The organism is Priestia sp. FSL R5-0597 (genome assembly GCF_038006305.1).
Taxonomy (GTDB): Bacteria; Bacillota; Bacilli; order Bacillales; family Bacillaceae_H; genus Priestia; species Priestia zanthoxyli.
This window is the reverse complement of record NZ_JBBOUZ010000004.1, coordinates 1-83,263: the sequence shown is the minus strand read 5'-3', so window position 1 is coordinate 83,263 and position 83,263 is coordinate 1. Positions and strand designations below refer to the sequence as shown.

At 36.3% G+C, this 83,263-nt stretch carries 66 protein-coding genes, 17 tRNA genes, 3 rRNA genes and 1 pseudogene; 48 read left to right on the top strand and 39 right to left on the bottom strand.

Translation table 11 applies throughout. The features are described from left to right. The first annotated feature begins 78 nt into the window (after nt 1–78). The 22 genes from MKX72_RS28245 to MKX72_RS28140 all read left to right on the top strand — a co-directional run bounded on the left by MKX72_RS28245 (nt 79) and on the right by MKX72_RS28140 (nt 8,498). Nucleotides 79–1,630 (top strand): 16S ribosomal RNA (locus tag MKX72_RS28245). Between the two features lie 225 nt (nt 1,631–1,855). Continuing rightward, nucleotides 1,856–4,791: ribosomal RNA gene (locus MKX72_RS28240) — 23S ribosomal RNA — on the top strand. Between the two features lie 63 nt (nt 4,792–4,854). Continuing rightward, nucleotides 4,855–4,970, top strand: a 5S ribosomal RNA gene (gene rrf / locus MKX72_RS28235). The 16S, 23S and 5S rRNA genes sit together here with 17 tRNA genes alongside, the layout of an rRNA operon. Nucleotides 4,971–5,084: 114 nt before the next feature. Continuing rightward, nucleotides 5,085–5,160: transfer RNA gene (locus MKX72_RS28230), tRNA-Val, on the top strand. 4 nt (nt 5,161–5,164) lie between these two features. Beyond that, a tRNA-Thr gene (locus MKX72_RS28225) sits at nt 5,165–5,240 on the top strand. Nucleotides 5,241–5,248: 8 nt separating this feature from the next. After that, nucleotides 5,249–5,332, top strand: a tRNA-Tyr gene (locus MKX72_RS28220). A 7-nt stretch (nt 5,333–5,339) separates the two neighbouring features. Continuing rightward, nucleotides 5,340–5,414: transfer RNA gene (locus MKX72_RS28215), tRNA-Gln, on the top strand. Between the two features lie 4 nt (nt 5,415–5,418). Further along, nucleotides 5,419–5,494: transfer RNA gene (locus MKX72_RS28210), tRNA-Lys, on the top strand. A 13-nt stretch (nt 5,495–5,507) separates the two neighbouring features. After that, a tRNA-Leu gene (locus MKX72_RS28205) sits at nt 5,508–5,589 on the top strand. A gap of 19 nt (nt 5,590–5,608) precedes the next feature. Further along, nucleotides 5,609–5,683, top strand: a tRNA-Gly gene (locus MKX72_RS28200). 10 nt (nt 5,684–5,693) lie between these two features. Next, nucleotides 5,694–5,767 (top strand) — tRNA-Cys (locus MKX72_RS28195). Nucleotides 5,768–5,779: 12 nt separating this feature from the next. After that, nucleotides 5,780–5,868, top strand: a tRNA-Leu gene (locus MKX72_RS28190). Nucleotides 5,869–5,877: 9 nt separating this feature from the next. Continuing rightward, nucleotides 5,878–5,954, top strand: a tRNA-Arg gene (locus tag MKX72_RS28185). A 4-nt stretch (nt 5,955–5,958) separates the two neighbouring features. Then, nucleotides 5,959–6,035: transfer RNA gene (locus MKX72_RS28180), tRNA-Pro, on the top strand. A 5-nt stretch (nt 6,036–6,040) separates the two neighbouring features. Next, nucleotides 6,041–6,116, top strand: a tRNA-Ala gene (locus MKX72_RS28175). Nucleotides 6,117–6,126: 10 nt separating this feature from the next. Further along, nucleotides 6,127–6,219 (top strand) — tRNA-Ser (locus tag MKX72_RS28170). Between the two features lie 11 nt (nt 6,220–6,230). Beyond that, nucleotides 6,231–6,306: transfer RNA gene (locus tag MKX72_RS28165), tRNA-Asp, on the top strand. A gap of 11 nt (nt 6,307–6,317) precedes the next feature. Continuing rightward, nucleotides 6,318–6,391: transfer RNA gene (locus tag MKX72_RS28160), tRNA-Gly, on the top strand. A gap of 12 nt (nt 6,392–6,403) precedes the next feature. Beyond that, nucleotides 6,404–6,477: transfer RNA gene (locus MKX72_RS28155), tRNA-Ile, on the top strand. 42 nt (nt 6,478–6,519) lie between these two features. After that, nucleotides 6,520–6,591: transfer RNA gene (locus MKX72_RS28150), tRNA-Glu, on the top strand. Between the two features lie 917 nt (nt 6,592–7,508). Then, nucleotides 7,509–8,120 carry a recombinase family protein gene (locus MKX72_RS28145; RefSeq protein WP_098626685.1) on the top strand — a complete coding sequence of 204 codons (612 nt, stop codon included), beginning with the start codon at nt 7,509–7,511 and terminating at the stop codon, nt 8,118–8,120. Between the two features lie 180 nt (nt 8,121–8,300). Then, the gene (locus tag MKX72_RS28140) at nt 8,301–8,498 is read left to right on the top strand and encodes an IDEAL domain-containing protein (RefSeq protein WP_098626684.1); all 198 of its coding nucleotides are present in this window, start codon (nt 8,301–8,303) and stop codon (nt 8,496–8,498) included. A 551-nt stretch (nt 8,499–9,049) separates the two neighbouring features. Here the strand turns inward: MKX72_RS28140 and MKX72_RS28135 are convergent. Next, nucleotides 9,050–9,898 (bottom strand): hypothetical protein, encoded by an 849-nt coding sequence (locus MKX72_RS28135; protein WP_154975028.1) that lies wholly within the window; start codon nt 9,896–9,898, stop codon nt 9,050–9,052. Between the two features lie 187 nt (nt 9,899–10,085). On the opposite strand from MKX72_RS28135, the gene MKX72_RS28130 reads away from it, so the two are divergent. Beyond that, a complete protein-coding gene (locus MKX72_RS28130; protein WP_186806772.1) occupies nt 10,086–10,466 on the top strand; it encodes a hypothetical protein in 381 nt (126 codons plus the stop codon). Nucleotides 10,467–10,912: 446 nt separating this feature from the next. Here the strand turns inward: MKX72_RS28130 and MKX72_RS28125 are convergent, their stop codons facing one another. Then, nucleotides 10,913–11,347 carry a hypothetical protein gene (locus tag MKX72_RS28125; RefSeq protein ID WP_154975026.1) on the bottom strand — a complete coding sequence of 145 codons (435 nt, stop codon included), beginning with the start codon at nt 11,345–11,347 and terminating at the stop codon, nt 10,913–10,915. Nucleotides 11,348–11,806: 459 nt separating this feature from the next. Between MKX72_RS28125 and MKX72_RS28120 the strand changes: the two genes are divergently transcribed. Further along, a complete protein-coding gene (locus tag MKX72_RS28120) occupies nt 11,807–12,889 on the top strand; it encodes a tetratricopeptide repeat-containing glycosyltransferase family 2 protein (RefSeq protein WP_235907461.1) in 1,083 nt (360 codons plus the stop codon). A gap of 80 nt (nt 12,890–12,969) precedes the next feature. On the opposite strand, the gene MKX72_RS28115 is transcribed toward MKX72_RS28120, so the two are convergent. From MKX72_RS28115 to MKX72_RS28105, 3 genes are all read right to left on the bottom strand, one after another. Further along, nucleotides 12,970–13,326 (bottom strand): DUF3992 domain-containing protein, encoded by a 357-nt coding sequence (locus tag MKX72_RS28115; RefSeq protein ID WP_154975023.1) that lies wholly within the window; start codon nt 13,324–13,326, stop codon nt 12,970–12,972. Between the two features lie 94 nt (nt 13,327–13,420). Next, a complete protein-coding gene (locus tag MKX72_RS28110) occupies nt 13,421–14,323 on the bottom strand; it encodes an S-Ena type endospore appendage (protein WP_154975020.1) in 903 nt (300 codons plus the stop codon). Between the two features lie 119 nt (nt 14,324–14,442). After that, nucleotides 14,443–14,853, bottom strand: coding sequence for a BclA C-terminal domain-containing protein (locus tag MKX72_RS28105; RefSeq protein ID WP_221817358.1), 411 nt, complete (start codon nt 14,851–14,853; stop codon nt 14,443–14,445). A 10-nt stretch (nt 14,854–14,863) separates the two neighbouring features. Here MKX72_RS28105 and MKX72_RS28100 point away from each other — a divergent pair, with 10 nt between their 5' ends. Both MKX72_RS28100 and yjcZ read left to right on the top strand, forming a co-directional pair. Beyond that, on the top strand, nt 14,864–15,658 hold the full coding sequence (locus tag MKX72_RS28100) for a hypothetical protein (protein ID WP_308221081.1): 795 nt from the start codon (nt 14,864–14,866) through the stop codon (nt 15,656–15,658). Nucleotides 15,659–17,477: 1,819 nt separating this feature from the next. Beyond that, nucleotides 17,478–17,639 (top strand): sporulation protein YjcZ, encoded by a 162-nt coding sequence (yjcZ, locus tag MKX72_RS28095; RefSeq protein WP_063247683.1) that lies wholly within the window; start codon nt 17,478–17,480, stop codon nt 17,637–17,639. Between the two features lie 1,778 nt (nt 17,640–19,417). Here yjcZ and MKX72_RS28090 read toward each other — a convergent pair. Continuing rightward, the gene (locus MKX72_RS28090) at nt 19,418–19,690 is read right to left on the bottom strand and encodes a hypothetical protein (RefSeq protein WP_098113949.1); all 273 of its coding nucleotides are present in this window, start codon (nt 19,688–19,690) and stop codon (nt 19,418–19,420) included. Between the two features lie 232 nt (nt 19,691–19,922). Continuing rightward, nucleotides 19,923–20,666 carry a hypothetical protein gene (locus MKX72_RS28085; RefSeq protein ID WP_186806771.1) on the bottom strand — a complete coding sequence of 248 codons (744 nt, stop codon included), beginning with the start codon at nt 20,664–20,666 and terminating at the stop codon, nt 19,923–19,925. Nucleotides 20,667–20,837: 171 nt separating this feature from the next. On the opposite strand from MKX72_RS28085, the gene MKX72_RS28080 reads away from it, so the two are divergent. From MKX72_RS28080 to MKX72_RS28060, 5 genes are all read left to right on the top strand, one after another. After that, nucleotides 20,838–20,999 (top strand): hypothetical protein, encoded by a 162-nt coding sequence (locus MKX72_RS28080; RefSeq protein ID WP_155916276.1) that lies wholly within the window; start codon nt 20,838–20,840, stop codon nt 20,997–20,999. A gap of 109 nt (nt 21,000–21,108) precedes the next feature. After that, complete coding sequence (locus MKX72_RS28075; protein ID WP_154975002.1) at nt 21,109–21,492, top strand: LuxR family transcriptional regulator; 384 nt, start codon at nt 21,109–21,111, stop codon at nt 21,490–21,492. Between the two features lie 277 nt (nt 21,493–21,769). Continuing rightward, complete coding sequence (locus MKX72_RS28070; RefSeq protein ID WP_154975004.1) at nt 21,770–22,027, top strand: hypothetical protein; 258 nt, start codon at nt 21,770–21,772, stop codon at nt 22,025–22,027. Beyond that, nucleotides 22,027–22,449 carry a hypothetical protein gene (locus MKX72_RS28065; protein WP_154975006.1) on the top strand — a complete coding sequence of 141 codons (423 nt, stop codon included), beginning with the start codon at nt 22,027–22,029 and terminating at the stop codon, nt 22,447–22,449. Before MKX72_RS28070 ends, MKX72_RS28065 begins: the two co-directional genes overlap by 1 nt. Nucleotides 22,450–22,498: 49 nt before the next feature. Then, a complete protein-coding gene (locus MKX72_RS28060; protein WP_154975008.1) occupies nt 22,499–22,753 on the top strand; it encodes a hypothetical protein in 255 nt (84 codons plus the stop codon). A 212-nt stretch (nt 22,754–22,965) separates the two neighbouring features. On the opposite strand, the gene MKX72_RS28055 is transcribed toward MKX72_RS28060, so the two are convergent. The 4 genes from MKX72_RS28055 to MKX72_RS28040 form a co-directional block, all read right to left on the bottom strand. After that, complete coding sequence (locus tag MKX72_RS28055; RefSeq protein WP_260504068.1) at nt 22,966–23,322, bottom strand: hypothetical protein; 357 nt, start codon at nt 23,320–23,322, stop codon at nt 22,966–22,968. Nucleotides 23,323–24,092: 770 nt separating this feature from the next. Further along, entirely contained in the window at nt 24,093–24,668 is a 576-nt protein-coding gene (locus tag MKX72_RS28050) for a MerR family transcriptional regulator (protein ID WP_014462093.1), read from the bottom strand. Nucleotides 24,669–25,725: 1,057 nt separating this feature from the next. Continuing rightward, nucleotides 25,726–26,667: a tyrosine-type recombinase/integrase gene (locus tag MKX72_RS28045; protein ID WP_235907460.1), complete on the bottom strand. Its 942-nt coding sequence runs from the start codon at nt 26,665–26,667 to the stop codon at nt 25,726–25,728. A 171-nt stretch (nt 26,668–26,838) separates the two neighbouring features. Further along, the gene (locus MKX72_RS28040) at nt 26,839–28,227 is read right to left on the bottom strand and encodes a replication initiation protein (protein ID WP_098113943.1); all 1,389 of its coding nucleotides are present in this window, start codon (nt 28,225–28,227) and stop codon (nt 26,839–26,841) included. Nucleotides 28,228–29,214: 987 nt separating this feature from the next. Between MKX72_RS28040 and MKX72_RS28035 the strand changes: the two genes are divergently transcribed. The 3 genes from MKX72_RS28035 to MKX72_RS28025 all read left to right on the top strand — a co-directional run bounded on the left by MKX72_RS28035 (nt 29,215) and on the right by MKX72_RS28025 (nt 44,774). After that, complete coding sequence (locus MKX72_RS28035) at nt 29,215–30,108, top strand: transcriptional regulator (RefSeq protein WP_098113942.1); 894 nt, start codon at nt 29,215–29,217, stop codon at nt 30,106–30,108. Between the two features lie 176 nt (nt 30,109–30,284). Continuing rightward, nucleotides 30,285–44,096, top strand: a complete 13,812-nt coding sequence (locus MKX72_RS28030; RefSeq protein WP_340761023.1) for a tandem-95 repeat protein — start codon at nt 30,285–30,287, stop codon at nt 44,094–44,096. 150 nt (nt 44,097–44,246) lie between these two features. Further along, on the top strand, nt 44,247–44,774 hold the full coding sequence (locus MKX72_RS28025; protein ID WP_154974772.1) for an adenylate kinase DNA topology modulator: 528 nt from the start codon (nt 44,247–44,249) through the stop codon (nt 44,772–44,774). 420 nt (nt 44,775–45,194) lie between these two features. Here the strand turns inward: MKX72_RS28025 and MKX72_RS28020 are convergent, their stop codons facing one another. The 3 genes from MKX72_RS28020 to MKX72_RS28010 form a co-directional block, all read right to left on the bottom strand. Then, nucleotides 45,195–45,683 carry a spore coat protein gene (locus MKX72_RS28020; protein ID WP_098627456.1) on the bottom strand — a complete coding sequence of 163 codons (489 nt, stop codon included), beginning with the start codon at nt 45,681–45,683 and terminating at the stop codon, nt 45,195–45,197. Between the two features lie 108 nt (nt 45,684–45,791). Then, nucleotides 45,792–46,493 (bottom strand): DUF1796 family putative cysteine peptidase, encoded by a 702-nt coding sequence (locus MKX72_RS28015; protein WP_154974769.1) that lies wholly within the window; start codon nt 46,491–46,493, stop codon nt 45,792–45,794. Between the two features lie 201 nt (nt 46,494–46,694). Further along, complete coding sequence (locus tag MKX72_RS28010; RefSeq protein ID WP_028412740.1) at nt 46,695–47,099, bottom strand: DUF4183 domain-containing protein; 405 nt, start codon at nt 47,097–47,099, stop codon at nt 46,695–46,697. A 317-nt stretch (nt 47,100–47,416) separates the two neighbouring features. Here MKX72_RS28010 and MKX72_RS28005 point away from each other — a divergent pair, with 317 nt between their 5' ends. Then, nucleotides 47,417–47,701, top strand: a complete 285-nt coding sequence (locus tag MKX72_RS28005; RefSeq protein ID WP_154974766.1) for a DUF4183 domain-containing protein — start codon at nt 47,417–47,419, stop codon at nt 47,699–47,701. An 84-nt stretch (nt 47,702–47,785) separates the two neighbouring features. On the opposite strand, the gene MKX72_RS28000 is transcribed toward MKX72_RS28005, so the two are convergent. Then, nucleotides 47,786–48,346 carry a DUF4183 domain-containing protein gene (locus MKX72_RS28000; protein WP_155008787.1) on the bottom strand — a complete coding sequence of 187 codons (561 nt, stop codon included), beginning with the start codon at nt 48,344–48,346 and terminating at the stop codon, nt 47,786–47,788. A 598-nt stretch (nt 48,347–48,944) separates the two neighbouring features. Between MKX72_RS28000 and MKX72_RS27995 the strand changes: the two genes are divergently transcribed. Both MKX72_RS27995 and MKX72_RS27990 read left to right on the top strand, forming a co-directional pair. Next, nucleotides 48,945–49,421: a hypothetical protein gene (locus tag MKX72_RS27995; protein ID WP_154974761.1), complete on the top strand. Its 477-nt coding sequence runs from the start codon at nt 48,945–48,947 to the stop codon at nt 49,419–49,421. A gap of 428 nt (nt 49,422–49,849) precedes the next feature. Then, nucleotides 49,850–50,362: a hypothetical protein gene (locus tag MKX72_RS27990; protein WP_052191924.1), complete on the top strand. Its 513-nt coding sequence runs from the start codon at nt 49,850–49,852 to the stop codon at nt 50,360–50,362. A gap of 193 nt (nt 50,363–50,555) precedes the next feature. On the opposite strand, the gene MKX72_RS27985 is transcribed toward MKX72_RS27990, so the two are convergent. The 6 genes from MKX72_RS27985 to MKX72_RS27960 form a co-directional block, all read right to left on the bottom strand. Continuing rightward, nucleotides 50,556–51,116 carry a hypothetical protein gene (locus tag MKX72_RS27985; RefSeq protein WP_337050898.1) on the bottom strand — a complete coding sequence of 187 codons (561 nt, stop codon included), beginning with the start codon at nt 51,114–51,116 and terminating at the stop codon, nt 50,556–50,558. A gap of 140 nt (nt 51,117–51,256) precedes the next feature. Continuing rightward, complete coding sequence (locus MKX72_RS27980) at nt 51,257–52,312, bottom strand: phosphotransferase (protein ID WP_154974758.1); 1,056 nt, start codon at nt 52,310–52,312, stop codon at nt 51,257–51,259. Nucleotides 52,313–52,318: 6 nt separating this feature from the next. Continuing rightward, nucleotides 52,319–53,494, bottom strand: coding sequence for a carboxylate--amine ligase (locus tag MKX72_RS27975; protein ID WP_098112981.1), 1,176 nt, complete (start codon nt 53,492–53,494; stop codon nt 52,319–52,321). A gap of 3 nt (nt 53,495–53,497) precedes the next feature. Beyond that, nucleotides 53,498–54,802, bottom strand: coding sequence for a glycosyltransferase family 4 protein (locus MKX72_RS27970; protein WP_154974755.1), 1,305 nt, complete (start codon nt 54,800–54,802; stop codon nt 53,498–53,500). Continuing rightward, complete coding sequence (locus MKX72_RS27965; protein WP_098112983.1) at nt 54,799–55,455, bottom strand: PIG-L deacetylase family protein; 657 nt, start codon at nt 55,453–55,455, stop codon at nt 54,799–54,801. Before MKX72_RS27965 ends, MKX72_RS27970 begins: the two co-directional genes overlap by 4 nt. A gap of 244 nt (nt 55,456–55,699) precedes the next feature. Then, nucleotides 55,700–55,846, bottom strand: a complete 147-nt coding sequence (locus MKX72_RS27960; protein WP_165574263.1) for a hypothetical protein — start codon at nt 55,844–55,846, stop codon at nt 55,700–55,702. A gap of 168 nt (nt 55,847–56,014) precedes the next feature. Between MKX72_RS27960 and MKX72_RS27955 the strand changes: the two genes are divergently transcribed. Continuing rightward, nucleotides 56,015–56,758 (top strand): hypothetical protein, encoded by a 744-nt coding sequence (locus MKX72_RS27955; protein ID WP_154974752.1) that lies wholly within the window; start codon nt 56,015–56,017, stop codon nt 56,756–56,758. 142 nt (nt 56,759–56,900) lie between these two features. On the opposite strand, the gene MKX72_RS27950 is transcribed toward MKX72_RS27955, so the two are convergent. Continuing rightward, nucleotides 56,901–57,722, bottom strand: a complete 822-nt coding sequence (locus MKX72_RS27950) for a YncE family protein (protein WP_098112985.1) — start codon at nt 57,720–57,722, stop codon at nt 56,901–56,903. A 296-nt stretch (nt 57,723–58,018) separates the two neighbouring features. On the opposite strand from MKX72_RS27950, the gene MKX72_RS27945 reads away from it, so the two are divergent. From MKX72_RS27945 to MKX72_RS27935, 3 genes are all read left to right on the top strand, one after another. Continuing rightward, nucleotides 58,019–58,234: a spore coat protein gene (locus tag MKX72_RS27945; RefSeq protein WP_048022222.1), complete on the top strand. Its 216-nt coding sequence runs from the start codon at nt 58,019–58,021 to the stop codon at nt 58,232–58,234. A 138-nt stretch (nt 58,235–58,372) separates the two neighbouring features. Then, nucleotides 58,373–58,933: a spore coat protein gene (locus tag MKX72_RS27940; RefSeq protein ID WP_048022224.1), complete on the top strand. Its 561-nt coding sequence runs from the start codon at nt 58,373–58,375 to the stop codon at nt 58,931–58,933. Nucleotides 58,934–58,958: 25 nt separating this feature from the next. Next, a complete protein-coding gene (locus tag MKX72_RS27935; protein ID WP_014462117.1) occupies nt 58,959–59,387 on the top strand; it encodes a spore coat protein in 429 nt (142 codons plus the stop codon). A 206-nt stretch (nt 59,388–59,593) separates the two neighbouring features. On the opposite strand, the gene MKX72_RS27930 is transcribed toward MKX72_RS27935, so the two are convergent. Continuing rightward, nucleotides 59,594–60,028 carry a hypothetical protein gene (locus tag MKX72_RS27930; RefSeq protein WP_014462118.1) on the bottom strand — a complete coding sequence of 145 codons (435 nt, stop codon included), beginning with the start codon at nt 60,026–60,028 and terminating at the stop codon, nt 59,594–59,596. Between the two features lie 262 nt (nt 60,029–60,290). Here MKX72_RS27930 and MKX72_RS27925 point away from each other — a divergent pair, with 262 nt between their 5' ends. Next, nucleotides 60,291–61,574, top strand: a complete 1,284-nt coding sequence (locus MKX72_RS27925; protein ID WP_155008786.1) for a glycosyltransferase family 2 protein — start codon at nt 60,291–60,293, stop codon at nt 61,572–61,574. Nucleotide 61,575: 1 nt separating this feature from the next. Here MKX72_RS27925 and MKX72_RS27920 read toward each other — a convergent pair whose 3' ends face one another. The 3 genes from MKX72_RS27920 to MKX72_RS27910 all read right to left on the bottom strand — a co-directional run bounded on the left by MKX72_RS27920 (nt 61,576) and on the right by MKX72_RS27910 (nt 63,196). Next, entirely contained in the window at nt 61,576–61,794 is a 219-nt protein-coding gene (locus tag MKX72_RS27920; RefSeq protein ID WP_014462120.1) for a hypothetical protein, read from the bottom strand. Nucleotides 61,795–61,809: 15 nt separating this feature from the next. Further along, a complete protein-coding gene (locus MKX72_RS27915; RefSeq protein ID WP_014462121.1) occupies nt 61,810–62,334 on the bottom strand; it encodes a hypothetical protein in 525 nt (174 codons plus the stop codon). A 145-nt stretch (nt 62,335–62,479) separates the two neighbouring features. Further along, complete coding sequence (locus MKX72_RS27910; protein WP_230683554.1) at nt 62,480–63,196, bottom strand: glycosyltransferase family 2 protein; 717 nt, start codon at nt 63,194–63,196, stop codon at nt 62,480–62,482. A 176-nt stretch (nt 63,197–63,372) separates the two neighbouring features. Here MKX72_RS27910 and MKX72_RS27905 point away from each other — a divergent pair, with 176 nt between their 5' ends. Beyond that, complete coding sequence (locus tag MKX72_RS27905; protein WP_154974747.1) at nt 63,373–64,455, top strand: glycosyltransferase family 4 protein; 1,083 nt, start codon at nt 63,373–63,375, stop codon at nt 64,453–64,455. A gap of 34 nt (nt 64,456–64,489) precedes the next feature. Here the strand turns inward: MKX72_RS27905 and MKX72_RS27900 are convergent, their stop codons facing one another. From MKX72_RS27900 to MKX72_RS27890, 3 genes are all read right to left on the bottom strand, one after another. Continuing rightward, nucleotides 64,490–65,734: a glycosyltransferase family 4 protein gene (locus MKX72_RS27900; RefSeq protein ID WP_154974745.1), complete on the bottom strand. Its 1,245-nt coding sequence runs from the start codon at nt 65,732–65,734 to the stop codon at nt 64,490–64,492. A 570-nt stretch (nt 65,735–66,304) separates the two neighbouring features. Further along, entirely contained in the window at nt 66,305–67,036 is a 732-nt protein-coding gene (locus MKX72_RS27895) for a glycosyltransferase (protein ID WP_155008785.1), read from the bottom strand. Between the two features lie 275 nt (nt 67,037–67,311). Then, the gene (locus MKX72_RS27890) at nt 67,312–68,202 is read right to left on the bottom strand and encodes an NAD-dependent epimerase/dehydratase family protein (RefSeq protein WP_154974739.1); all 891 of its coding nucleotides are present in this window, start codon (nt 68,200–68,202) and stop codon (nt 67,312–67,314) included. A 215-nt stretch (nt 68,203–68,417) separates the two neighbouring features. Here MKX72_RS27890 and MKX72_RS27885 point away from each other — a divergent pair, with 215 nt between their 5' ends. The 4 genes from MKX72_RS27885 to MKX72_RS27870 all read left to right on the top strand — a co-directional run bounded on the left by MKX72_RS27885 (nt 68,418) and on the right by MKX72_RS27870 (nt 71,915). Beyond that, the gene (locus MKX72_RS27885; protein ID WP_048022234.1) at nt 68,418–69,641 is read left to right on the top strand and encodes a glycosyltransferase family 4 protein; all 1,224 of its coding nucleotides are present in this window, start codon (nt 68,418–68,420) and stop codon (nt 69,639–69,641) included. A 114-nt stretch (nt 69,642–69,755) separates the two neighbouring features. Beyond that, the gene (locus MKX72_RS27880) at nt 69,756–70,673 is read left to right on the top strand and encodes an NAD-dependent epimerase/dehydratase family protein (RefSeq protein ID WP_154974735.1); all 918 of its coding nucleotides are present in this window, start codon (nt 69,756–69,758) and stop codon (nt 70,671–70,673) included. Nucleotides 70,674–70,810: 137 nt separating this feature from the next. Continuing rightward, nucleotides 70,811–71,434, top strand: coding sequence for a DUF1796 family putative cysteine peptidase (locus tag MKX72_RS27875; protein WP_048022238.1), 624 nt, complete (start codon nt 70,811–70,813; stop codon nt 71,432–71,434). 310 nt (nt 71,435–71,744) lie between these two features. Then, complete coding sequence (locus MKX72_RS27870; RefSeq protein ID WP_165574265.1) at nt 71,745–71,915, top strand: SPOR domain-containing protein; 171 nt, start codon at nt 71,745–71,747, stop codon at nt 71,913–71,915. 207 nt (nt 71,916–72,122) lie between these two features. Here the strand turns inward: MKX72_RS27870 and MKX72_RS27865 are convergent, their stop codons facing one another. The 6 genes from MKX72_RS27865 to MKX72_RS27840 form a co-directional block, all read right to left on the bottom strand. Next, a complete protein-coding gene (locus MKX72_RS27865; protein WP_048022240.1) occupies nt 72,123–72,947 on the bottom strand; it encodes a dTDP-4-dehydrorhamnose reductase family protein in 825 nt (274 codons plus the stop codon). Further along, on the bottom strand, nt 72,948–73,934 hold the full coding sequence (locus tag MKX72_RS27860; RefSeq protein ID WP_048022242.1) for a polysaccharide biosynthesis protein: 987 nt from the start codon (nt 73,932–73,934) through the stop codon (nt 72,948–72,950). Beyond that, nucleotides 73,927–75,018: a non-hydrolyzing UDP-N-acetylglucosamine 2-epimerase gene (gene wecB / locus MKX72_RS27855; protein WP_154974733.1), complete on the bottom strand. Its 1,092-nt coding sequence runs from the start codon at nt 75,016–75,018 to the stop codon at nt 73,927–73,929. Before wecB ends, MKX72_RS27860 begins: the two co-directional genes overlap by 8 nt. Before the next feature lie 394 nt (nt 75,019–75,412). Next, on the bottom strand, nt 75,413–76,063 hold the full coding sequence (locus tag MKX72_RS27850; protein WP_308124282.1) for a DUF1796 family putative cysteine peptidase: 651 nt from the start codon (nt 76,061–76,063) through the stop codon (nt 75,413–75,415). A gap of 185 nt (nt 76,064–76,248) precedes the next feature. Further along, nucleotides 76,249–76,929, bottom strand: coding sequence for a DUF1796 family putative cysteine peptidase (locus MKX72_RS27845; protein ID WP_154974726.1), 681 nt, complete (start codon nt 76,927–76,929; stop codon nt 76,249–76,251). Nucleotides 76,930–77,141: 212 nt separating this feature from the next. Next, nucleotides 77,142–78,389, bottom strand: coding sequence for a S8 family peptidase (locus MKX72_RS27840; protein ID WP_154974723.1), 1,248 nt, complete (start codon nt 78,387–78,389; stop codon nt 77,142–77,144). 540 nt (nt 78,390–78,929) lie between these two features. Here MKX72_RS27840 and hepT point away from each other — a divergent pair. After that, a pseudogene (hepT, locus tag MKX72_RS27835) lies at nt 78,930–79,333 on the top strand (type VII toxin-antitoxin system HepT family RNase toxin). Between the two features lie 152 nt (nt 79,334–79,485). Here hepT and MKX72_RS27830 read toward each other — a convergent pair. The 4 genes from MKX72_RS27830 to MKX72_RS27815 form a co-directional block, all read right to left on the bottom strand. Continuing rightward, nucleotides 79,486–79,674 carry a hypothetical protein gene (locus tag MKX72_RS27830; RefSeq protein WP_014462141.1) on the bottom strand — a complete coding sequence of 63 codons (189 nt, stop codon included), beginning with the start codon at nt 79,672–79,674 and terminating at the stop codon, nt 79,486–79,488. A 208-nt stretch (nt 79,675–79,882) separates the two neighbouring features. Continuing rightward, complete coding sequence (locus MKX72_RS27825; protein ID WP_014462142.1) at nt 79,883–80,125, bottom strand: hypothetical protein; 243 nt, start codon at nt 80,123–80,125, stop codon at nt 79,883–79,885. Between the two features lie 72 nt (nt 80,126–80,197). Beyond that, nucleotides 80,198–80,479: a hypothetical protein gene (locus MKX72_RS27820; RefSeq protein WP_048022247.1), complete on the bottom strand. Its 282-nt coding sequence runs from the start codon at nt 80,477–80,479 to the stop codon at nt 80,198–80,200. Nucleotides 80,480–80,973: 494 nt separating this feature from the next. Beyond that, a complete protein-coding gene (locus MKX72_RS27815; RefSeq protein WP_048022250.1) occupies nt 80,974–82,314 on the bottom strand; it encodes an FAD-binding oxidoreductase in 1,341 nt (446 codons plus the stop codon). Nucleotides 82,315–83,263: the final 949 nt, after the last annotated feature.

Genomic DNA, 83,263 nt, shown 5'->3' with positions numbered 1-83,263 from the left:
CGGTTGAACTTTGAAAACTGAACAAAGCGACAAACGTCAACGTTAATTTTTATTTTTTAAATGAGCAAGTCAAACATTTCTTCGGAGAGTTTGATCCTGGCTCAGGATGAACGCTGGCGGCGTGCCTAATACATGCAAGTCGAGCGAACTGATTAGAAGCTTGCTTCTATGACGTTAGCGGCGGACGGGTGAGTAACACGTGGGCAACCTGCCTGTAAGACTGGGATAACTTCGGGAAACCGAAGCTAATACCGGATAGGATCTTCTCCTTCATGGGAGATGATTGAAAGATGGTTTCGGCTATCACTTACAGATGGGCCCGCGGTGCATTAGCTAGTTGGTGAGGTAACGGCTCACCAAGGCAACGATGCATAGCCGACCTGAGAGGGTGATCGGCCACACTGGGACTGAGACACGGCCCAGACTCCTACGGGAGGCAGCAGTAGGGAATCTTCCGCAATGGACGAAAGTCTGACGGAGCAACGCCGCGTGAGTGATGAAGGCTTTCGGGTCGTAAAACTCTGTTGTTAGGGAAGAACAAGTACGAGAGTAACTGCTCGTACCTTGACGGTACCTAACCAGAAAGCCACGGCTAACTACGTGCCAGCAGCCGCGGTAATACGTAGGTGGCAAGCGTTATCCGGAATTATTGGGCGTAAAGCGCGCGCAGGCGGTTTCTTAAGTCTGATGTGAAAGCCCACGGCTCAACCGTGGAGGGTCATTGGAAACTGGGGAACTTGAGTGCAGAAGAGAAAAGCGGAATTCCACGTGTAGCGGTGAAATGCGTAGAGATGTGGAGGAACACCAGTGGCGAAGGCGGCTTTTTGGTCTGTAACTGACGCTGAGGCGCGAAAGCGTGGGGAGCAAACAGGATTAGATACCCTGGTAGTCCACGCCGTAAACGATGAGTGCTAAGTGTTAGAGGGTTTCCGCCCTTTAGTGCTGCAGCTAACGCATTAAGCACTCCGCCTGGGGAGTACGGTCGCAAGACTGAAACTCAAAGGAATTGACGGGGGCCCGCACAAGCGGTGGAGCATGTGGTTTAATTCGAAGCAACGCGAAGAACCTTACCAGGTCTTGACATCCTCTGACAACTCTAGAGATAGAGCGTTCCCCTTCGGGGGACAGAGTGACAGGTGGTGCATGGTTGTCGTCAGCTCGTGTCGTGAGATGTTGGGTTAAGTCCCGCAACGAGCGCAACCCTTGATCTTAGTTGCCAGCATTTAGTTGGGCACTCTAAGGTGACTGCCGGTGACAAACCGGAGGAAGGTGGGGATGACGTCAAATCATCATGCCCCTTATGACCTGGGCTACACACGTGCTACAATGGATGGTACAAAGGGCTGCAAGACCGCGAGGTCAAGCCAATCCCATAAAACCATTCTCAGTTCGGATTGTAGGCTGCAACTCGCCTACATGAAGCTGGAATCGCTAGTAATCGCGGATCAGCATGCCGCGGTGAATACGTTCCCGGGCCTTGTACACACCGCCCGTCACACCACGAGAGTTTGTAACACCCGAAGTCGGTGGAGTAACCGTAAGGAGCTAGCCGCCTAAGGTGGGACAGATGATTGGGGTGAAGTCGTAACAAGGTAGCCGTATCGGAAGGTGCGGCTGGATCACCTCCTTTCTAAGGATTTTTACATGACGTACGTTTTGACACTTTGTTCAGTTTTGAGAGTTCAATCTCTCAATTATAGAAAGCACACTACTTTCTTCTTATTAGATAAGAAGAATTTTGGTTGCGATTGTTCTTTGAAAACTAGATAACAGTAATTGCTGAGGAAAAGTGAAACTTTTCTTTAATCAAACCAATAAATAACACAACTTTATGTTGTACCATTTATTCGCTAATGGTTAAGTTAGAAAGGGCGCACGGTGAATGCCTTGGCACTAGGAGCCGATGAAGGACGGGACTAACACCGATATGCTTCGGGGAGCTGTAAGTGAGCTTTGATCCGGAGATTTCCGAATGGGGAAACCCACTGTTCGTAATGGAACAGTATCTTTATCTGAATACATAGGATATTGAAGGCAGACCCGGGGAACTGAAACATCTAAGTACCCGGAGGAAGAGAAAGCAAATGCGATTTCCTGAGTAGCGGCGAGCGAAACGGAATTAGCCCAAACCAAGAGGCTTGCCTCTTGGGGTTGTAGGACACTCTATACGGAGTTACAAAGGAACGAAGTAAATGAAGCGACCTGGAAAGGTCCGTCGAAGAAGGTAACAACCCTGTAGTTGAAACTTCGTTCCCTCTTGAGTGGATCCTGAGTACGGCGGAACACGTGAAATTCCGTCGGAAGCTGGGAGGACCATCTCCCAAGGCTAAATACTACCTAGTGACCGATAGTGAACCAGTACCGTGAGGGAAAGGTGAAAAGCACCCCGGAAGGGGAGTGAAAGAGATCCTGAAACCGTGTGCCTACAAGTAGTCAGAGCCCGTTAATGGGTGATGGCGTGCCTTTTGTAGAATGAACCGGCGAGTTACGATCCCATGCAAGGTTAAGCTGATAAGGCGGAGCCGTAGCGAAAGCGAGTCTGAATAGGGCGTTTAGTATGTGGTTGTAGACCCGAAACCAGGTGATCTACCCATGTCCAGGGTGAAGTTCAGGTAACACTGAATGGAGGCCCGAACCCACGCACGTTGAAAAGTGCGGGGATGAGGTGTGGGTAGCGGAGAAATTCCAATCGAACCTGGAGATAGCTGGTTCTCTCCGAAATAGCTTTAGGGCTAGCCTCATGTTGTGAGAGTCTTGGAGGTAGAGCACTGATTGGACTAGGGGCCCCCAACGGGTTACCGAATTCAGTCAAACTCCGAATGCCAAAGACTTATCCATGGGAGTCAGACTGCGAGTGATAAGATCCGTAGTCAAAAGGGAAACAGCCCAGACCACCAGCTAAGGTCCCCAAGTATACGTTAAGTGGAAAAGGATGTGGAGTTGCTTAGACAACCAGGATGTTGGCTTAGAAGCAGCCACCATTTAAAGAGTGCGTAATAGCTCACTGGTCGAGTGACTCTGCGCCGAAAATGTACCGGGGCTAAACGTATCACCGAAGCTGTGGATTGACATCTTTGATGTCAGTGGTAGGAGAGCGTTCTAAGTGCAGCGAAGTCAGACCGTAAGGACTGGTGGAGCGCTTAGAAGTGAGAATGCCGGTATGAGTAGCGAAAGACAAGTGAGAATCTTGTCCACCGAATGCCTAAGGTTTCCTGAGGAAGGCTCGTCCGCTCAGGGTTAGTCGGGACCTAAGCCGAGGCTGAAAAGCGTAGGCGATGGCCAACAGGTTGATATTCCTGTACCACCTCCCCGCCGTTTGAGTAATGGGGGGACGCAGTAGGATAGGGTAAGCGCGCTGCTGGATATGCGCGTTCAAGCAGTTAGGCTGATGAGTAGGCAAATCCGCTCATCATGAAAGCTGAGCTGTGATGACGAGGGAACTATAGTACCGAAGTTCCTGATTCCACACTGCCAAGAAAAGCCTCTAGCGAGGCGGGAGGTGCCCGTACCGCAAACCGACACAGGTAGGCGAGGAGAGAATCCTAAGGTGATCGAGAGAACTCTCGTTAAGGAACTCGGCAAAATGACCCCGTAACTTCGGGAGAAGGGGTGCTCTGGTAGGGTGTATAGCCCGAGAGAGCCGCAGTGAATAGGCCCAGGCGACTGTTTAGCAAAAACACAGGTCTCTGCGAAGCCGCAAGGCGAAGTATAGGGGCTGACGCCTGCCCGGTGCTGGAAGGTTAAGAGGAGGGGTTATCCTTTGGGAGAAGCTCTGAATCGAAGCCCCAGTAAACGGCGGCCGTAACTATAACGGTCCTAAGGTAGCGAAATTCCTTGTCGGGTAAGTTCCGACCCGCACGAAAGGCGTAACGATCTGGGCACTGTCTCAACGAGAGACTCGGTGAAATTATAGTACCTGTGAAGATGCAGGTTACCCGCGACAGGACGGAAAGACCCCGTGGAGCTTTACTGTAGCCTGATATTGAATTTTGGTACAGCTTGTACAGGATAGGTAGGAGCCTGAGAAGCCGGAGCGCTAGCTTCGGTGGAGGCGTCGGTGGGATACTACCCTGGCTGTATTGAAATTCTAACCCGCGGCCCTGATCGGGCCGGGAGACAGTGTCAGGTGGGCAGTTTGACTGGGGCGGTCGCCTCCTAAAATGTAACGGAGGCGCCCAAAGGTTCCCTCAGAATGGTTGGAAATCATTCGTAGAGTGTAAAGGCACAAGGGAGCTTGACTGCGAGACCTACAAGTCGAGCAGGGACGAAAGTCGGGCTTAGTGATCCGGTGGTTCCGCATGGAAGGGCCATCGCTCAACGGATAAAAGCTACCCCGGGGATAACAGGCTTATCTCCCCCAAGAGTCCACATCGACGGGGAGGTTTGGCACCTCGATGTCGGCTCATCGCATCCTGGGGCTGTAGTCGGTCCCAAGGGTTGGGCTGTTCGCCCATTAAAGCGGTACGCGAGCTGGGTTCAGAACGTCGTGAGACAGTTCGGTCCCTATCCGTCGTGGGCGTAGGAAATTTGAGAGGAGCTGTCCTTAGTACGAGAGGACCGGGATGGACACACCGCTGGTGTACCAGTTGTCTTGCCAAAGGCATCGCTGGGTAGCTATGTGTGGACGGGATAAGTGCTGAAAGCATCTAAGCATGAAGCCCCCCTCAAGATGAGATTTCCCATAGCGCAAGCTAGTAAGATCCCTGAAAGATGATCAGGTTGATAGGTCAGAGGTGGAAGCGTGGCGACATGTGTAGCTGACTGATACTAATCGATCGAGGACTTAACCAAACTTTTAAAAGCGTAAGCTTTACTCAGCCAACTGTTATCTAGTTTTGAGAGAGCAATCTCTTGTCTGGTGGCGATAGCGAAGAGGTCACACCCGTTCCCATACCGAACACGGAAGTTAAGCTCTTTAGCGCCAATGGTAGTTGGGACTTTGTCCCTGTGAGAGTAGGACGTTGCCAGGCAATGAATAAAACCCCTTATGAGTCTCTTGTAAAGAGCATAGGGGTTTTTTATTTGAAATAGTTTATTATGAGTATTCAAAATAACGCTTATTAACGCGCTTATATAGATTCTTTGGAGGATTAGCTCAGCTGGGAGAGCACCTGCCTTACAAGCAGGGGGTCGGCGGTTCGATCCCGTCATCCTCCACCATCGTGCCGGTGTAGCTCAACTGGTAGAGCAACTGACTTGTAATCAGTAGGTTGGGGGTTCAAGTCCTCTTGCCGGCACCATTTATATCGGAGGGGTAGCGAAGTGGCTAAACGCGGCGGACTGTAAATCCGCTCCTTCGGGTTCGGCAGTTCGAATCTGCCCCCCTCCACCATCTTTATTGGGCTATCGCCAAGCGGTAAGGCAACGGATTTTGATTCCGTCATGCGTTGGTTCGAATCCAGCTAGCCCAGCCATAGAGAGCCATTAGCTCAGTTGGTAGAGCATCTGACTTTTAATCAGAGGGTCGAAGGTTCGAGTCCTTCATGGCTCACCAGTTATATTTACACGCGGGTGTGGCGGAATTGGCAGACGCGCTAGACTTAGGATCTAGTGTCTTATGACGTGGGGGTTCAAGTCCCTTCACCCGCATCTTAATTTAGATAAATGCGCGGAAGTAGTTCAGTGGTAGAACACCACCTTGCCAAGGTGGGGGTCGCGAGTTCGAACCTCGTCTTCCGCTCCATATATATATTGGCGGCATAGCCAAGTGGTAAGGCCAAGGTCTGCAAAACCTTTATCACCGGTTCAAATCCGGTTGCCGCCTCCAGGTATAAGTCCTGCCGGGGTGGTGGGATTGGCAGACACACAGGACTTAAAATCCTGCGGTAGGCGACTACCGTGCCGGTTCAAGTCCGGCCCTCGGCACCATTTTAATAAGCGCCCGTAGCTCAATTGGATAGAGCGTTTGACTACGGATCAAAAGGTTAGGGGTTCGAATCCTCTCGGGCGCGCCATAACCGGGAAGTAGCTCAGCTTGGTAGAGCACTTGGTTTGGGACCAAGGGGTCGCAGGTTCGAATCCTGTCTTCCCGACCATTTATGGGGCCTTAGCTCAGCTGGGAGAGCGCCTGCCTTGCACGCAGGAGGTCAGCGGTTCGATCCCGCTAGGCTCCACCATACAGTACACGGAGGAATACCCAAGTCCGGCTGAAGGGATCGGTCTTGAAAACCGACAGGGGTGTTAAAGCCCGCGGGGGTTCGAATCCCTCTTCCTCCGCCATTTTCTATTTTGGTCCCGTGGTGTAGCGGTTAACATGCCTGCCTGTCACGCAGGAGATCGCGGGTTCGATTCCCGTCGGGACCGCCACTTTAAAATATGCGGGTGTAGTTTAGTGGTAAAACCTCAGCCTTCCAAGCTGATGTCGTGAGTTCGATTCTCATCACCCGCTCCAAATCCAAGTAAAGGGCCTATAGCTCAGCTGGTTAGAGCGCACGCCTGATAAGCGTGAGGTCGGTGGTTCGAGTCCACTTAGGCCCATCATGTTTTATAGTAATTGAATTTAACTTATAAATTGATACTGGCCCGTTGGTCAAGCGGTTAAGACACCGCCCTTTCACGGCGGTAACACGGGTTCGATTCCCGTACGGGTCATCAAAAAAGCAGTTTGCATTTGCAAACTGCTTTTTTATTTCTATTAAATAAAATTAGGAGGAGATTGAATAAGAAAAGCTAAATAAGCTGTGGTAGCTTCTGCCGTAGGGTTAGTTATTTAGTTATTTAGTTAGCGACTCCATTAGCTCTACCGAATTTAGGAGGTTCTTCTGGATCAGCAGAAGCTGCTGATGTTGAAGGAGACGTAACGGAAAAAGCGTTCTTTGAATCTGCTCAATAGTACAATGTGATGGTACTGGGTCTTTAGAGGATGATTCGAACAAACAGGTGATGACCAAAAAACGGTCAACTTTCATAGACCTTAACCGAATGGACTCTTCTGTAACGAGAAACAATGTTTAAAGATCTCCACCATTTTATGTATTAATAACTTAAAACCCTAAATAAAATATTCTCCTTAATATAAATGCCTTTATAAAAGTTGTGCTAATCTCTTTTCTTAATTGCTGAAAATTTGTATCTAATCCCCCCATTGTGTGTAAAACAAAAGTTAAATTCCTTACAGAGCGTTTCTCTGCACGTTAAAGACATATAATTTAATGTTTTTTATTAATAAATGCTGTAATTAAATAATCTCTGCATAAATTTAGACCTTTCTTCTTATCACATTAATTTAATAGGGGATATAATATCAATTTCCTATGTATTGTTCATGACATAGTTATTTGGCTAATGTTTAAATCACTAAGGAAATACTTCTATACATTTAATAAATATATAAAAGGAAAGTTCGTAAAAGTATACTTTTACGAACTTTCCTTTTATATAAGAAATCTACTATTTTTATCGTTCGTTTAAGTGGGAAAATTAATTACGAACGTTCTCTTTATCTCATACACTTTTACGAACGTTTTTGGTAGAATAAAAAGGAGATAGACACAAAAGGGAGTATAAAAATGGAAAATAGAAAATTTGGATACATCCGTGTAAGCAGCCGAGATCAAAATGAAGGACGACAACTTCAGTCCATGGAAGAAGTGGGCATTTCTCCTCGAGATATTTTCATCGATAAACAAAGTGGAAAAAATTTTAATCGAGAACAGTACCAATTACTAAAACGAATGATTCGTAAAGGCGATATTCTTTATATTCATTCACTAGATCGTTTTGGTCGTAACAAAGAAGAAATTTTACAAGAGTGGAATGCTATTACGAAAGAAATTGAGGCAGACATTGTTGTCTTGGATATGCCTCTGCTTGATACGACTCAGTATAAGGATAGTTTGGGAACCTTTATTGCAGATTTGGTTCTTCAAATTTTGTCCTGGATGGCGCAAGAAGAACGAGATCGTATTCGTAAACGCCAGCGAGAAGGAATTAATGCTGCGCTGAAGAGTGGTATATCTTTTGGCCGTCCTAAAGCCCAAGTTAGCCAAGATTTTATTGAGGCTTATAACCGTTGGAAGCGAAATGAAATTACAGCCGTACAGGCAATGAAGGAAGCGAATGTAAAAAAGACCACGTTTTATAAATTAGTAAAACAACATGAGGATGCAATGAATATGTAAACTATTTAAGCTAATTTATGTTTTACCTTTAGAGTTTTGAAATAAATATTATTCCTTGTGTCAAGTTACCTTTTATTCCACATTCTTCTATATACTAATTTATCTATTAACCTCGTATTAAAACAATGAAAAAAGGAAACACTATTTTTAAAAGAGAAATGATAAAGGGGTTAATCGTTTATGGAAAAAAATATATCCAACGAAATGAGTCAAATTGAAAAAAATATATCTGATGAAATATTAGCTGAATTGTTTTTAAGTCAAGTAACAAAACAATTCAAAAGAGGTAAAATTCTTCAAGAAATTGATCAGTCCTTAAAGAATAAAGACAAAGAAGCTTTTTTGCGTTTAACGGATGAACTAAAATTTGTATCTTAGTAAATAATTAGAAATAGGAATTCATTATATAAACAAACCAGACTGAGCATCTTTCATAAGAGGTTAAGAACACAATTATTATGGTTTAGCTTCAATATAAATGGGATAATGAGCAGGAAAATGTATTTCTATTAAGATTAGTAAATAAGCAAGCATGCAGCAGATCATAATTGCTCCTGTTACTAAAGCGCAACGAAGAAATTTCTTCATTATTTTATGTCTTTGAAACTTATTAAAGTTAATAATGTTACTCATAAAATCCTCCCTTTCCGGATTGATGGAGACATATTGTAAAAAGAAGATAAAACTATCTTCCTTAAAGATCAAAGGAATAGTTTTATCTTTTAATGTAACACGATCATACGTACTAAGAAATAGTAAGTTGTGAGATGAAGGAGATAATATGTTATAAAAAGTAAACTTATACAAATGAAATAATAAATTGCAGCTTTTCGCTAGTTATATAAGCTGGCGATTTTGGCATTTTAAGAATGGAAAGTTTCCTAAGGTTACCCTACCTACTCTTAATGTAGTCTTCTTTATTCCTCAAGCTATTGAACGCGAGTTTTTATGGTTTGCAAAGTAGCTATATTATTTTGGACTGTTAAATTTAATTCATAGTATCCTCTCTCGCTGGATATACATGCATAGTCCCCTGAACATCCAGTTACAAAAAACGAGGTATTAGGAAAGTTAGGATTGATTGTAACTGAGTTAGCAAAAAATTTATGTGCATGATGAGTGAAAATCGCTAAAATTTTGTTCCTTACGTTAGAGGGTATAGCATTAAAAAACATGTTTGTCTGCATTTGAATCATAACATGATCACCATGTATTTCCGTAGTTATACCTGGAACTCTCAAAGGCCAATGAAAATCAATAATGTAATAATAGTTAGGATCTAAGTTACTTAGCAAGTTTAAGCTATCCTGGCTAAATACCCCGCCTCGACCATTATCTAACCAAACATGACGCACCAACCCTTGCGTTCCAGGAATAACTCTATAGCCAGTTAAATAACGATTGATGTACTGTCGAAATAAACCTCTACTGTTATTTCTGTTAGTAGCCTCCCAGTTTCCTATAGAAGATCTGAAGGGAATTGATCCTAAAACATTATTTAAAATATTAGTGAACTGTTGGTAATATGTTTCAGCTACTTGTATTGAAGAAGCACCTAAAGCGTGTACATCATCTCCACCAAATATAATATATCGTTTATTACCATTGTTCACTACTCTTTGCAAAAGGGTATTAAACATACTTTGACTGTTTAAAAAACCTACATGACTATCACCTACAACTGCTAAATTAACTGTAGTAGCTAGTGGAAGTCCTGGTTGATTTTGAACGCAGTCATTTTCTCTTTTACCTTTATCGTTCTTAATGATTTTTACCACCCTTTCTGTCTATTGTTCTTGATATATTATTCATTAGATCAAGGAATGCTTGTACGATGATAAAAATGCTTCTTTATTTAAGAGAAATAAAATAATAAATATTTTCCTTTTAAGCATGTCCAAACTCTTTTTGATTGGTAGCATATTCTGTTAATATAAATACCTTTTTACAAAGAGGAACATAACATTGCTAACGAATAGTAAACAAAATTTAGAGAAATCTATTCAAAAAAATCAAGATAAAGAGTTCTTACAATACCTCCCATTACAAATTTATAGAGAAATAGCTTTTGCAGTCCCTATCCCCCAAGGCATCTCTGACTTACCACCAATTATTTTCTTTGATATTTCCAAGCAGTTTACTCCAGACCAGGTACAAAAAATTCAAGACACTATTAGAGGTGTATTATTTAACTGGTCGTTGCATCTAACAGAAAAATGGAACAATGGATTTAATAATGGTGTATCACAATTGGCTGATTGCACGAACACATATGCGGTGAAAAACTTACAGCCTTTACGTTATTTTGGTGTTAATGTTACAGACGGAAAACAGGAAACTGTATAACTGGACAGATACTATCGTCCTTACGGACAAACCCATGATAGGCCCGAAAGGGAGCCTACTTCTCGTTGGTCTCTCGTAGGAACATAAGGTTGTGGCTATCTTCTGACGAAAGAAACGTACTGTTATGTATACCTCCACTTGGAGCGTCGGCGTACGTTTTACTTACCGTTATGGTATGTGATGAAGATAAGACAGCAAATGGACCTGCAATGGGAGGCTTGAGCCGTATGAGTTGAAAGGCTCACGTACGGTTCTTAGGGGAGTCAGGGGCAGTGATGCCCCTCGCTTACCCGACTTAACTGAAAATGTATGGAGTATCCAAGTTAAAAACAGAAAAACTCCCCATGTGGTAGGGAGTTTCCTTTTTTAAGTATCAAGATATTGCGTTAAACATGATACTTTGGGTATCTTTAGTAGTTTGTTCTAATTAAGATTAAATTATAACATTAGCCTGAATATGCTACAGCATTAAAGCTTTCCGGCCCTACTCTTACAGTACCTAAAAGATTACTGCCGATAAATGCAGTATAAATTAAAAGACCTGATGCTGGAGCCGGAACATTAAAGTCAGAAGCAGTAAAGGTAAAAAGTTGGGGTCCTAGAATATTTGTATTTAAAGCTTCTGAAGAAGAATAAATAATAGGATCAGTAAGAGATGTACCTCTAACAATTGTTAATGTAATTGTTGTTGCTAAAGGGAGGAGTGGTAATTGGCAAGCTACAGTGCCACTTAATTGGGTACGGATGGGGCCAGTTGCTCCTAATACATTAAGGCCAACTTGTCCAAATAATCCTGGTACAGAGAGAATAGTAATGGGAATGGAGATGGAATTAGCGATACTAGCATTCTGAGACGTTCTAGCATCTAATAAGTTAGTCATTTTTTATTACCTCCTTTCTTGTTACTATTATTTTATGAAGTTAAACACTTTTATGTTTGGACAAGTGTCGAGATTATAAAAAAAACAAGCAATGATATTATATAAGGGTCTAAAAGGATGATTATATAAACTAATGTTTTATTCCATATATAGTTTAGAAAGGGAAATATTCCCTTTATCTATCTAGAAATTTTTCTCTTTTTTGAGATGTATGCTCTTATTTTAAGGATATATTCTTCACAACGTCTTGGATAATTTGTTATATGTCACTATATCTTTTTATTGTAAGGAACTAAAAATGTCTTTTGAACCAATGAAATGTATGCTTCATATATTATTACATAATCATTTATTTAATTGAGGGAAGACTCTTCCTACTTCATTAAAGATATTCCTTTAAAACAAAAGGGATATCTTTTTTTCGAAGTATTTTAAAAATTGTTTAAGGGAATGGAAAAAATGAAAAAAAATAAATCTATATCTATTAGCCTTTGTATGATTGTAAAAAATGAAGAGGATGTAATTGAACGTTGTTTGATGTCTGTTAAATCTTTAGTAGATGAAATAATTATTGTTGATACAGGATCATCAGATTGTACAAAAGAAATCATCAGTGCATATACAGATTTTATATTTGATTTTAACTGGATCGATGATTTTTCAGCTGCAAGGAATTTTGCTTTTTCTAAAGCTACAAAAGATTATATTTTATGGCTAGATGCAGATGACATTATAACTGAAGAAAATATTATAAACTTCTTAACATTAAAACAAGCTCTTACCCGTGATGTAGACGCTGTCTCCATGGCCTACCACCTTGCATTTGATCAAGATGGAAATGCTAGCTTTAGTTCATGGCGAAACCGTCTTGTTAAGCGAGAAAAACAATTTAAATGGCATGGATTTGTCCATGAATACTTGGAGGTAAATGGTAATACCCTTTATTCCGACATAGCCATTGAACATCGGAAAGAAAATATTCATAATGCTCGAAACTTAGTAATTTATGAAAAGGCATTAAAGGCTGAGAGACTATTTTCTCCCAGAGATCAATACTATTATGCAAATGAATGTAAAGATCATGGTATGTACGAAAAAGCAATTGAATGGTATCAAAAGTTTCTAAATAGTAAAGAAGGATGGGTAGAAGATAATATTGAAGCATGTGGAAGAATGGCAGATTGCTATATTCATTTAAAAAATTGGAATGAAGCTATTAATTGTTGTATCAATTCTTTTCATTATGATGCTCCACGTGGAGAAAATTGTTGTAGATTAGGCTTTTTATATTTACAAGAAAGTAAATTTAGTCAAGCTATCTCGTGGTATAAGCTTGCAACAGTTGTGGACTCTTCTAGGTTGAAAAGCCCTTTTATCAATCATGCCTGCCATACATGGCTTCCTCATTTACAACTTTGTCTGTGTTACAGTAAATTGGGAGAGTTTAAAGTAGCCAAAGAACATAATGATTTAGCCGCCCAATATGCTCCAAATAATCCATGTGTAAAACACAATCAGGCCTTTTTTAAATCAATCATTTAATCCCAATACCCTAACCAAAGAGCAAAATCAAATTGATTGTGCTCTTTGGATTTATTTTGTTTAACTAAACTATTAGTAGATTAAAATTTATAATTTAGTGAAAATGAAATTTTGACATTTGACGTGCTTCCCAGAGGAGCACCACCTGTTCCTATAATACCAATTGTGTTAATATCATTTACTGTAATTGCTCTAGCGCTTCCTGGTTCAACAACGAACCCTGCTACAGCAACACCATTTACAGTTAAAGAAGCAGTAGGTCCAACCCCAGTTACTCCATTATTCTCTACCATCACTGTTCCGTTTATAATAAAGGTAGTAGAATCATTCCATAAAACTATTTCTGTTCCACCAGTATCAGCTAAATCAACTGTAAAACAAACAGCATCATTCACAACACCTAACGAATCACTACAACAACTTCCTAATTGAGCCAATTTATATTCTCCCTCATTTCACATTCATAGTTAGTTGTTACTATGATATGTCCAACTTTATTTTTTGTTTGGGCATTTTTTGAAAAGTATGACCTCATACAATTAATTTTCCTTTCACCAATAAAATTTCATTATCTTTTGTTACCTCTATGCTTTGTTTTAAACTAATTGAAACATATATTTCAAAGTGAGAGGTGCACTCTTTTCTGTTTTTTATGTTGGGTACAACAGCTGTATGAAAATGTACTTTCTCAATCTTGCTATGGATTTTGGTATTAGCTGGAGCGAATAAAAGGAGAGTTTCTTCGGATAGAAAGGGAATGGGTTCCGTACAGCAATTATTATCTTTAAATTTAATACAGAAATATCCTTCTTGCTTTAGTCTTATTTTTTGAATTGAAACTAGATCACCATTTGCTAGCATTACTTTATAACTTTCTCTGCCTAAGGCTTTTCTAATTTCTTTACATTTGATCGCTTCCTTGGAATAAGAATCAATTAATTTACCATATCTATCAGTAAAAAAGCACTCGATCTCCTCTGGTTTTTCAAAATAGTTTTTGGGATATTCTAATGTTTTGATTTTTTTATTAAGTTTTAAAACAAATCTTCCTGAACAGTTATGTTTTGAATTGCTTGTAAGATAAATGGATTGAATTCCATCAACTGTAACGCTCCTAGAATAATTTTTTTTTATTGAAAACAAACAGTTCTCGTTAATAAAAACATTAATTTCCCCTTTATCTTTTGAATAGTTAGTTATTGTTATGGTGCCGGTAATGTGTAAACAAGATGAGTTTTCCCAAAGTAGTACAGATTTCTGCTTTTTATAGTCAATAAAGAAATCCCCCGAAGATTGTTCAGGCCGTACTCTTACTTTTTGTTTTATAAAGATAGGAACTTTTAAGTTAATAGTTGAGGAATGGGAAATCCAATCAAATACTTTTTTTACATTTATAGAATGACAGATAGGGTTAGTAGTGTTAGCCTTAAGCATTTAATCCCCCCAAAATTCTATATTCCTTAGCTTATGAATGTTTTAAATGAGATGGTACTAAGAAAGAGGTTAAAAATCATTACATTTGGCTTGATTCGGCAAGAAAATACACTTTTTGGTTATTGAAGCCTAATTATTGTTAGAGCAGCACCTACTGATCCACCTGCTGATAAGAGGGTAGCTATTAACAGTATGCTGCTAAATAATTGTAAAGATATTGTATTACCCGCACTTAAATTCACAATAACATCATTATTGAATGTTGAGGTGCTTAAAACAGGACTTAATATAGAGCCTGGAATTGGAGTGGTGCTATTTAATAAAATCCTTGAGCCTGCGCCTACACCCAATGCAGCCGTAGTATTAATTTGGTAAGTAATGTAGTAACGACCAGTAGCTGGTACTGTAAAAATGGTATTTGGTCCATTAGCTATAAAACCGTCTAAGTTTTGATTATTAGGAAGGGGAATACTGTTAGAACCTCCGAGTGCAACTGGAATAACACTTCCCGTTGTATTACAGGCAAACATAGAATTATTAGTGACAATCTCTCCAGTAGGACCTGTAGGTCCGGTAACACCAGTGGCTCCAGTAGGACCTGTAGGTCCGGTAACACCAGTGGCTCCAGTAGGACCTGTAGGTCCGGTAACACCAGTGGCTCCAGTAGGACCTGTAGGTCCGGTAACACCAGTGGCTCCAGTAGGGCCTGTAGGTCCGGTAGCACCAGTGGCTCCAGTAGGACCTGTAGGTCCGGTAGCACCAGTGACTCCAGTAGGGCCTGTAGGTCCGGTAACACCAGTGGCTCCAGTAGGACCTGTAGGTCCGGTAGCACCAGTGACTCCAGTAGGACCTGTAGGTCCGGTAACACCAGTGGCTCCAGTAGGGCCTGTAGGTCCGGTAGCACCAGTGGTTCCAGTAGGACCTGTAGGTCCGGTAGCACCAGTGACTCCAGTAGGGCCTGTAGGTCCGGTAACACCAGTGGCTCCAGTAGGACCTGTAGGTCCGGTAACACCAGTGGCTCCAGTAGGACCTGTAGGTCCGGTAACACCAGTGGCTCCAGTAGGACCTGTAGGTCCGGTAACACCAGTGGCTCCAGTAGGACCTGTAGGTCCGGTAGCACCAGTGACTCCAGTAGGACCTGTAGGTCCGGTAACACCAGTGATTCCAGTAGGACAGCAGTTTCCAAGAGGACCACAGAAATTAAGATTGTTTGTCAAATATGCTCCTCCTTACTTATTATTAATGAAAAGTCCAAGCCATTTTTTATTAGGATATTCTGATTCTTACTTATGGGAAACTTTCTTTGTGAAAATGGGTATTTTATTAACAAAATAATTCAAATGATATAAATTATATTAATGTAAATGGTCAACCAATAAAGTGGTTCATATATTTTAAATTGAAAGGTAAAGAAAATTATTCATTGCTATATTAGATAGGAATTAAAACCTTTGGACCTTCATTTTTGATATACTTCTCTATAGGAATAGAAAAATTCTAATAGAAAAAAATAATCAAAAAGTGAAGTACTAGCTCTTTAAAAGCCAGCACCGCATATAAAAACATAGAGAACTATGTAGCATATAAAGTTTAAAAAATGGCATACTAAAACCAATGCTAGGAACTCAAGTAAAAGGCGCTTTCTTCTAAAAGAAAGCGCCTTTTACCTATAATAAAAATAGACAATGTCTTGATATTGTTTTGCCATAAATAATTTATACGAAAACACCAAAAAAGCCACTGGACCTAGACAGTGGCTTTTTTGGTGTTTAATGCAGGAAATAAACGAAACATCTTACATACACGATGTTTTGTCGTTAGGGTCAGTGTAACAAAGGTAATATGCACCATTAAGCTTAAGATATGGTATTTAAAATCCAAAGAAAAACCACCTAGGAGAAAAGGTGGTTTTTCTATTGCACGACGTTTATCCAATGACACCTGTTGGAGTCACCAATAGTGTGCCCAAAATATTTATAACTATTCACTACCGATATCAATTATTTTTCTTATTTGTTCTGGTCAAATAATCCGTAAACAAAATAGTAGCAAACGGAAAAGAAGAAACAATAAAGAATGCTAAAAATGCCTTAAATATTTTGCGGTTTATGTACATGGAATTCACCTTTAAAAAATGGCATAAATGCAAAAAGCTATCTGGGGAAGAGATAGCTTTTCTACTGATAAACAAATCGGGTTTTAAACGGAGTCTAAAAAGACTTCTAAATTAGTTTAATCTACTTGCGGTATTCTATACGTTTAAATTACAAGAGACTTGCTATTCCAATTTATCGTTAGCAAATGGAGTAGTCATAAGTGGATTTTCGAACAATAATGAACCTTTATAAGGGGACAAGCATATGATGATTCTATGCAAATAGTCTTATTTGCGCTATTTTCATGCATAAAGGAGGGATAATGATATGTTAGATTTAGGATCATTACTTTCCACAATTATCGGTCTACTAGGTGGTATTCTTTAAAAAAAGTAGAGTCAACTTAAGTTGACTAAATAAGCCTTTAGGCAATCAAACGAGGTGAAACAAATATGTGTTGTTGGAATTTCTTTGGTTGTGGATGTAGACGTCGTAGAAGCTGTTGGGACAACTACAATAATAACTACGGTGGTTGTGGATGCGGCCGTGGCAACTACGGTGGTAACTATAACAATGAGTATGATAATGGATATAACTATGGTGGTGGCCATAGTCAAGGTAGTAACTGCAGAGATGGCTACGACAGTCATAAACATCATCGTTCAAATTGCAAATGCAAACGTCATTCGAACTATTAATTTTATAGATAAAAGGGCTTGTTCAGTTAGTTGAACAAGCCCTTTTTTAACGTTAATGATGCTAAGTAAGCTGACGATATGAATCATCGTATACAATATCAAAAGACCAAGAAGATGCCAGGCGGTTGGAATCTTCTTGGTCTTTTAATAATAACGTATCAGTTAGGGAGGTAACTGTTTTTATAAAGCAAAAACTATGGTTGATTTATTCTATGTAAACATATCTAAAAGGTTTATAATTCTTTGAAAATTAATGTGCCATTTATTATTGATCTGGTTGTTCCTATAGAGACAACATTTTGGAGCAATTTTATTTTTTATACATATCTTAAGAGTAGTAAGCATATAGGGGGTGACAATATGGGCTTTGGAGGTTATGGTGGCGGTTGCGGCTATGGCGGATATGGTTACGGCGGAGGCGGTTGTGGTACTGGCGGTGGTTTCGCTTTAATTATTGTATTGTTTATTTTATTAATCATTATCGGCGCTTCTTGTTTCGGTGGTTTTGTTGGAGGCTGCTAATAACTAATAAACATTTTACTTTTAAAGAGCTAGCAGTATGCTAGCTTTTACATTTGATATATTGTTCTTACATAAAAACATCAAAGGTTTGCTCCTAGAAAAGTATTTACATTCAAAAATAAATTAATTCATGATGTTGACGTGCATGTCTATACGCTTCTCACTTCTCAAGAGGAGCAGGAGTGTATCCATTCAAGTGAGCAAGATCTGTATAGATAGAAAACACTAGGAGACTAATACAAATAACTCCACCAATTAAGAAAAACAGATATTTTAAAAATGGTTTCATCTTTCGATTATTCCTTTCAAATAAAAAAGCACCTTCTCTCTAAGGTACTTTTTTAGCTCTTATCATCAATACTTTACATTGTAATTTTGAAACTTTAATCAATCTTGAGTAGCTTGCTCTTTGCGTGATGTTTTTATTCAAAAATAGGAACATCTCTTTAAATCGTTAAAACAAAAAACTCTCGGTTACGATTCTCCCAAGAGTTTTTGTATACAACCAAATACTTAAAATCATAACGTATAGAGACTTTATGCCATCGTAAATATCATGTTCAAGTATTAAAGGAATTATGTGATGTATATGATTACATATGCTATTATTGAGCACTCATTTTTTGATTGTATGTATATCTTTCTTACGTAAGTTGAAGAACAGAAAACACTACTTCATCTAATTGTTTAGTTAATTTTTTTCAAGTAGTATTTTCTGCTTTCAATTCTTTAGTTTGTAACAGTGCGAATGACCGAATAGACGCTTTGCAGCGTCTTTGCTAGTTTTGTCTAGCCAAGCTATTTTCATACTCATATAAAAGCAAATAACCCCCAAATCGGTCCATTTGGGAGTCGCCTGCTAGTTCAATTCATAAAAGGGAGCATGTTGAGTCCTTTTTTAAATTAATATGCTTGTCCATTAGTATATATGATTGTTTGTTACAAAAGTCTTGTAAACATTATGTACATACACCATATTTCCCACATATGATGGTAGTGTGACACGAATATTTCATTAAATTAGTACGGCCCTTAGACATGTCCCTATTGGTCAGAGTATTGTTTAGTGGGAGAGGTTCACTCCTGAAAAAGCTCAAAGATTTTTTGAGCTTTTTTATCATTGTATTTAAAATTTTTGAGTCGGAAATATCATGCTATTAAAATAAAAATGAGGGCTAGTATTATGTTTATAAAAAAAAACTTAAATACAATTATTATGAAAGAAATTAGCTGATCAGTATGATGTAAGTACTCGTAGGATTCAATCGAAGATTAAGAATGTAGGCTATCAATGAGACAATAAGGAAAGTATTTATAGCTATGTTGAAGAAGAATTAGAACATTTAGATTTTAATTTTATTGCGTTTATCTCTAAAAACAGTAAAATGCTAGTAAAAAAAACGAATTACTAGTAAAACACCAGCTAATCTCATTTCAATCGCTTTTAATTTTATTTCTACCGGATAACTGACTCTTGTCCCCATAGAAAAAACACCTCCAAGTTATTGTTAGGTACTACATACCCGTTTTTTAACGTAAAGGTGTTTTTATTTGTCTCACTTTAGGGGGTCAGTCCCTTCAAAATCAAAACTTTTTTTGGTATCTAGAATGTTGATTATGTTAACTATGGGTATAATTATAAAATTAAATTATTGTTTTGCAGAGGGGAATCTAGCTCCAGCATTTAATTGAAGTATGTCATTGATCTCTATGACACCATCAAAACGACTAGATGCCCCAAGAAACTCAACCTCAGCATCTAATAATAAACCATTTACTTAAAAAAATAATTCTACTTCATAATCAATATTTGGATTATCTGGCTGAAAGAAGATTGATGCATTAAACGCGTATACACCATTAAACTCAGGTATAAATGTTGAAGTAGCTGCATTATATTCATTATTACCTATATCAAATTGTTCATTTGGAAATGTAACTTTTACAAAAGTATCAGCTTGAGAAATAGGAATAGTAGTATTAGGATTAGTGGCTCTGAATGCTGAGGGACTTACAAGGTCCTCAGCATTAGCAACAAGTAAAGCATTCATGCCTTTAAACGTTGAGAAATTAACCTTTTTGTTGGTTTTTCTATATAATTTATTCTCTAATAAAAATAATGTTTGTATACTTGTAATGTTATAGGACAAGTATCTTGAAACAAATGAACTTTATTTAATTCCATATATGCTAGTATCTATACAAGGTACTAGTAAGATTTTCAAGAAAACCATTTGAAAATCTCTACTCTTTAACAATAACGATCTTAAATTCCTATTAAGATTATTGAAATATTCTACTCATGCTAGCTTTTTGACACTGTAACGGATTAATAGTTGGAGTACTGTTAGGGAGTATAGGAGCCATGAGATTACCTGTAAGGTTACTGTGGGCTGTATCAATATTTCCTGCAGAATCAATAAAAGGACCCGTAGGATCTATAGATTCAAACATGAATACATTATTAACAGGTTGGTTATTAAGGTGAGTAAATAAAGCATGTCCTGCTTCATGTGCAAATGCAAAAGGAGCACTCAAAGCTCTGTTACTCAATGCAATGGATCCAAAGAGTGTAAATTGAGGTACACCGTTTTCAACTCTAAAATTCTCAATTATTACTCCACCAACACCTATAGGTCGACTATTACCTGAAGGAGATGCAAAATCATTGCCACTTGTGTAAACAACGTATATGCCAGGTTGATTCCCATTCATTTGTTTAACTTGATTGATGAGATTCTCAACAGGTCCTCTAAATGCTTCATTAGTACTTAAATCGGTCGCATCTATTACTGTATTTACTTCGATTATAGGTTGTGAAATGAAGTTTATATTACATTCACCTCCACTATTCCATATCTGATTAGCTGAGGCAATGTCTCGATTAAATCTATTTTGCCGGCCATTACTATCGCTGAGGGCAGAACCGGGAGTAAAGATACCATAAACATTAACCGAAGGATCACCCTGAGATTGGACTGAGTAACTATAGTTATATCTGTATTTTCTCTTTCTTGATTTTTTCAATTAATGCACTTCCTTTTATATAATTAGTACAAGTTATGTAATTGCTAATAATTTGCTTGTATGCTTGTCCAATGACAGCACGATTATTTTATTGACTTTGGAAATTATATCCTTTAAAATTAACCAAAAGCAACGTTGCAACTTAAGTACGTTGCTTGAAAAGGAGAGCATATGAGCAGGGTTAAAGAAGGCAATCGAAGACTTACATGTGATATTCCAGAAGAGTTACACAAGGAGTTGCGTTTCTTAGCTGTAGAGAATGATACAAGTATTACAAAGTATGTAAAGGCTTTATTAGAAGAGCATGTGAAGAAAGTAAGAAAAAAAAAGTAAACAAAGAAAGGGCACTTCCTCTGTAAAGGAAGCACCCCCATGTAGAATCACATGTATAGACACTTACATTGTAACATGGGTTGCCCTCTAGAAATAGCAGGGTCTTATTATGGATCAAACTGAAAAGTTGTTAATAGGTATTGAGAATATATTGAGTGTAGCTTCCGACTTAGTACACGAAGTAGATCGCCTTAAACGTGTTGAAGAAGAATGCCAAATACTTAAAGAAAAACTTTTTTTAAAACAACTTAGGTCGTCTGAACAAGACATTTTTACTCTTGCACTTGATGGCCATTCAATTACAGAAATGCAAAACATTTTATTCAAAGAAGAGAGCAAAATTAAGAATCAGAGACGCAGCATTCTGCAAAAATTAAACGTTTCTTCGATGAAAGAAGCAATCGATTTTTATAAAAAAACTACCCAAACTTCTTCTCAAAACTTCACGAATTATCATCAAGAAATCTTTCAAAAACTAGTTAAAACTTCATAAAAGTTGAGGGGACGGTGAGTGGACAGTAGGTCAACATTTCCAGAAAGGTGTAAGTTTTGATATCGACACAAGGTCGACATTACGCGCTTTTTTCGCTCTTCAGGTCAACAGCAGGTCGACAGACTGGAAGTTTTCATGGGGTCACTTTTTTGAGGGTGCAAACGTTGTTTCGCTGGGCTTTGCCCAGCATATCATAGCCAAATGATATCAAAAACCCCTTATGCTCTTCTCTACTCGTACTGGAAATTTTGCAATTTGATAGAAAAGGAATGATTTCATGGATATCTTTTTACGAAATATTGATCCGGTTGCTATGCAAAAAGTTGATGCACTTGCGAAAGAAAATGGGATGTCCCGTCAACAATTCTTGAAAGAACAATTTGAAGTATTAGCTTTTTTTGATGAACAAGTAGAAAGAGAAAAAAGATTAGAAGCAATCGTTCATCAGAACATCGAAATGATGAAACAATGTGCAATATCAATTGAAAAGATGAACGATATTATCTATGAACTGATGGGAGATGTAGAGGAGTAATGGAAACACAACGACGTATGATTACACTTGATAAAGAAACGGATCAATACATCCAAGATTATATGGCTGAACATAAACTTCGTTTCCCAGGAGAAGCAATTATGGATATCTGTAAAAAGTATCGAGAAGAAAAAAAGAAAGAATGGTCGTTAGATTACATTACGGAAACGGTTAGTGAAAATCTTCATGATGCATTAAAAAGTGAACTGAAAAAGATTCGATTAGGAACAAATAGCGCAGATAAGAATACACAAATCCTTATCGAATTCATGAATGGATTGTATTTTCATCATGGTTATGATGCGATTATGACAACAGATCTTGTAGAACTAGAAGCAACTAAACTTGCTAAAAAAGTTGTAAGTGAACGTATTGTGAATCAAAGACAAAAACGGCTGGATAAAGAATACCCTAAAAGCTAAAATAGCCTTTAAGCCTACTTTTCCTTTTAGTAAACGAGGTGAACATAGTTTGATATGTAGTTATTGTGGGACAGAAGGGTTAGAAGATAGCTGCTCTTTTTGTGGGGCTGCTTTAAATATAAAAAGACCTAAATTAAAAGAGTTTGTGGCTTTAGAGGATGTTGAAAAGCCTTTTAATGAACTTTCATGCTTTCATACGTATGATTTGTTAGTTTTGCTGCGTTTGGTACGTAAAGAACGGACAAAGGCTTATGATTTAATGCTAAGGCTTAAAAAGGATGACAAGAGCCCTCAAATTATTTAAATAACACGTAACTATTTAAAAGACCTATATGAACATTATACAAAGCGTATGAAGCTTATATGGCTATATTAATTAAATGAGACATAATCCCTTTATCATAAAAAATTGAACTAACTATATATGGGATTTGATACCGCATTTTTTTAAATAAGGTAACCTTTTCTTATATATTAAATGAAAGCTCTCTCTATTGAGAGCTTTCATTTTTATTTCTATAAATCATTTATTTGTTTGATGAAATTAGATTTTATATACTGAAACAGCTCTATACCCAACTCATTGTGCTTTTCTATTTTCTTAATGATATCAATGGGGACTTCGTTGAGCAAAGGGCGAGATTTTGTCACATTCACCTTCTTATATTTAATATTTCCCCATTTGAATTTTTTCTTTAGTAACAAAAGCGATTCGTTAAACATTTCTGTTATTCCTATTGATCCAAATTCCAGCAAGTTTTCTTTCGCTTTCTCTACGCTTAGTTGAGATTTCACCCCGCAAATTTGTTTAGTTTGGCCATTTGTAGCTTGAGGGTCCCAATCAATGTAGTCTTCAAAAGACATATGTTTCATGTTCTCTCATAATACCCTGGATACGATTTCAAAAAATAATATAATGATATGACACGCTCAACCGGATGACGCATCATACTAAAATAAACATAGGGTTGAGCAAAAAATTCATGTATTCCATAGAAATGATGGCCGGATATAGCTTTTATGTTTTTTTATCTTCTTCTTTTAATTGGCTAAACTGTTTATTCGTCTCTTCTAAAGGAACATGATCGTATATTTCATTTTCAGAGTAGAACCTTTTAAAAATATTACAAAGACACACATTTCTTTTTAGGAATAATAAACCGTGGATCTTGCGTAGGAATTAGATAACGATCACATAAACAATGGAGAATTTCTAGTGGTCGATATTTATGTTGGACAGAGCAAATCAATCATTGTATATTTGATGAACGCCATCAAGATACCAATAGGCAGTTTCTACGACAGCTATGGTATTTTCATTGTGTACTTGATTCAAATAGCGAAAGAAGTATCGTGCTAAGAAAAGCTTCTAGAGGACGTGGTACTCCAGGCGGATAAACCAGAGTTTATGTGTTTAAAAATAGGATGCCATCAAATGGACAAACTGTATTAGTAAAAGCTTCCACACCTGTAAATTCCCCCTCAAGAACTTATAGAATTGTTTAACAATAATAAATTTCTTCTGGCAACTAAACATAAAATCTTAAAATTTACTATTTATTCATCGAAAATAAACGATAAAAGCAGCAGGATTTTCTGTAATGCACAAAAAACCCTGCTGCTTTTATCGTTTAAGTAACGTATTAACCCCCAAAAATCTTACTCCAGAATCCTTTTGGTTTTGAATCAAGATTTTCTTGGGCGGCCGCGATAAGTTTTTTAGTATCACTAATTTCACGTATGGCACTAGTCAATTTCTCATCGCGTTTCTCTAGATTATTTTCAATGTATTTGTCTTGGTGGTCTAGTTTTTCTGTAAGTTTCTTTATAAGGCTTCCTTGTTCATCTAGTCGTTGGATAAGCGCTAATTGAAACTGCTCATCTTTTTCAGAGCGATTAAGCAACTCTTGAACTTTTTCTTCAAGGGATTGTACTTTTTTTTCAAGGTTTGATTGAACTTCCACTGTCTCCGGTACAATTTCTCCTTGAAGCCACTGGTTTATCATCTTATAGCTCCAGTTTTGCTCTTGAATTCTTTTTTTTATTTCAGTTAATAAATCGATGTTTTGTTTGTTATAGCGCCTATGTCCGCCTTCTGTTCGTTGAATTTGGAGATTGAATTCTTTTTCATATAAGCGAATAAGATCTACACTTAATCCAGTTAGCTTTACTGTGTCTTTCAAAGTATAGACTACTTCATCTTTATTTTTTTCATGCATTTTTCTAGGATTCTCCTTTCTGTATAAAAATCTAGATATACTTTGAAGTTGATATATCAGTGTTAATGACAATTCTAGAATGCGGTTTTGCGAGATATTATTCAAGGTTTATATTTCTAGTAAAATTCTATTAATTACTTTATATTCCTGTTTTTTATGTACATTTTTCTTTTTCTTTCGCTAGGCCTTTTATTCTTCCTTTTCAATTCTAGATGAAATCATAAACTTTTCAAGAGTAAAACTGTTTATTTTAAATGTAGATAGATTATATATAAAGTTCAAAAAAAAGCAACTTAAGGATCAACATTAACTCTACTCAATTAAAACTTTGTTTTAGCCAATGTCTGCAAAAAAGGAGTTTTAACTGTTAAGAAATATCTTTGTTAACAACTGATTCACATCTTTTCCTCTCCTAAAGTCCAAAGAAACTAGAGTACCTAGAAAGCTTGATATAAAATAGCTTTAGACGAATCTAGAATGTAATTTCTCTAACTTTAATTCAAGTATTTTGTGTAGCTCATTAAGTATTTTGTGTAAGATAATATAAATCCTATATACTTATATCTTCTGGATTTATTACGGTGGTTTAATGGAACTTCTTTTTTGTTTATACAATTCTTATAGAATTATTTTTCGGGTTAAAATTAATCTTAATTTTTTCTAAGGTATTTAAACTTTATAGCAAAAGCTAGAAATACAATGAACCATTGAAAATAAAGAGTTTTTAACGAATCTAGAGTGAACTTCTTCTAGATTTTAGCCGAGAATAATAAATCTAATTAAATTCTAGATCATTTTACAAGAAATTCGTTGTTATACAACCAAGACATGGCTGCGAAATTCTAAATTTGTAATCCTTGAGAAGGTTGTTTCCATCCCAATCCACTTTTTAAAACAGTTGAATTTTAAAAAGTGGATCATTAAGTTTAACTGAAGTTAAACTTAATGATTTTTTCTAAAATTAACTAAGGTGAAAATAAAATTAAGTTTAACTTGTAAAATAAAAATTACTTATATAAAAGATGTTTTGGTAAAAAAATAAGTTGAACTTAATATTTTATTTTGTCTTTAGATATCGCTTAAATCGATATAAAGCATGGCGGCTGGACAATCCAAAGTAATAAATAATGTGTTCGTTTGAATATCCACCATGAATTTTGTTAAGTATACAACTGTTTCGAAAGTGAGTAGACCTTACAATTGCTTGTATACCTGAACGTTTGACTTCTCTTTCAATCATACGTTTTGTACCGATTATACTAATCCTTTTAGGTTTATTTAAATTGTAATCATACCAATAAACCATTTTTTGAGGATGAAAAGAAATAAATAACGGATCATTTGTATAATCCTTAGGTCTAAATAATAGAGGGATTGTTAATAGGTAATCATATATGATTTTCTTATCTTGTTTAGAAAGCTCTAAGGTGCGTTTTGATTTGCTTGTGTTTACCGTTAATGTATTCTGTGCAAAGTTAATGTCTTGTATATTTAAAGATACAACTTCGTTAATGGTAAGACCGTAACGAAGCATTAAGATGAACATGGAATGGTTACGCGGACCTATGTATTTATGTATCTGTAATTGAATATCATTTAAATGTTTGTGACTTATAACTGAATCTAAAAGGATTGAAGCATCCGATTCAGTTATAAAATCAGTATCAGTTAATGCTCGTTGTTTTTTTGTTGTTGCTTGTAAAAATCCAATATCATCTGTGAGGCTATAATACTTTAACATGCCATTTAAATGTGATGCTACACGCCTCAGATTAGCTTCTGACAAGTTTTTTTCTTTTAAATAGGTAAAATATTCGTCGTAATATTTCTTGTCTCCTGGCAAAGTTTCTGAAGGGATATTAGGGTGAGATTGATTTAACCATTCAAAAAACTGTTTTAGATCATGCTTGTACATTGATATTGTAGAAGCTTTTTTCTTAGATTCAACTAAATGATATAAGAAATCTCCAAGTAAAATAAAGTTATTCAAATAAGACACACCCAATCTTTTAGGTAAATTTAATATACTATTATTATAACAAAAATGATTAAACAAGCTTACTAAAATGATTCCTTTCTCTTTATGTATATTAAATTTACCTGGGCTCAAAAAAAGACGCGTAAAAGCCATCTCTGCAATGCAAGGTTTTACACGTCTTTTTTTCTATAGCTAATTTCTATTTAAAACTTTACTTTGTAAAAAGTTTTTATACATTTTTTTTAACTCTTTATTTTTAAAATCCTTAACAATTCTTGGTTCTAAGCCTAATTTTTCACGTTTATTATAATCTTCTTCCATATTTCGAATGACTTCTTGTAAGCCTGCTTCTTGGGCTTTTTTTATTTCTTCTTGGGTAGGTTGATCTGAACTTAGAATCAGCATTCTTTTTAATTCTTGAAACTGCAAGAGCTTTTCTTCAAATTCTATTTGAGTTCCATTTTCTTTTAAAAATAATTCTTGCTTCTCTTTTAAAGTTGCATCGTTAAGAATTTGTTCTTTATCTCTAGCTTGTGCTATAAAATCTGGAACTAATTCTTTTTTTGCAGCCTTTTTAGAGTTAATGCGTTTTGATTCCTGTGAGACCTGGGCATAATCTTTTTGAATCGCTTTTACTACGTAGGAATGAGGGTGAGTCACATCTCCTGTAATCAAACGATTTTGCGTGTATCTTATATTTCTTTCTAGGTGGTCTTGTGTAAATTCTGATAAAAGCCACTCTATTTTTTCTGGCTTAACCCCTAAGCCTGCTAAATCATTCTCAAGGCTGTTTGTGTTGTCTTCTAACTTCGAGAAGGATTGATTTAATTCTAGTTTTTTCTCTTGAGTAGAGCTAGAACCATTCAATGCAGGCGAACTGGTAATAATAAATTCTATGGAGGTTACTTTTCTACCAGTTTTTATTTCCACGAATTCAAAGTAGATATCCGTTTTATTATTAATTTCTTTTTGAGCTACTGCTAATACTTTGCTTTTAAAATGACCATACTGTTTATACTTAGTAGGTTCAATAGCTAAAAAATGACGTAATTCTTCAAGAGTGAGTTCCCTTTTTCGCAGACGCTCATATTGCTTAAGCAACTCATATATACGAATGGAATAGACCGAATTGAGTCTCACTACATTCTCTAATTGGTACGATGTGAATTTCTCCTTAAGCTCTAAAAACAGATACTTTAAGCTAGGATGAAACTGTAATGTTATGTACCCTTCGTTTTCTTCATAGATAGACGTGATTACCCAGTTGTAATTTCTTTGTCTGCCTTTTTCTTTTATCGTAAGAATTTTGGTTTGAAGTCCATTTACAATTTCTTTTAGGTACGAATAAAAACCAGTACCTTTCTTATTGCCTACGATTTCGATGAAATCTTTAGCTCGAAACCTATAGGTCTTCAACGTTTCATCATTAGGCTGCACTTTAGATGCCATGATTAAAAGAATTCTTTGCTCTTGTAAAGACAATTTATATGTACTCTCAATGAGGATGTTTGATTTAGTTACCCAATTTTTTATATTTATACTTTCCAGATCATATGGTTGAACGACAGTCGTTTTCTTCATAAAATCCCCCATATTTTTCTAAACTATCACTAAAATATCATAAAAGTGATACTGTGTAAATTGCATGTTAAAGAGTAATCTGTCCTTAGAAATTAAATATCACGCAAAATTAGTGATACTTCATGAGGTTTGTTGACTTTAGAAACCTTACTCATTCTTGATTTATTAAACTCAATCTTCATTTTAATACGCAAAATTGGTGATAGTTGAGGCATGTCTGCATTTTAAACGCAAAATTAGTGATACTTTAAGCACATCTAGATTGTTCACGCAAAATTAGTGATACTTAAGCCATATTTGCATTTTAAACGCAAAATTAGTGATAGTTCGCGCAAAATTAGTGATAGTTTCGCGCAAAATTAGTGATAGTTTCACGCAAAATTAGTGATAGTTCGCGCAAAATTAGTGATAGTTCGCGCAAAATTAGTGATAGTTTAGGCTTATAAACGTTGTAATATCAGTGTCTATAGACGTTCTAAAACAATAAAACAATAAAACAAATATATAAAACAATATGTAAAACAGTAAAACAACATAAGATAGTAGTTGTTTTACTGTTTTACAACTTTCAAGATTAATAATTAAGTAAAGGGATAAATTTTTAGTGAGTTCTTTAGAATATTAGGAGTATATCCAAACGAAGCAATTTTTAATCATAGTTAAAATACAGAGGTTTTATGAGGAGTTCATGAATTCTTATTGAATTATAAGATTAATAGACGGTATAATAGAGTCACCAAAACAGTGCGGAATATAAAAAGACTCCAACGTGTGCAAGTGGTGCGCCAACACCCTTACACCGTTAACCCTAAAACCACTAGGGAAAACACCTGTCGAAGTCCTAATACATAAATTTAGTTACGCCTTTATTTTATCGGATAATTAAATTTATTTCAAGGGCGTAGTCTGTCAAAAAATCCGACATCGTTTTCCTATTTCACGGGATGCGATGTCTTTTTTTGTTCCTGAAAAGGAGAGGATAGACTAATGTCTACTACACGTATGCTTACCGCAGAAGAATTTGATTATATGAAAAATTATCAGAGTTTCATAGAAAACCGTTCTCAACATCAATCAATGAAACGAAAATTACTTAAAGAAATTATAAACCTTTACGGAGAAAAGTTTTATCGCCTCCATGAAGGAACTAGAAAAGCTTTAGATCGGCTTTGTTGGTTTGCTGCAGAAAAAGGATTTTGCTTTCCTGGTAGTACATATTTAGGTAAAACCTACGAAAAGTCAAAAGGAACAATCGATCGTCATTTAAAAGAACTACGAAAACAAGGACAAATTATTACTGTATATCGTCGTTGCCCTCGTAACAATGGAAAGGGAAATCCAGTGCACTTATTTGTGAACCACCCTTTTTTTAATCACTGGGTTAAGTATTTACAGCTTGACTTAGAGTCTAATGTTGAAGCAGATGTTAAAACAGAAAATACTGAGAACGCTTGGGAGAGTAAGAGTAAAGACACAAAAAAACAGTCTACCTATAATTTATCTTTAAAAGATTTAAATAAATATATACGTAATGATGTTAATTTTAAACTCTCGTCTGATTATGTACCATCTTACATACCAAAATCTTTTAAAAATGCTGTAACACCTTTTTTTTCATGTGCAGATGATATTTATGATTTATGGAGAAAAGTCCGATTAGCTTACAAAGCGAGCTGTTTAGAAAAGCCCCTGGAAGATTTAAGTTTCCTTCCTGTTCAAGCGTTTAAAGAGACTGTTTTTGCTTATAAAAGCAATCGTATAAAAACTAACTTTGCAGCTTATTTTTTTGGAACGATTAGAGGAATATTTGTGATTGAGCGTAGAAAAGAAGTTCAGCGAAACGGTGGGAGTAGGCTTTTTTATAACTTTTTAGACTCCTAAATTAGAAAACAGATAATATTATTTATACATATTTTAAGTCAGAACGAGCGTTGTTACGATTTAACAATCTGAAAATTATTATCTTTTGTACCCAAAATAAGACGGGTCTATATACACATTTCTATTGGTACTTTACATATACTGTTACGATTTATTTTATTATCAGAGGTGAGTAAATGCCATATGTTAATCGGTTTTTAACCAATGCTAATGGGGCTGTTACATTTACAGGAAACACTTTTGGCTTAAATAAACAAGCCAATGCTAATGCTCCTGGAACAGCAGGCTCAATAGGAACTTTTTTCAGTGTAAATCCAAGCTCCATAGATGGATCGTTTCCTACAGGAACTACGGCAAATTATCTACAAAACTCTTCTAGTGCAGTTTTAAGAATTCCATCTACCACTACTCAAATTCTTTATGCAGAATTAATATGGGGTGGAAGCTATCTTTATGGTGGAGAAGATGTTAGCGCAGCTTTAAATAACGCTGTGACTTTTATTACTCCTACCAGAACAGTTAGCGTGCAGCCAGACACGGCTACACGTTTTACCTTAACAACTTCAAGCTTTTATTACGTTCGTAGTGCAAATGTTACGAACCTAATCTCTCAATCAGGTACTTATTCGGTATTAGGAGTTCCAGGAACACAAAGTACAACAGAAAACAATGCCAATGCAGCTGGATGGACATTGGCCGTAGTCTATGCTGATCCTTTACAGAAATCTCGTAACTTGTCCATTTTTGTTGGAGCAGAATTAACAAGTTCAGCTACAGGAAGCTCTACGGCAGCTGTAACTGGGTTTGGTACGCCTATTACAGGAACAGTAAATGGTAGATTATTAGTAAGTGCTATTGAAGGGGATTCAGCTATAGTAGGTGATCAGCTCCAATTTGGCCCTACGGTTGCAGCTTTACAACCAGTTTCGGGGCCGAATAACCCTGTAAATAACTTTTTTGCTTCTCAAATTAATAATGATAGTGGTGTATTAGATACAAGTGGACAATTTGGCAGTTTAAATAGCACACCAGGAGGTAGCTTATCCGGTGCGAGGCAGGGGTGGGATATTACCAATATTGACGTCTCAGCTCGTTTATCAAATAACCAAACCAGTGCCGTCGTACGTGGAACGACGAGTGGAGATACTTACGTTATTAGTGCTTTAGCTCTTCAAGTAGATATTAATGCACCTGTTTTAAATGTATCAAAGTCTGCCAATGTTACATCCGCTCGAACAGGAGATATTATTACTTATACAGTCCAAGTAAGTAATACTGGTACAGCTTCTGCCAATGTTCTAATAGCTACAGATCCATTGTCTTCAGCAACAACTTTTATTCCTAATAGTTTGCAAGTGGATGGAGTTACTCAGACAAATGCAGATATCCGAAATGGCCTGTCACTTGGTACATTAAATATTAACCAAACTCGAGTATTGACATATCAGGTTAGAGTAGTTGGTCCTCTGACAGCAATCTCTTCTCTTGGTAATCAAGTCTTTATTAATTACCAATTTGAAAGTACACCAGGAAATATATTAGCCGGATCAGGTGCTTCTCCTGTCAATAGTGTAACAACTATTAACACTCCTCCTACAGTTCCTAACTATACTATTACAAATCCGGAGGACACTGTAGCAATTGGAACAGTCATTGGCAATGATATTGACGGGAACCCTCTAACTTACCGTATTGGCACGAGACCGGCTAATGGAGTAGTAACTGTTAATCCTAATGGGCAATTTGTCTATACCCCCAATTTAAATTTTAATGGAACCGATCAATTTACAGTTATTGTAGACGATGGGCAAGGAGGAACAGCTACTTCTGTAGTAACCATTATAAATACGCCTGTAAACGATAATCCCGTTACTCAAAACTATGCAGTTATTACTAATGAAGATACCCCTTTAGTTGGTCAGATACAAGCTACAGATGTAGATGGTGACTTACTTACTTTCCAATTACAATCTCCCCCAACAAACGGCACAGTTGTCGTAACTAACAGTGGAGCTTACACGTATACCCCCAATTTAAATTTCAACGGAAATGATCAGTTTACGGTGTTGGTGTCAGATGGGCAAGGAGGAACAGCAGTTTCGACAGTGACAGTGACAGTAACGCCTGTAAACGATGCACCGACGGTGCCAAACTACACGTTTACTACACAAGAAGATAGCCCTGTGGTAGGAGCAGTCGTAGGGACCGATGTAGATGGGAATTCTCTTAGCTATCAGCTGCAAAATAGGCCAACAAATGGAATTGCCGTAGTAAATGCAAATGGCACATTTAGTTATCAGCCAAATCTAAATTTTAATGGAAGTGATCAATTTACAGTATTAGTCTCAGATGGCCAAGGAGGAACGGCGGTTTCAATAGTAACGATTAATGTCATCCCCGTAAACGATCCCCCAATTACGTCCAATGTCAGTTTTACGATTGCGGAAGATAGCACGTTAATTAATCGAATAGTGGCAGTAGATCCTGACGGAGACCCGTTAACGTTTAGCCTGCAAACAACGCCAGGCAACGGAGTAGCTGTGGTGAATGGGGACGGAACGTTTAGTTATCAACCGAATCTGAACTTTAATGGGACGGATCAGTTTACAGTGTTGGTGTCCGATGGTCAAGGCGGCACGGCAGTTTCAACGGTGACGGTAATAGTCACGCCAGTGAATGATGCACCGACGGTGCCAAATTACACGTTTAGTACGCAAGAAGACAGTCCTGTGGTAGGAGCAGTGGTAGGAACGGACGTGGATGGAAATCCTCTTAGTTATCAGCTGCAAAATAGGCCAACAAATGGAATTGCCGTAGTAAATGCAAATGGCACATTTAGTTATCAGCCAAATCTAAATTTTAATGGAAGTGATCAATTTACAGTATTAGTCTCAGATGGCCAAGGAGGAACGGCGGTTTCAATAGTAACGATTAATGTCATCCCCGTAAACGATCCCCCAATTACGTCCAATGTCAGTTTTACGATTGCGGAAGATAGCACGTTAATTAATCGAATAGTGGCAGTAGATCCTGACGGAGACCCGTTAACGTTTAGCCTGCAAACAACGCCAGGCAACGGAGTAGCTGTGGTGAATGAGGACGGAACGTTTAGTTATCAACCGAATCTGAACTTTAATGGGACGGATCAGTTTACAGTGTTGGTGTCCGATGGTCAAGGCGGCACGGCAGTTTCAACGGTGACGGTAATAGTCACGCCAGTGAATGATGCACCGACGGTGCCAAATTACACGTTTAGTACGCAAGAAGACAGTCCTGTGGTAGGAGCAGTGGTAGGAACGGACGTGGATGGAAATCCTCTTAGTTATCAGCTGCAAAATGGTCCAACAAATGGAATAGCTGCAGTGAATGCAAATGGAACGTTTAGTTATCAACCAAACTTGAATTTTAATGGGACGGATCAGTTTACGGTATTGGTGTCAGACGGTCAGGGAGGAACGGCAGTTTCAACGGTGAGCATTAATGTTATCCCTGTCAATGATCCCCCAATTACGTCCAATGTTAGCTTTACGATTACGGAAGATAGCACGTTAATCAATCAAGTAGTGGCGGTAGATCCCGATGGAAATCTGTTAACGTTTAGCTTACAAACGGCACCGGGCAACGGAGTGGCCGTGGTGAATACGGATGGAACGTTTAGTTATCAGCCGAACCTGAACTTTAATGGGACGGATCAGTTTACAGTGTTGGTGTCCGATGGCCAAGGCGGCACGGCAGTTTCAACGGTGACGGTAATAGTCACGCCAGTGAATGATGCACCGACGGTGCCAAATTACACGTTTAGTACGCAAGAAGACAGCCCTGTGGTAGGAGCAGTGGTAGGAACGGACGTGGATGGAAATCCTCTTAGTTATCAGCTGCAAAATGGTCCAACAAATGGAATAGCTGCAGTGAATGCAAATGGAACGTTTAGCTACCAGCCGAACCTGAACTTTAATGGGACGGATCAGTTTACGGTATTGGTGTCAGACGGTCAGGGAGGAACGGCAGTTTCAACGGTGACCATTAATGTTATCCCTGTTAATGATCCCCCAATTACGTCCAATGTTAGCTTTACGATTGCGGAAGATAGCACGTTAATCAATCAAGTAGTGGCGGTAGATCCCGATGGAAATCCGTTAACGTTTAGCTTACAAACGGCACCGGGCAACGGAGTGGCCGTGGTGAATACGGATGGAACGTTTAGTTATCAGCCGAACCTGAACTTTAATGGGACGGATCAGTTTACAGTGTTGGTGTCCGATGGCCAAGGCGGCACGGCAGTTTCAACGGTGACGGTAATAGTCACGCCAGTGAATGATGCACCGACGGTGCCAAATTACACGTTCAGTACGCAAGAAGACAGCCCTGTGGTAGGAGCAGTGGTAGGAATGGACGTGGATGGAAATCCTCTTAGTTATCAGCTGCAAAATGGTCCAACAAATGGAATAGCTGCAGTGAATGCAAATGGAACGTTTAGTTATCAACCAAACTTGAATTTTAATGGGACGGATCAGTTTACGGTATTGGTGTCAGACGGTCAGGGAGGAACGGCAGTTTCAACGGTGACCGTTAATGTTATCCCTGTCAATGATCCCCCAATTACGTCCAATGTTAGTTTTACGATTGCGGAAGATAACACGTTAATCAATCAAGTAGTGGCGGTAGATCCCGATGGAAATCCGTTAACGTTTAGCTTACAAACGGCACCGGGCAACGGAGTGGCCGTGGTGAATACGGATGGAACGTTTAGTTATCAGCCGAACCTGAACTTTAATGGGACGGATCAGTTTACAGTGTTGGTGTCCGATGGCCAAGGAGGAACGGCAGTTTCAACGGTGACGGTAATAGTCACGCCAGTGAATGATGCACCAACGGTGCCAAATTACACGTTTAGTACGCAAGAAGACAGCCCTGTGGTAGGAGCAGTGGTAGGAACGGACGTGGATGGAAATTCTCTTAGTTATCAGCTGCAAAATGGTCCAACAAATGGAATAGCTGCAGTGAACGCAGATGGAACGTTTAGTTATCAACCAAACTTGAATTTTAATGGGACGGATCAGTTTACGGTATTGGTGTCAGACGGTCAGGGAGGAACGGCGGTTTCAACGGTGACCATCAACGTTATCCCTGTCAATGATCCCCCAATTACGTCCAATGTTAGTTTTACGATTGCGGAAGATAGCACGTTAATCAATCAAGTAGTGGCGGTAGATCCCGATGGAAATCCGTTAACGTTTAGCCTACAAACGGCACCGGGCAACGGAGTGGCCGTGGTGAATACGGATGGAACGTTTAGCTACCAGCCGAACCTGAACTTTAATGGGACGGATCAGTTTACAGTGTTGGTGTCCGATGGTCAAGGCGGCACGGCAGTTTCAACGGTGACGGTAACAGTCACGCCAGTGAATGATGCACCAACGGTGCCGAACTACACGTTCAGCACGCAGGAAGATAGTCCTGTGGTAGGAGTAGTGGTAGGGACAGATGTGGATGGAAATCCTCTTAGTTATCAGCTACAGGTTGCGCCAGTAAACGGAGTAGCTGTGGTGAATGGAGATGGAACATTTAGCTACCAGCCAAACCTAGATTTTAATGGGACAGATCAATTTACGGTATTGGTGTCAGATGGTCAGGGGGGAACGGCGGTTTCGACCGTTACAATAAACGTAATTCCAGTGAATGACCCTCCAATCACCGCTGATTTAGCATTTACAATTAATGAAGATACACCTCTTACAAATCAAATTCCAGCTTTTGATCCAGATGGGGATCCGTTGACATTTACTTTGCTGAATCCGCCTCCGTCAAATGGAAGTGTTGTATTAGGGGCAAATGGAGTATTTACCTATACACCAAATTTAAATTACAACGGAATGGATACTTTTGGTGTGCTGGTATCAGATGGTAAAGGAGGAACTTCCCTTTCTACTGTGACCTTAACAATAGTGCCTGTAAACGATCCGCCAGTAGGAGGAGATAGAGCTGTTACAACGACCATTAATCTTCCTGTTACAAGCAGCATACCTGCTTCAGACCCTGACAACGTTACTCTAACCTATACTCTTCAACAAAATCCAGATAATGGTGCAGCCGTCATAAATCAAGATGGTACATTCATTTATACACCTAATAACAATTTCATAGGTAATGATCAATTCACCATATTAATAACAGACCCAGAAGGAGCCACTGCACTATCGACTATTTTTGTAACGGTCCTTGAAACAAACGGAACTACAACTTCACAGGATTTGCAAATCTCTACTGATGAAGACACACCAGTAACAAATCAAGTAATTGCTACTAATGTAAATGGAAATCCACTTGTTTACACTATTGAAAACCCACCCATTAATGGAGTAGTAACAATTGATTCTAATACAGGAATATTTACGTATACACCGAATGCAAACTTTAACGGTTCAGATGCTTTTGTAGTATATATAACTGATAACTTAGGAGGAAATGCTACTGCATCAGTTATCGTTACAGTTATTCCAATAAATGATTCTCCAATTGTTCCAAATTATCAGTTGACGACTAACGAAGACACACCTGTAACTTCTATGGTAATTGCAACTGATATTGATGGTAATCAGCTGGATTATTCGTTACAAAATGCTCCAGTGAACGGAATAGTAAACGTAGGGTTAGATGGGATGTATACCTATACACCGAATGCAAACTTTAATGGAACTGACCAATTTACCGTACTAGTAAGCGACGGCCAAGGAGGAACAGCCATCTCCACCATCACGATTACGGTTCTGCCAGTAAATGATCCACCAGTAGGTCCGGTGGTGGTGACGTTGGTTACAACCGAAGATACGCCAGTGTCGAGTCAAATTACAGCGTTTGATCCAGATGGAGAGGTGCTGACGTACAGCTTACAAGATCCGCCAACAAACGGAGTGGCAGTGGTAAATCCAGATGGTACGTTCACGTATACGCCAAATGAAAATTATAATGGTCCGGATACATTTACGGTGTTAATAAGCGACCCGTCGGGCGCATTTATAGTGACAAATGTATTTGTGACGGTCACGCCAGTGAACGATGTACCAGTGGTGCCGAACTATGAGTTTGTGATCAACGAAGACACGAGTTTAAATAGCCAAGTGGTGGCAACAGATGTGGACGGAAATCCCCTAACATACGGGTTACTGACAGGTCCGGTGAATGGAACGGTGGTAGTAAATCCAGACGGAACCTACACGTATACGCCAAATGAAAATTACAACGGGGTAGATAGCTTTAGTGTCGTAGTAAGCGACGGCCAAGGAGGAACGGCCATTTCCACCATCACGATTACGATTCTGCCAGTAAACGATCCACCAGTAGGTCCAGTGGTGGTGACGTTGGTTACCAATGAAGATACGCCAGTGTCGAGTCAAATTACAGCGTTTGATCCAGATGGAGAGGTGCTGACGTACAGCTTACAAGATCCGCCAACAAACGGAGTGGCTGCGGTAAATCCAGATGGTACGTTCACGTATACACCAAATGAAAATTATAATGGTCCGGATACATTTACGGTGTTAATAAGCGACCCGTCGGGCGCATTTATAGTGACAAATGTATTTGTGACGGTCACGCCAGTGAACGATGTACCAGTGGTGCCGAACTATGAGTTTGTGATCAACGAAGACACGAGTTTAAATAGCCAAGTGGTGGCAACAGATGTGGACGGAAATCCCCTAACATACGGGTTACTGACAGGTCCGGTGAATGGAACGGTGGTAGTAAATCCAGACGGAACCTACACGTATACGCCAAATGAAAATTACAACGGGGTAGATAGCTTTAGTGTCGTAGTAAGCGACGGCCAAGGAGGAACGGCCATTTCCACCATCACGATTACGATTCTGCCAGTAAACGATCCACCAGTAGGTCCAGTGGTGGTGACGTTGGTTACCAATGAAGATACGGCAGTATCGAGTCAAATTACAGCGTTTGATCCAGATGGAGAGGTGCTGACGTACAGCTTACAAGATCCGCCAACAAACGGAGTGGCAGTGGTAAATCCAGATGGTACGTTCACGTATACGCCAAATGAAAATTATAATGGTCCGGATACATTTACGGTGTTAATAAGCGACCCGTCGGGCGCATTTATAGTGACAAATGTATTTGTGACGGTCACGCCAGTGAACGATGTACCAGTGGTGCCGAACTATGAGTTTGTGATCAACGAAGACACGAGTTTAAATAGCCAAGTGGTGGCAACAGATGTGGACGGAAATCCCCTAACGTACGGGTTACTGACAGGTCCGGTGAATGGAACGGTGGTAGTAAATCCAGACGGAACCTACACGTATACGCCAAATGAAAATTACAACGGGGTAGATAGCTTTAGTGTCGTAGTAAGCGACGGCCAAGGAGGAACGGCCATTTCCACCATCACGATTACGATTCTGCCAGTAAACGATCCACCAGTAGGTCCAGTGGTGGTGACGTTGGTTACCAATGAAGATACGCCAGTGTCGAGTCAAATTACAGCGTTTGATCCAGATGGAGAGGTGCTGACGTACAGCTTACAAGATCCGCCAACAAACGGAGTGGCAGTGGTAAATCCAGATGGTACGTTCACGTATACGCCAAATGAAAATTATAATGGTCCGGATACATTTACGGTGTTAATAAGCGACCCGTCGGGCGCATTTATAGTGACAAATGTATTTGTGACGGTCACGCCAGTGAACGATGTACCAGTGGTGCCGAACTATGAGTTTGTGATCAACGAAGACACGAGTTTAAATAGCCAAGTGGTGGCAACAGATGTGGACGGAAATCCCCTAACGTACGGGTTACTGACAGGTCCGGTGAATGGAACGGTGGTAGTAAATCCAGACGGAACCTACACGTATACGCCAAATGAAAATTACAACGGGGTAGATAGCTTTAGTGTCGTAGTAAGCGACGGCCAAGGAGGAACGGCCATTTCCACCATCACGATTACGATTCTGCCAGTAAACGATCCACCAGTAGGTCCAGTGGTGGTGACGTTGGTTACCAATGAAGATACGGCAGTATCGAGTCAAATTACAGCGTTTGATCCAGATGGAGAGGTGCTGACGTACAGCTTACAAGATCCGCCAACAAACGGAGTGGCAGTGGTAAATCCAGATGGTACGTTCACGTATACGCCAAATGAAAATTATAATGGTCCGGATACATTTACGGTGTTAATAAGCGACCCGTCGGGCGCATTTATAGTGACAAATGTATTTGTGACGGTCACGCCAGTGAACGATGTACCAGTGGTGCCGAACTATGAGTTTGTGATCAACGAAGACACGAGTTTAAATAGCCAAGTGGTGGCAACAGATGTGGACGGAAATCCCCTAACATACGGGTTACTGACAGGTCCGGTGAATGGAACGGTGGTAGTAAATCCAGACGGAACCTACACGTATACGCCAAATGAAAATTACAACGGGGTAGATAGCTTTAGTGTCGTAGTAAGCGACGGCCAAGGAGGAACGGCCATTTCCACCATCACGATTACGATTCTGCCAGTAAACGATCCACCAGTAGGTCCAGTGGTGGTGACGTTGGTTACCAATGAAGATACGCCAGTGTCGAGTCAAATTACAGCGTTTGATCCAGATGGAGAGGTGCTGACGTACAGCTTACAAGATCCGCCAACAAACGGAGTGGCTGCGGTAAATCCAGATGGTACGTTCACGTATACGCCAAATGGAAATTATAATGGTCCGGATACATTTACGGTGTTAATAAGCGACCCGTCGGGCGCATTTATAGTGACAAATGTATTTGTGACGGTCACGCCAGTGAACGATGTACCAGTGGTGCCGAACTATGAGTTTGTGATCAACGAAGACACGAGTTTAAATAGCCAAGTGGTGGCAACAGATGTGGACGGAAATCCCCTAACGTACGGGTTACTGACAGGTCCGGTGAATGGAACGGTGGTAGTAAATCCAGACGGAACCTACACGTATACGCCAAATGAAAATTACAACGGGGTAGATAGCTTTAGTGTCGTAGTAAGCGACGGCCAAGGAGGAACAGCCATTTCCACCATCACGATTACGATTCTTCCAGTAAATGATCCACCAGTAGGTCCAGATGTTATTACGGTTACTACTTTTGAAGAAAGCCCTGTTACAGGCCAAATCGTAGCAACTGATCCAGATGGAGAGGTGCTGACGTACACCTTACAAGATCTACCGACTAATGGAACAGCCGTAATCAATCAAGAAGGGTTATTCACTTATGTACCAAATGAGAATTTTGCTGGAAATGATACATTTACTGTACGTATAGCCGATCCAGCTGGACAGTTTATTATTACGAATGTATTTGTTATTGTTATACCAGTTGAACAGCCACCCACTGTACCTAATTATTCGGTTACCACTCCTGAAAATCAATCTGTAACTGGCCAGGTAGTAGGAAGCGATCCGAATGGAGATCTGCTCACGTATCGTTTAGGAACTTCTCCAGTGAATGGAAGCGTCATAGTAAATGGAGATGGCAGTTTTATATATTCACCTAATTCTAATTATGTAGGTCCAGATTTATTTACGGTTATTGTAGAAGATTCAACAGGTCTTACAGCAGTGTCTATTGTAAATGTTACAGTTATTGACGTGAACAGTTCGCCAGTTACAAGTGATGTTATCCTTCAGACTATAGAAAATGTAGCAATTAACGGGCAAGTTTTTGCCACAGATCCAGACGATAATCTACTCACTTTTAGTTTATCTGGTACTCCTTTTAATGGAACAGCTGTGGTAAATCCAGATGGTACCTTTTTGTATACCCCAAACCCTAATTTTATTGGTTTGGATTCTTTCACAGTGGAGGTGAGGGATAGTCGCGGAGCTAGTGCACAATCTCTTGTAACTATCAGTGTAATTCGGGTGAACCAACCACCGATTGTTGTAGATTTATCACTCTCAACTGTCCAGGGTCAGTTTGTAACAGGGCAAGTTCCTGCCTTTGATCCTGAAGGAGATCCACTAGTATATGGTCTAAATTTAGCACCACTTAATGGTACGGCCATTATTAATTCAGATGGAACATTTACGTATACGCCGAATCCAAGTTTTGTAGGAACAGATTCATTCTCTGTTTTCGCCAGAGATCCTCTTGGAAACCAAGGGTTTGGAACTATTACTGTAGAAGTCCAATCTCAAGATTTACCGGTTAGCGCTGAAGGGCTAACGTTAACTACTTTAGCAAATCAACCTGTAAGTGGGTCTATCGCTACTGTGAATCCAGCAGGCTCTCCATTAAGTTATGCTGTAGCCATTCCGCCATCAAATGGAACTGTTGTATTAAACCAAGATGGAACTTTAGTATATACTCCAAATCTTGGATTCACAGGAGAAGATATCTTTGATATCGTTGTTATAGATTCAGCTGGAAATCAAAGTATTGCTAATGCTGTTGTGACAGTAGTAGTAGGAGACATAATTTCAGTGGTCAATAGTGAAATAACGACTTTATTCAACACCCCAGTTTCTGGGCAAGTAAGTGCTACAAATTTGAGTGGAAACCAATTGTTTTATACGCTTACGTCGAATCCAAATAGTGGATCTGTCATAGTTAACCCAGATGGGATATTTAGTTATACGCCAAATCCTGGATTCTTTGGAACAGATCAATTTCAAGTACTTGTAAGTGATGTTCTTGGTAATACAGCTGTTGCAACTATTTCTGTTATTACTCAGGGACCGATAGAACAGGCGCCAATTGTAGCTAATCAAGCACTATCAACAATCGAACAGCAGCCCGTAACAGGAAGTATTGCAGCTATTGATCCACAAGGAGAAGCATTAACTTATGCCTTACTTGGCGGACCAGCGAATGGAAATTTAATACTAAATTCAGACGGTACTTTCACGTATACTCCAAATCCAGGATTCATAGGAACAGATTCTTTTACAGTATCTGTTCAAAATGAGAAAGGTTTAAATGCAGCTACTACGGTTCAAATAACTGTTACACAATTGGTAAATCAAATTGTAGTCAGTAATACTACTGTTCGAACAGTAGAAGGGCAGAGTGTAAATGGTGCACTTTCAGTTCGAGATCAGCTAAATAGGCCACTAACCTATACCCTTAACAACCTCCCTGCTTATGGAACGGTTATCTTAAATCCAGATGGAACGTTTGTTTATACACCAACTCCTGGTGTGAATGGAACTGATCAATTTGACGTTCTGGTTCAAAATGATCAAGGAGATCAAGCAATTGCTTCAGTTTTAATTATAATTGATCCGGTTCAAAGTACTATTACACCACAAGACATCACAGTACAGACTCAGCAAGGTGTAACTGTCTCAGGGACGATATCGGCTACTGATCCTTTTGGGAGACCAATTAGGTTTTCTTTAAATGCATCTCCATCCAATGGAACAGCTGTGGTAAATGCAGATGGAACGTTTAGCTATACACCAAATCCAGCATTTTTTGGAGAAGATAGTTTTCCTGTGTTGATTCAAAATGACAGAGGAGACTCTGCAATTGGTATTGTACGGATAGTTGTTCAAGAAAATCAAGATAGCATTGTTGTAACTCCTCTTACGGTTCAAGGAGTAACTAACCAACCTGTTACAGGTCAAGTTACGGCAGTTGATGCATTAGGTAATCCATTAACCTATCAAATTCAGAGTTTACCTGCAAACGGAACATTGAATTTTAATCCAGACGGTTCATTTATCTATACGTCGAATCCAGGATTTACCGGTATAGATTCTTTCACAGTAACTGTTCAGAATAATCTTGGTCAGTCAGCAACAACTAGTGTTACTGTTTTGATTCAGGGAGTTGATGATCCGATTACAGTTGAAAATCAACTTTTAACCACACCAACTGGTCAAATTATTGAAGGTCAAATTATCGCAACGGATGCATTAGGAAGGCCTCTTACCTTTGCTGTGGCTACCCCACCAACGAATGGAGTACTTGTACTACGAGCAGATGGAACGTTTAGTTATACACCAAATTCAGGCTTTGTTGGTCAGGATCAATTCGTGGTATCTGTAAGAAACAGTGACGGACAACAAGCGTTCTCAATTGTTACTGTCAATTCTACCGCAAGTAATAATATAATTACTCCAGGAAATAATACCTTTGCTACTTTGCAGGGGGTTCAAGTGGTTGGTAATATTCAGGTAACAAATTTGCTGGCACGTCCATTAAATTACACACTAGCAACAGCTCCTTTAAGTGGTAGCGTAACCGTTGATTCCAATGGAAGGTTTGTCTATCAGCCTGCGCCTAATTTTGTAGGAACGGATACCTTTACTGTATTAGTACGAGATGATCTAGGAACAGAACTACTGGTAGTGGTAACAGTTGTAGTAGGCAGAGACCCTCAGCCTCCTAATGTGGTAGGGCAAGTAATAAAGTTATTTGTTAATACTCTTACTACTGGTCAGCTCATTGCTATTGATCCAAATTCTTTACCACTAATTTATCAAGCTATAACAGGTGCTCAAAACGGACAGTTTAGAATTAATCAAAATACAGGCCAGTTTATCTATATCCCTAACGTTAATTTTGTAGGAACAGATACAGTAATCATAAGAGTCACTAATTCAGATGGAGCTTCAAGTGAAGCAGCAATTACTTTTATTGTGGAAAGAAGAGTGTCGCCAGCACCGCCACCAGTTCCGGGTAAATCTAATACTAAAAAGAAATCGTTGCGAGATCCGCGTAAAAATAAATTAAAAGGTAAGTGTCCTATAAAGGCATCTAATCAATGCATAAAAGGAATTATTAACAAGAAAATATGTGGTGAAATTGATGCTTGTACAGACAAAAACCTACCGCTTAAATATCAAATCTTAAAGGGGACGAAGAATGGTAGATTTAAACTTAATACGGAGACCGGCGAGTTTATTTATATCCCTAACTTAAACTTTACAGGAGAGGATTCAGCTGTTGTGCAGATCATCAGTATAGAGGGGACATCCGTTCAAGTTACTATTGAATTTGTTATAAGAAAATAATTAACAGTTAAAAAGCTATCCAATAAGTTATTTGTTGGATAGCTTTTTGAATTAAAGTTCATGATGTTTTGTACGTAGCGAGCATAATTGAATATAAAAATAGTAATAATTGGATTGATTTAATTTTATACATAAATTGAGGTGATATTAATGTATAAGGTTGTTATATTTGGAAATAGTTGTTCAGGTAAAACTACACTAGCTGCACAGTTAGGTGAAAAATTACATATACCTATCCATCATTTAGATTTGTGGTTTAGAGAACCTAAAATGAGAAAAATATCGCAAATTAGGCAACGAAAGAGGTACTTTAAAAAAAAGTTAGAAAGGGTGTTAAATACAGCAAGTTGGATTGTTGAGGGATGGGGATATCTAGATACGTATGATTTACGTTTTAGTAAAGCCGATATTATTATTTTTTTAGATGTTGTCCCTAAAGAATCTAAAGAACGATTTTTAATACGAGAACAGAATAAACAAATGCACATAAAAATAACTGAAAAATTGGTTAAACAAAGCTTTTACAAAATTGATAAATTTCATGAAGAAAACCGACCTATTATATTGGATCTTTTTCAGAAGTATGAAGGAGAACCAGGGAAAAGCTTATTTCCTATTGCGAGAAAATACAATTTAGAACAATTACTTGCTACATTAAGAAATGGGAAATATGGATAGAAAAAACGTTTACTTATAGGTAATTTATAAGTTACTGAATTACTCCATTTCTTTCTTCAAGCGTTACTTATTTGTCCCTAGATATGGAATGTGTGTTAACACGCTTCTTTTTTATGAGTATTACATATGTATTTATGATGAATGAAAAACTCTTTTATAGTTATGGAAAATCGTTTACATAGAGGTTATAAAAAGTGTTTTGCTTTTTGTTGTAATATAGGCATTCTATAAATGTAGTGGCTTTAGATAACTTTCTCTGTAATAAAATAGTGTACAGGCTGTAGTAGCAAAGAATTTTCAATAGCTTGTACACTGTTAGTTAGTTTATGAGGATATATTGAAGATACTACTTGTCATAACTCTGTTCGCATAGTATTTTCAACAATTCTATTAACAGGTTATTAAAGGGTCAATGGTTTTCTAAGGAGTTAGTAACAAGGTCAATGCTTGTAAAAAATTTTGTATAAAAACAGCTGTATCGTTATTGGATGTTGTTACATTGACACCTTTACTGTTTTTAACGATAACTCTTTGTCTATTTAATTGAAGTGACCTTGCGGTTTGGGAAACTTCTTGTAAAAACAGCCTTATTGAATTGGCATCGAGACCTATTGAAAGTAACAAAATGGTTAATATTTGTATGAAGCTTTGAAGAAATATGGCTGTTTGTGTATCTGTTGCAGTAATAGTAACATCACAGGAGTTTTTCACAAGAATGATTGAATCAGAAACTTGATCACTGAGGATCTGTTGTCTGGTATCAGTTTCAATAAGTGCATTGTTATATCTATTGGAACAAAAATAATTTTTCTCTGCACATTTTGTTTTTTTACAATTTTTTTCTTTTTTTCTTGAAGGTTTGGAATTTAGACAACTACAGTAGCACTTTCTTTTTTTAGAACAACTCAAAGTGTAACCTCCTTTATATGTTTCTAGTATATTAATATGAAAATTAAGGAGGTTTGCTTGTATACTTGTCCCTTTTCTTTTATATATTATAGGAAAAAAGAGTAACGTTTAATTTAATAGTGTTATGCCGCTTAATAAATCATTCCAAACAGAAGTATTGGTGCAATTATCTCGCGAAACTTGAACCCAACAAATTTTGTCTTCAGGTGTTCCAAAATTCATGTCTTTTACTCCATGTAATTCTTCGTCAACAGTCTCAACTAACAGAAGGTTAAAGTTACCGTTAGTCATGTCTGTTAAAATTGATTTTAAGTTAATTACGTCTTCGTAGCTTGTGGGCATCCATTCATATCTTATAAATAACGTACGTTGACTTTGCGCGATTTGATTAAGAAATGTTTGAATACGATGATCTAATCTTATTTTATAAGGTGGATATTGGGCAGACCAGTCTTGATTAGGAATCATGGGGAAATCGTGGACAGAGTCGATGTTATATTTAATATCTGTAACATAATGAGCTCTTATTGATTCAGAAGTTCCTGGTTTAAAAATAGGGTACCCGTTATCATCCATATAATTAGCGAGTATGTCTTTTTCAATTATGTTTTCTGCTTCCATAAAACCTTGAAATTTATTTCTTAATAATGTATTTATATCGGGGAGATAAGGAGATTGCATCCAATCGAGGGGAAACGAATGCCTTCTCAAACCGTGACGTTCGGAATAAAGCGCTGGGCCACACCAGCTTCCTAAGCCAGCCACCAAATTATAAGGGCCTTTTATATCTTGTAAGTTTATATCAATCACTCCTTTTTTTTCTTACACTATAGTATATAGAATAGGGTTTTCAGTTGATTGGACAATGAAAGGCATATTTAAAAAGAATCTTTTTTACGAGTCTATATAAAGAGCAATTATTTATATTGGAAATTCAAATGTTACACTCCAATATAAAATAAAAAACATGACAAGATTAAAGGTTTGTCATGTTTTTTATTTTATATAGGATTACGTATTAATTACGGTAGTGACAGATAACGTACTAGTTGGAGTTGAGGTAGAAGTTGCAGAGTGAGTAACAAATTCTACAATTACAGGTGCTCCAACAGTTACAGTATCATCAATATTTAAGGCTGTAGTAGATAAAGTGTAGACATTAGTAGGTTGCATGACTCCATTGATATATATATTAGCGTAAGAATTAGCTGTTACATCAGGCAAAGCTGTGATTGTTGCTCCTACATCATCAATAAAGCTTCCAGCAGGTATCGATGTGACTCCTCCTGCAACCATTGGGGCCGTTACAAATGTTGTAAATCTTGCTGGGGTAGGAGCCACACTCGTTGCTGTTGCTACTGTAATATCTCCAGCAATTGTACTAGTGGCTGTAAAAACAGGTTTAATAATAGGCATATGTCTTATTCTCCTTTCGAAGCATGGGATGTAGAAAGAATGTTAATATCCCCTCTATCTATTAATAGTCAGATTTCTATTATTTGCCACGGTCAATAGTCTATATAGGCAGTCCAAATTTTTAAATGGTGAAGAATCTTTTTACCATTTAGGTCTTTTGCCGTTTCTAAATTAAAGTAGAAGAATAATAAATAGAGAATTAGCGTTGTTTTATATTTCCTTTAATGATTTCAAAGTGTATTCGTAAAGAAGCATTTTAAAATTTTTAAAAAAGAAGAGCGATAAATAATTCAATAATTAAGAAGGGAGGATTATAAATGCCAATCGTTAAGCCCTTTATGAATTCTTTAAGGTTTAGTAGCACTGCAGGAGCAGGAACAGGTACTGGCGCTACCTATAATATTCTTGCTACAGCTTTTACTACTGATGGAGGAACAGCTGCTACAGTTTTTCCAACTGCTCCTGCTTATTATAATCTTTATATTAACGGGCAAATTCAAACAGGTGATACTTCAACAGTTACTACTAGTTCTATTACCATTCCTGATGGAGACACCCTTGCATCTGCTACTCCTATTGTGGTTGAGTTTGTTGTAAACTAACTAATGTATTGTATTTTTTAGCTGATTTCCCAACTGGGGAAGTCAGTTCTTTTTTTATGACTATCTTAGAATTTATAAACTTTTTTATACTTCCTTATTAATTAACACAAATTGGATAATAATAGGAACCCCTTTTGAAGGCACTTCTTCTGTTAGTAAAGTTAAGCTTCCTTTTTGAATTTGATAATTAATATTAGGCTGTAGAATACCATTAATAAATAAATTGATATAAGAAGCTTCTTCAGGTGCCAATATTTCAGTGGTTCCATATTGAGCTATCCCATCATTATTGGTATAAAGGCGTTTTTGACCATCTGAAAAAGTAAAATATAATAAATTAGTGGAGGGAATTAAATCTGAGAGTGGAGGCCCCTGAGGCCCCTGAGGCCCTTGAGGCCCCTGAGACCCCTGAGGTCCTTGAGGCCCCTGAGACCCCTGAGGCCCTTGAGGCCCCTGAGACCCCTGAGGCCCCTGTAGCCCCCGAGGACCTCTATACTTTTGATTACAGAGGTTATGAATAGAACAAAATACCAATATAGATTGTGAATTGGAAACATATACAGAATGGGGTAATCTGTAACAATGAGCTTTTCGTTTCTTTTTTTTGTAAGAGATCTTTTTACAGAGAACGTATCTACGTATCAAGTGTCAATACCTCCTTTTATTGCAATTTCATCTACCTTAAATCAGTGAAGGGGAGAGTAGACATACAAGAAGGATAAAAGAAGAAAGGTAACCTTGAGGTTCTTTATACATTAGAGTAGTTAATTATAACTTGACTTTTTATAGCTTTTATAAAGAAAAGATGAAGAAATATTACTCTAGCGACTTTTGTCCAACATATACATTCACACGTGTCTTCTTTATCTGGAATGATTATATATAGGTTTGTTAACAAATATTGAAATAACTGTAAGTTTTTCAGTTTTTTCTTCAAATAGAACTTCCAATACTTATGGTATTCATTTACTTGGTAAATGAGCGCCTAATGATAGTATAAGTGCTATAGAATTTATAACCTAAGGGTGAATCCTACTGATAACTAGCATCATCCGGGCTCATTGTTTAGGAGCATTATCGATACAATTTTTACCTCTTCATTCACCAAGTATATTAAATAAATAGATTTCACTCTAAAACGCCTTAACTACATAGCGTATACAGGATGTAGTTAAGGCGTTAGCAGGAACAATAAAGACTTGTATTGAATGTATATACAAATTGTATAAATGAGGTGATAAGGTTGGGGAAATTGGATAAGTACGCTCGGCAATCAAAAGCAAAAGAACCAAGTAAGGTTCTGCCCATTCGATTACCTGAAAGTATATATGAGCAATTTCGACAACGTTGTGAAGAGTTAGGGTTATCTATGTCTGAAGCTGGATATTTGCTCATTAAAGAAGAATTAGAAGATGGTCTATACAACGCTAGTACAAATGAAGTTGCTGCAACTACACAGCGAATACAAAATCGTATACATCGTGAAAACACTTCGTATACAAAGGAAAATACAGATAAATCCCCTTTTTTTTCTACTAGGTGGACGTCAATTAATTATGAAGTTGAAAACGAATTACCTTGTCCTCTATGTCACCAATGGTATAGCAAAGCGAATTTTTCTCGGCATGCCAAAAACCATAGTGCCACTACTAAAGAGCTTTTAGAAAACAATGAAGATATAGTTTACAAAATGATTGATGAACGTAAACTAACTCTGTAAACAGTTTATTATATGTATTTGTATAGGTGTGGAGATTCACCTTTTGATTCCAGAAAGACACCTGAGAGGGAACAAAAGGTGAATGTTCTAATTGTTAAAGTAATGATGCATGAATGCATTTTCTATTCACCAAATGGTGAGGGGGTGAAATTCTGCAATTAAAGCATTGTATTGTACTTGAATTTTACATATTTGTTTACGCCTTAAACTTCACTGCTACTGTTTCTATTAGCTTATCAAACAACCAACCTCTGCGAAATTTCTACTCTAATTACCTTATCTCTACGTACAAATAATTCCTTTAACGTGTTGTTAACCTGAAATTAGATAGTCAAATAATCACTTTTTTTATGAAAATGACTATTATTGGACAAGCACACAAACATTTTATAAACAAATGAATAAAATAGTATATAAATAAAAAAGGAGTGATTATTATAAAAAGCTATCGTCACCATAATAAAAACGATGAAGTATATTATGTAGAAGCTGCTTACCCATCTAAGGGTTCATATAATAAGAAAAAAGAGAATGAAAAATTCTTTGTTGAAAATCATACAATTGAGGGTTCTGGAACCAATTTAACAGGAAATATCCCATTAACTATTGCAGTTCCTGCTAATGCTATAGATGTAACTGTTTTTGAAGACTTTACTAGAAACCATAACAAAACGCTTCTTCAGTTATCAGCTGCAGCTACTGGCGTTGGTGTAGCTACTGGTCTTACGGTATCAATTTTTGTTAGAGGATCTAGACTACCGATCTCAGCGACTATACCTGCAGGTTCTACAAGAGCCTTTCAAGTTGAAAACTTTGAAAAATTAACTGTTTCGAATCCTTCTGCTACTACGGAAGGAACTTTAAATGTCTTTATACAGAAGACATTCTGTATTGGTTGTAATAGTCAAAATAAAAAATCCAATAAAGGCTGTTGCTTCTAAAATAGTAAAAAAACCACCATGTACAATTTACTTTGTGCATGGTGGTTTTTTATTACTAGAAAATTTTAAGTATCTTGATTACTCCAGCTATATCTTAGACATTCTGTAAAAAAAGAAAAGGGCTATTAACCCGAGAGCTAATAGTCCTTACTCATTATTTAGTTACAAGTAATTAGGGTTAGAATTAAATAACTTAATTGTAATAACTTTTACTGCACTTACATTTATTTTTAGCATAGTCTTTTTCGTAAAAGACAACTTTATCTTTGCCATAATCTTTTTCATGTTTGTCTTTGCATTTATCTTTGCCATAATCTTTTTCATGTTTGTCTTTGCATTTATCTTTGCTGTAGTCTTTTTCATGTTTATCTTTGCATTTATCTTTGCCGTAGTCTTTTTCATGTTTATCTTTGCATTTATCTTTGCTGTAGTCTTTTTCATGTTTATCTTTGCATTTATCTTTGCCGTAGTCTTTTTCATGTTTATCTTTGCATTTATCTTTGCTGTAGTCTTTTTCATGTTTATCTTTGCATTTATCTTTGCCGTAGTCTTTTTCATGTTTATCTTTGCATTTATCTTTGCCGTAGTCTTTTTCATGTTTATCTTTGCATTTATCTTTGCCGTAGTCTTTTTCGTGTTTGTCTTTGCATTTATCTTTGCCATAGTCTTTTTCTTCTTTATTTTTACGCATGTCATACATCGCTTTCAAGCAGTGCTTACTTTCTTCATTAGAATCATAATAAAATTTAGTCAAATAAATTCCCTGCCTTTATTTAAAATTGGTGTTTCTATATATTGTATTTTTGAAAAGGGAAATTGCTTGTACATTAAGGTAAAAATAGCTTTTAGACTATTGTTAAATTGATAGTCTAAAAGCTATTTTCCAAAATCTGTTTATTCGTATATTCCTAGTTCCCTGCCCCATGTTGAAATTTTTTCAAGGTGATAACTTAAGAGCTCACCTTCACGATTATCAGCAATCCTTCTCAACTGAATATGAAGACCTCTTTCTAAGGTGCGCTGGAGGTAGGCCATTTTATAAAGAGTCATAGGGTTTGTTTTAAACGTAATTCCGTATTTTTTCATTTCTTCTACGTACAGACGTACACATTTAGTACGTATTGTTTCTGCATTGGCTTGCCAATCTTTTCTGAAGCCTAGCAGTAGTTCTACTAATACAACCATGTCAAACCATACTGGAGCGTATTTTGCTGATTCCCAATCGATGAATTGAATAGGCCATGGTGTATGACCAGTAACATTTTTGCTACATATATTTTGCATATGCAGATCCCCATGGGTGATAGCTAATCCATTTTTAATTAATTCAGGGAAGAAATCTGGTCCTTTATTGTATAGCTTAATTAATGATAGATAATAAGGTTTTACAATATGATTAACCCGAGCATCTTTTATTGATGCGTGCAACAGATCAACTGTTTCATTCATAGATTTGGCCCTAGTCTTTTTTGTAGAAGTATAAACAGGGAGCCAATTTTTCCAAACGTTTTCCTTCTTTTTGAACCTGTTTTCAAAAGTTTGAGCATGAAGTTTAGCTATACTTGGGATAATATATTGAAAGTGAGACGGAGAGAAGGTCAATTGTCCACGTATTTGACTAACGAATTCCATAAAGATCCAAGTTTCATTTTTTACTGTTTCTACAAGATAAATACGAGGCAAAAACTCCTTTAAAATTGGGTAAGATTTTTTATAAATATTGATTTCTACTTCATTTTTATAGGCTGTTGAATTGTAGACCTTAAAGATAATTGGATAATAACCATTTTTTCTTTGAAGCAGTAATTTATATATACTACTTCGTTTTGTGGATTTTAAACACTTAATTTCTGAAGGGATAATTGTAACTTTCTCACCCATCGAATAAGAAAGTTTTTCTGCTATTTTTAAATCTGTAATCCGATAATAGAGTGCCTTAGGATCATACAATAGTAGTCATTCCTTTCGCTTACGTTTCCACGTATTAACTAAATGAGACCATGCGCTTCTAAAAAATGGCATTGGATCATTCCATGCAAATAAAGCAAACTCTTTTTGACCTTGCAGCCCCAGATAAAAATCTTTGAATGTCATTTCGGAAGTTTTTTTCTTTTGAAGGAAAGTAAGGTAATACCTTATAAGGTAAATCCATTTAATACCGTCTATTTGATTCAATCTAGGCTCTGGGTTTTGGTTAGTGAGGTATAAATAATAGGTGTAGGCAAAGTCAATACCTGAGGGGCCTGTGAGACTATGGGTAAGCCAAAAGCGAGGGTTTATTTCAATGAATTTATAAATTCCATCTCTTGGATCCTTTTTGAATTCAGCCATACCTATGCCTTTGAGCTTTATTTCTTCAAAAAATGGAAGACATATATCGATAAGTTTAGGAACTCTTTTGCTGACAATATGAGCACCTGTTCCAAATTCTGCAGGAAACTGATGGTTTTTTTGTAAGGAGAATAATGCAAGTAGTTCCATATTTTCAGTATAGAGAGTAGCTACTTTATAAAAGCATTGATTGTCTCCAGGAATCAGTTCTTGAATAACTAATTGTCCGCATTCTCTATAAAAACAATAATCATTCCTTAACTGCTCTGGAGTATCAAATACAATTGCTTTTTTGTTGATTTTCTTTCTGAACTCGTGGCCGAGAACAGGTTTTAAAATACATGGGAATTCAACATTTAAGATAGCCTCTTCAAGTTCCTCTTTACTATCTATTACATATGTTTTTGGACATGGAATATTATGCTTGACAGCGAGCTCGTAAGTTTTATTTTTATCAAGCACTTGCTCAACTAAATTATCATCAGGTAATAAAAACAAGAAGTAATTTAGCAATTCGTCTCGGTTTTTGGAAATGAATTGTACGTAGTCATCTGCTCCTGTATATAAAACAGGTTTTGAACCGATTTTTTTAGACAGGGTAATCAAGAAGTTTAATAGTTTCTTTTCCTCAGTTAAAGGACTAGGACATATACCGCAAGTAGCAAGGCGTGATTTTCCTATTTTATACGCTTTTTTCGTGTCAAAAGCATAAACTTTTATGCCTTTTGTTGCTAAACTTCTAATAATGCCAACTCCGTTAGCACTTAGGTCAAGGATAACTGCAGAATGTTCATGGTTCATACTTTAATTCATCTCCCAAAAATCAGTGTACAAATGCTGTATTTTCCCTACCATGCTGTCTATAGTTAAGTGTTTTTTAGCATGAATTTTCGCATTCATACTCATTTTATTTCGCACTTCTTTATTTGTAATAAGAAATTTTAGTGCATGTGCTAGCTGTTCAGGGTCTCCAGGTTCAACAATAATACCGGTTTTATTATGCTTTATCAGCTCAGGAATTCCTCCGCAATTTGTGGAAATTACAGCAGTGCCGTTATGCATAGCTTCAATTATTGAAATGGGTAAGCTATCATTAATTGTTGGAAGTACAAAAATGTCAGTTTTATTTAAGAGTGAAGGTACATCATCTCTGGAACCTAAAAAGTTTACCATTGATAAACCTAGAGCCTTTTTCTGTTTTTCTAACTTCTCTCTCATTTGTCCATCACCGACGATTAATACCTCCACATTGGAAGTGTATTTTTTCAGGCGTGCCAGCGCGTCAAACAGATAATTATGTCCTTTTCGAGGACCAAGCCTAGCTACGCACGTAATAACTAGCTTTTGTGAGTTCTTTTCTTTTCCTTCCCTTTGGTTCACTGGATAATCAATTCCCGTAATAACTGTAGTAATGTTTCTATTTTTTGCTCCTAGCTTTATTAAAGGTTCACGAAATGAATCACTTAAAACAATAATATGACTTGCATATTCAATCGCTTTACTTTCAAGCTCCGTAAAATACGCTTCTTCTACGGAACCTTTTTTGATGATGTTAAATTTGAGTCTATTAGATGTAAACATGCCATGAGGTGTAAAAAATAAGGGTTTATTGTAAAATTCATTAAACCTTCCTAGAATATTTGCTGTAAACAAATCTTGTGCATGAAGAATATCGTATTTCTCTAAATTCACTGTTTCAAGCATTTTTTCGTATACATATATAAGCCTTTGATGATTTAAAATTCTCTCATTGTAATTTCCATAGCGTTTGGTAAACAAATGTTTTAGGTTTGGAGTGGCAATTTCTCGAAATTGCTTTACTTTTGAAGTTGAAAATTGATTGGGGGAAATAATGTCTACTCTATGTCCCTGGCTTTTTAAACTTTTACTTAAAGTAGAAATATAATTTGAAAGTCCACCTACGTGAGGAAAGCTCCAAAAGGTAGCAATTAAAATAGAAAATTTCTTTTTTGAACTTTGTTTTGATGAGCTTCTCCTCTTAGGGATTTCCTTTGCAACGGATTTTTTAGGAGAACGTGACTTAAGTCCATAATATTGATCTAATGTTTCAATTAGATAGGGGTAGGGAAAGGCAATCTCATGGTTCATTTCCAAACCCTCCTTATAATTTCAAAAGCTTCAGCATAAGGTACGCCAACACTCATGCCTCTTACCCTTCCTAAGTACTCAATGCCTTCGTAAGAACGGGGATGAGGGAACGCTCTCATTTCGAGATCATAATGTTTAAGGGCATTAAGTTTATTTTCCATAGTGTCCGTAACATCTACAAAGTAATTCGGTTTAAATGTTTTTTCGCAACCAAAAGCACCCCATTCACTCGATGAAACGGTTTCAAATGTAATTAATTCTATGGGGGGCATATAAGGAATTGGCCTAGCTGCAGTTAACACTGCTTGAAAAGTAATCTGATGGTCTTTATTTAAATCTCCATAGTGATGTGTAAAAATCTTGACGGGTTTGTATCGTTTGATAAGTTGTTCAATCTCTTTAGTTAACTCATGAAGAGGAATCATTTCTAGTTCCAGATTGACATGCTCAAGAAATATTACTTCTTCAATGCCAATTTCTTGATTGGCAAGTCGACCAAATTTTTGAATGTGATGGGCTTCTTCCTTTCGGCCTAAAGCAGTAATTACCGAAATTACTTTATAACCTTCATTTACAAATTTTTTTAAGGTTCCTGCAGTTCCCAATAGTTCATCATCAGGATGAGCCCCGATCACTAATATACAATCGCTCATATCTGTGCCTCCTGTAACTTTTTCTTTTATACTTGTACTATAAACAATATATGAGGTTATCCATATATTAGAAACCGTCATTGGCGGAGAATTAAAAATTAGAGCTCTACTAGTTAACATAGAAGAGATATTTGTTGTATCCTTTGTTATGTAATTTTAGTAGTAATGAAAGGTTCCCAATAAAAAAGAAATAAGACCTGTTGATAAAAGCCAATAGGTCTTATTTCTTTTTTAGCTAAAATTATTATTTAGAATTAAATTTCCATAAATTAATAACTCTCATTTTTTTACAAATATCTTTACAAGAATCATGCTTCTCATGCTTTTCACACTTTTTGCACGGATTTTTGTGAGCTTTTTCTTCTAAAGTCCAATCTTCTTTGTATTTCATACCAATATCACCTCTTTCATTACTATAATATGTAACCATTAGTAACAGGAGAGGGTGCTTGTCTTGGATTTTAACAAAAATTTTTTATGAAATTGTATGTAGATAGATAAGCATACAAGCAATTTATTTATAAAGGAATAGAATAATAAATGGGGAAGGAGGAACAGAATGGGGAAATCATATTTTCATTACCAACATAATCATAATGGATGGGATAGGTTGCCGAAAACAACTTTCTTTAAATGGCAGGATAAGAAAAAGTACCAAATGCTTAGTAATAATAATGATCAATTTATTTCGTCTAGCAGCGTTAAACAACTTGATTTTTTGAGTGACAAAGTATTTGTACACTCTTCTGAGAGGTTGGTGGAAAAAAACGAGAATGTACTTACGAGCTTTAAAAGGTATGAGGTAGTTGGCCAAGGAAAAGATGGTGTTATTTATCGATTGTCTTCTGATCGATGTATAAAAGTATTTTTCAAAGAGGAGGTATATGAAAAAGAGTTAGAAGCGATACAAGTGGGACAGCCCTCTTCTATTATTCCTCAACTCTACGGTTATGGACCAAATTACATAGTCATGGAGTATATTGAAGGGATTTCTTTGGCAAAACAGCTTAAAAAAAACGGAGATATAGAAAAGTCGTTGGTTGTACAGTTGATAGATTTCTTTGATGAATTAAAAAAATTAAATTTTCGTAGACAAGATACTGAATTACGACATATTTTAATAAATGAACAGGGGAATTTTAAAATGATTGATCTTAAAAGAGCTTTTACTTCTAACCGACCTATTCCTATTAAATTGCTAACCGATTTGAAGGAACTAAAATTATCAAAAGAATTTTTATCTCATGTTAAAGATATCCGTCCTTCTCTTTATCAAAGGTGGAAAAAATTTGATGAAAAGTGAATTCTCTAAGCAGTAGTCAAAATTATTAATTGTAGCAACAATAACTGTGTGCTAATAGGGTTATTGTCGCTACAGGTTATAACATAAAATCACTGTTATGCCACCTCTTATAGAGCATAAATATCCACATTATGTTCTTGTATTAGGCATCAGTTATTGTATAAGTTGATTGATCACCTACAGGGAGGGTAGCAATGACAATATTCGTTGCACCATCAATGACAGACACTACACTATTTTCTTCGTTCGTTACGTGAATTTGATTATTATCGACGTTAACATCAACCATAGACGGTTGTTCTATGACTGGTACTATCCCAATTACAGCGTTTGTACCTGCATCAATGACGGAAACAGTGTCACTATTTTTATTAGCTACATAAATACGGTTGCTGGATAGATTAGCCCCTAAGTCAGTAGGCTGATCACCCACTCGCACTGTAGACATTACTGTATTTGTTAATCCATCAATAACAGAGACAGTATTTTTGAACTTGTTTGCTACATAAATACGATTAATATAGGGATGAACATCTAAATTAATTGGATGGGTTTCTACAGCAATTGTGGCTATAACAATATTTGTTGCACCATCAATGACGGAAACAGTATCTTGACCTGCATTTGTGATATAAACTCTATTTGTGTAGGGGTTAACTCCTACACCTGAAGGCTGATCACCAACTGGAATAATGCCAATAACTGTATTAGTTCCTGCATCAATAACTGAAACAGTATCATCACCTTTATTAGTTACATAAATACGATTAGTAGATGGATTTCCATTTACATTTGTTGGCTGACGACCTACATTTATAGTGGCAATAAAATCATTTGTTGATCCATCCATTACAGAAACCGTATTGTTATCCTCATTTATTGTATAAATTTGATTAGTAGATGACTTTCCTCTTGGAGATAAAAAATCACCTGCAACATGCACAACCTTTGCTTTTTTTCCCATTTAACTCAACTCTTTTCATAAATACTGTTAGGAAAATCGTTGAAAACATAAGGCACTTACCTTATGTACAAATATATGATGTTAAATTTATTTTATTATCTTAAATTTTTTAGGGAAAGGATATGACTATTTAGAGTGCACCTGAGATAGACATGTTGCTGTTTTATTTAAATGAAAATATAGGTGAATAAAAAATCGCTTCAATAACACAGGAAAACACTGGGGAATTGTTTCCTTTTAGGCCATTCCTGCATATGTTGTTATGAATACGACCTTATACAAAAGGAGCGATTAATATGAGTGATTCACCCAAAAGACCAGAGATTGTTCCAAATAAGCTAATGGACTTATTAGTAAATGACGTTTTTTCTAAACATGGCATAGATAAAGAACAGATCAAAGGAAATTTATCTGAAGAGAAGAAGCAAATGCTTAAAGAAATGGTTGAAGATTTGTCAAAACGAGTGGATGAGTTTGTAAAACAAACAAATGCTACCAACAAGAAAAAATGAATTATACCATTCATAAACGCCGTTAAATAGGCGTTTTTGTTGTTTTTTAAAATGGTTGCACTCAATGGTCAATTGGCCCAATCCTATTGATTGGTATGTTCATATATTAATACATACCATGAAAAAGGAGTGTTAGTTATGTCATCTAAAAAGTATTATTCTTACGATGTAAAGAAAAAATGCAAAAGCAAACATAAAAAAGATGATTCTAAGAAGCATTGTAAAGATGGCTGTAAAGTAGATCACTATGAAAGTGAATCTACAGAATATGATTACTATAATAGTCGTGAGAGTTTCGAAAGCAACGAGAGTTTCGAAAGTTTTAATGCAGAAGTAGTTCAAGATGCAGATCAACTTTCTTTAATTGATCAAGAATCAGACGAATTAATTTGGATTAAAGATTCTTGCGATATTAACGTCACTACAACAGATACTCAAGCAGCTATCGGTATTCAAGTGGCTATCCAAGTAGCCATCGCTATTGTAATCCGTATTGCCATCGGCGATACTGTTCAAAAAGATGGTGTGCTTCAAGACTTATTACAGCTATCTGAAATAGAGCAAACAAATAAACAAAAAATTTATATTGAGAATTCCAAAGATGTAGAAATTACAACGACTGATACAGACGTGGCTCTTAACGTTCAAGTACTGTTACAAGTATTAGTAGCTATTATTGTACTTGTCGATGTTCTTTAATTAAAAATTAAACGAGGTGAGAAAAATGGGTGAAAGAAAATGGAGAGCACTAGACCATTGTGAAAATAAACGGTTCAGTGGTAGAGACGTATGGCAAGAAGCTGATCAAATAGCAGCTACTGAACAAAAATCTTTTGAGAAAATTATTGTTAAAGATTCAGAAGGTGTTAGAGTACAAACAACAGATACTCAAATAGCAGCAACTATTCAAGTAGCTTTACAAATAGCTATTGCAGTAGTAGTTCGTATTACAATCGGTGATAATGTTCAAGGAAACAGCGTCGTTGAAGAACTAAAACAATTCGCTAGCATTAAACAAAAAAATTCTCAAAAAACAATTATTGAAAACTCTACAAATGTAAATGTTACAGCTACTGACACAGATATCGCTGTAAACCTTCAAGTACTATTACAAGTATTAATCGCTATCTTAGTTACATTAGACATCCTTTAATATGTAACTAACCTTCTGAGCGTAAAAACAAGGAAGGGAAATCATTTTAATCCTATATAGGAAAACAGAATAAAGAGGAATTTTTATTCTGTGAATGCATTTAGCTAAATTTATTCGTGCGTGTTTTAGTAAATAAAAGAAAGTAAAAAAGCCTTCGCGTTTGCAAAAGCGAAGACTTTTTTATTAAATAAAATTCAATAATATCCTTAATCCGAATAAGCAACTCCATTAAAACTTTCTGGTCCAACTCTCACAGTTCCTAGGATGTTACAAGTGATAAAAGCTGTGTAAATTAAAAGGTTAGAAGCTGGCTTTGGTACGTTAAAATCTGAAGCAGTAAACGTAAAAAGCTGTGGTCCTAAAAGGTTAATATTCAACGCCTCCGACGAAGAGTAGACAACTGGGTCGTTAAAGGCAGTACCTCTTACAATAGTAATTGTAACAGTAGTTGCGACAGGGAGGAGTGGTAATTGGCAAGCTACAGTACCACTTAATTGAGTACGGATAGCACCTGTAGCACTTGTAACGTTGAGGCCAATTTGACCGAATAGACCTGGATTAGAGAGAAGTGTAATAGGGATAGAAATAGAGTTAGCAATACTAGCATTTTGAGATGTTCTAGAATCTAATAATATTGTCATGGTATTTTAAACCCCCTTTCTATGTACTATTACTATATGAAAACTTGTCCCCCAGTGATTGGACAAACTAATTAATTTACAAGGTTAATTAAACCGTTCTCAATTAAATCAAGATACAATTAAGAATGCTTTTTTATAAACAGCGTTTAGGTTTAAACCATACATATAGATCAATACACATAAACTGAAGGTATGAAAAACAATAAATAAGGTATCATGAAGCTGCAGCATAGTTAGCGTTCTTAAGGACGGAGGAATATAAATGAGGGATATTCAGATATTTTTAGTTGGTTATGTAAACTCAAGTTCGATAAAAAAGGCCGTGGACTCGTTACATTTTATCAATAACCGCATAAATGAAATTATAATCTTGGACATACCAGAGACTTTACTGCAATCAGGAATGACTTTTGAAGACACAAAGATACAATGTATAAACTTAATAAATAATGACCTAGGATTAACGTTAAATTATTACATTCACGGATTGTCGTGTGAATATGTTATGTTTTTGTATAGTTATGATTATTTGAATGATAATGTAATGAAGCACACATTAACTTTAAATGATAAAAAAGGTGCTATGACTTACGATTTTATAATTAATAATAAAGTTATAAAAAGACCGTTTCTCATAAAAACATCTTTTCTGAAGCAAAACCCTTTCTTATCTAAGAGTTATCTTCCATTTAAAGAATCAGTTCTTCCATCTTGGCTTTCACAAATAAATGAACTATCTATCCTTCCTTCACCCAATAAATTAGTTAATCAGGTATCTATAGATAAGACCAGTAGTCACCTTCAAAAATTGAATTTTATCGAAAAGTATCAGCAAAAATTAGAAACACAGAACATACCTCCTTCAATTACGGTTATGATAGCTAATTACAATATGGGTAATTACGTAGGGATAGCTATTAACTCGTGCATTCTACAAAGTAGCCTTCCAGAGCAAATACTAGTCGTTGATGATGGATCAAACGATCATTCCCTAGAGATTATAAAAAGTTTTAAAAACACACCAGGTTTTAGGTTTCTTAGTAAAGATAATGGTGGGAAAGCAAGGGCTCTTAATGCGGCTCTATCATATGTTGAAACAGAATTTGTCATGGAGTTAGATGCCGATGACTGGCTAGACCCAGATGCATTTTACACTATAAGAAGATGTTTAGAAAATTTAAAGGAAGATGTAGCTGTTCTCTACGGTAATTTAAGAGCATGGAAGCAGAATGGAGAAGAAAATATAAGGTATAAAGGGTTAAGGAAAGGACGAGCGATTCTCAATAGAAACGACCTTCTTTCTTATGTATTTCCCTTAGGACCTCGCATCTATCGCACGTCGACTTTAAAACAAAATAACGGGTTTCCTTTAATTGATTTTGAAGGAGGACGAATGTATGAGGATGTAAGTGTATTAAATGATCTAATAAAAACACATCGATTGTTATATAAGGATATGACAGTTTATAACGTAAGGGAACATCCGTTAAGTATCACGAAAAAAAATCACTCCAGTTGGAGTGATTTCTTAAAATACCTTGACTAGTTTACGCAACCGGTGAAATTTTAATTGAAGTAATTGATGGAAGAGCAATAGTTAAAGGAAGAGTAGTTCCGCCATATCCATATCCCACAGTTTGAAGGATTGTAATAAGGCCATTTGTTACAGCAGTGATAATTCCTTCAACAAAGCCATCTGCTAGTGCGATTTCGACTGGTGTACCAATACGCTTTGTTAATTCAGCTACTAAAGTACTTTCAAACATAGTATGACTCCTTCCTTAAAGTGATGATACTGTTTCAACTTTAGAAAGTGGGATATAGTTTAACGATCCGTCACTTTCGGCAACTGCCACGTAGTCTGATAAAACAGCAAGTAAAACACCTGTAATGGTTTCATTTGGTGTAGATAGTTGAACTGTTTGATTAACACGATTTTTTAAGTCGTTTCTAATCGGGGCTGAACCAGATGAAATTGGTAGTCCTGCTAATATGGAGAGAAGATTTCTTAAAAGATCACTAGCAGAAGTAGTAGTAGTACTTACAAGGCCCGTAGTAGTGTTTAAGATATCAGTTGTAGTCGTATTAACGGTATTTAAAAGGCCAGTTGTAGTTGTATTAACAGTATTTAAAAGATCTGTTACGACAGTAGTAGGATTAATAGTATTTAAGGCGTTAGTTACAGTAGTAGCAGGGTTGACAGCATTTAAAAGGTCTGTAGCAGAAGTAGTAGTTGTGTTGACTGTTTGAGGTAATGAAAGCAGGTTTTTTAACAACGCTGCTCTTGCTTCACTTGATAGTGCCAATAGAATTCATCCTTTCTTAAAGCAAAGTTTTTGCATTATTATCTATGTTTTATAATATGCTTATCCGATTTTAAGGTGCTCGGCGGTTTACCTAATTTACTTAAAAATCCGCCTTTCTTATACAGTAGCAAGAACTAAATAGTAATTAAGAGTGTTCTTTATATTTTAACGCTAGCTGTTCCATTACGTGTTTATGACTATTAATTACAATTTTGTTTTCTTCTTTTATAAAAGAAGCATATTTTTTGCTCCCCATATTTTCATGTATCCTTGATAACAAAAGGGGCTGAGGGATGTATTGTAAATCGAATATTTGAATGATTCGTAACCATAAGTCATAGTCATGAGTATAAAGAAGTGTCTCGTCAAAAAGACCCACATGGTCAAACACACTTTTGTGAATCATAATTGAGCAGCCGTTAATAATATTTCCTTTGCTTATTCTAGTGATAAGATCTAATTTATTTAACGTCTGAATACCTAAAGGCGGACTAATGATTCGTCCTCTATAATTGATGGCGTAGTAATTTGTGTGACTAAAAAAGGCATTATGAGTTTTCATCGATTCTAGTTGTATGGCGATTTTATGATGATCATAAATATCATCAGAACTAAGCCAACATATATAATCACCTGTTGCTTGCTGAATTCCTACATTTAAAGCACTCGCTGTGCCACCATTTTCTTTTATAATATAGATGATTTTATCTAAATAGGGAAGGATTTTATCCGTATGCTTAGTAGATCCATCATTTACTACTATAATTTCAATATTGGTGTAGGTCTGTTTAGTTAAACTATCTAGTGCATGATCGATATAAGAGCAATTAAAGAATGGCACAACAATAGATACTTTTGACATATTCACTTCTCCTTTCAAGAATTTTCACTTCTCCTTTCAAGAATTAAAAATCTGTGATTATGTTTTTAGGAAAAATAACAATTTTTAAATTTACATCGCATTTATTAACATATGTAACACGGTTTACATATGAAATAGAAGTTTATTAATTCTACACGTAAAGGTGGAGAGGGAAAATGAATGTATTATTCGTGTTTTATGTTCCAAGTGGAGGAGTAGAAACGTTAAATCGTCAAAGGTGTAAAGCCCTTAAAAAGTACAACATTAATGCTCATTGCCTTTATTATGAAAATAGAAAGAAAAGCATAAATGACCATGGGACCCAAACGTTTGTAACGAATGAAGACCATGAAATTAAAAAAATACTTGATGAAGGAGATTATAGTCTCATTGTCATTGTCTCAGATTTTCAAGCTCTTCCTCGGTTTAGATCGCTTGGATATCAAGGGAAAATGATTATTGAAATACAAGGATACGGTCCAAAAAGTACAGCGAAATCTGCTCTTACAGATGCTATACCTCTTGTCACTAACTATGCTTCAGGATTTCTTAATCCCAAGACTCCTCATATCGTGCAATTACTAGATGAACTCTACCCCTCATTTCCAAAGTTTAGTTTCAACAATTGTTTTGATACTAATCAGTTCTCCTATAAAGCTGTAACTACTAGTCATCAGCCTAACGTCGCATGGATTGGGCGAATCGAAGATAACAAAAATTGGAGAGAGTTCTTAAAAATCGGTAGCGAATTAATCCATAATCACAATTCAAACATACGATTACATATGTTTGAAGACCCTACTCTAAGCGAAGCTAAGGAAAGAGGTCAATTTGAAAAATTAATTAAACAGTTAGATTTAGAAAAACATCTTTTTCTTCATGCAAACGTTCCGAATGATCAAATGGCCGTTTATTTTTCCATGATAGGGGAATCAGGCGGATTTTTATGCTCTACTTCAAAGGTAGAAGGAGCCCCATATTCTCTTCTTGAAGCGATGAGTTGTAAATGTCCGGTTTTAACCACTGACTCCGATGGCGTAAGAAGCTCAATTATTCATAATAAAACGGGGAAATACTATACATTAGGTGACGTTACCGAAGCTGTTAAAGAGGCAAAGGAGTTAATGACGGATTCTCAGTTAAGAGAAAAGATACGTAAAGATGCTTTTGAGCACGTAAAAGTAAATTTCAACCCAGATTTATACTGTGTGAATTTTATTTCAATGATTCAATCACTGGGACTAAACCTCAGTAAGTAAATAAAATACCAGATATTTTCTAGTATCTGGTATTTTATTTTTCTTGATTTTCTGTGTTAAGTTTTTCTGCTTGTTCGTAAAGCGACAAAAAATTAGTAACCATTTTGTTAAGGTCCCATTTATCTTGAGCCCACTCTTTTGTACAAGAAGCTAGCTGGTTTCGAAGTAAATCATTTGCAAGCAAATACTTTAATTGCTCATACAGTTCATAAATATTTCCTACAGAAGAGACTAGCCCGCTCCTTCCCACTTCAATCATTTCAGGTAATCCAGCTGTATCGCTAATAAGAACAGGAATACCTGCAAGCTGGGCTTCCATAACAGAATAAGGCTGAGTATCGTGAATACTAGGGTGAACAAAGATATCGGCTTCTCTAAGGAAATGAAGAACATTATTCGAGGCACCTAAAAATCTAACTTTATCTTTTAGATCTAAGTTTGTGCATTGTTCTTCTAATGCCCCTTTAATTTCGCCTTCCCCCAGTATCCAGCATTCCCAATCCTGTCTACTTTCTTTTAAGAGAGCAAGGGCATCTAGGAGGTGATGAATGCCTTTTAAATAGACAAGCCTTCCCATATAAAGGATAATTTTTTTATTCTGCTTGGGTCCGATAAGTGGCTTCTTCATAGCATCCCAAAGGAACTGTTGATTACTAATTCCATATGGAAAGGTAACAATTCTGTCTGAAGGAATAGAGAAATTATCTGCAATATTACGAGACATCCATTTAGTTGGACTATGAATAAAATCACTGGCTTGATATCCTAACTTCTCAATCACCTGGTGATATTGATATTCAAATGTAGCTTCTATTTGTTCGTCTGTTTTATGAGGGTGCATGGTTTTGAGCGTGAAAAAGATATCACGTGATAGATTTCCAAGAGCACTAGTAACAAGTGGAATATGAGAAGGTTTAACTCGATTTATAGCGTTTGCTGCTGTGACATCTAGCGCATGTATAAGGTCATATTGCTGAAGGTTGTAATATGCTGCGGAAAGCTCTAAGCTATAACGAAATAATTCAGTGTTGTATATCCAACTCTTCATTGGAAGTGAAGGAAGCTCAGTAAGCAATTTTTCTTCAATATAGGGGGAAAGAACAGCAATATCTATTTCTGGTTTTTGTCCAATGATTCGATATTTATTTAAATCAGGGGTCTGGCTAAGGATATGAACTGTATGACCTGACTCTTTCAGTGACTGTTGGAGTGATGATACAAATGTCCAAACGCCTCCGGTATAGGGGAGTGGGTAATAGGAAACTAATAAAATCTTCATTTTATAATCATCCTTTAATTATTTTCTCTCTATTCAATAGGAAGAGGAGAAGAATAAGAATTTTCAACGTCTAAAGCACCTCATTGAGTATGAGAAAGAATTATACTTACAACCCCAGGATCAGGTATCTTATAATTGGTAGGTAAATTAGTTTTTACTTCATTTAAAAACTCAATTAGATTTTCATCAAATAACGAATCCTTATTATCCTTCATGTATGTCCCTTCTTTTCTTAAAATTGATATATGCTTAAATTTTTATTATTTTGCAAATCCCTATTTATATAATATGTCCAAAATTTTTAATTGGTACGGACGAGTGCATGCTGATAGTAGATAAATATAATAACAAGTTTTGCAAATTCTTTTTTACAAAGTGTGTTTATTAAAGTTTCCATACAGATTTGTATGTAATAAACTTTACACATTTCCATGTAAAGTTTTAAGGTGAAAGATAAACTTGTGTCCTAATAATACATTTCATTTATTAAATGAAAGTAACGAGTGGAAATACTTGTAATAAAGACTAAATAAGAGGGTGTAAGGAGTAATCATAGAAGAATAAACTCACCTAATCTTGTGAAGGATTTGATTGTGATTTACTTATATATTTTTGCAGCAGAGGGCGGTAATGAAACTCGATAGTTTTCATTTCTTCTCTCATCTCATTTTGGTATCTACTGGTGCCTGATTTTTCATGAGAACGAAATTTTGTAAGTGCTTCATCATAATAATGGATTTCATAGCCATTGACAAGCATACGAAACCACATCTCATAATCATGAGTATAACGAAAATCGGGAGAGAAAATCCCAATTTTATCAAAGATCTTCTTTTTTATAAGAATGGTACATCCATTGATAGCATTATACGTTAAGTAGGCATTATACACTTCTTCTAAATTGTAGAAACGTTTACAGCACCAAGGTATTAAAACTTGATTATCTTTATTAATATAGTCAAAGTTAGTGAAGCTGGCATCTATGTTCCTTTGCTTCATAAAGTTTAGTTGTTTGGAAATCTTTTCAGGAACAAAATAATCATCCGAGCTTAGCCAGGCTATATACTCTCCTGTAGCAGCGAATAAACCAGTATTTATTGCAGTAGCCGTCCCGCCATTTTCTTTTCTTATATAAACAATTTTATCTTTAAAGGACTCTATCTTCGCAGTGTGGGATGTAGAACCGTCGTCTACCACAATTACTTCAATATTTTCATAAGTTTGATTTAAGGCACTTTGGATTGCTTGATCGACAAAGGCACAGTTGTAAAAAGGAATAATTATTGATACTTTTGGACCCATTGTTTCCCCTCCGAAAAAAATTTCATAGCATAAGTGAAACGTAGTCTAAATTATGACTTTTGTAGGTGGATAAAAGGTGAAGATGATAGTTCTAAGTTCATTAATGAAATCACACTCTTGATTAGAATATGCATAAACCTTCTTAAGTGACATGCTTTCGCAGAAACTTCATTCATATAAAAAATCCGATTTCATAAGAGAATTGCTATTTCTACGCACCTAAACTCTGATTTTCCATAAAGGTGAATAGGTAATTATAATGACAGAAAGAATCTCTAACGATAAAAGTCAATAATGTCCCGGATAGAAGATTCTAATGTCGTAGTTGGTTGCCAACCCAATTCAGTTAGTGCTGTAGGGTTTGAAGTAACAAAATTATTTAAAGGACTTTTATCATCCACTTTCACTTCAAATTTAATAGGAGTTATCTTTTTGAAAATATTTATAATATCTTGTAAAGAATTACTTTTTCCAGAAGAGACATTGTATGAACGTCCATTTTCTCCTTTTCTGAGCAGAAAATCATAAGCTCTAACAGCATCTCGTACGTCTAAGAAGTCAAAACGATTATTTAAGTTACTCACCCTCAGATACTTTTCCCCCTCTTCTTCCTCCATAGCTATAATTTTTTTAGCGAAAATGGAACAAACTCCTTTAGAGAAGCCAGGACCTATAAGATTTGATGGTTGAGCGACAACAACATTCATATTGTATTGATTTGACCAAAATTGCGAAATGAGGGTTTGAATGGTCTTACTCAGACCATAGGGGTGATTAAACGTGGCTGGAACCGTTGGATCAAACTGAAGAGCAGAACCTACAATAACAGCTTTACAAGAAGGCATCTCTTTTCTAAGAGCATCGAGTAAGTATGCTGTAGCCATTGCATTTACTTCTAGAGATTGAATGGGATTATCCCAGGATAATCCCACAGCGTTTTGACCTGCCAAATGAAGGAGGTAGTCCGGCTTGGTTATTGAAATTAACTCCTTTACTGACTCATTATTAGATAGATTGCATGTTCTGCATTTAATTTGCTTATTAGAAAATGAATTCATGTTTGTGATAGCTACCACGTCAAACTCTAATCTTGAAAAATAATCACATGCGTGAAGTCCAGTAAATCCACTAGCACCGGTAATTAGTAACGTAGGTTTCTTATCCACTAACGACACCCCACTCTGAATAATAATCTAATAAATAAAACTTATTATAGATGTATGCTTAAAAAGCTAAATATTTCATCTAATGCTCAACAAGACACGATCCTAAAACATAGGGTAAAAATACAGGCAGAGGTCTATAGCATTACCAAATTCCATGAATACCTATATAGAGAGACTTTTAGAACGTGAATGCTATGGGAAGAGGAGAGAACATAATGAAAATACTGCTTGCTACATTTTGGGAAGTTCCCCATGTAGGTGGAGTTTGGAATTATATGCAGCAATTAAAGCAAGAACTTGAAGGGTTAGGTCATGAAGTAGATTTACTTGGACATGGACTTGGAAATAAATCAGTTCATATTGTTAATAAAAATATAGAGGTAATTAAAGATGAACTATCATTAGTAGAAGAATTGGAACAACATGAGAAAAATACTCCTATTCTATATAAAGATCCAGTAGTGAAATTTTATGAAAAAGAACGTATTGGTTATACAAGAGGTGTTTCTCGGTTAAATATCAACCAATATGATTTAATTCACACACAAGACGTTGTAGCAACTGCGTGTATTCGTTCCTTAAAGAGTGTAAAAACGCCGGTGGTAGCAACTATACATGGTTGTGTTGCTCACGAGTTAAATCGCTACATCAAAGACATTTTGAAGGCTCCTACAGCTGATATAGCTACTAAATATTTTAATGAACTTGAACATACAGGTGCTATGGCTGCTGATTGTACTATAGTTGCAAATCATTGGTTAAAGGAAATTTTAATTCAGGAATTTAGGGTTAATGAGCATCAACTTAAAGTGTTTCATTACGGATATGATATAGATTCTTTTTTAAAGCGAATGCAAACACCATCTAAGGTTCATCCACCAGTTGGTCAACAAGTAATTATTTATACAGGGAGATTAGCTGAAATTAAAGGTATTCATCATCTATTAAAGGCTCTCAGTGAACTCAAAAAAATTAAGAAAGGCTGGGTCTGCTGGATCGTTGGAGATGGAGATCAAAAAGCTGAGTTGAAGGCTCAGAGTAGAGCGCTCGGTTTAGGTAAGAGGGTTTTATTTTTAGGTAATAGAAACGATGTGCCTTCTTTACTCTCTCTTGCTAACATTTTTGTTTTGCCAAGTCTTATAGAGAATCAACCTTTATCAGTTATTGAAGCTCAGATTGCTAAAAAACCAGTAATAGTAAGTGACGCAGGGGGATTACCCGAAATGGTTCAGCATGGATCTACAGGATTAATTTTCCCGGCAGGTGATGCCACATCGTTATGTGAAAATCTTTATAATTTGCTAATAGATCCAGCATATAGAGGCATGTTAGGAGCCAATGCACAAGAATGGGCTTTAAAACATTGGGATCAGAAAGATGCAGTTCAAAAAGTTCTAGATGTTTATAAAGAGGTGCTTTCACATAAGAGTGAAATGTAAATATATCGAAAAGGAAGCTAAATGTCTTTTTTGGAAATGATTGGGTAGGTAGCTTATACAGGAGCCCTATAGGTGACATATACTATTAAAACTTTAAAGAGGAGAGAATAGTATATGAAGGCTGTAGTAACTGGTGGGGCGGGATTTATTGGTTCCCATCTTGTAGAAGAGCTCATTAGACAAGGCTTTAATGTCCACATAATTGATAACTTAATTTCTGGAAAGTATGATAATATACACCCTCTTGCTACTTTTCATATAGAAGATATATGTAGTGATCAAGCCAAACAAATCATTCTAGATGAAAAGCCTGACGTAGTCTTTCACTTAGCTGCTCAGGCAGATGTTTCACGATCTATCCAATCGCCTCAATATGACGCAGATGTGAACATAAAAGGAACTATAAATTTGCTGGAAGCCTGTAGAGATGCTTCGGTAGGTAAGTTTATATTTGCCTCTACTTCAGCTGTATATGGAAATCTACAAAAGGACTTAATTACTGAACAAGATGCAACTGTGCCAGCTTCTTATTACGGTCTGTCGAAACTAGCTGCTGAATCGTATATACGTCTATTTCATTATTTGTATAATTTACCATATACAATTCTTCGATACGGAAATGTATATGGGCCACGGCAAACGCCAAAAGGAGAAGGCGGAGTAGTAGCAGTTTTTTTAGAAAGGTTGAGCAAAGGGCTTTCATTTAATATTCATGGTGATGGGGAACAGACACGTGATTTTATATATGTAAAAGATATTGTTCAAGCTAATATTGCAGCAATTAAAAAAGGGAACCAAGAGGTTGTTCACGCCAGTACTACAAAGAAAACTTCAGTGAACGATTTATTAAAAAACCTTGAGTATATTCATGGTTCTAATATTGAAGTTGTTTATACAGAAGGAAGACCTGGAGATATCAAACATAGTTGTCTCGACAGTGAGAAAGCACAAAAGCTATTAGAATGGTCTTCAAGAGTATCTGTTTTAGAGGGGTTAAAGGAAACATATACTTTCTCTAGAAAAAAAGCTTAGTATTTAAGCTTTTCTACATTTCTTAACTAGTTGTCTATTTTATTAACTATATGCTCATTAGCCCTAACATTTTAGGATAGGCCTGCATTTAATATTGTATAGCCTTGTACAATAAGACCCTTTAAGGAGCAACCCATATGAAACTAGAAGATTTAAAAGGGGCATATAGCGCCATTTTTAGTTTAGGCGATTTATGTTTGACATCTCTTCAACTGAGAGACAATAACTTAAGAAAATTTGCGGGGATTTTAGATTGGGTATCCTCACCGGATTTGAAAAAGGTAAACATGCTTTTGAAAGATCAGTTTGCTGACTTTTTAAACCCGGATAATTTAAGGATAATCCAGTACGTATCTGATTGGGATTTATTAGTGTGGGATGAAATTTATAATATAGGGTTTAACCACGATTTTAAGACTGATAAAAATACACTTTCTCACTTAGGAGGATACGGGGAGGTTAAAGAGAAGTACGATAGAAGAATTCACCGGTTTTTAGAGAATTTATCTACTGGCCAGCGTATTCTGTTTATTAGAACGGAAGCTAATCGTGAAGAAGCTGCAGAGCTTGAGAGCATTTTATCTACTATGATTGAAAGTGACTTTAGCATTCTAATTATTAATCATACGGATGTGAATGATTTAGTTGAAAAAGAATGGTCGCTAAATAAAGTTTGTGCTATTGAATTACCCAATCAAGATAAATGGAACGCAAATAATCATTATTGGAAAAGGATACTTGATGGTGTTTCCCTTTTATAAGTACGTTAGCTTTCCCTTTAATGTATTTATAAAAGGTTATGTTTTTCAAATGACATCTTTAGGAGATTTGAATGGGAAGAAAACCTCCACCATACTTACTTGGTGTATGTACTCACTTGCCTCTTGAAGCTTATTTAATATTTTCTATACATATAATCTCTATACAATACTAATGGACAAGTTGTATTAATTGAAATGGATACAGTGCAAAAAACTTTTCCTTGCGAAGGTTAAGGTGCTTTTCGAGGTGCCTATATAAAAGTCAATGTTAAAAAAACTAATTTGTTAACCGGATAAGGGGGGAAAGGATATGGATAATAAACAAATAGAGTTGAAACAAGGATACGATATAACTGGAAAGCAACGTTATCGAATTATAACAGGAGCATTTATTGATAAGATTATAGCAGAACAAGTTGCAAAGGAAATAAAAGAACGCTACGGTCTTACTGTATACGTGATACCTGAGCACATTGAATAATCTCTAATGTAACTTTATTTTCATTTTACTATAAATTAGAATAAGAATAGACAGCTAAGCTATTTTTATAGAAATAGTCTAGCTGTCTATTCTTGTAGAAGTATACAATGAATTTTATTATCTGTTTACCATAATACAATAAAGGAGAAATCATTTTTAGTGCTTCTCATTTTATCATGTTTTTCTTTTACTCATAGTTAGTGCTATTTATTTTGACATCCACTCTTTCAGCTCCATTAACATCTGTTGGTAACTAGGAGTTGGATAACAAAGATCTGTCCGAGTACTAATAATAGTACGATCCAATATTACATCCTGATTAGGAATAATTTTGACATCATCTTTTTTAAAGATATCTTTAATTAATTCTAGTAATGCAAACTTTGATATTTTTTTCGGTGAGTGCAAATGATAGAGTCCGGAAGTATTATTTTCTAAGAAGAAGTCAATCGATTTAGCTAATTCTAATGTTGTTACTCCATTCCATAATGCTTTTTTATAACCCTTAATGGTACCCTTTTGTTTCATAAACCACAGAAATAAGCCAATGCCATTCTCCTTTAACTCAGGTCCTATTATAGAGGTGCGGATTGTTAAATGTTTTTCGTCAATAATTTCACCAAGCTGTTTAGATTGAGCATATACAGAGGTACCATCCGGAACATCATGTTCTGTATAATCTCCTCTTGCCCCTGAAAAAACACAATCTGTACTGATATGAATTAATTTTCCTTGATGACGTTCAACAAATTTGGCCAACTGATGTGGGAGTAGGCTGTTTACCTGAAAAGCACGCATCGGATTATGACTAGCGTGTTCATTTAAAATTCCGATACAATTAATGAGGACATGGGGCTTAATAGATTCTATAGTCTCTTCAACATGCTTAAAGTCAGTTACATCCAAGTAAATAGCATCTTTATCTTTTGGGTCTCTTGATGTACAGAAAACATCATGATTTGTATGCTGTATAAAATATTTAGTAATTACATGCCCTGCCATTCCTTTTCCACCAAGAATTAGTACTTTCATTTAGATAAACCCGCCTTTCAGCAACATCTCTCTAATTTCCTCTTTACTAATCACTTGTTTACTTGAATCATATTTTTCTAAGTTTACTTGAGCATAGTTTGAATAATATTCTTTTAAGCCTTTAATATAAATTGGAGGTAGAATCACATAATACTCATCATCATAAGTAACAGTTGTTGCGCTTTCATATTCGGATAACAGAAGCTCGTGAATTTTTTCTCCAGGTCTTATACCTAATATTTCAATTTCAATCTTGTCTTTTCCAGAAGCTTCTATTAGTACATTTGCTAAGTCAATAATTCGACAAGTAGGCATTTTCATGACGAATATTTCCCCACCTAGACTTTCAAATGTGGCTTTAAAAACCAGCTTTATCGCATCCTCTAATGTTAAAAAGAAACGAGTCATCCCAGGGTCAGTAATACCGATTTTCCCTTTTTCTTGAATTTGTTTCTTGAATACATGAATAACGCTTCCGTTAGTTCCTAGAACGTTTCCTCCACGTATACAAACAAATTTAGTTTTAGTATTTAATGTGTTAGCGTGAATGATTAATCTTTCCCCCATTGCTTTTGATAAACCGTAAAAATTAGCTGGATTTGATGCTTTATCAGTGGAAATATAAACTACTCTATCTACATCACAGCTTATTGCTGCGTCTATTACATTTTGAGTACCATGTACGTTGGTTTTTAAGGCTTCGATTGGTTGATCTTCACATACAGGAACATGTTTTAAAGCAGCTAAGTGAAAGATATAATTGACGCCCTGACACGCTTCAATTAGTGCTTCTCTTTCCTTAATGTCTCCAATAATAAAATTTAACTTAGGATGATTATCAAATTCTTGCTTCATAGTAAATTGATTTGATTCATTCCTTGAAAAAACACGTATTTCTTTAGGGTTATGTGTTAGTAATTGTTTAACAAGTTCATACCCCCAAGAACCTGTGCCACCTGTTACTAAAATTGTCTTATTATTAAACACCTTTCATTCCTCCTAGTACCACTTTAATTACTTTGTCTGAAACATCTACATGACCATATCCTTCAGGGTACGACCAATTTTTAAATTGGTTCACCATTACATGAACACAGGTTACGATTTGGTTAGCATCTATTCCTGACAGCATGTTACTTCCACACTGAATGGTTTCTGGTCTTTCAGTTGTTTTGCGAATAGTTACCGTAGGAATATGAAACAAACAGCATTCTTCCTGAACTGTTCCGCTGTCTGTTAAGACACAAAAAGCATTCTTTTCTAGATTTACAAAATCAAAAAAACCAAAAGGTTCATGGAATTCTACTAATGGATGGACTTCTAGCAGTGGAATATTTTCTATCCGGGATTTAGTACGAGGATGAATACTGCATATTATTCTCTTTTGGTAAAATTCAGCTACCATATTAATACCTTTCATGATTTCCAACAGTCGATCTTCATGATCTACATTTTCCGCACGATGGGCTGTGACTAGAAAATAGTCACTTTTTTTTAAGGATAGTTCATTAAGAATGTTGCTGTTTTCAATGGAAGATTCATAATGTTTTAAAACCTCGTTAATTGGATTTCCAGAAGTAATAATACGATTTGAGGGAATACCTTCTTTAATTAAATTTTCTTTACTTTGAGGAGTATAGGGGAGGTTAAAGCTCGATATTGCATCAATAATTCGACGATTCTTTTCTTCTGGCACCTCTAAGTCAAAACAACGGTTTCCGGCCTCCATATGAATAACTGGTATACCCATTCTCTCTGCTAGAATCGCGCTTAAACCGCTATTAGTGTCGCCTAATATTAAAACTTTGTCCGGCTTTTCTTTTAAAAATAGCTGTTCTAGCTCTTTATACATCTTGGATAACTGTTCACCTAATGACAGCTGCTGGTTAGCCAATATATAGTCTGGTTTGCGTACATTCAACTCTTGAAAAAATACTTCACTTAATGAAGGAGTAAAATTTTGGCCTGTATGCACTAAAATGTGCTGTGAAGCATAGCTATCTAACTTTTTAATAATGAGGCTTAAACGTATAATTTCGGGCCTTGTACCCAAAATAGTCATAACTTTCATTTTTTACACACCCTATTCACCTTATTTATAAGCATAATTACCCTCTCCTAATGCGCATTCGGCCCCTTATTTATTAAAATATGCTTTTCCTTCTTTCTTGCTATAGGCTAATCTATTAATCTTCCCAATAAAAAGTGATAAGTCTAAAATAATAAGCTCTTCTCTGTAAATCAATAAGAATAAAGGCTGCTTGCTTGTGGTTTGATGTCTAAATCTTTCTTTATAAGTTCTCTCCTAGGGGATAAAATTTTATATTTTAAGCTGTCAAATGTGAATAGTTAAAGAGTAAATACAGGGTTTTAAAAATAAGAAAAAACCTTGTTTCCTTTTTAAAAAGAAACAAGGTCTTTTCTTATTTTTATTACGTAATATTGTATGAAAATAGTTGGGGGAATTACGCCCAAAAATTAGTTAGACTTAATCCATTTAGCACATAGTCCCAAACAGCTTCATCATTTGGATTGTCTAGAGGTACTTGAACTGAACAAATTCCATCAATTGTCCAGTTCATATCTATTACGCCTTTTAATCCGTCTAAAGGTTGAAGTAGTAGTATATTAAATGGACCGTTTACTAATTCCGATAATGTGGTTTTTAATTCTATCGCTTCTTCTGGAGTAGCTGCTCCCCATCTAATAAATAAAACAGAAGGGCTATTCTCAATTTTTTCGAAAAATCTCGTGATACGTTGATTAAGCTTCTCTTTATAAGAAGGATACATTACAGTCCAGTCTACATTTGGAATAATAGGAAAATCATGAACAGAAATAATATTATAATGCATATCGTGAATAAAGTGAGCATTAACCGGTTCTGTTCCACCTTCTTCAGGGAAAATTGCGACTCCGTCATCAAGAAAATGAGCATATCCATCAGTTCGCTGCAGGTTTTCAAGGTCCATAAATCCACTAAATCTGTTTTTTAACAACCTACTGACATCAGCAATTGAATTAGATATCATCCAGTCTAGAGGGAATGAAAACCTTCTCCAATTGTGTCTTCTTAAATTAAGGGAGGGACCACACCAACTACCTAGCCCTAGCATTAAGTCATAAGATCCTTTAATATCCTGTAAATTCAATATAATCATCCCTTTTTATTTAGCAATTCTATTATAGTAAATGCTAAACCTTGTACATTTGATTGGACAAAGTAACTATATATTTATAAGAAAGTCTTAGTTAAAAAGACACTGGGACTTAATGGGAGAGATTTCCATGTGGTGCCCATCTAGTGACGTAGTAATATTTCATCTAGAACATAGTCCCAAGTCGAAACATTATTTGGATCGTGTGGTACATTGACCATACATACATTATTAATTTCCCAGTCAACTTCGGTAGGAGTCTGTATACCGTCTACGGGATTAAGGATAAGTATTCTAATCTGCGCTTTTGTAAGAGAGGATAAGATTTTTTGTAATTCAGTTGCTTCCTCATATTTAGCTCCCCACCTTATAAACAAAATTGATTTACTGCTCATCATCTTTTTCATAAACCTGTTAACTCTGTAATCAAGGTTTTTTTTGAATTTTGGATACATATCGGTCCAATCTTTATTAGGCACTATAGCAAAATCATGAGCTGAGAAGATATTGTAATAAGTGTCCTGTATAATATAAGATTTAGTTGATTTATATAGATTTTGATGAGGAAATCTAAGCATTTTATCATTAAAATATACATAATCTCCGCTGTCATCTACTAAACTCATATTCTCAATCTGCATAAATCCATTAAACTTATTCTGAAGTAGTCTATTTACATCTGAAAGATACGGAGAATAGCTCCAGTCAAGTGGACTTGAGGTAAAACTTCTCAAATTTAATCGATTCAGTTGTAGTGCAGGATTACAAGCACTACCTAAGCTAATGATTAAATCATATTGCCCTTTAACATCCTGTAAATTCACATTAATTCTCCTATTATTTAAATTTTTATATACACATATTTGATTGGTAGATTTACTTAGAAGACATACATGTACATGGTTATTCAGTAAGTTGCTCTTATAATATAAAAAGCACTGATAATCGGGGGTTCAGCGCTTTTTATACCCTTTATAGACCTGTGTTAAATAAAATTGTTAACACCCGCAATAGATGGATTTTTTAAAGTTTAATGCTAGCGAACTGCTCGATTTGCATTAATTCTTCCATAAGTCCAGTATAATCCTGTACCTGGTACTACATCGCACGTGGATTGAATAGTATTTCTAATTTGGAGATTGGTTTTTCCCTGAGCTGCTAGCAAGGCTGCAAGTCCTGAAACATGAGGGGCAGCCATAGAAGTACCGCTTAGATATGCGTAATAGCTACCTATATAAGTAGACAAAATTGTTGAACCTGGAGCAGCAACATCTACCCAAGTGCCAAAATTGGAAAAATCAGATTTTTGATCATTGCTATCTGTAGAGGCCACAGCGATTACATTTTGATAAGCAGCTGGGTATGTTGGGGTACTAGAAGCTTCGTTTCCGGCTGCAGCTATAACTACTACTCCTTGGCTCCAAGCGTAATTCACGGCATTCTCTAAAGTGATTGAACTTTGAGTTGAACCTAGGCTCAAATTAATAACTTTTGCTCCTGCATTTGTTGAATAGGTAATTGCATTTGCAATATTACTCAATAGACCATTTCCACTGTTGTCAAGAGCACGAACGGGTATTATTGATGCTGACGGAGCCATTCCTGCAATGCCTAAACCATTCTCTGTAAGGGCTGCAGCTATGCCTGCTACGTGAGTTCCGTGTCCATTACCATCGTTAGGAACTAGATTTCCATCTACAAAATTATAGCCAGGCCAAAGCTTAATAGATAGTTCAGGGTGATTTAACTGAATTCCCGTGTCTACAATAGCAATTTTTATATTTCCATTACTAGTAGTAACATCCCAAGCATCTGGGGCTTGTACCTTCTGAGGACCATATTGATAAGGAAAAAAGGGGTCATTCGGGGTATATGAAGCTTTAAATGTATAATCTGGTTCTGCGTATTCTACTTCAGTTAATTCACTATAGCGTTTAATTAAGTCATTAATCTTTTTTTTAGAATGTAAGACCTGGAAATCAAGATCTTTGTTGTGATATATCAGTGTACATTTATTCTTACGATGAATATTTACTTGGTTTTCAAAGCACACATTCTTTTTGAACTTTATAATGATTTGGCTTGAGTTCTGAAAATCATCAGCTGTAAATTCCTTAGTACTAGCGTTGATACGGCGCTTAAATAGTGGTGATGCCTTTTTTATTGGAATGGTTTTTAGGTTTTTGACTAATTGTTGTTTTAAAATCTTAATAATATATTTCACTGCATAAAACAACAGGATAACAACAGAAACTGATAAAGTAGTAGCTAATAAATGAAGCATTTGTTCCCTCCCGGAAATCGCACTCTTTATAGAGTATTCACGATTTATTAAAAGGGTTTGGACAGAGTCTTTATTTAAACAAATAATTGTGTATTTTAAGAGAGTTATTAAAAGTGAAAAGTTATCCTATCTGTCATATTACTAATTTATCTTTAGATAATGAGTGTTATGTCTCGCTTTAAAGCACCAAATTTGTAATTAGAAAGAAAGCCACTAGTATATCTAGTGGCTTAGTCTTTAAAAATCGCTAAATTCTTCGAGATCATCGTCATCTAAAGGTCCAGAAACGTGTTCTAAATCTGCAATTTTGCCTTCTTTAATGCCCTGATTTACAGGTTGTTCTACGTCATCTTGTGTATAAGAAAAGCCATTAGCCAAAATTATACGACAGGCACTGTTATTTATTCAGATGATGACACGCTGCGTATGAATGAGCAAATGAAGGCTTTAAAGGTGTACTGCAGAAAGTAGATGAGACTGGGAGTATTTATTTAAAATGATATCATTTTAAATAAAATAAATGTGATTGAAACATGCAATATGTCCTACACGTATACCAGCAAAATTCCCAAAACTTACTGGATTATACGAAACAGGACTCTATTATTTTAAATATACAACGCGCTTGCCAAGCTTTTATTGATTTAGCGATGCACATTGTAGCTGAAGAACGTTTGGGTCTTCCAAAAACGAGCAGAGAAGCTTTTGACATGTAGGAGTCTCAATTTATTATTACAAGCGAGATTGTTTATAGAATGAAAGCTATGGTAGGTTTCAAAAATATTGCTGTTCACGATTATCAAGCCATTAATCAAGATATTCTTCAGCAAATTTTGGACAAACATTTAAGTGATTTTACTACCTATACAAAGCAAATTCTTTATTATGGGCTTTGGAAAGGCATTGGTAAATATAAGGTGTATAGAAACTTACATATTATGTAATTAAGTTTGTGTTAGAACCTTTAGGCCTACAATCTTCGTTTTTGTTCTAAATGAATAGTTATATCTCTTAAAGTTGTATCTAATATATATTTAGACAGTAGGGGAGCATACTTTCAAGCTTCCCTACTAAATGCTTGTCCTAATTTAAATAATTAAGCTGTTTGCAGACCTTGGATTTCTTCAGCGTCTAAAACAATCACTCCTGCTGAAGTAGCGAAATAAGCTAAAGATCTTGCCTCATCGAAGCTTGAAAAAATAACGTTATTAATTTGAGTACCGCTTAAAAGTACACTTGCAATCGGTGTGCCAGGATCAAGAATTCTCAAAACCTCTGGAATCATACGCGGTGTCCCCCCTTGCTATACCAAATTAAATACAGATCATATGAATCTATATTTAATTTATTATATGTAAGTTTTAAGCAAAGGCTTGTACTATTTAATCATTTTCATTTAATCTTTTTTTGTGATTGAAAATAAGGACTTTAAGAGGGAATTGTTATATGAAATCTCTTTCAAGTCCTTGCATATAATGGGATTTCCGCGCTAGCTAAAACTTCATACCGCCATCTATTACAATTATCCTTGAAGAAATTATCTCAGTGTTTGTAAATCCCATTCCTACGTTATAAGCATGAGTAGCTATTTTAGAATTAGGGTTCTTACTGGCTGTTTCTGCTGGGGGATTAATACTTACACTTCTTTTCTTCTTTTTTTGTGGGAAGGACTTGTCTACATAATACATACCATTTTTAAAATTATACTTCATATAATATGTTTGTATTTTAATCACCTTTTCTATACCCCTTATATTTTAGAGGGATTTTGCGAGATATTATTAGAATGGTTTTTTCTTCACTTCTCTTCAAAACTGAACTTTTTTTACTTTAGCGTTTTTATTTCTTCTTCCACATTCTTTAACAATTACACCGTCTTGGTTCGCATTTTGTCCCCCATGTTTAGCAACCTGACCGCCCTGATTAGCATTTTGACTGTGGTTACCACTAATCTGTCCTCCAGTTTCTGCATGGTTATAAATATAAATGCTAATATAGGTGCAGTTTTTTTCTCTTTTTTTCTTTTTGTTTTTTGAGCTGCAATTAGATTTTTTATTATAATGAGAATTATTCCTTTCTATTTCGATCACCTCTTTTCTGATAAGTTAGGGAGAAGACGTGAGTAAATTCACTTTTACTCATTAATAGTGTATTCATAGGTAGACAAGCTGCAATATGAAAAAGCCTATATTTGGTAAAAAGAGCCTTTCATATTAGGTCTAGTGGCTGTTGTGATACGAGAGTAAGTACATTTAAATGTACAAGGGGTGTTTTTATTGTTAAAAGATCTAATTGGACGAACATTTCCTTCCTAAGGAAACTACGACTTCTAAAACAGCCTGTTATAAAAGCCAAGGGGGTTTAGGGGTTATATGTAATAGTAAAGCTCTTTTTCATAGATTTGGATAAATTTTTTAAGGTGAAAGATTTTTATGTGTGATATACAGGCCATTGTATTGAAGAGATTTCTATACTATATAGGGTTTAAATATAGAAAGAACTATTGCTGCTTTTTTCCGTCAATAGTTCTTTCTATATTAAATATTCAGTTGTATAGGTTGAGGCTTGATTGAATTTTGAGTAATTAACAAGATGGTGGGATGCTTTGAGGGAAATGAAATAAATTTTCAGGATCATATTTAGCCTTTATTTCTCGAAGTCTTGCGAAGTTTGACCCATAATATGCTTTTCCGAACTTTTCAATATTTTGGTCTGGAACATTAACATAGGACCCTTTTACATATGGTTTCATTAGCTGACGTACTTTTTCAACTGATGCAAGATTGGAAGCTTCTTGGGATTTATTTTCCCAACTAGATGTCCATTCTGTATAAAACAATGGACGGCGCCAAAAGAAGGCTGTTTCATTACTTGGTACTCTGCTTAGAGCACCACCCCAATTTATAAAAAAGAAATTGGCTTCTGTACCAGTAGCTTCTTCTAAAAACTTTTTCATAAATGAAATAGGCTCTTCGGACCACAGATCAAGTCCCCAAGCCGATGAAAATTTAACACTCTGATCGGATCTGCCAGGGATTGGTTCGTCAGGGTCTAAGAAATCTATAGCATCTGGATAGGACAATGTTTCTATAACTGTTTGTGTTGGGGTTCCAGCATTTAGTAAAGGCTTTAACAATTTAGTCAGTTCTTTTTTTGAACCTAAGAAAATCCCTTCTGCATGACACAAACCATTTACTTTGCTGTAAATCTCAAGTATGCACCCTAATCGTTCGTCTACAAATGGTGCCCATTCTTGCCAAGTTTTAAATACTGTTTCTAATTGATCCCATGGCCAAATAATATTGAAGACGGTTGCAGTTTTAGGGGCACGGTGAACTTTAAACGTGTATTCGGTATTATATCCAAAGTTCCCACCGCCACCACCTCTAGAAGCCCAAAATAAGTCCTTATTGCAAGATTGGTCTGCTTGAAGAATATGGCCTTTGGCATCTACTGTTTCCAGGGCAAGAAGGTTATCGCTTATAAGGCCAATTGATCGTGAGACTACTCCAAATCCTCCTCCCATCGTAATTCCTCCAATTCCAACAGTGGGGCTATCTCCAAACGGAGCCATAAAGCCTTCTCGAGCTAGCATCTTTACAAGTGGACCCACGTGAATTCCTGTTTGAACCGTTGCAATCTCACTTTTTTTATCAAGGCAAACTCTATTCATGTCACTTACATCAATAACAATTCCGCCATTTACTACTGAAAGGTTCTTATCTAAAGCATGGCGTCCGCTTCTGACACGTAAAGGTACTTTATTTTCCTGAGCCCATTTAATAGCATTACTGACATCGTAAGAATTTTGTGCAAAAACAAAGACAAGAGGACAGACATCAACATAAGGGTTCCAGTTCTTAATTGCTTGTTGATAGCCAGGATCTCCCTTAAAGATGACTCGTCCTGTTAACGGTGTTGACATGTATTTCACTCCCAATAAAGGTTAGATTTCTAATATTAGTATATGTGAAAATAGGACAAACTCTTGGGTGAGTTATCTAGTAACTAAAAAATATATGCCAAGGTTGTTAAAGGTATTGTTTGTAATAAATATGTTTTAGAAAAGAAATTTTTATTATTAGAAAGGTTATGGATTAAGAAAAAAAGAGGTTGCACCTATTTAGACATGATAAAAATTATTGAACTGAATGATTCTAATTTCTTTGAATGAATTACGTTAATTGAAGATTATGCGATTTAAGGAATTATACTAAGTTTATTTCTATCTGCGTCAATATATTAAGTTAGAAAAATTTCTATGATATTGGACGAGCGTACAAGCTTGTCCTTAGGTTTATACATATAATAAGTAAATGAATATTGAAAAGAGGGACAAAAATGATGCCAAGATGTATACCTGATGTTCCACGTTGTATGCCTAAGATACCGCATTGTCTACCTAAAGTGCCAAACTGTATGCCTAAGATACCAAACTGTGTACCTGACGTTCCAAATTGTGTACCTAATATACCTTATACTTCTAAAGACTAATCGTTTTTATTTTTTATAGAATAGAGCAATAGTTAATTTAAAGCAAAAAGATTTATCTTTTTGCTTTTTTCTTGTTTCAACATATATTCTGAAGGGTATGGTACTTTAATTAAGTCTCGTTTAAGCTATGGAACACTATTTCATCAAATCTCTTATTTTGGGTTGAGTTATAAATTTTACAACTGAAATATAATTGTTACCAATTTAGGTAGGAAATCCAAATGCAACTAAAATAAAAAATAGAAAACTATTGATTTTTAAAAACAAGTGAATTATAATAGTAAAGCGTCGTTAAGAGAGAAAGCGTTGATAACGATTTTAAAAAAGTTATTGACATTTGTTTAATGGATTGTTATGATAGTAAAGTCGCTTAAGAGTTG

What these genes read in the sequence shown, in the direction of transcription:
- MKX72_RS28145 (WP_098626685.1), top strand. Translation starts at nt 7,509, where the DNA reads ATGGAAAATAGAAAATTTGGATACATCCGTGTAAGCAGCCGAGATCAA.
- MKX72_RS28140 (WP_098626684.1), top strand. Translation starts at nt 8,301, where the DNA reads ATGGAAAAAAATATATCCAACGAAATGAGTCAAATTGAAAAAAATATA.
- MKX72_RS28125 (WP_154975026.1), bottom strand. Translation starts at nt 11,347, where the DNA reads ATGACTAACTTATTAGATGCTAGAACGTCTCAGAATGCTAGTATCGCT.
- MKX72_RS28120 (WP_235907461.1), top strand. Translation starts at nt 11,807, where the DNA reads ATGAAAAAAAATAAATCTATATCTATTAGCCTTTGTATGATTGTAAAA.
- MKX72_RS28110 (WP_154975020.1), bottom strand. Translation starts at nt 14,323, where the DNA reads ATGCTTAAGGCTAACACTACTAACCCTATCTGTCATTCTATAAATGTA.
- MKX72_RS28105 (WP_221817358.1), bottom strand. Translation starts at nt 14,853, where the DNA reads ATGTTTGCCTGTAATACAACGGGAAGTGTTATTCCAGTTGCACTCGGA.
- yjcZ (WP_063247683.1), top strand. Translation starts at nt 17,478, where the DNA reads ATGGGCTTTGGAGGTTATGGTGGCGGTTGCGGCTATGGCGGATATGGT.
- MKX72_RS28090 (WP_098113949.1), bottom strand. Translation starts at nt 19,690, where the DNA reads ATGAATGCTTTACTTGTTGCTAATGCTGAGGACCTTGTAAGTCCCTCA.
- MKX72_RS28080 (WP_155916276.1), top strand. Translation starts at nt 20,838, where the DNA reads ATGAGCAGGGTTAAAGAAGGCAATCGAAGACTTACATGTGATATTCCA.
- MKX72_RS28075 (WP_154975002.1), top strand. Translation starts at nt 21,109, where the DNA reads ATGGATCAAACTGAAAAGTTGTTAATAGGTATTGAGAATATATTGAGT.
- MKX72_RS28070 (WP_154975004.1), top strand. Translation starts at nt 21,770, where the DNA reads ATGGATATCTTTTTACGAAATATTGATCCGGTTGCTATGCAAAAAGTT.
- MKX72_RS28065 (WP_154975006.1), top strand. Translation starts at nt 22,027, where the DNA reads ATGGAAACACAACGACGTATGATTACACTTGATAAAGAAACGGATCAA.
- MKX72_RS28055 (WP_260504068.1), bottom strand. Translation starts at nt 23,322, where the DNA reads ATGAAACATATGTCTTTTGAAGACTACATTGATTGGGACCCTCAAGCT.
- MKX72_RS28050 (WP_014462093.1), bottom strand. Translation starts at nt 24,668, where the DNA reads ATGCATGAAAAAAATAAAGATGAAGTAGTCTATACTTTGAAAGACACA.
- MKX72_RS28040 (WP_098113943.1), bottom strand. Translation starts at nt 28,227, where the DNA reads ATGAAGAAAACGACTGTCGTTCAACCATATGATCTGGAAAGTATAAAT.
- MKX72_RS28035 (WP_098113942.1), top strand. Translation starts at nt 29,215, where the DNA reads ATGTCTACTACACGTATGCTTACCGCAGAAGAATTTGATTATATGAAA.
- MKX72_RS28030 (WP_340761023.1), top strand. Translation starts at nt 30,285, where the DNA reads ATGCCATATGTTAATCGGTTTTTAACCAATGCTAATGGGGCTGTTACA.
- MKX72_RS28025 (WP_154974772.1), top strand. Translation starts at nt 44,247, where the DNA reads ATGTATAAGGTTGTTATATTTGGAAATAGTTGTTCAGGTAAAACTACA.
- MKX72_RS28010 (WP_028412740.1), bottom strand. Translation starts at nt 47,099, where the DNA reads ATGCCTATTATTAAACCTGTTTTTACAGCCACTAGTACAATTGCTGGA.
- MKX72_RS28005 (WP_154974766.1), top strand. Translation starts at nt 47,417, where the DNA reads ATGCCAATCGTTAAGCCCTTTATGAATTCTTTAAGGTTTAGTAGCACT.
- MKX72_RS27975 (WP_098112981.1), bottom strand. Translation starts at nt 53,494, where the DNA reads ATGAACCATGAACATTCTGCAGTTATCCTTGACCTAAGTGCTAACGGA.
- MKX72_RS27970 (WP_154974755.1), bottom strand. Translation starts at nt 54,802, where the DNA reads ATGAACCATGAGATTGCCTTTCCCTACCCCTATCTAATTGAAACATTA.
- MKX72_RS27965 (WP_098112983.1), bottom strand. Translation starts at nt 55,455, where the DNA reads ATGAGCGATTGTATATTAGTGATCGGGGCTCATCCTGATGATGAACTA.
- MKX72_RS27960 (WP_165574263.1), bottom strand. Translation starts at nt 55,846, where the DNA reads ATGAAATACAAAGAAGATTGGACTTTAGAAGAAAAAGCTCACAAAAAT.
- MKX72_RS27955 (WP_154974752.1), top strand. Translation starts at nt 56,015, where the DNA reads ATGGGGAAATCATATTTTCATTACCAACATAATCATAATGGATGGGAT.
- MKX72_RS27950 (WP_098112985.1), bottom strand. Translation starts at nt 57,722, where the DNA reads ATGGGAAAAAAAGCAAAGGTTGTGCATGTTGCAGGTGATTTTTTATCT.
- MKX72_RS27945 (WP_048022222.1), top strand. Translation starts at nt 58,019, where the DNA reads ATGAGTGATTCACCCAAAAGACCAGAGATTGTTCCAAATAAGCTAATG.
- MKX72_RS27940 (WP_048022224.1), top strand. Translation starts at nt 58,373, where the DNA reads ATGTCATCTAAAAAGTATTATTCTTACGATGTAAAGAAAAAATGCAAA.
- MKX72_RS27935 (WP_014462117.1), top strand. Translation starts at nt 58,959, where the DNA reads ATGGGTGAAAGAAAATGGAGAGCACTAGACCATTGTGAAAATAAACGG.
- MKX72_RS27930 (WP_014462118.1), bottom strand. Translation starts at nt 60,028, where the DNA reads ATGACAATATTATTAGATTCTAGAACATCTCAAAATGCTAGTATTGCT.
- MKX72_RS27925 (WP_155008786.1), top strand. Translation starts at nt 60,291, where the DNA reads ATGAGGGATATTCAGATATTTTTAGTTGGTTATGTAAACTCAAGTTCG.
- MKX72_RS27920 (WP_014462120.1), bottom strand. Translation starts at nt 61,794, where the DNA reads ATGTTTGAAAGTACTTTAGTAGCTGAATTAACAAAGCGTATTGGTACA.
- MKX72_RS27910 (WP_230683554.1), bottom strand. Translation starts at nt 63,196, where the DNA reads ATGTCAAAAGTATCTATTGTTGTGCCATTCTTTAATTGCTCTTATATC.
- MKX72_RS27905 (WP_154974747.1), top strand. Translation starts at nt 63,373, where the DNA reads ATGAATGTATTATTCGTGTTTTATGTTCCAAGTGGAGGAGTAGAAACG.
- MKX72_RS27900 (WP_154974745.1), bottom strand. Translation starts at nt 65,734, where the DNA reads ATGAAGATTTTATTAGTTTCCTATTACCCACTCCCCTATACCGGAGGC.
- MKX72_RS27895 (WP_155008785.1), bottom strand. Translation starts at nt 67,036, where the DNA reads ATGGGTCCAAAAGTATCAATAATTATTCCTTTTTACAACTGTGCCTTT.
- MKX72_RS27885 (WP_048022234.1), top strand. Translation starts at nt 68,418, where the DNA reads ATGAAAATACTGCTTGCTACATTTTGGGAAGTTCCCCATGTAGGTGGA.
- MKX72_RS27880 (WP_154974735.1), top strand. Translation starts at nt 69,756, where the DNA reads ATGAAGGCTGTAGTAACTGGTGGGGCGGGATTTATTGGTTCCCATCTT.
- MKX72_RS27875 (WP_048022238.1), top strand. Translation starts at nt 70,811, where the DNA reads ATGAAACTAGAAGATTTAAAAGGGGCATATAGCGCCATTTTTAGTTTA.
- MKX72_RS27870 (WP_165574265.1), top strand. Translation starts at nt 71,745, where the DNA reads ATGGATAATAAACAAATAGAGTTGAAACAAGGATACGATATAACTGGA.
- MKX72_RS27865 (WP_048022240.1), bottom strand. Translation starts at nt 72,947, where the DNA reads ATGAAAGTACTAATTCTTGGTGGAAAAGGAATGGCAGGGCATGTAATT.
- wecB (WP_154974733.1), bottom strand. Translation starts at nt 75,018, where the DNA reads ATGAAAGTTATGACTATTTTGGGTACAAGGCCCGAAATTATACGTTTA.
- MKX72_RS27850 (WP_308124282.1), bottom strand. Translation starts at nt 76,063, where the DNA reads ATGCTAGGGCTAGGTAGTTGGTGTGGTCCCTCCCTTAATTTAAGAAGA.
- MKX72_RS27840 (WP_154974723.1), bottom strand. Translation starts at nt 78,389, where the DNA reads ATGCTTCATTTATTAGCTACTACTTTATCAGTTTCTGTTGTTATCCTG.
- MKX72_RS27830 (WP_014462141.1), bottom strand. Translation starts at nt 79,674, where the DNA reads ATGATTCCAGAGGTTTTGAGAATTCTTGATCCTGGCACACCGATTGCA.
- MKX72_RS27815 (WP_048022250.1), bottom strand. Translation starts at nt 82,314, where the DNA reads ATGTCAACACCGTTAACAGGACGAGTCATCTTTAAGGGAGATCCTGGC.